General features: G+C 41.4%; 100 protein-coding genes and 10 tRNA genes (1 of these 110 cut by a window edge). 67 read left to right on the top strand and 43 right to left on the bottom strand.

The features are described 5' to 3' along the window. Positions 1–89 precede the first annotated feature (89 nt). The 12 genes from IEV27_RS18880 to rocF all read left to right on the top strand — a co-directional run bounded on the left by IEV27_RS18880 (position 90) and on the right by rocF (position 2854). A tRNA-Asn gene (locus IEV27_RS18880) sits at positions 90–164 on the top strand. 3 nt (positions 165–167) lie between these two features. Beyond that, positions 168–239, top strand: a tRNA-Thr gene (locus IEV27_RS18875). A 19-nt stretch (positions 240–258) separates the two neighbouring features. Beyond that, positions 259–333, top strand: a tRNA-Glu gene (locus tag IEV27_RS18870). A gap of 7 nt (positions 334–340) precedes the next feature. Continuing rightward, positions 341–416: transfer RNA gene (locus IEV27_RS18865), tRNA-Val, on the top strand. A 4-nt stretch (positions 417–420) separates the two neighbouring features. Beyond that, a tRNA-Thr gene (locus tag IEV27_RS18860) sits at positions 421–496 on the top strand. Positions 497–512: 16 nt separating this feature from the next. Continuing rightward, positions 513–598, top strand: a tRNA-Tyr gene (locus IEV27_RS18855). A gap of 59 nt (positions 599–657) precedes the next feature. After that, positions 658–732, top strand: a tRNA-Gln gene (locus IEV27_RS18850). A 231-nt stretch (positions 733–963) separates the two neighbouring features. After that, positions 964–1036 (top strand) — tRNA-Lys (locus IEV27_RS18845). 65 nt (positions 1037–1101) lie between these two features. Continuing rightward, positions 1102–1176 (top strand) — tRNA-Gly (locus IEV27_RS18840). Positions 1177–1186: 10 nt separating this feature from the next. Beyond that, positions 1187–1262 (top strand) — tRNA-Ala (locus IEV27_RS18835). 83 nt (positions 1263–1345) lie between these two features. Next, the gene (locus tag IEV27_RS18830; protein WP_188379062.1) at positions 1346–1864 is read left to right on the top strand and encodes an HAD-IIIA family hydrolase; all 519 of its coding nucleotides are present in this window, start codon (positions 1346–1348) and stop codon (positions 1862–1864) included. 87 nt (positions 1865–1951) lie between these two features. Further along, positions 1952–2854, top strand: a complete 903-nt coding sequence (gene rocF, locus IEV27_RS18825; RefSeq protein WP_188379061.1) for an arginase — start codon at positions 1952–1954, stop codon at positions 2852–2854. A 16-nt stretch (positions 2855–2870) separates the two neighbouring features. Here rocF and IEV27_RS18820 read toward each other — a convergent pair whose 3' ends face one another. Further along, complete coding sequence (locus tag IEV27_RS18820) at positions 2871–3065, bottom strand: aspartyl-phosphate phosphatase Spo0E family protein (RefSeq protein WP_188379060.1); 195 nt, start codon at positions 3063–3065, stop codon at positions 2871–2873. 151 nt (positions 3066–3216) lie between these two features. On the opposite strand from IEV27_RS18820, the gene sigW reads away from it, so the two are divergent. The 8 genes from sigW (at position 3217) to IEV27_RS18780 (ending at position 13027) form a co-directional block, all read left to right on the top strand. After that, a complete protein-coding gene (gene sigW / locus IEV27_RS18815) occupies positions 3217–3780 on the top strand; it encodes an RNA polymerase sigma factor SigW (RefSeq protein ID WP_188379059.1) in 564 nt (187 codons plus the stop codon). A 15-nt stretch (positions 3781–3795) separates the two neighbouring features. Then, positions 3796–4440, top strand: coding sequence for an anti-sigma factor family protein (locus tag IEV27_RS18810; RefSeq protein ID WP_188379058.1), 645 nt, complete (start codon positions 3796–3798; stop codon positions 4438–4440). Between the two features lie 140 nt (positions 4441–4580). After that, positions 4581–5399 carry a diadenylate cyclase CdaA gene (gene cdaA, locus IEV27_RS18805; protein WP_188379057.1) on the top strand — a complete coding sequence of 273 codons (819 nt, stop codon included), beginning with the start codon at positions 4581–4583 and terminating at the stop codon, positions 5397–5399. After that, the gene (locus IEV27_RS18800; protein ID WP_188379056.1) at positions 5392–6372 is read left to right on the top strand and encodes a CdaR family protein; all 981 of its coding nucleotides are present in this window, start codon (positions 5392–5394) and stop codon (positions 6370–6372) included. The genes cdaA and IEV27_RS18800 overlap by 8 nt, the downstream gene beginning before the upstream one ends. 46 nt (positions 6373–6418) lie before the next feature. Next, the gene (glmM, locus tag IEV27_RS18795; RefSeq protein WP_188379055.1) at positions 6419–7768 is read left to right on the top strand and encodes a phosphoglucosamine mutase; all 1350 of its coding nucleotides are present in this window, start codon (positions 6419–6421) and stop codon (positions 7766–7768) included. A 478-nt stretch (positions 7769–8246) separates the two neighbouring features. Further along, on the top strand, positions 8247–10046 hold the full coding sequence (gene glmS, locus IEV27_RS18790) for a glutamine--fructose-6-phosphate transaminase (isomerizing) (protein WP_188379054.1): 1800 nt from the start codon (positions 8247–8249) through the stop codon (positions 10044–10046). Between the two features lie 226 nt (positions 10047–10272). Then, entirely contained in the window at positions 10273–10644 is a 372-nt protein-coding gene (locus tag IEV27_RS18785; protein WP_188379053.1) for an ArsR/SmtB family transcription factor, read from the top strand. A 25-nt stretch (positions 10645–10669) separates the two neighbouring features. After that, positions 10670–13027, top strand: coding sequence for a heavy metal translocating P-type ATPase (locus tag IEV27_RS18780; RefSeq protein WP_229735426.1), 2358 nt, complete (start codon positions 10670–10672; stop codon positions 13025–13027). A 29-nt stretch (positions 13028–13056) separates the two neighbouring features. On the opposite strand, the gene IEV27_RS18775 is transcribed toward IEV27_RS18780, so the two are convergent. From IEV27_RS18775 to IEV27_RS18765, 3 genes are all read right to left on the bottom strand, one after another. After that, positions 13057–14058 (bottom strand): NAD-dependent epimerase, encoded by a 1002-nt coding sequence (locus IEV27_RS18775; protein ID WP_245345470.1) that lies wholly within the window; start codon positions 14056–14058, stop codon positions 13057–13059. A 113-nt stretch (positions 14059–14171) separates the two neighbouring features. After that, entirely contained in the window at positions 14172–15218 is a 1047-nt protein-coding gene (locus IEV27_RS18770) for a sugar phosphate nucleotidyltransferase (RefSeq protein ID WP_188379052.1), read from the bottom strand. Positions 15219–15244: 26 nt separating this feature from the next. Continuing rightward, on the bottom strand, positions 15245–16537 hold the full coding sequence (locus IEV27_RS18765; RefSeq protein ID WP_188379051.1) for a UDP-glucose dehydrogenase family protein: 1293 nt from the start codon (positions 16535–16537) through the stop codon (positions 15245–15247). A 188-nt stretch (positions 16538–16725) separates the two neighbouring features. Here IEV27_RS18765 and IEV27_RS18760 point away from each other — a divergent pair, with 188 nt between their 5' ends. Together IEV27_RS18760 and IEV27_RS18755 are read left to right on the top strand one after the other, a co-directional pair. Further along, complete coding sequence (locus IEV27_RS18760) at positions 16726–17826, top strand: CotS family spore coat protein (protein ID WP_188379050.1); 1101 nt, start codon at positions 16726–16728, stop codon at positions 17824–17826. Beyond that, a complete protein-coding gene (locus IEV27_RS18755; protein WP_188379049.1) occupies positions 17826–19916 on the top strand; it encodes a glycosyltransferase family 4 protein in 2091 nt (696 codons plus the stop codon). Before IEV27_RS18760 ends, IEV27_RS18755 begins: the two co-directional genes overlap by 1 nt. 130 nt (positions 19917–20046) lie before the next feature. Here the strand turns inward: IEV27_RS18755 and IEV27_RS18750 are convergent, their stop codons facing one another. Further along, the gene (locus tag IEV27_RS18750; RefSeq protein WP_188379076.1) at positions 20047–21012 is read right to left on the bottom strand and encodes an L-lactate dehydrogenase; all 966 of its coding nucleotides are present in this window, start codon (positions 21010–21012) and stop codon (positions 20047–20049) included. A 237-nt stretch (positions 21013–21249) separates the two neighbouring features. Between IEV27_RS18750 and IEV27_RS18745 the strand changes: the two genes are divergently transcribed. Continuing rightward, the gene (locus IEV27_RS18745; RefSeq protein WP_229735425.1) at positions 21250–21351 is read left to right on the top strand and encodes a putative holin-like toxin; all 102 of its coding nucleotides are present in this window, start codon (positions 21250–21252) and stop codon (positions 21349–21351) included. Between the two features lie 170 nt (positions 21352–21521). Here the strand turns inward: IEV27_RS18745 and IEV27_RS18740 are convergent, their stop codons facing one another. The 4 genes from IEV27_RS18740 to IEV27_RS18725 form a co-directional block, all read right to left on the bottom strand. Continuing rightward, entirely contained in the window at positions 21522–22133 is a 612-nt protein-coding gene (locus tag IEV27_RS18740; RefSeq protein ID WP_188379048.1) for a class I SAM-dependent methyltransferase, read from the bottom strand. A gap of 288 nt (positions 22134–22421) precedes the next feature. Further along, positions 22422–22844 (bottom strand): universal stress protein, encoded by a 423-nt coding sequence (locus IEV27_RS18735; RefSeq protein WP_188379047.1) that lies wholly within the window; start codon positions 22842–22844, stop codon positions 22422–22424. A gap of 24 nt (positions 22845–22868) precedes the next feature. Then, a complete protein-coding gene (locus IEV27_RS18730) occupies positions 22869–24329 on the bottom strand; it encodes a SulP family inorganic anion transporter (RefSeq protein WP_188379046.1) in 1461 nt (486 codons plus the stop codon). Positions 24330–24405: 76 nt separating this feature from the next. Next, positions 24406–24588, bottom strand: a complete 183-nt coding sequence (locus tag IEV27_RS18725; protein WP_188379045.1) for a helix-turn-helix domain-containing protein — start codon at positions 24586–24588, stop codon at positions 24406–24408. A 304-nt stretch (positions 24589–24892) separates the two neighbouring features. Here IEV27_RS18725 and IEV27_RS18720 point away from each other — a divergent pair, with 304 nt between their 5' ends. Then, positions 24893–25081, top strand: a complete 189-nt coding sequence (locus IEV27_RS18720) for a helix-turn-helix domain-containing protein (protein WP_188379044.1) — start codon at positions 24893–24895, stop codon at positions 25079–25081. 31 nt (positions 25082–25112) lie between these two features. Here IEV27_RS18720 and IEV27_RS18715 read toward each other — a convergent pair whose 3' ends face one another. Together IEV27_RS18715 and IEV27_RS18710 are read right to left on the bottom strand one after the other, a co-directional pair. Continuing rightward, on the bottom strand, positions 25113–26477 hold the full coding sequence (locus IEV27_RS18715; RefSeq protein WP_188379043.1) for an LVIVD repeat-containing protein: 1365 nt from the start codon (positions 26475–26477) through the stop codon (positions 25113–25115). Positions 26478–26678: 201 nt separating this feature from the next. Further along, on the bottom strand, positions 26679–27065 hold the full coding sequence (locus IEV27_RS18710; RefSeq protein WP_209488440.1) for a hypothetical protein: 387 nt from the start codon (positions 27063–27065) through the stop codon (positions 26679–26681). Between the two features lie 143 nt (positions 27066–27208). Here IEV27_RS18710 and IEV27_RS18705 point away from each other — a divergent pair, with 143 nt between their 5' ends. From IEV27_RS18705 to IEV27_RS18690, 4 genes are all read left to right on the top strand, one after another. Continuing rightward, positions 27209–28162 carry an MBL fold metallo-hydrolase gene (locus tag IEV27_RS18705; protein ID WP_188379042.1) on the top strand — a complete coding sequence of 318 codons (954 nt, stop codon included), beginning with the start codon at positions 27209–27211 and terminating at the stop codon, positions 28160–28162. Further along, positions 28159–28590: a VOC family protein gene (locus tag IEV27_RS18700; protein WP_188379041.1), complete on the top strand. Its 432-nt coding sequence runs from the start codon at positions 28159–28161 to the stop codon at positions 28588–28590. Before IEV27_RS18705 ends, IEV27_RS18700 begins: the two co-directional genes overlap by 4 nt. Before the next feature lie 82 nt (positions 28591–28672). Beyond that, positions 28673–29041, top strand: a complete 369-nt coding sequence (locus tag IEV27_RS18695; RefSeq protein ID WP_188379040.1) for a hypothetical protein — start codon at positions 28673–28675, stop codon at positions 29039–29041. Between the two features lie 16 nt (positions 29042–29057). Next, complete coding sequence (locus tag IEV27_RS18690; protein WP_188379039.1) at positions 29058–30065, top strand: Gfo/Idh/MocA family protein; 1008 nt, start codon at positions 29058–29060, stop codon at positions 30063–30065. 529 nt (positions 30066–30594) lie between these two features. On the opposite strand, the gene IEV27_RS18685 is transcribed toward IEV27_RS18690, so the two are convergent. Further along, positions 30595–32385, bottom strand: a complete 1791-nt coding sequence (locus IEV27_RS18685) for an LTA synthase family protein (RefSeq protein ID WP_188379038.1) — start codon at positions 32383–32385, stop codon at positions 30595–30597. A 259-nt stretch (positions 32386–32644) separates the two neighbouring features. Between IEV27_RS18685 and cydD the strand changes: the two genes are divergently transcribed. The 3 genes from cydD (at position 32645) to IEV27_RS18670 (ending at position 37191) form a co-directional block, all read left to right on the top strand. Next, positions 32645–34375 carry a thiol reductant ABC exporter subunit CydD gene (cydD, locus tag IEV27_RS18680; RefSeq protein ID WP_188379037.1) on the top strand — a complete coding sequence of 577 codons (1731 nt, stop codon included), beginning with the start codon at positions 32645–32647 and terminating at the stop codon, positions 34373–34375. Continuing rightward, positions 34372–36087, top strand: a complete 1716-nt coding sequence (cydC, locus tag IEV27_RS18675) for a thiol reductant ABC exporter subunit CydC (protein WP_188379036.1) — start codon at positions 34372–34374, stop codon at positions 36085–36087. Before cydD ends, cydC begins: the two co-directional genes overlap by 4 nt. Before the next feature lie 471 nt (positions 36088–36558). Then, the gene (locus IEV27_RS18670) at positions 36559–37191 is read left to right on the top strand and encodes an SIMPL domain-containing protein (protein WP_188379035.1); all 633 of its coding nucleotides are present in this window, start codon (positions 36559–36561) and stop codon (positions 37189–37191) included. Between the two features lie 509 nt (positions 37192–37700). On the opposite strand, the gene IEV27_RS18665 is transcribed toward IEV27_RS18670, so the two are convergent. Together IEV27_RS18665 and IEV27_RS18660 are read right to left on the bottom strand one after the other, a co-directional pair. Continuing rightward, entirely contained in the window at positions 37701–38567 is an 867-nt protein-coding gene (locus tag IEV27_RS18665) for a permease (protein ID WP_188379034.1), read from the bottom strand. A 250-nt stretch (positions 38568–38817) separates the two neighbouring features. Continuing rightward, on the bottom strand, positions 38818–39120 hold the full coding sequence (locus IEV27_RS18660) for an ArsR/SmtB family transcription factor (protein WP_188379073.1): 303 nt from the start codon (positions 39118–39120) through the stop codon (positions 38818–38820). Between the two features lie 250 nt (positions 39121–39370). Here IEV27_RS18660 and IEV27_RS18655 point away from each other — a divergent pair, with 250 nt between their 5' ends. The 9 genes from IEV27_RS18655 (at position 39371) to IEV27_RS18615 (ending at position 47452) form a co-directional block, all read left to right on the top strand. After that, positions 39371–39715 (top strand): ArsR/SmtB family transcription factor, encoded by a 345-nt coding sequence (locus tag IEV27_RS18655; RefSeq protein WP_188379033.1) that lies wholly within the window; start codon positions 39371–39373, stop codon positions 39713–39715. Between the two features lie 13 nt (positions 39716–39728). Continuing rightward, positions 39729–41024, top strand: a complete 1296-nt coding sequence (locus IEV27_RS18650; RefSeq protein WP_188379032.1) for an arsenic transporter — start codon at positions 39729–39731, stop codon at positions 41022–41024. A 29-nt stretch (positions 41025–41053) separates the two neighbouring features. Continuing rightward, positions 41054–41473, top strand: coding sequence for an arsenate reductase (thioredoxin) (gene arsC, locus IEV27_RS18645; protein ID WP_188379031.1), 420 nt, complete (start codon positions 41054–41056; stop codon positions 41471–41473). 53 nt (positions 41474–41526) lie between these two features. Further along, on the top strand, positions 41527–41880 hold the full coding sequence (gene arsD / locus IEV27_RS18640; RefSeq protein WP_188379030.1) for an arsenite efflux transporter metallochaperone ArsD: 354 nt from the start codon (positions 41527–41529) through the stop codon (positions 41878–41880). Positions 41881–41891: 11 nt separating this feature from the next. Next, the gene (gene arsA, locus IEV27_RS18635) at positions 41892–43640 is read left to right on the top strand and encodes an arsenical pump-driving ATPase (protein WP_188379029.1); all 1749 of its coding nucleotides are present in this window, start codon (positions 41892–41894) and stop codon (positions 43638–43640) included. Positions 43641–43655: 15 nt separating this feature from the next. Continuing rightward, entirely contained in the window at positions 43656–44609 is a 954-nt protein-coding gene (gene trxB / locus IEV27_RS18630; RefSeq protein ID WP_188379028.1) for a thioredoxin-disulfide reductase, read from the top strand. A 188-nt stretch (positions 44610–44797) separates the two neighbouring features. Next, the gene (locus tag IEV27_RS18625) at positions 44798–45283 is read left to right on the top strand and encodes an LPXTG cell wall anchor domain-containing protein (RefSeq protein WP_229735424.1); all 486 of its coding nucleotides are present in this window, start codon (positions 44798–44800) and stop codon (positions 45281–45283) included. Positions 45284–45355: 72 nt separating this feature from the next. After that, positions 45356–45955: a class D sortase, LPxTATN-specific gene (gene srtD, locus IEV27_RS18620; RefSeq protein ID WP_188379027.1), complete on the top strand. Its 600-nt coding sequence runs from the start codon at positions 45356–45358 to the stop codon at positions 45953–45955. A gap of 375 nt (positions 45956–46330) precedes the next feature. Next, a complete protein-coding gene (locus tag IEV27_RS18615; protein WP_188379026.1) occupies positions 46331–47452 on the top strand; it encodes an NAD(P)/FAD-dependent oxidoreductase in 1122 nt (373 codons plus the stop codon). A 566-nt stretch (positions 47453–48018) separates the two neighbouring features. On the opposite strand, the gene IEV27_RS18610 is transcribed toward IEV27_RS18615, so the two are convergent. The 3 genes from IEV27_RS18610 to IEV27_RS18600 all read right to left on the bottom strand — a co-directional run bounded on the left by IEV27_RS18610 (position 48019) and on the right by IEV27_RS18600 (position 51215). Continuing rightward, the gene (locus IEV27_RS18610; RefSeq protein ID WP_188379025.1) at positions 48019–48870 is read right to left on the bottom strand and encodes an STAS domain-containing protein; all 852 of its coding nucleotides are present in this window, start codon (positions 48868–48870) and stop codon (positions 48019–48021) included. 154 nt (positions 48871–49024) lie between these two features. Beyond that, the gene (locus tag IEV27_RS18605) at positions 49025–49687 is read right to left on the bottom strand and encodes a type 1 glutamine amidotransferase domain-containing protein (RefSeq protein WP_188379024.1); all 663 of its coding nucleotides are present in this window, start codon (positions 49685–49687) and stop codon (positions 49025–49027) included. Between the two features lie 70 nt (positions 49688–49757). Further along, entirely contained in the window at positions 49758–51215 is a 1458-nt protein-coding gene (locus tag IEV27_RS18600; RefSeq protein WP_188379023.1) for a UDP-N-acetylmuramoyl-L-alanyl-D-glutamate--2,6-diaminopimelate ligase, read from the bottom strand. A gap of 240 nt (positions 51216–51455) precedes the next feature. On the opposite strand from IEV27_RS18600, the gene IEV27_RS18595 reads away from it, so the two are divergent. After that, positions 51456–52949 (top strand): UDP-N-acetylmuramoyl-L-alanyl-D-glutamate--2,6-diaminopimelate ligase, encoded by a 1494-nt coding sequence (locus IEV27_RS18595; RefSeq protein WP_188379022.1) that lies wholly within the window; start codon positions 51456–51458, stop codon positions 52947–52949. A gap of 324 nt (positions 52950–53273) precedes the next feature. Here the strand turns inward: IEV27_RS18595 and IEV27_RS18590 are convergent, their stop codons facing one another. Further along, the gene (locus IEV27_RS18590) at positions 53274–53813 is read right to left on the bottom strand and encodes an HD domain-containing protein (RefSeq protein ID WP_188379021.1); all 540 of its coding nucleotides are present in this window, start codon (positions 53811–53813) and stop codon (positions 53274–53276) included. A 109-nt stretch (positions 53814–53922) separates the two neighbouring features. On the opposite strand from IEV27_RS18590, the gene IEV27_RS18585 reads away from it, so the two are divergent. Both IEV27_RS18585 and IEV27_RS18580 read left to right on the top strand, forming a co-directional pair. Then, on the top strand, positions 53923–54873 hold the full coding sequence (locus IEV27_RS18585; protein WP_188379020.1) for a bifunctional riboflavin kinase/FAD synthetase: 951 nt from the start codon (positions 53923–53925) through the stop codon (positions 54871–54873). A 35-nt stretch (positions 54874–54908) separates the two neighbouring features. Beyond that, the gene (locus IEV27_RS18580) at positions 54909–55136 is read left to right on the top strand and encodes a YuzB family protein (protein WP_188379019.1); all 228 of its coding nucleotides are present in this window, start codon (positions 54909–54911) and stop codon (positions 55134–55136) included. 36 nt (positions 55137–55172) lie between these two features. Here the strand turns inward: IEV27_RS18580 and IEV27_RS18575 are convergent, their stop codons facing one another. After that, complete coding sequence (locus IEV27_RS18575) at positions 55173–56735, bottom strand: MDR family MFS transporter (RefSeq protein WP_188379018.1); 1563 nt, start codon at positions 56733–56735, stop codon at positions 55173–55175. Between the two features lie 17 nt (positions 56736–56752). Then, positions 56753–57172, bottom strand: coding sequence for a MarR family winged helix-turn-helix transcriptional regulator (locus IEV27_RS18570; protein WP_188379017.1), 420 nt, complete (start codon positions 57170–57172; stop codon positions 56753–56755). 188 nt (positions 57173–57360) lie between these two features. Between IEV27_RS18570 and IEV27_RS18565 the strand changes: the two genes are divergently transcribed. From IEV27_RS18565 to uvsE, 6 genes are all read left to right on the top strand, one after another. Continuing rightward, complete coding sequence (locus IEV27_RS18565; RefSeq protein WP_188379016.1) at positions 57361–58206, top strand: SAM hydrolase/SAM-dependent halogenase family protein; 846 nt, start codon at positions 57361–57363, stop codon at positions 58204–58206. A gap of 49 nt (positions 58207–58255) precedes the next feature. Further along, positions 58256–59065 (top strand): DUF4362 domain-containing protein, encoded by an 810-nt coding sequence (locus tag IEV27_RS18560; RefSeq protein ID WP_188379015.1) that lies wholly within the window; start codon positions 58256–58258, stop codon positions 59063–59065. 214 nt (positions 59066–59279) lie between these two features. Then, on the top strand, positions 59280–60104 hold the full coding sequence (locus IEV27_RS18555) for an aldo/keto reductase (protein ID WP_188379014.1): 825 nt from the start codon (positions 59280–59282) through the stop codon (positions 60102–60104). Between the two features lie 361 nt (positions 60105–60465). Next, positions 60466–61068 carry a biotin transporter BioY gene (locus tag IEV27_RS18550; protein WP_188379013.1) on the top strand — a complete coding sequence of 201 codons (603 nt, stop codon included), beginning with the start codon at positions 60466–60468 and terminating at the stop codon, positions 61066–61068. Positions 61069–61080: 12 nt separating this feature from the next. Then, positions 61081–62073 carry a biotin synthase BioB gene (gene bioB, locus IEV27_RS18545; protein ID WP_188379012.1) on the top strand — a complete coding sequence of 331 codons (993 nt, stop codon included), beginning with the start codon at positions 61081–61083 and terminating at the stop codon, positions 62071–62073. A 206-nt stretch (positions 62074–62279) separates the two neighbouring features. Then, the gene (gene uvsE / locus IEV27_RS18540; RefSeq protein WP_188379011.1) at positions 62280–63230 is read left to right on the top strand and encodes a UV DNA damage repair endonuclease UvsE; all 951 of its coding nucleotides are present in this window, start codon (positions 62280–62282) and stop codon (positions 63228–63230) included. A 31-nt stretch (positions 63231–63261) separates the two neighbouring features. Here the strand turns inward: uvsE and IEV27_RS18535 are convergent, their stop codons facing one another. The 9 genes from IEV27_RS18535 to IEV27_RS18495 all read right to left on the bottom strand — a co-directional run bounded on the left by IEV27_RS18535 (position 63262) and on the right by IEV27_RS18495 (position 74476). Further along, positions 63262–63792, bottom strand: coding sequence for a YceI family protein (locus IEV27_RS18535; protein WP_188379010.1), 531 nt, complete (start codon positions 63790–63792; stop codon positions 63262–63264). A gap of 159 nt (positions 63793–63951) precedes the next feature. After that, positions 63952–64533, bottom strand: coding sequence for a CDP-alcohol phosphatidyltransferase family protein (locus IEV27_RS18530; protein ID WP_188379009.1), 582 nt, complete (start codon positions 64531–64533; stop codon positions 63952–63954). A 104-nt stretch (positions 64534–64637) separates the two neighbouring features. Continuing rightward, complete coding sequence (locus IEV27_RS18525; RefSeq protein WP_229735422.1) at positions 64638–66035, bottom strand: alanine/glycine:cation symporter family protein; 1398 nt, start codon at positions 66033–66035, stop codon at positions 64638–64640. A gap of 223 nt (positions 66036–66258) precedes the next feature. After that, on the bottom strand, positions 66259–66756 hold the full coding sequence (locus IEV27_RS18520) for a PCYCGC motif-containing (lipo)protein (RefSeq protein WP_229735421.1): 498 nt from the start codon (positions 66754–66756) through the stop codon (positions 66259–66261). A gap of 577 nt (positions 66757–67333) precedes the next feature. Beyond that, positions 67334–68968, bottom strand: coding sequence for a thiamine pyrophosphate-binding protein (locus IEV27_RS18515; protein ID WP_188379006.1), 1635 nt, complete (start codon positions 68966–68968; stop codon positions 67334–67336). A 15-nt stretch (positions 68969–68983) separates the two neighbouring features. Continuing rightward, positions 68984–71782: a bifunctional diguanylate cyclase/phosphodiesterase gene (locus IEV27_RS18510; protein ID WP_188379005.1), complete on the bottom strand. Its 2799-nt coding sequence runs from the start codon at positions 71780–71782 to the stop codon at positions 68984–68986. Between the two features lie 145 nt (positions 71783–71927). Next, complete coding sequence (gene chrA, locus IEV27_RS18505) at positions 71928–73106, bottom strand: chromate efflux transporter (RefSeq protein WP_188379004.1); 1179 nt, start codon at positions 73104–73106, stop codon at positions 71928–71930. Continuing rightward, positions 73103–73426 (bottom strand): PadR family transcriptional regulator, encoded by a 324-nt coding sequence (locus IEV27_RS18500; RefSeq protein ID WP_188379003.1) that lies wholly within the window; start codon positions 73424–73426, stop codon positions 73103–73105. The genes chrA and IEV27_RS18500 overlap by 4 nt, the downstream gene beginning before the upstream one ends. A 117-nt stretch (positions 73427–73543) precedes the next feature. Beyond that, positions 73544–74476, bottom strand: coding sequence for an ABC transporter substrate-binding protein (locus IEV27_RS18495; protein ID WP_188379002.1), 933 nt, complete (start codon positions 74474–74476; stop codon positions 73544–73546). A 242-nt stretch (positions 74477–74718) separates the two neighbouring features. Here IEV27_RS18495 and IEV27_RS18490 point away from each other — a divergent pair, with 242 nt between their 5' ends. Genes IEV27_RS18490 through IEV27_RS18480 form a run of 3 tightly spaced genes read left to right on the top strand, consistent with a single transcriptional unit; the run spans position 74719 to position 77711 of the window. After that, a complete protein-coding gene (locus IEV27_RS18490; protein ID WP_188379071.1) occupies positions 74719–75708 on the top strand; it encodes a FecCD family ABC transporter permease in 990 nt (329 codons plus the stop codon). Between the two features lie 32 nt (positions 75709–75740). Then, the gene (locus IEV27_RS18485) at positions 75741–76718 is read left to right on the top strand and encodes a FecCD family ABC transporter permease (protein ID WP_373868129.1); all 978 of its coding nucleotides are present in this window, start codon (positions 75741–75743) and stop codon (positions 76716–76718) included. Positions 76719–76730: 12 nt separating this feature from the next. Next, a complete protein-coding gene (locus IEV27_RS18480; protein WP_188379000.1) occupies positions 76731–77711 on the top strand; it encodes an NAD(P)/FAD-dependent oxidoreductase in 981 nt (326 codons plus the stop codon). Positions 77712–78069: 358 nt separating this feature from the next. Here IEV27_RS18480 and IEV27_RS18475 read toward each other — a convergent pair whose 3' ends face one another. The 7 genes from IEV27_RS18475 to bglX all read right to left on the bottom strand — a co-directional run bounded on the left by IEV27_RS18475 (position 78070) and on the right by bglX (position 87564). After that, the gene (locus IEV27_RS18475) at positions 78070–78516 is read right to left on the bottom strand and encodes a DUF4385 domain-containing protein (RefSeq protein WP_188378999.1); all 447 of its coding nucleotides are present in this window, start codon (positions 78514–78516) and stop codon (positions 78070–78072) included. 4 nt (positions 78517–78520) lie between these two features. After that, on the bottom strand, positions 78521–79471 hold the full coding sequence (gene glsA, locus IEV27_RS18470; RefSeq protein ID WP_188378998.1) for a glutaminase A: 951 nt from the start codon (positions 79469–79471) through the stop codon (positions 78521–78523). 194 nt (positions 79472–79665) lie between these two features. Next, positions 79666–80691 carry a cytochrome d ubiquinol oxidase subunit II gene (locus IEV27_RS18465; protein WP_188378997.1) on the bottom strand — a complete coding sequence of 342 codons (1026 nt, stop codon included), beginning with the start codon at positions 80689–80691 and terminating at the stop codon, positions 79666–79668. 119 nt (positions 80692–80810) lie between these two features. Further along, positions 80811–82142 carry a cytochrome ubiquinol oxidase subunit I gene (locus tag IEV27_RS18460; RefSeq protein ID WP_188378996.1) on the bottom strand — a complete coding sequence of 444 codons (1332 nt, stop codon included), beginning with the start codon at positions 82140–82142 and terminating at the stop codon, positions 80811–80813. A gap of 710 nt (positions 82143–82852) precedes the next feature. Then, positions 82853–83617 carry a class I SAM-dependent methyltransferase gene (locus tag IEV27_RS18455; protein ID WP_188378995.1) on the bottom strand — a complete coding sequence of 255 codons (765 nt, stop codon included), beginning with the start codon at positions 83615–83617 and terminating at the stop codon, positions 82853–82855. 247 nt (positions 83618–83864) lie between these two features. Then, the gene (locus IEV27_RS18450) at positions 83865–85217 is read right to left on the bottom strand and encodes a glucoamylase family protein (RefSeq protein ID WP_188378994.1); all 1353 of its coding nucleotides are present in this window, start codon (positions 85215–85217) and stop codon (positions 83865–83867) included. Between the two features lie 190 nt (positions 85218–85407). After that, entirely contained in the window at positions 85408–87564 is a 2157-nt protein-coding gene (gene bglX / locus IEV27_RS18445) for a beta-glucosidase BglX (protein ID WP_188378993.1), read from the bottom strand. Between the two features lie 322 nt (positions 87565–87886). Here bglX and IEV27_RS18440 point away from each other — a divergent pair, with 322 nt between their 5' ends. The 5 genes from IEV27_RS18440 (at position 87887) to IEV27_RS18420 (ending at position 92964) form a co-directional block, all read left to right on the top strand. Further along, positions 87887–89137, top strand: a complete 1251-nt coding sequence (locus IEV27_RS18440) for a sugar ABC transporter substrate-binding protein (RefSeq protein WP_188378992.1) — start codon at positions 87887–87889, stop codon at positions 89135–89137. A 148-nt stretch (positions 89138–89285) separates the two neighbouring features. Beyond that, the gene (locus IEV27_RS18435; RefSeq protein WP_188378991.1) at positions 89286–90185 is read left to right on the top strand and encodes a carbohydrate ABC transporter permease; all 900 of its coding nucleotides are present in this window, start codon (positions 89286–89288) and stop codon (positions 90183–90185) included. A gap of 40 nt (positions 90186–90225) precedes the next feature. Then, positions 90226–91056: a carbohydrate ABC transporter permease gene (locus IEV27_RS18430; RefSeq protein ID WP_188378990.1), complete on the top strand. Its 831-nt coding sequence runs from the start codon at positions 90226–90228 to the stop codon at positions 91054–91056. 83 nt (positions 91057–91139) lie between these two features. Beyond that, a complete protein-coding gene (locus IEV27_RS18425; protein ID WP_188379070.1) occupies positions 91140–91871 on the top strand; it encodes an alpha/beta hydrolase in 732 nt (243 codons plus the stop codon). A 106-nt stretch (positions 91872–91977) separates the two neighbouring features. Then, complete coding sequence (locus tag IEV27_RS18420) at positions 91978–92964, top strand: LacI family DNA-binding transcriptional regulator (RefSeq protein ID WP_188378989.1); 987 nt, start codon at positions 91978–91980, stop codon at positions 92962–92964. A 338-nt stretch (positions 92965–93302) separates the two neighbouring features. On the opposite strand, the gene IEV27_RS18415 is transcribed toward IEV27_RS18420, so the two are convergent. Together IEV27_RS18415 and IEV27_RS18410 are read right to left on the bottom strand one after the other, a co-directional pair. Beyond that, entirely contained in the window at positions 93303–93731 is a 429-nt protein-coding gene (locus tag IEV27_RS18415) for a BrxA/BrxB family bacilliredoxin (protein ID WP_188378988.1), read from the bottom strand. 16 nt (positions 93732–93747) lie between these two features. Continuing rightward, positions 93748–94878, bottom strand: a complete 1131-nt coding sequence (locus tag IEV27_RS18410) for a conserved virulence factor C family protein (protein ID WP_188378987.1) — start codon at positions 94876–94878, stop codon at positions 93748–93750. 170 nt (positions 94879–95048) lie between these two features. On the opposite strand from IEV27_RS18410, the gene IEV27_RS18405 reads away from it, so the two are divergent. From IEV27_RS18405 to IEV27_RS18395, 3 genes are read left to right on the top strand one after another with little or no spacing between them, the layout of a single operon-like run. Continuing rightward, positions 95049–95969: an ABC transporter ATP-binding protein gene (locus IEV27_RS18405; RefSeq protein ID WP_188378986.1), complete on the top strand. Its 921-nt coding sequence runs from the start codon at positions 95049–95051 to the stop codon at positions 95967–95969. Beyond that, entirely contained in the window at positions 95962–96918 is a 957-nt protein-coding gene (locus IEV27_RS18400; protein ID WP_188378985.1) for an ABC transporter permease, read from the top strand. Before IEV27_RS18405 ends, IEV27_RS18400 begins: the two co-directional genes overlap by 8 nt. 20 nt (positions 96919–96938) lie before the next feature. Continuing rightward, positions 96939–97388 (top strand): DUF4064 domain-containing protein, encoded by a 450-nt coding sequence (locus IEV27_RS18395; RefSeq protein ID WP_188378984.1) that lies wholly within the window; start codon positions 96939–96941, stop codon positions 97386–97388. Between the two features lie 43 nt (positions 97389–97431). On the opposite strand, the gene IEV27_RS18390 is transcribed toward IEV27_RS18395, so the two are convergent. After that, positions 97432–97608 (bottom strand): hypothetical protein, encoded by a 177-nt coding sequence (locus IEV27_RS18390; protein ID WP_188378983.1) that lies wholly within the window; start codon positions 97606–97608, stop codon positions 97432–97434. A gap of 129 nt (positions 97609–97737) precedes the next feature. Between IEV27_RS18390 and IEV27_RS18385 the strand changes: the two genes are divergently transcribed. Continuing rightward, positions 97738–98640, top strand: coding sequence for a formate/nitrite transporter family protein (locus tag IEV27_RS18385; protein WP_188378982.1), 903 nt, complete (start codon positions 97738–97740; stop codon positions 98638–98640). A gap of 144 nt (positions 98641–98784) precedes the next feature. Here IEV27_RS18385 and IEV27_RS18380 read toward each other — a convergent pair whose 3' ends face one another. Further along, positions 98785–99255 (bottom strand): DinB family protein, encoded by a 471-nt coding sequence (locus IEV27_RS18380; protein ID WP_188378981.1) that lies wholly within the window; start codon positions 99253–99255, stop codon positions 98785–98787. 164 nt (positions 99256–99419) lie between these two features. On the opposite strand from IEV27_RS18380, the gene IEV27_RS18375 reads away from it, so the two are divergent. Beyond that, positions 99420–100178 (top strand): MerR family transcriptional regulator, encoded by a 759-nt coding sequence (locus IEV27_RS18375; RefSeq protein WP_188378980.1) that lies wholly within the window; start codon positions 99420–99422, stop codon positions 100176–100178. 107 nt (positions 100179–100285) lie between these two features. Here IEV27_RS18375 and IEV27_RS18370 read toward each other — a convergent pair whose 3' ends face one another. Continuing rightward, positions 100286–101341 carry a class I SAM-dependent methyltransferase gene (locus tag IEV27_RS18370; RefSeq protein ID WP_229735420.1) on the bottom strand — a complete coding sequence of 352 codons (1056 nt, stop codon included), beginning with the start codon at positions 101339–101341 and terminating at the stop codon, positions 100286–100288. Positions 101342–101486: 145 nt separating this feature from the next. Between IEV27_RS18370 and IEV27_RS18365 the strand changes: the two genes are divergently transcribed. Together IEV27_RS18365 and IEV27_RS18360 are read left to right on the top strand one after the other, a co-directional pair. Continuing rightward, positions 101487–102896 carry an FAD-binding oxidoreductase gene (locus IEV27_RS18365; RefSeq protein ID WP_188378978.1) on the top strand — a complete coding sequence of 470 codons (1410 nt, stop codon included), beginning with the start codon at positions 101487–101489 and terminating at the stop codon, positions 102894–102896. Beyond that, positions 102889–104187, top strand: coding sequence for a (Fe-S)-binding protein (locus IEV27_RS18360; RefSeq protein ID WP_188378977.1), 1299 nt, complete (start codon positions 102889–102891; stop codon positions 104185–104187). Before IEV27_RS18365 ends, IEV27_RS18360 begins: the two co-directional genes overlap by 8 nt. Positions 104188–104228: 41 nt before the next feature. Here IEV27_RS18360 and IEV27_RS18355 read toward each other — a convergent pair whose 3' ends face one another. Continuing rightward, positions 104229–105725 (bottom strand): UDP-N-acetylmuramoyl-L-alanyl-D-glutamate--2,6-diaminopimelate ligase, encoded by a 1497-nt coding sequence (locus IEV27_RS18355; protein ID WP_188378976.1) that lies wholly within the window; start codon positions 105723–105725, stop codon positions 104229–104231. Between the two features lie 123 nt (positions 105726–105848). Next, a complete protein-coding gene (locus IEV27_RS18350) occupies positions 105849–106406 on the bottom strand; it encodes an NADPH-dependent FMN reductase (protein WP_188379069.1) in 558 nt (185 codons plus the stop codon). A 248-nt stretch (positions 106407–106654) separates the two neighbouring features. Between IEV27_RS18350 and IEV27_RS18345 the strand changes: the two genes are divergently transcribed. From IEV27_RS18345 to IEV27_RS18335, 3 genes are all read left to right on the top strand, one after another. Continuing rightward, entirely contained in the window at positions 106655–106810 is a 156-nt protein-coding gene (locus IEV27_RS18345; RefSeq protein WP_188378975.1) for a hypothetical protein, read from the top strand. A 187-nt stretch (positions 106811–106997) separates the two neighbouring features. Beyond that, the gene (locus tag IEV27_RS18340) at positions 106998–107798 is read left to right on the top strand and encodes an SDR family NAD(P)-dependent oxidoreductase (protein WP_188378974.1); all 801 of its coding nucleotides are present in this window, start codon (positions 106998–107000) and stop codon (positions 107796–107798) included. A gap of 49 nt (positions 107799–107847) precedes the next feature. Then, positions 107848–108343, top strand: the 5' end (the start) of a protein-coding gene (locus IEV27_RS18335; protein WP_188378973.1) for a thiazole biosynthesis adenylyltransferase ThiF. Its footprint extends 521 nt past the window's final position; the window shows 496 of its 1017 coding nt (coding positions 1–496); the start codon lies at positions 107848–107850; the stop codon falls past the right edge of the window.

The following is a 108343-nucleotide window of genomic DNA, read 5'->3' as shown; positions in this document are numbered from 1 at the left end:
TAAGCTCTTCAGCGCCGATGGTAGTCGGGTCGATCCCCGTGAGAGTAGGACGCTGCCACGTCGATTTATTTTTCACCTTCTAGTATTGATCCACAGTAGCTCAGTGGTAGAGCAATCGGCTGTTAACCGATCGGTCGTAGGTTCGAATCCTACCTGTGGAGCCACTTGCTTCCATAGCTCAGTGGTAGAGCACTTCCATGGTAAGGAAGGGGTCGCCGGTTCAAATCCGGCTGGAAGCTCTGAAGAAATTGTTATTATGGCCCGTTGGTCAAGTGGTTAAGACACCGCCCTTTCACGGCGGTATCACGGGTTCGAATCCCGTACGGGTCACCAATCAAATGGAGGATTAGCTCAGCTGGGAGAGCACTTGCCTTACAAGCAAGGGGTCGCAGGTTCGAGCCCTGCATCCTCCACCATGTCGCCGGCCTAGCTCAACTGGTAGAGCAACTGACTTGTAATCAGTAGGTTGGGGGTTCAAGTCCTCTGGCCGGCACCATTTCCATTTAAATAGTGGAGGGATAGCGAAGTTGGCCAAACGCGGCGGACTGTAAATCCGCTCCCATCGGGTTCGTAGGTTCGAGTCCTACTCCCTCCACCATTTTTTTAAAAAAAGATGGAATAAATCAAGGATTTAAGTTAATAATACTTAATGAACATTGGGCTATAGCCAAGCGGTAAGGCAACGGTTTTTGGTACCGTCATGCGCTGGTTCGAATCCAGCTAGCCCAGCCATTTTTATACTTACTGAATAGTATAGCTTTTTTTATTTATTAAAAATAAAGAACGGGCTATTTTATTTTAGTGTGTTTAAATGTCTTTTTGTGAGCCATTAGCTCTGCTGGTAGAGCAAGCCAACTACGTCGAATAAACTTCTTCGAAGGCTTGCGAGGAGTGCGGCTTCATCGGAAATCTTGCAACACGACGAGCATCATAACCAAACGTACGAGAATAATTTTTAATTGCGAGCCATTAGCTCAGCTGGTAGAGCATCTGACTTTTAATCAGAGGGTCGGAGGTTCGAGCCCTCCATGGCTCATTTATACAGCGGATATTCTTTAATATTCGCTGTCCTATTCACTTAAATTGAATTACTTTGAGTAAGCGGGAGTAGTTCAGTGGTAGAACACCACCTTGCCAAGGTGGGGGTCGCGGGTTCGAATCCCGTCTCCCGCTCCATACATAACTCGGGGCCTTAGCTCAGCTGGGAGAGCGCCTGCTTTGCACGCAGGAGGTCAGCGGTTCGATCCCGCTAGGCTCCACCATACATAAAAGTTAAATACACATTTCACTATATAAGCTGACATCTACGAATAGATGTCAGCTTTTTTTAGTAAAGGGAGGTCTTATGAGAGCTGTATTTATTGACCGAGATGGTACCTTAGGCGGATCAGATCAAATTGAATATCCAGGTGAATTTACTTTGTATAAAGGAGTAGAAGAGCATATAAGGAAGTTGAAAGACAGCGGCTTTCTTTTATTTTCGTTTACGAATCAGCCTGGAATTTCAGAAGGGAGATGCTCAAAAGAACAATTTAGAAAAGAATTGCTGGGGTTTGGGATGGATGACGTTTACTTATGTCCTCATAAACCATCAGACCAATGTGAATGTAGAAAACCAGCTACAGGAATGATTGAAGAGGCATGTTATGACTATCACTTAAAACTTAATGAATGTATCGTCATTGGAGATCGGTTAAAAGATATGGAAGCCGGTAAACGAGCAGGGTGTAAGAGGATTTTAGTCCGAACAGGTGGCGGTGAAGAAGCATTACGTGAATTGGAACGCAATCAAGAGGTTGTTTTTATTCATTACGTAGCGATAGATATTAATGATGCAATTCAATGGCTGTTACGGTCCTTATAACGTATATATATACATAATTATGTCCAGTTGAGTCATTAGGTTGAAAACGTCTACAATTAGAATAGTTTGAAAAAGGAGGAATAATCTATGAATCAAAAGATTTCAATTATTGGGGTACCTATGGACTTAGGACAAAACAGACGCGGGGTAGACATGGGACCTAGTGCTATTCGCTATGCAGGCATCATTGATCGTTTAGAACAGCTTAAATTAGATATAGAAGATTTAGGGGATATCAAGATTGCCCGTCCCGCTCACAACAACCAAGAAAAAGTAGATAATCTTCGTAATTTAAAAGAAGTTTCGGAAGGAAGCAGCCTTTTAGCTGAGAAAGTTGATCAAGTTGTACAAAGTGGAGCGTTCCCTCTTGTTTTAGGAGGAGACCATAGTATTGCCATGGGAACTCTCGCTGGAGTGGCAAAACATTATGAAAATCTTGGTGTTATTTGGTATGACGCTCACGGGGACCTAAATACAGGCGAAAGCTCTCCATCTGGTAACATTCATGGAATGCCGTTAGCTGTAAGCCTTGGAATTGGGCATGAGAAATTAACCAATATTCTTGGCTACGCTCCGAAGATTAAACCTGAAAACATTGTGATCATTGGTGCCCGCTCTCTAGATGAAGGAGAAAGAGTTTTAATTAAAGAAAAAGGAATACAGGTATTTACTATGCATGAAGTCGATAAGATGGGTATGCCTGCGGTTATGGAAGAATCGATTAATTATTTAAAAGGCAGAACAGATGGTGTACACTTAAGTTTAGACTTAGATGGTTTGGATCCGAATGAAGCACCTGGAGTAGGGACACCAGTAATGGGTGGGCTAAGTTATCGTGAGAGCCATTTAGCCATGGAAATGCTGGCCCAATCGAAAATGATTACCTCTGCAGAGTTTGTCGAGGTGAATCCTATTTTGGATGAAAAGAATAAAACGGCTAATATGGCTGTTGGTTTGATGGGTTCATTGTTAGGAGAGAGTTTACTATAGAAGTTTAAAATGGATATCAGCAGCTAACCTTACGAAAGGGAGGTTGCTGATCCTTTTGCTTTATCGTTTCATATTCGTTTAATAAATAGTCTAATTTAGAGCTTACATACACAACATGTTTAGAAGTTAAAGAGTAACGTTTAGCTAATCGGTTCATTTCATTCCGACACTCTTCTATTTCTTTTAAAAGCTTCAATTCAACATTCATCATGGTACACCCCCTGAGCGAGAAACTTCAGTTCTTAGTTTATATCCACTTTTAATAGAGTTTAAACGTTATTTAAAAAATATAATTTTTTTTGAAACCTTTTAACGTACGATTACGTATAGGTGATAACCGCACGAATAGCGGAGGTAGAGAAATGGAAACGATGATAAAGAAAAAAATAAAAGAGGTCAAAAAAGGGGATCAATCCGCTTTCGAAGATATTGTGTCCTTCTACCAAAACAAAGTGTTTCATATTTGTTATCGGATGGTAGGGAACGCCTATGAAGCTGAGGACATTGCTCAGGAAGCATTTATTAGGGCCTATACAAACATATCTAGCTTTGATGAGCGCCGTAAGTTTTCTACTTGGCTTTATCGCATTGCTACAAACTTAACGATCGATCGAATTCGTAAAAAGAAACCGGATTACTATTTAGATGCCGAAGTCAAAGGTACGGATGGACTAGATATGTACTCCCAGTTAGCCGTCGATCAAGCGTTGCCGGAAGAAGAGGTGGAAAGCCTCGAATTGCAGAGCTTTATACACCGTGAAATTCTGGCCCTTCCCCCTAAATATAGAAGTGTGATCGTATTGAGGTACTTAGATGAGCTGGCGCTTCAAGAAATTGCTGAAGTGCTCGATATCCCAATCGGTACCGTTAAGACGCGAATTCACCGGGGCAGGGAAGCCTTACGGAAAAGGCTTCGACATGTGTAAAGGAGTTGAGAGGGAATGAATTGTAAAAAAGAAGCTGTAGAGCTTATGCATAAGTATCTAGATGGAGAATTACAAAAAGAAGAAGAAAGACGACTGCGCGACCATCTCCAAGCTTGCCCATCCTGCCAGAATCATTTTCATGAGTTAAAGCGCTCTATAGTTTTAATTAAAGATACAGGTGCTATTTCTGCACCATCTAATTTTACAGCTAACGTTATGGCCAATCTTCCGAAAGAGAAAAAGAGACGTAATTTTATAAGAAAATTACAGCGTCATCCTATTCTTACAGCAGCTGCAATCTTTTTTGTCCTTATGTTTAGCAGCATCTTTTCTGCGTGGAACCAAGATCAGCAAGTAACTGTATCCAAGCAGGAGAATTTGATTATTCAAGACAACACAGTGATTGTCCCTGAAGATGTTACCGTTGACGGGGATTTGGTTGTAAGAAATGGTGATTTAAAAGTAGAAGGTAAAATTGATGGAGATATAACGCTGATTAACGGAAATTTCGTAACAGATGATCCACAAAATGAATTGAATGGTGAAAATTACCGAGCCTATGCAAGCGGCGAAGTGAATGAAGTCAACCAAGTATTTGAGTGGATGTGGTACCATACGAAGAATTTTGTATCGGACATCTTTTCTTTTGATTCAGAATAAGCATAAACCACTGTGGTTGTAACAGTGGTTTAATTTTTTTGTATCCTTTTTTAATCACTCAAAAAAGGGAAGTGTGATATAATAATACAGGCTATGGCAATTTTTAACGTAGCAGAAATTCTTCAGAAGGAAGTGTGAGCATGCTTGGTGGGGGACTAGATGTTTTAGATGTACTATTAATTGCAATTGATATAGCCCTTGTCTGGTTTGTTGTATATAAATTAATCATGCTGATCCAAGGCACGAAGGCCGTTCAGCTGTTGAAAGGGATCTTCGTTGTATTAGGTATATGGTTATTGAGTAATTTATTCGGGCTGACCACACTTAGGTGGTTAATGTCACAAGCCATTACTTGGGGTTTCCTCGCTATCATTATACTATTCCAGCCTGAATTAAGGCGAGCACTTGAACAATTAGGTCGCGGAAGCTTTTTCAGTCGGACAACAGCAGAAGAAGAAGATACGGAGAAATCGATACAGGCGATTATAAAGTCGTGTAATTACATGGCGAAGCGTCGAATCGGAGCGTTGATCACGATTGAAAGAGAAACTGGTATGGGTGATTATGTGGAAACAGGCATACCAGTCGGCGGTCATTTATCAAGTGAGTTGTTAACGAACATATTTATTCCGAATACACCATTGCACGATGGTGCTGTCATACTTAAAGATGATAAGATCATCGCCGCTGCTTGTTATTTGCCTTTATCTGAGAGCCCTTTTATTTCGAAAGAGTTAGGGACGAGGCATAGAGCAGCTATGGGAATCAGTGAAGTTACGGATGCAGTTACCATTGTCGTTTCAGAAGAAACAGGCGCAATTTCTTGTACAAAAAATGGAGAGCTGCACAGACAATTGGAGCAAGAAACATTAGAAGATATTTTAAGAAGCGAGCTTAATTCAGGCTCAAAAACCCCTGCCGCAAAATCATGGAATAGGAGGGGGAAAAAGAATGGATAATTTATTTAAGAATAAATGGTTTATTCGAATTATCTCTTTGCTTCTAGCTGTGCTCTTATGGGTTTCTATTAATGTAGATGATAATATGGACAGTGATTCCCAGTGGTTCAACAATACTTCTTCTGTAACAGAAGTGATGAACGATATTCCGTTAGAAGTTCAATTTGATAGTGAAGAGTATGTCGTCACCGGATTACCGCAAAATGTAGCCGTTTCTGTAGAGGGTCCTAACAGTGCAGTAGCTCCCGTCGTTAGACAGCAAAACTTTACAGCGTTTGTCGACTTAAATGATTTAGGGCCTGGCACGCATGAGGTCACTGTTCAACATTCCGGCATATCGAACCAATTATCCGTCAGTATAGAGCCGCAGGTTGTGGAAGTGACCATCGAAGAAAAAGAAAGTCAAAACTTCCCGGTAACTATTGATTTAATTAATGAGAGTCAAATAGAGAATGAGTACACTGTTGGAGAAGCTGAAATTGACCCGAATGAGGTCACGATTACCGGCTCATCCGCTGCCATAGATCGAGTGGCTTCAGTTAAAGCGATTATTGACGTTGGGGAAGCTGATGCGACATTAGAAGATATTGAAGCACCGGTAAAAGTATATGATGCACAAGGCAACGAGTTAAATGTTCTCTTAGATCCCACGACTGTCGATGTCACAGTGCCGATTACGAGATCAGAGAAGGATGTACCTATTTCTTTTGAGCCTGAAGGAGAAGCTCCTGAGGGAATGGAAGTTGATTCCATTAGTTCAGAGACGGACAGTGTAACCATTAGCGGTCCGAATGATGTGTTAGATGAAATAGAGAATTTTGAAGATATTCCGGTGGATGTATCGGATGTTACAGAAAACGAGACAGTGGAAGTTGACATCCCGCTTCCAGAAGAGGTTTCGAGCGTTGAGCCTGAAACTGTAGAAGTAGAAGTAGAAGTAGAAGTAGAAGAAGTAACGGAAGAATTGCAATAAAAAGCGACGTACGTATTAAGATAGGATGAAAGAGAGGTCTTTTACAATGGGTAAATATTTTGGAACAGACGGTGTCCGTGGTGTAGCCAATAAAGAATTAACACCTGAACTGGCATTTAAACTAGGTCGATTTGGCGGGTATGTGCTAACAAAAAACGTAGAACGACCAAAAATTTTAATCGGACGCGATACGCGTATCTCTGGAGAAATGTTTGAAGGAGCGTTAGCAGCTGGACTTCTCTCAATTGGAGCAGAAGTGATGAGACTAGGTGTGATCTCTACCCCTGGCGTAGCTTATTTGACGAAAGCTCTTCAAGCTGAAGCAGGCATTATGATATCTGCTTCTCATAATCCAGTAGAGGATAACGGGATCAAGTTTTTCGGTCCCGATGGCTTTAAACTAACAGACGCTCAGGAAGAAGAAATTGAAGCACTTATTGATGCAGAAGAGGATACACTGCCTCGTCCTTCTGGTTCTGATCTAGGTCAAATTAACGACTACTTTGAAGGTGGTCAAAAATATATGCAGCATTTAAAACAAACAGTGGACTACGACTTTGATGGCTTACATATTGCATTGGATTGTGCAAATGGAGCAACATCTTCCCTGGCTTCTCATTTATTTGCTGATTTAGAAGCCGATATTTCTTCTATCGGCTCATCTCCTGATGGATTAAATATTAATAAGGAAGTTGGTTCCACTCACCCCGAGGCTCTTCAACAGCTCGTGAAGGATAAGAGAGCTGATATTGGTCTTGCCTTTGATGGAGATGGAGATCGCCTCATCGCTGTTGATGAAAAGGGGAACATTGTAGATGGAGACCGCATCATGTTTGTGTGCGCTAAATTTATGAACGAAAAAGGAACGTTGAATCATTCAACGGTTGTATCTACAGTAATGAGTAATCTAGGCTTCTACAAAGCGGTCGAAGCACAAGGGATGAAAAGTGATAAAACGGCTGTCGGGGATCGATACGTTATGGAAGAAATGCGTCGTGGCGGCTATAACCTAGGGGGAGAGCAGTCAGGTCACATTATTTTCTTAGACCACAACACGACGGGGGATGGCATGTTAACGGCCCTTCAACTCGTCAATGTCTTAAAAGAAACTGGAAAACCTTTGTCTGAATTAGCAGCCGAGATGGAGAAGTTCCCTCAAGTTCTTAAGAACGTACGTGTTATTGATAAACAGGCCGTACAAACTCACCCTCGTATTCAAGAAGCCATTCAGGCTGTGGAAGAGGAAATGGGGGACAGCGGTCGTGTATTAGTGCGACCTTCTGGAACTGAACCCCTCGTACGTATTATGGTTGAAGCGCCGACAGAGGAACAGTGTGAAACATATGTTGATAAAGTTGTGCAAGTGGTGAATGAAGAATTAGGGATGAAAGAGTAATAAATATTATGCGCAGGCCGGGCACAACACGCTCCCCTGCGCATATTTTATAGGGCAATGCTTTTGTGAAATTCATTGACCCACCAGCTTGTCTTCGGGTAAAATGAAGCATAGCCTTGAAAAATTTACCGAAATAAGTTTTAACACACTTTTTTTCGGATAAATGAGTAGAGGCCTTTATTCAAAGAGAGTAAAGGAGGAACGAGACAGATCATTTATAAAGCGCCAGGGCTGTGCAGAGCGGATCAAGCACAGTTGACGAGGAGGAGGTTCATCGAGCGTTCGGCGGATGCCTCCCGGTTGCAGCACTTCAACCGCATGTTTGTATGCTAAACCAAAGAGGCGACTCTTTGACCAAATCGTACAAACAAAGTGCCTAAATAAAAAATGTTTACGGGAAAGGGGCAAATAACGGCCCCTGCTAGGTTTAGTATGTTCGTTGTTTGCTCCTTTCTTGATTTTTAGGAGGAAAACAATTATGTGTGGAATTGTAGGATATATAGGACTAGAAGATACGAAAGAGATTTTATTAAATGGTTTAGAAAAGCTTGAATACAGAGGGTATGACTCTGCAGGTATTGCTACTCTAAATGGAGGCGTAAAGGTTTCTAAAGTAAAAGGACGTATTGCAACCTTACGAGAAGCAGTAGATGAAAATGTTCACTCCACTCTAGGAATCGGGCACACGCGCTGGGCGACTCATGGTGCACCAAGTGAAGAAAATGCTCACCCTCACCAAAGTGTATCCGGACGTTTTACGATCGTTCATAATGGAGTTATCGAAAATTACCTGGATGTAAAAAATGAGTATCTTGCTAATGTAGAAATGAAGAGTGAAACAGATACGGAAATCATCGTTCAACTGATTGAAGTTTTAAATGAGGAACTTCAGGATGTTGCCGCTGCTTTCCGTAAAGCAGTCAACCTTCTAACAGGATCTTATGCGATTGCTCTCATTGACGCTGAGGACGAAGATACGATTTATGTTGCGAAAAATAAGAGCCCGTTACTAGTAGGACTTGGTGAAGACTTCAACGCAGTAGCTAGTGACTCTATGGCTGCTCTGCACGTGACAGATCAGTTCTTAGAGCTAATGGATAAAGAAACTGTGCTATTACGCCGTGATGAAGTCATTATCCAATCTCCAGACGGTGAAAGAGTGACTCGTGAGCCATTCACTGCTGAACTTGACTCAACAGACATTGAAAAGGGAACATACCCTCACTTCATGCTTAAAGAAATCGATGAACAACCGTTTGTCATTCGTAAAATCATCCAAGAGTATCAGAATGAAAATGATGAAATCAAATTAGACCCTGAAATTCGTGAAGCGATGAAGAACTGTGACCGCATTTATATCATTGCAGCGGGCACGAGTTATCATGCCGGACTTTTAGGGAAACAATTTATTGAAAAAATGGCGAACATCCCAGTTGAAGTCCACGTGGCTAGTGAGTTCTCTTATAACATGCCGCTGCTTTCTGAAAAGCCATTATTCGTTTATATTTCACAAAGTGGCGAGACGGCAGACAGTCGTTCCGTGCTTGTTCAAACAAAAGAACTTGGTCATCCAGCACTAACCATTACGAATGTGCCTGGATCCACCCTTTCCCGTGAAGCAGATTACACGATGCACTTGCACGCAGGGCCTGAAATCGCTGTAGCTTCAACAAAAGCTTATACAGCACAAATGGCTGTACTTGCCATTCTAGCTGTAGATACAGCACGTGCTAAAGGTCTGGAATTAGACTTTGATCCAATGCAGGAGCTTGGTATTGTAGCGAACGCTATGGAAGCTTTAACTGATCAAAAAGAAGACCTTGAACAGCTGGCAAGTGATTACTTGCCAACCACACGTAACTGCTTCTTTATCGGTCGAGGCATTGACTATTATGTAGGCCTTGAAGGCTCATTAAAATTAAAAGAAATCTCTTATATCCAAGCAGAAGGATTTGCTGGAGGAGAGTTGAAACACGGTACCATTGCTTTAATTGAAGAAGGTACGCCTGTTATTGCACTTGCGACGCAGGAGAATGTGAACTATTCGATCCGAGGAAACGTGCAAGAAGTAGAAGCGCGTGGAGCGAACAGTATGATTATCAGTATGAAAGGTCTGAATAAGGAAGGCGATGCTTTCGTTATTCCACATGTTCATGACTTGCTGACACCCCTTGTTTCAGTGATTCCATTGCAGCTAGTATCTTACTATGCGGCTCTTCATCGTGATTGTGATGTTGATAAGCCTCGTAACTTAGCGAAAAGTGTAACGGTAGAATAAATAAAACTTAAGCCAGAAGCGGCATGCCGCTTCTGGCTCTTTTTTATAGTTGTTTTTGCTAAGAAGACAACTTAAATGTTTCATCCATTCGGGCAATCATCCTTCCTTACAGCATTCCTCCTCTTTACATTCAAATGATTTTTTGAATATATGGGTTGATTCTTTATGAGTAGAAGCATATACTATAAACAAATAATCAAATGAATATTTGAATGAAGGTGAAATAATGAGTGATAAGGTAATGAATACAACGTCTAAAGATACATGTGATACATTTTGTTATGACGAAAAATTGGTCAATCGTATACAACCTCGGATGGATGAAGTATTGGGCGTCGAATTAATCTTTAAAGCTCTTTCTGATTCCACACGGTTAAAAATTGCTTATGCATTAACGTTAGAACCTGAATTGTGTGTTTGCGATGTCGCTAACATTATTCGCTCCACTACAGCTACAGCTTCACACCATTTACGTTTATTACGAAATATGGGGTTAGCAAAATATCGAAAAGAAGGGAAGCTCGTTTTCTATTCTTTAGCTGATGACCACGTGCATCAGCTTGTCTCAATCGCTATGATTCACTCCAAAGAATCCTAAACACTTAATAGAGCGAGGAATACAAATGACTCAATTTAAAGAACCTATTAATAAAAGCTGTTGTTCAACAAAAGAGGAAGATCATTCTTCCACGTATGAATATAAAGTAGAAGGAATGGATTGTCCTTCTTGTGCCGCGACGATTGAAAAAAGTCTAACCAAACAAAAGGGTATTACCAATGTTCAAGTTCATTATGGGACCGGAAAAATGACGGTAGGAGCAGAAGATGATTCTGCTGCCGATCAAATTCCACTTCATCTCCGAAAATTAGGATTTGAGGCTAAAACTTTGAATGAGAAAAAGAATACAGAAACATACCTGGTTGAGGGCATGGACTGTGGATCCTGTGCTGCTACGATTGAGAAGCATCTTTCTACACACCCTGATGTAGGGGAGGTCAGTGTTAACTTTTCTACAGGTAAACTGCACGTTACCCATAATACCTCTGAAGAAGTTATTGTAAAAGAAGTGGAGAAGTCAGGGTTTCATGCCTCCTTACAAAGGGGGAGAAGCTCAAGTCAGGGGGCATCTCGTAAAAATTTTACGACCACTGTGGCTGGAATCTTTCTAGCCGCTGGATTTATTAGTTCCTTTATGAGTGTTCCACCTTCTCTAATTACAATACTGTATGCGATCACAATTGCTCTAGGAGGCTATAAACCAGCGAAAAGCGCTTTTTATGCGGTTAAAAGCCGCTCGCTTGATATGAATGTGTTAATGGTGTCCGCTGCTATTGGTGCCGCACTTATTGGAGAATGGTTTGAAGGAGCTATGGTTGTTTGGCTGTTTGCTCTAGGGAATACACTTCAAAACCGTTCGATTGAACGTACAAGAAACTCTATCCGGAATTTAATCAATTTAACTCCGAAAGAAGCTACAGTAAAAGTAGGAGATAATTGGGTAAGGAAACCAGTAGAAGAGATCGCATTAAATGAAACGATTTTAATTAAGCCAGGAGATAAAATACCTTTAGATGGAAAGATAATGACAGGGTCTTCCAGTATAAATCAAGCGCCTATCACAGGAGAGTCGATGCCTGTAGATAAAGAAAAAGGAGATACTGTTTATGCTGGAACGGTCAACGAGCATGGAGCCTTAGAGGTAAATGTTACGAAGCTTGTAGAAGATACAACGATAGCTAAAATTATTCACCTTGTTGAAGAGGCGCAAGAGAAAAAGGCGCCTACTCAAGCGTTTGTGGATCGATTTGCAAGTGTCTATACCCCTATTGTTTTTAGTTTAGCGCTTCTCGTTATGATCCTGCCCCCAGTTGTTGGGATGGGAACATGGGGAGAATGGTTGTATAAAGGTCTTGCTTTATTAGTGGTTGCTTGTCCGTGTGCTTTAGTGATTTCTACTCCTGTAGCGATTGTCTCGGCTATAGGAAATGCCGCTAAAAATGGTGTGCTCATTAAAGGAGGAACCTTTTTAGAAAAAGCAGGCTCTATCAGTGCTATGGCTTTTGATAAAACAGGGACACTGACAGAAGGAAAACCGAAAGTCTCTCAAGTTTTCACTAGTAATGGCGAGAAAGAAGAATGGTTAAGCATTGCGCGAACCATCGAAGAACATTCCACCCATCCGATTGCTCAGGCGATTACGATGTATACGGAACAGCGGAATATCTCTCAAAAAGAAGGGGCTTCTTTTGAAGCGATAGCAGGTAAAGGAGCTAAAGCTGTCATAGATGGAGTAGAGTATTTTGCTGGGAATCCTAAATTATATCGTGAGATGGGTGTCTCCCTTAACGATGTTGAGGATCAAATAGAGACCCTGCAGCAGGTAGGGCATACACTTGTTATAGTGGGAACCCGTTCTCACATTCTTGGTATGGTCGCTGTAGCTGATACCATTCGAGAGATCACGGTGCAATCCATTCAGAAGCTTAAGCGCGTGGGGATGAATGAAATCGTCATGTTAACGGGAGATAATGATGGGACAGCGAGGAAAATAGCAGATCAAACGGGTGTTGATCGTTATTTCGCTGAACTACTTCCTGAAGATAAAGTGAAAGCTGTAGAGAAACTGCAGCAAGAAGGAAAACGCGTAGCCATGATTGGAGATGGCATTAATGATGCTCCAGCACTGGCCACCGCAGATTTAGGCATTGCTATGGGCGGGGCTGGCACAGATACAGCGATGGAAACAGCAGATATTGTCCTTATGGCTGATAATTTAGAAAAGCTGCCACATACGGTACGTTTAAGCCGGCGAGCGTTAACCATTATTAAGCAAAACATCTGGTTTTCAATCATTACAAAGCTGGCAGCTTTGATATTAATATTCCCTGGTGTTTTAACGTTATGGATGGCTGTATTAAGTGATACAGGAGCGGCTTTACTCGTTATACTCAATAGCCTGCGTTTAATCAAACAAAAATAGAGAGGTCCTCCTGAGGGCCTCTCTATTTTTTAAATTCCATAATACGCCCTATACCAATCCACAAACTTTCCGACACCCTCTTCAATCGAAGTACTCGGCTGATATCCTATATCACGTGCGAGTTCATCGACATTCGCATAGGTAGCGATGACATCCCCTTTTTGCATAGGAAGAAACTGTTTTTGAGCTTTGATCCCAAGTTTGTTTTCAATGGCTGTAATAAAATCTAAAAGCTTCACAGGTTTACTATTTCCCATATTATAGATGCGGTAGGGAGCAGCACTTGTGCTAGGATCAGGAGCATCTCCTCTCCAATTTGGATCAGGTACAGGCTTATTTCGCGTTAATCGAATGATTCCTTCGACGATGTCATCGATATACGTAAAATCTCTTTTCATTTTGCCCTGGTTGAAAACTTGAATAGGCTTACCTTCAAGAATAGCTTTTGTAAACGTAAATAGAGCCATGTCCGGACGTCCCCATGGTCCATATACGGTGAAGAAACGAAGCCCTGTCGTAGGCAGATTGTATAGATGGCTGTACGTATGGGCCATCAGTTCGTTTGCCTTCTTCGTCGCTGCATACAAGCTGACAGGATGATCCACATGATCCTGTACAGAGAACGGCATTTTTGTGTTAGCTCCGTAAACAGAACTGGAAGAAGCGTAAATGAGTTGTTCAACATGGTTGTGTCGGCAAGCTTCTAGTATATTTAAAAAACCAGTTATATTTGAGTCAATGTATGCCTGTGGATTCTCAAGGCTGTATCGTACGCCGGCCTGGGCAGCGAGGTCAATAACGAGAGAAGGCTGGTGTTCTTTAAAAAGAGCTTGTAATTCATCGTGGTTCGATCGATCGACTTGTTTAAATATAAAGTTTTGATCCTGAAGCCATAGCAAACGATCTTTCTTTAATTGAAGGTCGTAATACGTGTTTAAATTATCAATTCCAAGAACATCATTGCCTTCTTGAAGCAGCCGTTTAGCTACGTGTGCACCAATAAAACCAGCTGCACCTGTTAGTAAAATCATCGTGTCACCTCTCACGTGCAATCATGATTGTCTTCATCGTACTGTATGCATATGTGAGTCATAGAGTTCATAGGAAAAAGCTATGAAACCTCAAGTTATTCATAGCTTTTGAATTAGTTGTCTTTCTTCTTTTTGGAAGAAGAGTTGGTGAAAATGAAAGAGGAGTCATCTCCAAACATTCCGTGAATGGATGGATCTTTCACGTCTTCAGTAATGAACTTTGTTTTTTCTCCGAATACACTATCTACGATTTTATAAGGAATGTTCTTAAAAATAGAATCCCTTAGAATAATACTGTTCTTAATGCGGCAATTTTGAATGGTCGTACCTGGTTCAATCGAGACGTGCGGTCCGATCACTGAATTTTTAATTGTGCATTGTTTTCCGATTTTTACGGGTGGAATAATAATTGAATTTTTGACTTCATCATGATTCTCCAGGTCAGGGTTTTGTTCTAACATCCATTGATTGGCTTCTAACCATCGTTCCATCGTTCCTACGTCAAACGTCGGCCGTTCTGCTTTTACATAGTTTACTTGAAACTTATGATCAATTAACCATTGGATCGCATCCGTAATTTCGTACTCTCCTCGTGCTGAAGGGGGAATGGCATGGATAGCCTTAAAGATGGTCGGTTGAAAAAGGTACACCCCAATAATAGCGAGATTAGACTTTGGCTGGAGTGGTTTTTCTTCTACGTTTGTAATTCGACCTTCCATTGTTTCAGCGATTCCGTAATCTTCGGGCCTTTCCACTTTTGTTACCATGACAGTCCCATGCGTGTTTTTCTCTTTACATGCTTCTTTTAAGGGCTCCAAGGACTCGTTGATTAAATTATCTCCAAGAAGAAGTACAAATGGGTCAGCTCCGATAAATGCTTCAGCTTGCTTTACAGCATGGGCTATTCCTCGTTGTTCCCGCTGGTAAATATAATTAAATTGCACGTCTTCCATATCTTCAAGTAGTAACATCTGTTCAAATATTTCTTCTGAACCTGGTTGAATCACTAATCCAATTTCGCGAACGCCTAACTCATATAACTGTTTAATCCCGTATAGAATGACTGGTTGATTCGCTACGGGCAGCAATGGTTTTGGCCGCGTGTGAGATAGTGGGCGCAACCTTGTTCCTTTTCCTGCGGCTAATATTAAACCTTTCATTTTTTCCTCCTTTCTATCGTTAGCTGTTACGCATAACCGATGCCTTGATAGTGAAATTTTAATAGCTTCATTTTCTCTGCATTTAACATATTTCGCCCATCAAAAAGGTGAGGCGTTGTCACCAATTCATGCACTTTAGCCCAATCGAGCTTTTCATAGTGGGACCAATTGGTCGCAATGAGAATCATATCGCTGTTCTTTACAGCTACATAGGGATCCCAGCATTGGGTCACCCCTTTCGTAAGCCATTCAGTGGATAAGTTTACAACAGGGTCGTGGACGGTTATTTTAGCACCTTCTTTTAAAAGTAGGTCCATGATTGGAAAAGCTACCGATTCTCGAATATCATCTGTGTCTGGCTTGAATGAAAGACCTAAAAGGGTAACTTTCTTTCCTTTTAAAGTTGGAAAGGTATTTTTCATTTTATTGATGAAATAGTGAGGTTGAGATTTATTAATCTTTTCGACGTCTTCCAGAATCGTTAAAGGGACTCCTAAAGATTTAGCGGAAGCCGTAAACTCTTTGACGTCCTTTGGAAAGCATGAACCACCATAGCCCAGACCCGCCTGTAAGAAGTCTGGGCCGATTCGCTGATCTAACCCCATTCCTTTAGCGACATCTTTAATTTGTACATCGACTTGATCGCACAGTTTTGCCACTTCATTAATAAAAGAAATTTTTGTGGCCAGAAACGCATTTGAAGCGTATTTAATCATTTCAGCTGCCTTTGTAGAAGTAATTAGTAGAGGACAGGTAAACGAACGATACAATTGTTCTAAAGTACTACGGGCTTTCGAATTCTGGCTGCCAATAACAATGCGGTTTGGATGGAGGGCATCATATAGTGCGCTTCCTTCCCTTAAAAATTCTGGGTTCATCGCTACATGAGTAGAGGAAGGATCAGTTGTTGATTGCTTAATCCATTGCTCGACTTGGTCAGTTGTCCCTAACGGCACTGTACTTTTGACTACGACAATCTTTTCTTTATTTTTATAGCGGCCGATCATTTCAGCTGCTTTTTTAATAAACGTTAAGTCTGCGTTACCGTTTTCTAAGGAGGGAGTTCCTACGGTGAGAAAGAGGACGTCGTGATTTTCAACCGCTGCTCTTGGATCTGAAGTAAATTGGATACGGCCATTCTTTAATTGATCGAATAACATCTCTTGCAATCCAGGTTCATGAAAGTATAAATTGCCCTTTTTTAATGATGTTATTTTACTCTCGTCAATGTCCAAACCTGTTACTTCATGGCCTTGATGAGCAAACACGACTCCTGTGGTTGTTCCTACATACCCCATCCCTATTATTAGTATTTTCATAGTTTTATTCTCCTTGTTAATCGTTGAGATGTTCTATTAGTACTGTATTAAGGAGATTGAGGATAGTAACGGCGATTAACCGGTACCATTCATAAAAATTTGCAGGGTAAAAATAAGATAAGACAGTCACCTCCCCATACCATTCATGAAGCAGTTGAATAAGATGGGGATACAACGGAGGTGAAAAAATGAGTGATCAATTGATCCAGCCATGGGCGCATGAAAATATCAACCAAGCTTTATATGTACCAGACTATATTGAAGAAATGGCTGACATCGTTCTTGAAGAGTATGACGTAACTGTTCAAGAGAGGATATTGGTGGCCATTAAGGACGAACAAGGAGGAGCGATTTGGAAAGTCAACACAGATAAAGGTCCTTTTAGTTTAAAGTTACTCCATCGACGGCCGACAAAAAGTAAGTTCAGCCTCGCCGCTCAGGAATATCTAGTTGAAGTAAAAAAAGCAAGAGTACCTGCGATTTATAAAACGAAACAAGGTAACAATTATGTGGAAAAGGGCGGAAAACTATGGTTTGTAGCGGAGTGGAATGAATCTCTCTATCAATTGCCTGATGACTTAGAAGGTACGAAGAAGCTTTGCTATGCATTAGGAGAGTTTCATCAATTAACGAAAGGATTTGTGCCGCCGGAAGACGCTGAGTTTGTATCTCGTCTTCACCGCTGGCCGAGAGCCTATGAGCGTATCGATAAAAAATTAGGATGGTTTCGCGATATCGCCAATGCTTATAGCGAGTGTCCCGCAAGCAGCACAATTCTTTCTTCTGTCGATCAATTCCAGCAGCAGGCTCGTCAAGCGCGCCTCCGGCTGGAAAATTCGGCTTATGCTGAAATTTTGGCCAGAGGAACGGAAGAAACTGGTCTTGTGCACCAGGATTACGGATGGGCGAACGCTCAAATGGGTGATGATGGCATATGGATTATAGACTTGGATGGAGTGTCCTTTGATATTACTATTCGTGATCTGCGAAAACTGATGGCAGGTTGTATGGATTCTATGGGGACATGGGATTTGGAATGGGCAAGAGAAATGATCAAAGCTTATGAGGCTGCCAATCCGATTTCCGATGAAGTTTATGAATTATTAATGATTGATTTATCTTTGCCTAGTCTGTACTACCGGAATGTAAAAGATATTGTATATTCACCAACTTCATTTATGACGCCTGAGTTAGACCAGGAAATTAAAAGAATTATAGAACTTGATCAAAAAAAATGGCCAGTGTTAGAACAGCTGGAACAAGATCGGAAAGGAGGGAAATCCTACTAATGAAAGTCTTAATTATATGTACAGAGAAATTACCCGTCCCCGCTATTAGAGGTGGAGCCATACAGACGTATATTGATGGTGCGCTGCCAGTGTTAAAGCAAGATCATCAAATCACGGTTCTTGGAAGAGATGACGAAGCATTGCCAGCGGATGAGGTCAGGGAAGGCATTCGTTATGTCCGTGTCGGAGGCAGTATTTTAGAAGCTTATCGGGAAAATGTTGTGCAATTTCTGCAATCAGATCAACAAAGCTATGACATTATTCATATCTTTAACCGGCCCCGTCTCGTAAACAAGGTACGGGAGTTAGCTCCTGAGGCTAAAATTATTTTGAGTATGCATAACGATATGTTTAAGCCGGAGAAACTCCGTGCAGAGGAAGGAAATTTGGTTGTACAGAATGTAGATCGAATAATCACGATCAGTGAGTATATTGGTCAGACCATTCGCGGCTTTTATCCTGAAGCTGCAACTAAGATTCAAACCATTTACTCCGGAGTGGACCTGGAGCGTTTTGTACCTTCTTATTCACAGGCAGCTAAAGAAATGAGAAATCGACTAAGGTCGGAACATGGTTTGGAAGGGAAAAAAGTCATCCTTTATGCAGGACGGCTTTCGGCTAATAAGGGCATTGATGTTCTTGTTCGCGCGATTCCGGATTTAGCTGAAAAGCACGATGACATTGCTTTAGTCATTATGGGAAGTAAATGGTTCAGCAATAACGATGTAACCGACTATATTGCTTATGTGCGTGCTTTAGCAGAACGTCTGCCTGTCCCCGTCATTCAAACAGGGTTTGTAGCTCCTGATAAGATTCAAGAATGGTTTGCTGCTTCAGACTTATTTGTTTGTACGTCCCAGTGGCAGGAACCTCTGGCTCGCGTGCACTATGAAGCAATGGCAGCAGCACTCCCGATCGTTACAACCGATCGCGGAGGGAATAAAGAAGTAATCGAACCCTATAAAAATGGAATTATTGTTGAGAACCCGGCTGATTCCGGGGAGTTTGTCCAGCATTTATCTTATCTTCTATCGAATCCGAGTGTTCGAGAAGAGATGGGAAGGTATGGACGATCGTTAGCAGAAAAGCATTACACGTGGGATCGGGTCGTATCTGATATTTTATCGGCTTGGGAGCAAGTAGAGCGTGCTGAAGTGCTCAATGCAACTAGCTTAAATGAGACCGTTGATGATGTAAAAGAGGGACAATGGCAACAAGCAGAAGTGAAAAATCAAGAATCCGAACAAGAAAACGTAGAAGAAACTCATGCATCTCCTGAACTAGAAATGCATGAGGAACTAGTCAAAGAAGCTGTGGAAGTGCCTAACGAGGAAAAAGTCGAACCAGAGACAGAGTCTGAAGCTGAAAATCTAGAAGACGACATGGATGAAACAGCCGCTGAGGAGCACTCAGAAGCGAACTTAGAAGAGACCGTTGATGATGTAAAAGAGGAACAATGGCAACAAGAAGAAGTGGAAAATCAAGAATCCAAACAAGAAAACGTAGAAGAAACTCATGCACCTGCTGAACTAGAAATGCATGAGGAACTAGTCAAAGAAGCTGTGGAAGTGCCTAACGAGGAAAAAGTCGAACCAGAGACAGAGTCTGAAGCTGAGGATCTAGAAGACGACATGGATGAAACAGCCGCTGAGGAGCACTCAGAAGCGAACTTAGAAGAGGCCGTTGATGATGTAAAAGATGAACAATGGCAACAAGAAGAAGCAGAAAATCAAGAATCCGAACAAGAAAACGTAGAAGAAACTCATGCATCTGCTGAACTAGAAATGCATGAGGAACTAGTCAAAGAAGCTGTGGAAGTGCCTAATGAGGAAAAAGTCGAACCAGAGACAGAGCCTGACGCTGAGGACCTAGAAGACGACATGGATAAAACAGCAGTTGAGGAACAGTTAGCAGCTTTCACTGAGATAAATAGAGAAGAACAGTTAAAAGAAGACACTGGAGGACCTGTCCAACACAATAAGAAAACAGAAAAATCAACCATGTCATTCAAGGTGCAAAACAAAGAAAACACCGTTAACGTTTTATTGCTTCTAGCCTTATTCTATATGAGAGAGAAAAAGTGGATATAAGCATTCCATCTAAAACCCTGGTCTTATTAAAAGCCAGGGTTTTTTAATAATGACCAATGTGATCATTAGGCATACACACGTCTGGTACAGGAAAAAGTGCGCATCTATTTTAAGATGCACACATAACTACTTATTGTGTTATTTTTTCAAGAGCTGGATTCATTGTCTCTTTTAATGTTTTTACACTATGACGTAATTGCTGTTGTTCCACATCAGAGAGCTCCATTTCAAGAACTTTCTCTACACCTCGGCGATTGACGATGGTAGGAACACCAACGTATACCTCTCTTTCTCCATATTCTCCATCAAGATAGGTGCTTACCGTCAGGATGCTGTTCTCATTACCGAGAATAGCTTTTGTGATACGAACCAGGCTCATTGCGATGCCATAATGGGTGGCCCCTTTTTTCTGAATGATTTGATAAGCGGCATCTCGCACATCTTCAAATAAATGTTCAAGATCTTCTGGGGTGTAAGATTCGTTCGTCTCTAAATATTTAGCTACAGGAACTCCTCCAATGGTAGCGTGACTCCAAACAGGAAGCTCTGTATCACCATGCTCACCAATGATGTAAGCGTGAACGTTTTGGGTGGCTACGTTAAAGTAATCGCTCAACATGAAGCGGAATCGTGCCGTATCTAATGTCGTGCCGCTTCCAATGACTCTTTCTTTAGGAAGGCCGCTAAATACTTGAGTAGCATGTGTTAAAATATCAACAGGGTTCGTTGCAATTAAGAAAATCCCGTCGAACTTCTTCTCCATTACATTGTCCACAATTGTTTTAAAGATTTTCATGTTCTTTTCTACTAGGTCAAGGCGTGTTTCTCCGGGCTTTTGGTTAGCTCCTGCACAAATACAAACAATATCAGCATCTTCGCAATCGCTGTAATCTCCATACCAGGTATTCGTTGAAGAAGGAGCGAAAGCTTTCCCATGGTTTAAGTCCATTGCATCACCGATTGCTTTTTCTTTATCCAAATCAATAATAACCAATTCTTCCGTTACGGCCTGGTTGATTAAGGCAAAAGCATAGCTGCTTCCGACTAGTCCTGCGCCAATCAATACAACTCGGTTTACTTTTTCTTTTTTATTCATGTTCATAGCACTCACTCCTAATTTTAGGTAAAAAGGTTTAATGTGAATTACTTCACAATTATATTGTGCAACATTTCACAAATAATTGCAAGAGTTTTTGGAAATTTCCTATATCATTACATTGGGTAGGAACGTACGTTCTTATTTAGGGTGGGATCTATCTTTATTCTATGATACAATTAACAATAGATAATGTTCTTTTAGGGTGGTCGGCTAACCCCACGATAGAAGGGGGTGATGCCTATTAGCGTGTATGAGGTTATGATGGTGCTGTTTTCATTTGGTACGCTGCTCATTGCTTTACTCGCTTTGATCATTGAATTGATCAATAAAAAATAGACCTCCCTATTAACCTGTAAGTTGATTGGGTGAGGTCTATTCTCGACGAATAGCTGATCCCCTGGGGAATCATTATCTGTGGGTCGCAGTGGCAGCTGCGACCTTTTTATTTTATGTTTTTCTTACTCTTATCATACCATCGTTGATTCTTTTTTACCACAAGAGAGGCCTTACTTCCTGCAAACTGCCACACCTAATGGGTAGTGAACACCTTCACGAGGAGGTTCTATTGTGACACCGTTTTGATAAAAAAGTTCTACTTCAGAAAAATCATCAAACAATCCTTTAAATTCTTCTTCAGTCATTTGAAAATAATGAAAGGGAGAACCGCTCGGATGATCCATTCCTTGGCCGAAAGGCGTAGAGAGGACCAACGTGCCGCCAGGAGCTAAAAGCTCATAGATATGATTCATAAATGTTTGAACGCTGGGTACGTGTTCAATCGTTTCAAAGCTGACAATTGTATCAAATTGCCCGATGCTTGTCACCCACTTTTCATCCATTATATCTCCTACTTGCAGGGAAAGCAGTGGGTGGTAATAATTATGGATGGCGTATTGAATCGTTTTTTCGCAAATGTCTACGCCGAGAAATTCACTGATGTGCTTTTTTTTCTTTTTAGCAAGGTGAGCCGCTCCATAACCAACTCCGCAAGCAATGTCGAGAACTCTGCCCTTCACGTAGGGTTCAGAGAAGTGGTAACGGGCTACATGCTCGAGCAGCAGCCCATTCATAGGGTCCATTTCTTTAGGAATCACGCGTTCTCCTGTATCTTCTAGCATAAAAAGTCACCGCTTTTTGTATTGATTTAAACTATTATACCATACGAGGTGTTTCTAAATTTATTAGCAAAAAGCATCGCCGTTTAACACATGGCGATGCTTTTTTTAATGGTCTAGGAAATTATAAAATCCCAAACTGTGGATATCTTTTTAAAAAGAGTGACATCCAGCTCCTGCGCCCAGACACTCGCGTCATAAGCAAACCGACCTGCGGAAGGGGAGACCACCTTCCTCCGGCCGTTTTGCTTATGCGTGTCATGTCTACCAGGGCGCTTGCGCATTTGTTCTTTATTTAACAACCATAACAGGAGCTTTAATATATTTCATTAACTTATGACTAACGCTGCCTAATATTAAGGTCTGCAGCTTATTGCGTCCACGGCTGCCTACGACAACACAGTCGTAGCTTCGATTATTCGCATACTCAACAATCGTTTCAGCTGGTTCACCGTGTAATATCGTGATATCAGATTTTACTCCTGAAGCTTCAATCTCTTGAATAGCTTCATAGAATTTTTCTTTTCTTTTCAATGTTGCCGTGCTGGAGTCTCCATGCTTAAGAATATCTTCTTTAGAAGTGTCTCCATCAACAGCGTACACAAGCTCTAAGGTAACTTGCTCTTTATAAGGTGAGACCATTTGAATGGCTTGTTCGATGGCACGCTTAGAGTGTGCTGAACCGTCCGTTGCAAGTAGAATAGTAGTAAACATACGTGAGCTCCTTTTTCATCTTTTTTAGTGACTGGCTCCTTTAGAAACACCGCCTAAACGGTTTAGCAATCGATGGCTCTCACCATTTAACCCTTTAAAGTGAACCTCGATACCTCGTTGTTCAAACTTAGCTTCAATGCTGTCAAGGGCGCCAATCGCTGAATCATCCCAAAGGTGTGACTGTGTCAGGTCAATTTCCACTATATCTACATTATCTTTAAAGTTAATAGAAGAGACAAAATCGGTGACAGAGGCAAAGAATAACTGTCCTTGCACATAATAGATTTTCTTGCTTCCTTCGTTTACGTATAATGGTAAAACACGTACTTTGGAAATCTTCACAGCGAAGAAAACCATGCTTAATACTACTCCAGCTAATACGCCATAAGCTAAGTTATGTGTATAAACTACCGTAGCTACTGTAACTACCATCACAGCGGCATCTGTTTTAGGAACAAGGTGAATGTTGCGCAGCGAGCTCCAGTCAAACGTACCAATGGACACCATAATCATTACTCCTGCTAGAGCGGCCATAGGGATCTGTACGACAACATTCCCGAGAGCAATAATGAGGAACATTAAAAATACACCGGCAACTAATGCAGATAAGCGGCCTCTTCCCCCTGATTTTACATTGATCACAGACTGGCCAATCATGGCACAACCCGCCATTCCTCCGAAAAATCCGGCTACAATGTTTGAAATCCCTTGTCCACGACTTTCCTGATCCTTGTTACTCTCAGTGTCTGTCATGTCATCGACGATCGATGCGGTTAGAAGAGATTCCAGCAGTCCTACAATCGTTAAGGCGAGGGCGTAAGGCAAAATAATCATAAATGTTTCCATATTTAACGGAATATTAGGCAATGCAAATAAAGGCAAGGTTTGGCTAAGGTTCCCCATGTCCCCTACATTACGTACCCCTGCATTCATGTAAATGGCTATAAAGGAAACCACAACAATGGCGACAAGAGGTGAAGGTACCGATTTTGTTAGTAACGGAAATAAATAAATAATAGCTAGTGTAAGTCCGACTAGTACATAAATAATCCAGGATTCGTTCACAAAGTGCTGAAGTTGAGATGTGAAGATTAAAATGGCTAATGCATTCACAAATCCAACCATGACAGATCTAGGAATAAACTTCATAAAGCGAGCAAGCTTGAATACGCCAAATATAATTTGGAATATCCCTGTTAATATAGTTGCGGCAAGCATGTATTCTAACCCATGCTCTGCAACAAGCGTAATCATAACAAGTGCCATAGCTCCTGTTGCTGCAGAAATCATTCCGGGGCGTCCCCCGACAAAAGCAATAACGACAGATATACAGAAGGAAGCGTATAAGCCCACCATGGGGTCTACGCCTGCGATAATGGAAAAGGCGATCGCTTCTGGAATTAATGCTAATGCTACTACAATTCCTGCTAATACATCTCCTTTTACATTACCGAACCATTGTTCTTTTAATGATGATGTAAACATTGCAAACCTCTTTCTTTTTTATATTTTTAGATCGCTGACTCTCACAGCAATCAAGCTCTTGTTTAAAATATATACGTTATAATCGCTCCCCGTTTTTCAATCGATCGATACAGTCGTGTAAATCGTCTTTCTTTACACGCCAGTGGCTACCGATCTTAAACGCTGGGATCGTGCCTTTTTGTACTAATTTATAAGTTGTCATTTCACTTAACTGTAAGTATTCCGCAACTTGTGATACCGTCATAATTTCTCGCTGCATGTTAACCCTCCGAATGCTTTACTCTCACCCTTATTGTCTCTTTAAAATACCGATTGAATAAAGCGCTAAGAAATAGAGTGATTTATAATCTGTTATAACAGACTATAATAGATTATAAGAAAATGCAGTGGAATGCAATGCCTTTATAAAGAGATTTACTGGTGTTTAATTGATGATGGTATTGGTATCTAAACAAAGGTAACGCTTACAATAATGCAGAAAATATTTTTGATCTAGTGAGTTGTGATTCGTCTATTTACCATTTACACTAGCAGTAGGTCTAATACGTTAAAGGAAGGTTTAGATGGAGCAAGAGCGTGAAATTTTAACGATTTCTCAAGTCGCTGATTATTTGCAGATTAGTGAAATGACGACATACAAGCTTGTTCAGGAAGGAAAAATACCTGGTTTTAAGATTGGACGTCATTGGAGAGTGAAGCTTGAGGATTTGAGGGCGCACCTTTCAAAATTGGAGCACGGGGATCATATATAAAAAAACTGCCTCGTCGGAGGCAGTTTTTTTACTATTTGCTGTTGTTCTTTTGTAGAACCTTTAATCCGTTACCCATATCCGAAGCGAGGATATAGTTTCGATCTACATCAACGCCCCAGAAGTAGGCCCCTTCAGGCTGGTATTGACCTGTTTGAACCGGATTTGCAGGATCTGTAATGTCAGCGGCAATAAGACCGCCTGCATAGTGGGATAGGTATAAGGTGTTGCCGTGTACTTTAGGGTCGTGAACCGTGTTGGCAAATGTGATGCCATCTTCAACGTTATCAACTAAATCCGTCTTAAACGTACTCAGTTCTTTTGGATTAGCTGGGTCTTTAATATCAAAGATCCTTGTGTATCCGTACGATTCTTCATACCCCTCTTTAGTAGGGTTGTAGACTTCTCTCGTTTCAATCAATACGTTTCCACCCTTCGCTAAAGCTGCAGAGTGGGCAGATCCTTGTACATCAGGCGCGTAATCTGTGCGGCCTTCATATTTTACGTTATAAGGGTCAGAAATATCGAGAATGATCGTTCCTAAATCCCAGAAGGATAAGAGGGCCTTGTCCCCATTGGTATCGGACATGGCACTATGGTTGAAAACAGGTCTTGTTTTCCCATCTGGTGAATCCCAGTGATAGCCGTTAAAGTCATCGGATACTTCCGGAAGTATACGAGGATCAAATTCATAAATGGTTTCTGGCTGCTTCGGATCTGAAACGTCTACTAACGCGAAGTCTTTACTCTCCCCATGAGTATAATAGTCGGCGTAAGGGTTAGCTGACAGTACAAATGGCTTGCCATTTTGTACAGTTAAGTATAATTCATGGGTTCCTGGAACACGCTTGTCCATTTCCCAGAAGCCAAGTTTTTCAGGGTTATGTGGGTCAGAGACATCATATAAAAGGAAGCCGCCTTTAGAATCGGGGTTATTTCTATTTAACTGCTGGACACTGACAGCAGCTAATTCTCCTTTGAATTCAGGTGTGTTTACAGATTTAACAATCACTTTTTCTTGCCACGTGCCAGGAATGTCGTCTGCAAACTTAGCGATTTCTTCAGGGTTCTTAGGATCCTTCATATCAAAGATTCGAACGCCGCCTTCTCCGCCGTTCTGTGTATGCGTACCTAAATAAGCATAGCCCTTGTGAGAATAAACGTCTGCTGTATTATTTTCGACCCCGTCATACTCTTTTAGAGGCGTCGCTGCAACTTCTTTCCAATTCGAAAGACTCTTGTTTCCTTCAATTTTAGGGATTTCATTTAGGTCCGCTTCATGAGCGCCTTTTTCAATCCCTACATCATCTAACATATCGTGAGCAAAAGCCGTAGGTGTAAATAAAGAGAAAGTCATGATACCAGCAAGCGTGGAATTCACTAAAAATTTTTTATTCATATTTTCCCTCCAATAGAAATAGTTTCCATTTATTATAGTAGCACAGTGTGAACAGTCCTTCATTAATTATTAGAAAAATAAGACAATTATCGTGTTATGTAACTTGAACGTGCCGGGTCATATTACCCTAAAATGGAAATCTAATCATGCTATGTACCTAAATATCGATAAAAAAAGAGAGGGCATTGTCCCTCTCTCTTTTTAATAATAAGGATAATACGGGTAGTAAGGGTAAGGTGAAAGGTACGGATATAATAGCAAGGACGTTAGCCCGGCTAGAGGTAAGATCGTTCTTCTGAAACGGCGAGCTCTTCTTCTTCCGAATCCACCGTACCCACCGTATCCCCCGTATCCCCCGCCATAAAATTGCCTGCTTTCATCTTCTGCATTCCCATTCTCATCAACCATTACATCTTCACTCATGAGCATGGTTACGTTCTCATCATTTGAATCTAAGATGATGCCATCAAATGACTGACCATCTTCCATCGTGCCCATTACGTGATAATATTTATATTTCTGACATTGGTGATGGGTGGGCTTCATTTGATGGTGGTATTGGGGATGCATATTTCGGTTTTCTGTCATAGTCATCAACTCCTCAAAACCATGATACGCACCCAGACCATAAGTGTGACAAAATCAAAATCAGAATTGTGTGACATTATTCGTTACATTCCTATCCATTATTTAGTAAACTAGAAGTAAGACTTTAAATGGGGTGATCTGATTTGAAGAAGAAAGATCCTATTAAATTTAGTGACCGGATTCATTTAATTGATGGTTTCGATTTAGGCATTCCTGGACGTACAGGCACCTATGTGATAGAAGAAGAGAATTTAACCCTCGTTGAAACAGGACCCAGCCCTTCTGTCCCACGCATAGTAGAAGGATTGAAGGACTTGGAGTTAGACCCTAAAGATGTTCGTTATTTGATCTTAACTCATATCCATCTGGATCACGCAGGGGGAGCGGGTCTTCTTCTAAAGGAGTGCCCTGAGGCTGAAGTTATTGTACATGAAAAAGGAAAACGCCATCTAGCAAATCCTTCACGTTTGATAGAGGGAGCGCGTGCTGTTTATGGGGATTCATTTGACCAACTATTTGATCCGATTTTACCAATTGAGGAAGAAAAGCTTATCGTAAAAGAGGAAGGGGATACTCTCGAAATCAGTCCTGATTGTACGTTGAAGTTCTTTGACACACCTGGTCATGCCAATCATCATCTAGGTATTTACGATCCGGTTAGTAATGGCATTTTTACAGGGGATACAGCTGGTATTCGCTATCACCAAACGTTGGATTATGGAGTGACGTTTTATCTTCCTAGTACTTCACCGAACCAGTTTGATCCAGAAGAAATGAAGCAATCTATTCAACGCTTTAGAGATCTAAAAGTTGATCATATCTATTTTGGTCATTTTGGAAAAACAGATGAGCCTGAAGCAGCATTTAATCAGGTAGTGGAGTGGATTCCAAAGTTTGTCGAAGCGGGTGAAGAAGCGCTGGTAAATGGAAATGGAATAGAGGGTGTAAAGAATCGCCTGTATGAAAAAGTGAATGCATACTTACGGGAGCTTCAAATACCTGATGATCACCCCGTATACGAGGTCATTCAGTTGGATATCGAGGTTTGTGCCATGGGGCTGGTTGATTACTTAAGAAAAAAGGAGAGAAACCGATGAACAGAGTGAATCTAATTACTCTTGGTGTAAAGGATATGAAACGATCGGTTGCGTTTTATCGAGATCATCTTGGGTTTTCTACTTCTGAAACGAAAGATAACCCTGAAATTATTTTCTTTAACAACCCAGGGTCTAAACTTGCTTTATACCCATTAGATGAGCTCGCGAAGGATATTGATGAACAAAAGCCACCCCAGCGGAGCGGGTTTTCTGGAATCACACTCGCTTATAATGCAAAATCTGAACAGGAAGTCGACGACATGATGAAGAAGGCTGAAGCAGCTGGTGCTCGTCTTGTAAAGCCTCCGGAAAAAGTGTTCTGGGGCGGATACAGCGGATATTTCACCGATCCCGATGGCTATTATTGGGAAGTGGCCTATGGGGAGATGTGGGAGTTCGATGAGAGTGATATGCTGATTGTGAACTAAAGGAGGGTGTACCATCAATCCGGTATATAAAAATTTCCCTTATGCGGCTAGCAAAAAGTGGACGAAAAAAGGATGGAATTCATTGCTTGGCATCTTTTCCGGTGCAGGTTTTATATTGTTGGACGCTTTTTTGTACGGAAGTCTTCCTATTTTCTTTGTCTATCTTGCCATCGCCATATTTTTTAGTGGACTCTGGCAAATGGTTCAGTATTTCCGAATGCCGGAAAAGGATTATGTTCGTTTAGAAAAAGACCATATCACGTTAGATAAAGGAGCGCTCCTTCCTCGAAAAACGGTTCATTTTGATCGAGTGGAACGACTAGCAGAAATAAATGATGTGATGTTATTGAAAATGGAAAACGGACAGGAACAGGAGATTTACACAGAGTGGTTAGCTCATGAGGATACGAAAGAATTAAGAATCTCTCTTAAAGAGCGGATTAATACATAGCGTAAAGGTGGTCCTAATGATTAGAGTTGCATTATTAAGTAAATGGCATGTACACGCAGTAGACTACGCCAACCAAGCTAAGGAAATAGAGGATATATCCATTGAACTGGTTTGGGATGAAAATGCGCAGCGCGGAGAAGAATGGGGGAAAGAGTTAGGTGTGCCCTTTGAAGCTGACTTAGAGAACGTGTTATCGAACCCATCGATCGATGGCGTCATTATAACTACCCCTACTGTGGATCATAAGTACATCATGATAGAAGCGGCGAAACATGGAAAACACATCTTCACTGAGAAAGTTCTAGCTTTGACGGTGGAGGACTGTGATGCCATTCTTTCTGAGGTGGAAAAGGCAGAGGTAGAATTAATGATTTCACTCCCAAGGTTAGTAGAGAATTATTATTTATATGCACAAAAAGCAGTCGATCAAGGGTGGCTGGGGCAATTAACGATGATCCGTTGTCGTGTGGCTCACAATGGAGCTGTTGCTACAAATGAGAATCCTGAAGGCTGGCTGCCTCAGCACTTTTATGAACAAGAAAAAACAGGAGGCGGAGCTTTAATTGACCTTGGTGCTCATTCCATTTATTTAGCGAATCGACTGGCAGGCACGCCACATGCAGTAATGGCTCGTTTGCAGTCTGTCTTTCACCCAGGGATCGATGACCAGGCCGCAGCGTTTGTGGAATATGAATCGGGAGTTCTTGGGGTACTTGAAACAAGCTTTGTCTCCTCTGGAAGCCCTTTTCAGCTGGAGGTTTATGGAACAGAAGGGACCATTCTTATCGAACAAAATACGGTTCGGATAAAGAGCGCTCAATTTGAGAGTGATCAGTGGATGTATCCCGAAGATTTACCGGATCCGTTACCAATGCCTATGAAGCAGTGGGTTAAAGCAATTCAAGAGGGACATGAGCCAACGATAACGAAAGAGGATGCTCTTAAATTAACACTCGTTAATCAAGGCGCTGTAAAGTCACAAGAATATGGACAGCGAATCGATTTGACCCAATTAAAACAATAAAGAAAATGTGGCCGAGCCCACGGAGGGTGAAGTATAATGAGGACACTGAAAAACTAAAGGTACATGAAAGATAGAATTTAAAAAGCGGCCTGTGTGGAATTTAATTTCCACACAGGCCGCTTTTCTTCTAACTTTTAAGAGATTTGCGCCTTCTATTCCTTCATAAGTTTAACGATTCGTTTCCATCTTATATCGTTCTTTAGCAAGACAACGTATAGATGGTGTTTAGGGGCAGATATTTGAACACAAATGGGTTTTAGATTGATCTCTGTTGATGCCACGATGAGCGTTCGGGGGTGACGCCTGCGGGAACAGCGCGAGCCGAAGATCCACTTGGTCAAGTGAACTTCTTGACCAAGTTAGCTGAGGCCGTGCCCGCGGCAAGCATCCACCGACAAGCGATTCGTGAGGCTCTTTAAGATTAGATAGGACTATTTCAGGGGCCTCAAGTATAATACTTTCCGAACAGATTTCAATAGAATCGTTCGGATTATTTTCTGCTTTATTCAGTTTTGTCCAAACTCATTCTTTATTCAGATAAATGGTTGAAATTCGACTTTATTAATCGCTCGGATACTTCTAACGTTTCAAAATGGCCAGGTTGATAATCGGTTACTTTGCGATCTTGTCCGATCACAATACGTTCGCCATAGTCCCCTCGCAAAAGAAAGACGTCTTCGTTCATAAAACGGTTAATATTGTGCCCGAGAGCGGTAGTCTCGTCTGGAAGGCCGAACCAATCACGAAGAGTGGGGGCTGTATCGATTTGACCGGCGACATCAGTAACGTGCAGAGGTTTTTTTAAGTCAGTACTTGAAACGATAAAAGGGACGGACGTGAAATCAGTACGCCATTGCTCTTCTGTAATGGCCCGGCCGTTCCACTGCTCAACTTCACTTTTTGTTTCTTTAAAAACGCCGTTATGGTCTCCATAAACGACGACCACCGTGTCTTCCATCTGCCCCTCCTCTTCAAGTTTCTTCAAGAATTCACCTAAATAATGATCGGTGTAGTGTATACTTTCAAAATAGTTTCCGAGGGATGTATGCTTTGTTTCTCCGGTATTTATTAACTTCTCGTCTTCCGGAATTAAAAATGGAGTGTGAGAGGTTAATGTAATAAGGCTCGCGACGTAAGGCTTTGGCAGCTCCTGCAAGTGATTGACCGTTTGTTCAAAAAAGGCTTCATCGCTAAGTCCCATGCCTAGAGCATGTTCTTCAACGTCTTCGTAATCATCAATATCATAATAGCGGTCAAACCCCATTGAAGGATAAACCGCATCACGGTTCCAGAAGGTTCCTTCATCCCCATGAAAAGCGGTGGTTGTATACCCTTCTTCTTTGAAATCCTTGGCTAAAGATGGGTAATCTACCATTGGGTATCGAAAAAAAGTACTTCCCTCTTTTAATGGATAGAGGCTATTAAAAACGAGAAGCTCTGCATCTGAGCTGTTGCCTTCTGCGGTTTGAGGGTAATAATTTTCAAAAGAAAGTCCTGATTCCACGAGCCGATTTAAGGTTGGAGTAATTTCTTGTCCATTCACTTCTTGTCCAATAACAAACTGTTGAAGGGATTCAAACTGAATCATTAATAAGTTTTTCCCTTCAAATAAGCCAGGCATGAGTAAGGGATCTTCTCTTGGAACCGCTCGATCTTCACTTGCCAGCAATTCATTAATTTCTTCTTTTTCATCAGCTGAAAGTTCCAGAACTTGCTGAGACGTTAAAAACTCGATCCAATCAATGGCTTGATGCCCAATCACCCCATAATTACTTAGATGAGAGTCTGATGTATATTTCTTAAGTAAAAGATGACCTTTGCCGTTTACTTGCATCGAGATCGGCTTTAAAGATAAAAAAAGAACCGCAAGAACAACCACCGCAGCGAATGGCTTCAATCGTCTGTTTACAGGAGCAGATGCGTAGGACGTGTTCCGCTTCTCATACAGCATCCATCCTCCCAACAGAATAAGGTCGGTGAAAAATAGAATATGCCATCCGGCCATTTGGCTGAAAATGCTCTCTGACATCCCTGATAGGTTTGACGTTTGCAGCGCCACATAGGAAGAAAACGGAGTATGAAAGTAATCCATATATAAATAAGATGACCAACAGTAAAAGCTAATGATTAATGAGAGAATGGCTCCATACCAGAGGAAGTACTTTTTCATAAGAAGCATAACGCTGAACACGAGGAGGGAGAAGCTTAATGAGACAAGCAAAGCTCCTTTCGACACACTGTCGAGCAGATAATGACTGACGCCTGTTAATTTAACGAAAGCAGCTAGGGTGAATAGGCCAAACCAAATCAATCGATTCAAACGAAACACGTCCTTTATTAATATATGGTTTTAGTATGAGTTTGTAAGAGAGATTTATCAGTGAAGATTTACATTCATCAGTCGAAATAAAAAATGAATACCAGAGAAAAAGCATGACTACCTAGAAAACCGAATATAACGGTGACACTTTTGATAGAATGGAAGTAGATCAAACAAAACGATTCACAAATAAAGCATGACTATAATATAATCACTATGTGAAATATTTCACTAATTGAAATGATAGGAGCTATTCCTTATGAAGCACCTAAAACATATTGCCTTCTCGCAACGATCGGTCATCTATACGCTCGTGTTGATCTCACTGCTTATGGGGGCAGCAATTATTGCTCAAGCCTACTATTTCGTTGCCGTCATAGAAGGTGTCTTTCTAAATAACGCAGCGTTTCAGTCTGTTATTCCGCTGTTGATTGGATTATTCTTTGTTCTGGTTGTAAGGGCGGCGTTGACGTACCTTTCAGGCAGAACTGGGGTAAAGCTAGCAGCTAAAGCGAAAAATGAGTTCAGAAAATCACTAGTCAATAAGTTTTCCCAAAATCCTGTTCAGGCTTCGATGCAGGGCCAGTCAGGAAGAAAAATTAGTGTGTTAATGGATGCAACTGACGATGTAGACAGCTATTTTAGCAGCTACGTGCCACAAATGATTCAAACGGCGATCGTGCCTATTATTATCTTGGTCGCCGTGTTCACGCAGCACATCTACTCGGGATTAATTATGCTCATTACAGCACCGTTTATTCCTTTTTTTATGGCTCTTATTGGAGTGATGACAAAAAAGAAATCAGAAGAACAGTTAGAAAAGCTTGCGGCTTTTTCAGGAAGGTTTCTTGATACGCTGCAAGGGTTAACAACACTTAAGCTGTTTGGGAGGGCCAGAAAGCAGAGAGAGCTTATCGAAGAAAGCAGCCTCGGCTTCCGGGACGCAACCATGGAAGTGTTGAAAGTAGCGTTTGTTTCCTCCTTAATGCTGGAGTTTATTTCGATGCTCAGCATCGGTTTAATTGCGATGGAAATTGCCATTCGCTTAGTTGTTTATGAAAATATATCTTTCTTCTCCGCTTTTTTTATATTGATTTTAGCTCCTGAATTCTATCAATTGTTAAAGGACGCGGGGAGTGCTTTTCACTCCGGAAGAGGGAGTATTGTAGCTGCTCAAAAAGTGACGGAGGAATTAGAAGAACCAACTCCTCATGTGGAATGGGGAAGTTCACAGTTAATAACAGGTACAGCCCCTCCTGCTATTGAACTTGCTGGAGTGAGCTTCAGCTACCACGATGAGGGCTTTGCTCTAAAACCTATAGACGCTCAAATTGCTCCCTATCATCAGGTAGCCATTGTTGGACGAACGGGCTCAGGAAAAACAACATTGCTTCATGTTATAGCTGGATTAATGGCCCCTACAGAGGGACAAGTAAGAGTGAATGAGCAGCCTCTATTCGAATATGAAGAACAAGAATGGTTTAATCAGCTTAGCTATATATCTCAGCACCCTTATTTATTCTCAGGAACGATTGCTGACAATATTGCTGTTGGTTCAAGTGGGGCTAGTCGGGAGCAAATCGTAAAAGCGGCTGAAAAAGCTGGAATTGCTTCATTTATCGAATCTCTTGAACAGGGGTTTGACACACCCGTTGGAGAAGCGGGGAGAGGCCTTTCTGGAGGAGAGAAACAACGGGTAGCGATTGCAAGGGCCTTTTTAAAACGTCCTTCTGTGATTTTGTTTGATGAGCCGACAACAGGCCTTGATCTGCAAACGGAAAAAATCCTCCAACGTTCGCTAGAAGAATTGTCTCAATCGTCTACTGTAATTACGGTGGCTCATCGCTTGCACACGATCCAAGCAGCAGATCAAATTTTGTTGTTAGACGAGGGACGGTTAATTGGAAGCGGAACACATGAAGACTTGCTCCAAACAGTTCCGTACTATCGGAATATGGTTTCCGTCCAGCAAGGAGGGGAAGCACGTTGAAAGATTTAGGTATTGTAGTCAAGCTTGTTATGCTTGAGCAAAAGGATATATTGCTTTCCATCTTTTTTGGATTTTTAGCCGGAATTGCTGCTGTCGGTTTGTTTGCTTCGAGCGGTTATCTGATCTCGCGCGCGGCATTCGTACCTCCGTTGTACGCGTTGACGGTGGTCATCGCTATCCTCAAATTATTTGGGTTTACGAGAGCTTTGAGTCGATATGCAGAGCGGTATTTCTCACACCGCGCCACATTTTCCATACTTAGTCACTTACGGGTTTCTTTTTATAAAAAGATTGAACCGCTCGCACCGCAGATTTTTCAAAAGTACAGAAGCGGAGATTTATTATCCCGAATCGTCGGTGATGTAGAAAGTTTGCAAAACTTCTTCCTGCGCGTGTATTATCCACCAATTGTGCTCGTTATTGTTTTTTTAAGTACAATTGTGTTTACTACGTTTTATTCATTGGCTATAGCTATCGTGCTGCTGCTCGGTCTATTGCTTACTGGGTTTGTTGTACCCGCTTTGTTTACTATTAGACAAAAGCGGATTAATACTCAAGTGCGGGAAAACAGAGGGGCTCTCTCTACTGAGGCAGCAGAACTGCTCTACGGTTATCGTGATCTAAAAATCTATCAAAAACTTGAAGAAAAAGAAGAGCAGCTTCTTCATGCTTCTCACAAATATGTGAATGAACAAGAAAGGGAAGGGTTACACTCCACGTTCAGCCATTCTATGAACACGATGGTGTCGCTTATTATTTCTTGGTTTGTTCTTGGGCTAGGGGCATGGCTGGTGGTGGAAGACGATTTAAATGGGATTTTTCTTGCGATGCTTGTGATGGTTTCGCTCACCGTATTTGAAAATGCAACGCCGATGGCCGTGTTTCCCGTTCATTTAGAGGACAGCAGACGTGCGTCTAATCGATTATTCTCTGTGGTCCGGGAAGAGCCTGCTAAAGAGCCGGAATCACCTGTACGCCTCTCTGTGGACCAAGCCCCTTCCATTCGCTTTCATGATGTGAGCTTTTCGTTTAATGGAGAGAAAAGGCAAGCCTTGGAAAAGGTGAATGTAAGCATCCCACAAGGATCAAAAACAGCGATAGTAGGAGCGAGCGGATCCGGAAAATCTACACTGCTTCAATTGCTGCTCAACATTCATCCTTATCAGGAAGGTGACATTCAATTAAATGATGTGAGTCTTAATAAGGTGGAACGCGAGGAGCTTTGGGCTCGCTCGAACGTGGTGTTACAGGAAAATCACTTTTTCTACGGCAGCATACGGCACAACTTAGAGGTCGCTGCAGAAGGGCTCGGCGATCATGTGCTCATCGAAGCGCTGCAAAAAGTAAAGCTTGATCATTTTTCACTAGAAGATGAAGTACTGGAACGCGGTGAAAATCTGTCTGGGGGAGAGAAGCAGCGTTTAGCGATAGCGCGTGCTATGCTGAAGGGAGAGAGGTTATGGCTGCTAGATGAACCGACGTCTTCAGTGGACGCCTTAACGGAGAAAATGTTGTATGAGGAGTTATTTGCTCAAGCGAAAGAGGATACGGTTCTTCTTGTCAGTCATCGTCTGGCCGGCCTTGAGAAAATGGATCAGATTATAGTAATGGAACAAGGAGAAGTGGTGGAATCCGGGACGTTTCGTGAGCTCATGGCTCAGCAAGGTTACTTCTATGAGATGAAGCAGATTGAAAAGAGCGTTTTTCTATAAGGGGGAAAAGACTTAGGTCTTTCTTCTCAGCTTGTGGGGAAACATGTGGTTTTCCTCAAGCTTTTTTCTTGCCGCCAGAAGCCAAAGACCCTTACCTTTCCGCGGACGAGCGCCCGAGCTTCCTCGCAAACCCCGCGCTCGGCGATCTCGGCTCACTCGTTCTTCCGCAGGAGTGGAAGGGTCCTAGCTCCTTGGAAGTCCCTAAGTCAGAAAAACACTCTCCTTCACCTGGCTCACCCTAGCTAGGTGGAGGACAGTCTTTTTCATGTTTTGACAGGCAGCCGTCATCAACGCCTGTTCCTTTTCCCAAGACTCTAAAGGAGGAACCATGATATACCGTGTTCATCAAAGCTTTCTCAACAGACTAAGGCAGAACGACTTCGGTCGTTCTGCTTTTTTTATGTGAGGAATAGATTGTTTATGAGTGGATATGTTTTGTGTTCGGATTTCTAAATAGAAAGGTGGAATGGAATGAATCATCAAAGCATGCAAAAGCGCGTAATGACAGTAACGGGAGAGGGAATTGCATCGGCTCAGCCAAATGTAGCTTCTATTCAGATCGGTGTGGTTACAGAATCGATGAATCTTACGCAGGCGCAGCAAGAAAATGCACGAATGATGGAACGAGTCATCGCCTCGATTGTAAACCTAGGGGTTCCCCGGGCTTCCATTCAAACGAGTGAATATACGATTCTTCCTCAATATGACTATGATAGCGGGACCCAAGTGTTTAGAGGATATGAAGTAACAAACATGATTACAGTCACGAATGAAAATATTGCTCAAACAGGGGAAATTATTGATACCGCAGTGCAAAATGGAGCGAATCGGGTTTCTACGATCCAATTCTCTGTAAAGAATCCAGAAGCACTATATCAGCAGGCGTTATCAGTAGCCTTGAGAGATGCTTATCTCAAAGCTAATACACTGGCTGGAACGATGAGGGCCCGGCTCGATCCAGCTCCGATAAAAGTGATGGAAGGTGGAAAAGATGGTGCCATTCCTTTGGCTAAAGCAAGTACATTTGCAGCATCAACGCCGATTGAGCCAGGACAGTTAGAGATTGAAGCGGCTGTAGAAGTACAGTTTCTGTTCTTTGCGTAGAAATCAGGCTGCGACAAAACTGAATAAAGCATAAAATCATCCGAACGATTCTGTAGAACTCTGTTCGGATGATTTATGTTAAAAAGAATTTACAACACCGCTTCGTCAAAACACTTCGCTTTCCGTGGACACGGCCTCAGCACCGGGTACCGGTACCGAATTTCACACTTGGCCCTTCGCCCTTTTACAGCTTTTCTGTACCTGGTACCCTTATGCTCCCTCCCTGCAATAGAGTTGCACCACTGTTACGGTATTTTGACTACGCTAATCATCTGCGTTTATACAAGTGTTCGTTTTCTGGCATCACTGCTTTACTTATGTCCCAGCCTCATGGTCTAATATTTAATCAAACGTTTGTTTAACTGAAATCTGGCTCATTCAAAGAGAATTCAGCTATTTTTTAGTACAGCATTGTTCCTCTTTCACTTCTTTAATTTCTACTTTACAGCAGGACTTACTCTTCCTTTTGCCAAAGATCTTTTTCATAAGGCTCATTGAAAACTCCTCCTTTAAATAAGGTAAAATAAGAAACCGGAAACAGAAGACATAAATACTACGGACCCCACAAAGGCGATGACAAGTTTCTTTTTAAAAATGCTATGAAGCATGGTTACTTCAGGGAGGCTGGCTCCTGCTGAGCTAATCATAAGCGCCATAACGGGGCCTAGAGCCATCCCTTTAGCGACCATAATTTGAGAAATTGGTATCATTGTAGATAGCCGGATATAAAGAGGTAGTCCAATAATAGCGGCTATGGGAACGAGCCACCAATGCTCTTCTCCCATATAACTTGTGATCCAGGTGGTCGGTACGGCTCCGTAAATGAGAGCGCCAATGGCTGCTCCTAAAATAAGAAAGGGATAAACGGTTTTCATTAACTCCCATGTTTCCTTCCCAGCTAATCGAAAATTAAGGTTTTTATCTTGGCGGGAAGGCATGTTTTCTACTACGACGTTTCTTAATTGTCTTTCGAATCCTAAAGCACTTAATGAAAAACCAATCATAATGGAAAGTGTAATCGTAATCAGGCTATAAAACAGACTGACTTTCCACCCTAATAAATACGTCATGAGGGTAAGGATGGTTAAATCGAGAACAGGTGAAGCGAATAAGAAAATCATGACGATCGAGAATTTCACTTTATTGCGAAGCAAGTTAACGACAATAGGAATCGTCGAACACGAACAAAAAGGGGTGACAAAAGCGAAACCTACAGCAACAGCAGCTTGCAGGATTGGGTGGCTGTTATTCATAAGGTCTTCTATTTTTTGATAAGGGATGAATCCTTGTAAAAGGTTGAGAACAAATGAAATGCCAACAAACAAAAGGGTAAGTTCAAAGGCGATCTTTAGAAAGGTTTGGATAATATCTATCATAAATTCACCTCCATTCATCAAAAAAATTTTGATTAATTAGATGTTATGAACAACAGACACAGCAATCTGGCTGTTTTTTAGTAAAAAGCTTACTGAGTTGGTTTAGAGAAAAATGCGGGAATCGAAGGGGTTGCTCATGACGGAATTGACGGATCGAGTGGGCTATTTCTTCTCTGTGGACTTTTAGAAGTTCTTGATTCATAGTCATTCCTCCTTTCATCAATTTTTTTTGATTAATGAATTAAAAAAATTAATCGCGACGAAATAAACAACAAAGCTCTTCTGATAACAAATGGTTAAGTTCAGCGTGGTTCAGAGTATAATAACTCCAGGTACCTCGTGTTTCTTTTTCAATCAATTCAGCATCCATTAAAATCTTAAGGTGATAAGAAAGCTTTGATTGAGGCAGATCCAGCTGATCCGACAAATCACAAACGCATACTTCTTTCTGCCGTGTTATTTCATTTAGAATGTGTAGTCTTCTTTCATCGGCCAGCGCTTTAAACTTTCTCTCGTATTTACTAAAGGTGTGCTGTAATGATACGTCCGTCATCTGAAAGTCTTTGTTCACAATAATTGCTCCTTTCATCAAATTTTATTGATTAATCATAGTGTATGCTGTGGTCTCGATTATTGCAACTAATAAATCAAAAAAACTTGATTTACATAAACTTTACATTCTTATGGTGTACATGAATGTATAAGTATATTATTATGTGTTTGTATTAAATTAACGAGAAAAACCAAACATTAGACTTGCATATATAAGCATATGCTTATATTATGATAAACGAGGTGAGGGTATGGAAAAAACAATCATCGATATTGAAACAGCCGCACAGACGCTTAAGCTATTAGGGGATAAGACGCGTTTGACGATTATTGGCCTCATTAGTGAAGGGGAGTGCTGTGTGTGTGAATTTGTTGAGGTGCTGCAAATGAGTCAGCCTTCGGTCAGCCAGCATTTACGTAAACTGCGTGATGCAGGGTTGGTCAAAGAGAACCGGAAAGGTCAGTGGATTTTCTATTCATTAAATCAAGACCATGAAACCTATCCGATCATTCAGCAAATCTTAGAACAAATTCCAGATCAGATAGAAAAATTAAAGGCATTGGAGCAAGCAGGTTTGCGCATCCAATGCGATTAGTAGGGGGATTCTTTTGGGTTCAGCAATTTTAGCCACGGTTATATTTTTACTTACATTGATTTTAGTGATTTGGCAGCCAAAAAATTTAGGAATCGGCTGGTCTGCCTGCGGAGGAGCAATACTTGCTTTACTCGTAGGTGTCGTTGATTTTCAAGATGTTCTCGCCGTTACCGATATCGTGTGGAATGCTACGCTAGCTTTTATTGCCATTATTATTATTTCACTAATTCTTGATGAGATTGGGTTCTTTGAATGGGCGGCACTCCATATGGCGAGAATAGCGAAAGGCAACGGAACAAAAATGTTTGTTTACGTTACACTCCTTGGAGCTGTAGTTGCCGCTTTATTTGCGAACGATGGAGCTGCGCTTATTTTAACGCCTATTGTTTTAGCAATGGTAAGGAACTTGAATTTTAAAGAAACGATGATTCTTCCGTTTATTATGGCAAGTGGATTTATAGCTGATACCACTTCCTTGCCACTCGTAGTTAGTAACTTAGTTAACATTGTGTCGGCAGACTTTTTCGGAATAGGGTTTGTTGAATATGCTTCAAGAATGATTGTTCCAAACTTCTTTTCACTAGGTGCAAGTATACTCGTACTTTATCTATTCTTTAGAAAAGATATTCCGAGCAATTACAATTTAAGTGATCTGAAAGAACCGAAGGAAGCACTATTAGATCATAAAATGTTCCATCTCTCGTGGGTTGTTCTTGCTGTGTTACTCGTTGGTTATTTTGCGAGTGAGTCATTGGAAATTCCGGTATCAATCATTGCTGGGATCGTTGCCATTTTCTTCTTAATTATGGCGCGCAGAAGTCCAGTGGTAGAGACAGCAACAGTGATCAAAGGAGCACCATGGGCCATTGTATTTTTCTCTGTTGGAATGTACGTCGTCGTTTACGGATTGCGAAACGTTGGGTTAACTGATGTGCTGGCGGCATTAATTCAGTACACAGCCGACCAAGGAATGTTCGTAGCTACGGTTTCTATGGGATTCATTGCTGCGATTTTATCATCCGTTATGAATAACATGCCGACGGTTATGATCGACGCTCTTGCCATTGCCGATACAAATACGACGGGAACGATGCGTGAAGCATTGATATATGCCAATGTAATTGGTTCAGATTTAGGACCAAAGATTACACCGATTGGCTCGCTGGCCACATTGTTATGGCTGCATGTTCTTTCAACTAAAGGAGTTAAGATCTCCTGGGGATACTACTTTAAAGTAGGGGTGATCCTCACCGTACCAACCTTGTTTATTACATTAGTCGGTCTTTACTTGTGGCTGCTAATTATATAATTATTTTTAACAAAAAGGAGAAATGCATCATGTCTAAACCAGTCATTTACTTTCTATGTACAGGAAACTCTTGCCGCAGCCAGATGGCTGAAGGGTTTGGGAAAAAATATTTAGGAGATGAATTCGATGTCCGTTCTGCGGGTATTGAAGCACATGGCTTAAATCCTAATGCCGTCCGAGCGATGAACGAAGTGGATATTGATATTAGCGATCAAACATCCGATATTATCGATCCGGATATTTTAAACAACGCAGCTTACGCTATTACACTGTGTGGGGATGCAAACGACAAATGTCCAATGACGCCTCCGCATGTAACACGCTTCCACTGGGGATTTGACGATCCTGCTAAAGCAGAAGGTACAGAAGAAGAAAAGTGGGCGGTTTTCCAACGAGTGCGTGATCAAATTAGTGATCGTATTCAAACATTTGCTAAAGATAAAGAATAAATAACAAAAGCCGAGAGAGCCTCTCGGCTTTTCTTAAAAGGAGAGATTCTAGTATGAAGAAAATCGCAATCTTTGATCCGGCAATGTGTTGTTCTACAGGTGTTTGCGGACCAAGCGTAGACCCTGAGCTGACAAAAGTAGCCATTAATCTAGGTATCCTGGAAAAAGAAAATATTGAGGTAGCACGCTATAATCTTTCAACTGAACCTCAGGAATTTGTAGAAAATTCAGTGGTTCGCCAGCAGCTTGATGAACATGGGGAACAGGCTTTGCCATTAGTTTTAGTAGATGGAGAAGCAGTTAAAGTAGGGGACTACCCAACTGCAGAAGAATTTTCCGAATGGTCAGGCATTGAAAAAAAGAAATTCTCTGCAGAACCTAAATCTCAATTTACAATTCTTGAGTAAGGAGAATTCCTATGTATGAATGGTTTGATCCAACGAAGCTAATTTATCCTCGCTTTCTCTTTTTTACCGGGAAAGGTGGTGTGGGGAAAACCTCGACCGCTTGTGCTACAGCTATCTCCTTAGCCGATCAAGGGAAAAGAGTTCTTCTTATTAGTACGGATCCTGCTTCTAATTTACAGGATATTTTTCAAGAAGAATTAACGAATGAATGGAGCTTCCTGGACGAGGTTCCAAGTCTGGCCGTAGCGAACCTTGACCCAGAAGAAGCAGCCAAGCAGCACCGCGAGAATTCGATCGCACCTTATAAAGGCAAGCTTCCTGAATCTGTAATTTCTTCGATGGAGGAACAAATGTCTGGAGCCTGTACGACAGAGATTGCAGCTTTTGATTCCTTCACAACGTTTTTAAGTGATGAGCAGCTTCAGGAACAGTTTGATCATATCGTATTTGATACTGCTCCAACCGGTCATACGCTACGTTTGCTTCAGCTCCCGCAAGCATGGTCAGGATTTATGGAAGAGAACCCTAATGGAGCTTCCTGTCTCGGACCGATGTCTTCGTTAAAGGGTAAAAAGCAGGTGTACGACCAAGCGGTTGCCAGCCTAAACGACGACGAGAAAACCGTACTGTTTCTTGTAAGTCGTCCAGATGAATCGTCATTATATGAAGCGGATCGCTCCTCAAAAGAGTTGGCTGAGCTAGGTATCGATAACCAGTTTCTTATTATGAATGGTTTGATCTCACACCCTGCAGTCAAAGGTGATGAAGTATCCCAGGGCTTTCGTAATAATCAGCATCGTGCTTTACAACAGCTCTCGGATCACTTAAAGACTTTAAAAACGTATGAGCTGCCTTTTGCTCCACTATCTTTAAATGGAATCAGTTCCTTGCGTCAATGGATAGCAGGTGAGACAGAATTAGATGAGAATGATCAAGAGACTGAGGTTATTGATGCTCCTGATTTGCAAGAGGTTATTAATGATTTTGCAAAAATGGAGAAAGGTCTTATTTTTACTATGGGCAAAGGCGGGGTTGGCAAAACGACGACGGCTTCGTCTATTGCTTTAGGACTAATACAAAAAGGTTTTCGAGTACGACTTACCACAACAGATCCAGCTGATCATGTCAGCCGGTTGTTTGCCGATAATAAAAATGAGCAGATCAGCATAAGCTGCATTGACCCAAAAACAGAAACTGAACGATATAAGGATCAAGTTCTTCGTGAAACGGGTACTCGTTTAAATAAAGAAGAGTTGAACTTTCTTAAAGAAGACTTAGATTCTCCATGCACAGAGGAAATTGCTGTCTTTCGCGCATTTGCTGACGTTGTCGAGCATTCTTATGAAGACTTTATCGTAATTGATACCGCACCAACTGGGCATACTTTATTATTATTAGATGCGGCACAGTCGTATCATAAAGAAATAGAGCGGACGACGGGTGAAGTGCCGGAGTCTGTGAAGAAGCTGCTCCCGACGCTTCAAGATGATACGTATACAAAAATATGTATTGTAACCCTGCCTGAAGCTACGCCTGTATTCGAAGCCGAGCGGTTAGAGACTGATTTACGAAGGGCTGGACTACATCCGAGCTGGTGGATCATGAATCAATGCTTATCAGCGACACAAACAGAAGATGCTTTATTAAAAACGAAAGCTAAAGCAGAAGGTAAATGGATCAAACGAGTAAGAAAAGACAGAGAGCGAGCAGCTGTGCTTCCTTGGAGCACCCAAACACTATTCAAAGAAGTTCTGCAATAAAGGAGGAATTCGATTATGCCACATCAAGCGATTATTTTAGGGACAGGACCTGCTGGATTAACCGCGGCGGTCTACTTAGCACGAGCAAACATGGAACCCCTTGTCATTGAAGGGCCGGAACCAGGCGGCCAGCTTACGCTGACGACAGAGGTGGAGAACTTCCCAGGGTTCCCTGATGGAATTATGGGACCAGAATTAATGGATAACATGAAAAAGCAAGCCGAGCGTTTCGGGGCAACATTCAAAAGAGGATGGGTCACGGACGTGAATATGGACCAGCGCCCTTTCAAGTTGTCTGTTGACGGTCTTGGTGAGCTTGAAACACAATCTCTAATTATTTCTACTGGAGCTTCCGCAAAACTGTTAGATATTCCAGGAGAGAAAGATAATATCGGAAAAGGCGTAAGTACATGTGCAACCTGTGACGGTTTCTTTTTCCGAGGGAAGAAAGTGTTGATCATTGGTGGAGGAGATTCTGCCATGGAGGAAGCGAATTTCCTTACGAAGTTTGCCGATGAAGTTCAAGTGGTCCACCGCCGTCATGAACTGCGTGCTTCTAAAATTATGCAGGACCGCGCGAAAGCTAACGATAAGATTACATGGGCACTTAATAAGACTCCTGTTGAGATGATATCTGATGGCATGAAAATAACCGGATTAAAGGTTAAAGATTCAGATACAGAAAAAGAAGAGCTGATCGAAGCAGATGGAATTTTTGTAGCGATTGGTCATAATCCGAATACAGAATTCCTTAATGGAAAACTGGACATGGACGAGAAAGGCTATTTACTCGTAGAGCCTGGCACAACAAATACGAATGTTCCTGGAGTTTTTGCCTGCGGGGATGTTCAGGATCAAAAGTATCGCCAAGCCATTACAGCAGCAGGCACAGGATGTATGGCTGCGATGGACGCTGAGCGCTTCTTAGAGGGTGAAGCGACCGTGGATTGGAGTCAAAGCCTATCTTAATATAAATCCGCAGATGCTATCGCATTTGCGGATTTTTTTGTGGCGTAGGGAGCGTTTTTTAATAGAAGGCAGGATAAATTTGAATAATTAACAGAAAATTTCGCCTTTTATGTATACTTAACTTGTTAAATGTTGTAAAATGGCGGTACATAGGGATGGGAAAAAATACTTAAAAAAGGAGTTTTTTCTTGAAGAAGCTGTTGATGTTCTTTTGCAGTGTCGGTTTCTTAGCAGGTATTTTTCTAGGCTCTGGTGTAGCGTTGGCGGAACATGGGGATGAAGATAAGAACTGTGATGACTTTGAGAATAAACAAGAAGTAATGGAGTTTTGGGATTCCCACGGTTATGATGAGAACAACGATCCTTCAGATTTAGATCGAGACAATGATAACCTTCCTTGTGAAACAACTCAAGGAGACTGGGACAACTATAGTGACAGTCAAGAGTCTTCCGAAGAGGAAGATGAAGGCTCAGACGAAACTGAAGATGCATCAGAAGAATCTGATGAAGACTCAGATGAATCGGCAGCTGGAGACGGAGATGAGGGTGCTTCTAGTGAAGAAGGCGGTGAATTGCCAGATACAGCTACAAATCAACCTTTCATGATGCTAATGGGGGCTCTTATTGTAGGTGCTGGCGGATTATTAGTTTTTCGTAAGAAATCACTGAACTAATTCATCATGCCCCATCCCTTGAGAAGGCAGGCGGAGTAATGCCTGTCTTCCTATCTATGGAGGTTTTGAAATATGAGACGAAAGATCGGAATTCTAATAATGGTGATTGGATTTTCAATTGTCGCTTACTTTGGATATGGCTGGTGGGAGCAGCGTCAAGTGATCCAATCCATGAGTGCCAGTGAACTGAACGATTATTTAGAATATGACGATACCGTTTTAGATACAGAAACTGTAACGGAAGAAAATGGCGATCACATTTTTAAAAAAGGTGAAGAAATGGCGGAATTGAAAATTCCTTCCGTCGAGCAAAAGTATCCCGTCTTCTGGGGAACAGACGATGAAACCTTAACACAAGGCGTGGGAATGCATGAGAGTGAATGGACGGAAACTCCTGATGTAAATGGCCATACCCTTCTATCAGGGCACCGTGATACGGTTTTCTCTGAAATGGGCGATTTGAAAATAGGTGATCTCGTGTATGTGGATTATGAAGGAAAAGAGTATGCGTATCAAATTCGAGAGCTGTTTATCGTTAAGGAAGACGATACAAGTGTCGTCGTAGAAAAAGATACACCTACTTTAACCATCTCCACCTGTTATCCTTTTCAATTTGTAGGAGATGCTCCGTATCGTTATATTGTAGAAGCAGATTTAGTGAAGATAGAATGAGTAACACTGAGAGGTGAAGAGCCCCGGTGTTACTTTTTTATGTCTAGGAAATTATAAAATTCCAAGCTGTGGATATATATGTTTAAAAGAAAGACATCCAGCTCCAGCGCCCCGACACTCGCGTCATAAGCAATCCGCCCTGTGGAAGGGAAGACCACCTTCCTCCGGTCGTTTTGCTTATGCGTTTCGTGTCTACGAGGGCGCTTACGCCTTTGTTCTGTGGAATGATCCTTTTAATGAAAAGCCCAAAAATAGAAAAAATGAATCATAAAATCCTCTTAGCGACCATATAATGCTCCCTCGATTAGAAAAACCCTCATATTTCTTGTAAAATGAGAGCTAGACTTAAATTTATGAGAGAAAAGGTGTTCTAGATTGAAATCATATATCGTAATAGGCTCAGGAATTCTTGGGGCATCAACCGCATACTATTTGACTAAGTCAGGAGCTCAAGTTACTGTTGTTGACCGCAAAGATACAGGCCAGGCAACGGATGCAGCAGCAGGGATCATTTGTCCGTGGTTATCTCAGAGAAAAAATAAAGCATGGTACGAACTAGCCAAGGGTGGAGCGCGCTATTATCCAGATTTAATTAACGAGCTGGAATCGGACGGAGAAAAAGAAACAGGGTACAAGCGTGTAGGAGCGCTGCGCCTTCATACAGAAGCAGAAAAATTAGATGAAATGATGGAGCGAGCGCTAGAACGTAGAGAAGCCGCACCTGAAATGGGAGAAATTAAGCGGCTTTCTCCAGAAGAAACGCAAGCCATGTTCCCTCCGTTAGATGAAAGTTACGGATCGATCTTTATTAGTGGAGCGGCCAAAGTAGATGGCCGTGCACTTCGCGATGCTCTAATTCGTGCCTCCACACGCAGAGGCGTTCAATTTATTCAAACAGATGCTGATTTGAAAGTGGAAGGCTCCCGCATCGTCGGGGTAGATACCGCGAAGGGTCCGATCTATGGTGATGAAGTTATCGTTACTGCGGGAGCATGGGCTAAAGAACTTGTTCTTCCTCTTGGAGAAGAATTTCTTGTTCACCCACAAAAGGCTCAAATTGTACATTTAGAATTGCCGGAAACGGAAACAACGGATTGGCCGGTCGTTATGCCACCCACTAACAAATACTTGCTGACGTTTGATCATGGGCGAGTTGTCGTAGGTGCGACACATGAAACGAAGGAAAAGTTTGATTCTCGTGTTACAGCTGGAGGCTTACATGAGATTTTTCATAAAGTGCTTGGGGTAGCTCCGGGTCTGGCGAAAGGAACTTTCGTAGAAACGAGAGTGGGCTTCCGTCCTTTTACACCTAATTCACTGCCTGTGTATGGACCGTTGCGAAATTATGAAGGACTTTATTTAGCAAATGGTCTAGGAGCTTCGGGATTAACCTCAGGCCCTTATATTGGAGCGGAGCTTGCACGCATGGTATTAGGAGAAACGACAGAGTTAGAACCAGAGCACTATCGCATTGATTTAGCATTAGCCAAAAAATGAAGCATAGCTTAACGCTATGCCTCGCAGTTTGTAGAGAAAGCTTGAAGAGTGTAAAATTCCTTGCGTTAGAGAGAGTAAAGTGTTTTAGGAAACAACTCCCTTTCCGCGGGCGAATGGTGTGCCTCCTCGGGCTTTATCAGCCCTCCGGGGTCACACCTTATTCACATTTCCCGCAGGAGTCTCGCCGTTTCCTAAAACCCTTTTTCGAAATAGATCAGTTTCAAAAGAACTGGACGGCCTTTGCTATTGTCGTTTTTGTGAAAAAGAGCAAGCGAAGGAACAGGGGCTGATGATGGCTGCCTGCTAAAACATGAAAAAGATTTTTCTCCCTCTAGCAATGGTGAGCGAGGTGAAGGAGACTCTTTTTATGTCTTAAAGAAATTCCAAGGAGCGAGGCCCCTTCCACTCCTGCGGAAGAACGAGTGAGCCGAGATCGCCGAGCGTGGATTTCGCGAGGAAGCTCGGGCGCTCGTCCGCGGAAAGGGAAGGGGCCATCGCTCCTGGCGGCAGAAAAAAGCTTGCGGAAAACGGGGTTTCTCCACAAGCTGTGAAGCATAGCTTCAACGCTATGCTTCATTTTTTATGAGTGAAAAACCGATTTGCTTTAATGCCTGCTCGAGACTGGCAGCCACCTTTATTTTGTTAAAGTAAGTCCCTTGGTTCACTTGAGCCATTGCCATGTCAGGGCGTACACCTATAACCACAGGAGTGATTCCCATTAATTCGAGAGCGTCAATAATATGAATTAAATGATTGGTGAATAAATTATTAAAGGTAATAAGGCCAGATAAATCCATAATGAAGTAATCCAAATCCTCTTGGTGCGCATGGTGAAGTATATTCTCTAAAAGACGGGAGGAACGCTCCTCGTTCATTATCCCTACAAGAGGTAAAACAACAACACCCTCCGTTACAGGGACAATCGGTGTGGAAAGAAGATCGATCTGCTGTTTAGTTTCATCAAGGTTAATAATAAAATTAAAAACTTTGCCGACTGACTGCAAAAAAGAAAGTTCTCTTTCTGTAAACTTTTTCTCGTTAAGGTCCATTACACACAAAGTCCCAAACTCTTCATTATCCTTACCATACAGTTTAACTCCCATAAAAGCTTTAGCTCCGATCTCTTTAGCTAGTTGCATATGTGTGGTAGCTTCTTCGGTTGTTAAGTTGAAGGTTTTAAAGTGAGAATCGGTTGAGTCCATCACAAATTGACAGTATGAATCTGCATAATTAACTTGTAAATCTGAGTCAACGATATGCTCATTTTCATTATAGGAATCGAGGACTTGCATATAGTTCTCTTCTTTTTTTGCAATGTAAACAGTATTCACTCCGATAAATTCGCTGACTTGCAATAATAGTTCGTCTGCCGCTTCTTCAACAGAATAGTATTCTGGGTCGTTCGGTAACTGAATCATGATACCTTTTTCTCCTAACTACAAAGATAAAGATAATGTTCTCCTCTTTGTTAAAAACTTTTATAAAATAATATTAACAGAAGTGACTTGTCTTTCAAATGAAGACGAATGATACAAAAATAAATCCGGTGCGAAAATCGCACCGGATGACGGTTTATTGATTGAGTTTTTTAACGAATTCTTTAGAAACAGCCAGTGTAGATTGCGGATTTTGTCCAGTGATTAAGTGCCCATCTACTTCTACGTGTTCAGACCAATTTGGACCTGAATGGAAGGTCGCCCCTAGCTCACTAAGTTTGCTTTCTAATAAGAAAGGCATATGCTTATCTAGAGTAGTGTCTGCTTCTTCAGCATCTGTAAAAGCGTTTACTCGTTTACCTTTTACCAGAGGCTCTCCATTTGAAAGAGTAGCTCCCACTAGACCAGCTGGTCCGTGACAGACCGCTGCAACCACTTTATCGGATTCATAAAATTCACGAAGCAGCTGCTGCAATTTTTCATTATCGGGAAAATCAAACATCGTCCCGTGACCACCTGGAAGGAAAATAGCGTCAAATGAATCTGCTGAAACTGAGTCAATTGGAACTGTGTTTTCTAAATATACTTTCGTACCTAGAATTTCTGCTGGTTCATCTTCACTTACGCTGTTAGGATCTACAGGAGCTTGTCCGCCTTGTGGACTAGCTACTGTAATTTCATAGCCATGTTGTTTAAATTCATTATACGCTTCACCAAATTCGGATAACCAAATTCCAGTTGGTGTATCTTCATTTATTTTTTCATGATTTGTTACGACCATTAATACGTTCTTAGACATAAAAACAGACCTCCTGAATAGGTTTGATTTCTCTCTATTTATTTCCCTCGAGTTCAAAGGATCAAACGTATTATTTTTCAGGTGTTTTCTCTTTAAAAAACAGGACGGTCTCTTTATCGGAATGCGAAGGGTAGTGATAGGTGTGCTGATAGGCTTGGTGTCCCTTGCCTGAAACCACGATCCAATCCCCCTCTTTACTCATGGACAACGCTTTTTCAATCGCAAGTGTTCGGTCTGGGATGATTTCACCTTTCTCGTTGCCAAACTCCTTATGCAATTCCTTTAGTGTTTGGACCATCTCATCTCTAGGAACACTATTTAAATTATCTAAGGTAAGGATATAGTGGTCACTGATTTCAGCGCTGATTTTCACCATTTCTTTTCTTTTTTCTGTATCTTTATCTCCTTTAAATCCAAAAACATGATAGAGTTTACCGTTTTTAGATTCAAACGAGGTTTGTAAGCAGTTCAACACGGCATCCGGGGTATGAGCATGATCAATGACCACTACTGCCCCATTTGGAAATGTAACCATGTTAAATCTGCCTTCAACTCCCGGAAAGCATTCAATAGCTTCTTTAATTTCAACTGGAGAATCACGCAGGACTTTAGCGCAAGCATAGGCGATAGTTACGTTAAATAAATTGTGATATCCAGGAATAGGGGACGTAACTTCATACGAACGAATGCCATCTTTTAACCGCACCGAGTATGGATAGGACAGTTTTAAATCTTTCATTTGAACATTAGCATCCGCAGTCTCACCGAACGTAAGGGTAGAGACTCCTTGAGCTTGCAAGCGGTGGAGAAGTTTTTCGCCATAATAGTCGTCCGCGTTTATAACCGCGGTTCCCCCTTTCTTTAACTTAGAAAAGAGCAGTGCTTTGGCTTCAAAGTACTGTTCAAGTGAGCCATGGTAGTTTAAGTGTTCATGAGAGAGGTTCGTAAACAAGCAAATATCAAATTCTATGCCTTCTAATCGGTATTCAGCTAATCCTTGAGAGGATGCTTCCATAATAATAATGTCATCGTTACTTTTAGATAGTAATTGATTTATTTTTAATGCATTTGGTGTAGTGTTCTGAGTCGCCGTTTGTTCCCCGTTTACAATGTTTTGAATGGTACCGATGAGGGAACAAGAATAACCAATATCTTCGAGAATATGCTTCACCATGTAGCTGGTTGTCGTTTTTCCATTTGTTCCTGTAATTCCAATCATAATCTTGTTTTGGGAAGGATACTGGTAGTAAGCAGCGGAAACGATTCCCAGCGCCTTTTTACTATTTTCTACTTTAATATAAGGAATAGATGTAACTATTCCATCTTTTTCTCCTATAATCGCTGCGGCACCTTTGGAGAGTGCATCATCTATATAGTCGTGCCCATCCGTTTGATAACCTTTAATAGCTACAAAAATGAAGCCGGGTTTAATATCTGACGAAGAATCGGTTACTCCATTGATGGATATATTAGTTAAAGAATGTTGGCATTCGAACAATAAGTGATCTAATAGTTGTTGTAGTTCCATGAGTTTATGTTCACGCCTTTTTTTGAGGGTTAAGTAAGTTCAGAATAATTTTATCAAACTTTTATAGGCTACACGCTAATTTTGAGTGAAAATGATTCAATTGATTCATGGCAGCCTCCGGTAAAAAGTGGATTACTTAAAAGTATTTCTACTGTCTATAATAAATAGCAAAACGTAAAAAAACAAAAATAATGAGTAAAGAGACGATGTACAAATTAAGAATGTGAGTGGGGAAGAGATATGAAAACTATACCATTTCATCAATTAAACGAGGTTGAAGTAGAGAACGTGTTTGGACCAGAGAGACAGTTCGTTACCAGCCTTGTATTTCATTCGAAATACGTTAGTAAAGGGTCTGTTTTCTTTAGCATCAGAGGAGAAAACGAGGATGGCCATCGATTTATAGAAGAAGCTATTCAAAACGGAGCCGTAGCCGTAGTAGGTGATAATCAAGCGCATTTACAGAAGCTGAGTCTTTGTTACCCGTTCTGTTCATTTATTGTAGTTAAAGATGTAAGAAAGGCTATGGCTTTCCTTGCTAAATTTTATTATAACGATGTAAATGAAAAGCTAAAAACGATAGGAGTAACGGGGACAAATGGAAAGACTACAGTGTCTGCTTACGTTCGTTCTTTATTAAATTTGCTAGGCATGCCTACCGGATTAATAGGAACAACCGGAATATGGAATTCACGTGAAAAGATGCGCTACAAAAAAAGCACGCCGACTACCCCCGAGGCAGTAGATCTCCATCATATCTTCGATGAATTTGATAAAGCGGGTGACACAGCTGCTTCTATGGAGGTTTCCTCGATTGCCCTGGATCAGAAGCGTGTAGAAGGCATTCTGTTCGATGTAGCCATTCATACGAACTTTTCTGAAGAGCATTTAGAATACCACCATACATTAGAGCATTACAAAGCTTGTAAGCTTAAATTGTTTGAACAAGCGAAATGCGCCGTTATTAATATAGATGATGAAGGGATGGGAGAAGATATTCTCGCCCGTTTTGAGGGACCTAGACTTACGTACAGTTTACATGAAGATACTCGAGCCGACTTAACAGTCAGACAGTTATCGGTCGCAGAAGACGGATCTCGGTTTTATCTAACATACTTAGGTAAAGAATACTCTGTGTATGCCCCTGTTTATGGTACGTATAACATAGCAAATGTCCTATCAGCTATTGGCACTGCTTTGTTGCTAGGTTATCAAATGAATCAAATTTTGAATGCGTTAACTCATCTTCAAAGCCCTGAAGGTCGATTCCAAGTGATACAAGCTCCAAATCATTCAAAAGTCATTTTAGATTATGCTCACACGCCTGTGGCGCTGACTCGACTTGTAGAAGAAGTGAAAAAGCTGCAATACAATCGTTTAATTGTCATGATTGCAGGGATTGGGATTCGTGATTTTAAAAAAATGCCAAAGATGGCTTCTATAATTGAAGGAAAAGCGGATGAAATTATTGTAACCGTCGATCACCCTGGTTATCACGATCCGCAGCTCATTGTAGATCAGGTAATGAGCGGTTTTTCGAATCCTGATTCACCGAACATCCACACTGCTTTAACGAGGGAAGAAGGCGTGAGGAAAGCATTAATGCTTGGACAACCTGACGATATTATTTTACTAACGAGCGGTTGTATCAATAATTCACAAATTGTAAAAGGTAAAGAAGTACCGCATTCGGATGAGGAGATTATTCAAGAACATTACTTGCAATCCTCTTAAAATAACCAGAAGTTGTTTGCAGCTTCTGGTTATTTCCAGCTTCCACAAGCTTTTTTATGCCGCCAGGAGCTAAAGCCCTTCCCTTTCCAAGGACGAGCGCCCGAGCTTCCTCGCGAAACCCACGCTCGGGGATCTCGGCTCACTCGTTCTTCCGCAGGAGTGGAAGGGCTTCGCTCCTTGGAATTTCTTTAAGACAGAGAAAGACTCTCCTTCACCCCGCACCCCCTTGCTAGATGAGGGAGAATCTTTTTCATGTCCTGGAAGGCAGACGTTATCAGCGCCTGTTCCTTCACTTGCTCTTTTCCACGCCAACGACAATAGCGTTTACGTAAAGAAACGCTGAACGGTTTTAGAATAGGAGTGGAAGAACTCAGGCGCCTCTTTTTCGGGAATACCTACCCACATGTTATTGGCTACAGATTGGTAATACCACTTCTGTTGGTCGTAACTGGAATTAAAGTAAGACCAAATCGCTTCGCCCATTTTATGCTGTCCTTCTTCTATAGACTGAAGATTGTCCCATTTGTCTGCCACAATTAAGGATTTCACTTCCAAATTTCCAGTTCGTACGACTTCGATGGTGTGGGCTTTGCGTTCATGCCAAGACTTTGTTTTATCTTCGGTGTGTGCGGCCACGAGTTCTGTGACAGCAGGTCCGAATTCTTTTTCGATATCCTCTAATTCATAAGGAGTGTCTTCTACGACATCATGAAGAAAGCCTGCACAAATCAGTTCTTTTGAACACTCAGCTTGTTGTAAGGTGTAGGCTACACGTATGGGATGAACGATGTAATCTTCATTTGAGCTTTTCCGTTTTTGTCCTTTATGAGCTTCTGTTGCAAAGGCTTTCGCTTTCTCTATCATAAGATCTCCCTTTCATTATGCAGATTAATGCAGATTAGTTGTGTACCGTCTTCGTTGGTTATACTATGGCAATAGAGTAGTGCGAACGTAAATAGGGGAGGATAGAATTATGGAAACAATTGAGGTGACGGCTTTACCACCGAAAAATGAAAAAAACACGATTTTATTAATCGGTAAATTCGATGGTCTTCATCTAGGGCATCAACAGCTTTTAAAGGAAGCCAGTGCTTGGCGTCAGCGCAATGAAGAAATAGCAGTCTTTGGCTTTTCTGAACATCCGTTATGGGTGTTAAAAGGGGACCTTGATTATAAGAGAGCTCTATCCTCCCACCAGGATAAACTTCACTTACTAGAACAAGCAGGTGTAAATCGTTACTATCATATTAATTTTACTAAAGAATATGCCCAAATTACACCAGAACAGTTTGTGCACGAACACATCGCTCAGTTAAACGTCAGCCGCGTTGTTGTGGGTGATGGGTTTCGATTCGGTAAAGGCGGTAACGCGGATGCCAATGGATTAGCTCAGCTTTGCGAAGAGCTTTCAATTTCCGTTTCTATCGTACCTCATATTAACGTTCAACATAAGAAAGTGAGCAGTACGGAGGTACGACGAAATGTGGCAGAAGGAAGGATGGAGGTTGTCCAGTCTTTACTGAATCGCCCTTTTGAAATGACAGGAGTAGTGGAAAAAGGGGAAGCGCTCGGACGGCAGCTAGGGTTTCCAACTCTTAATGTAGGGGAAATCGAAGAGTATGTAAGACCTAAACCTGGGGTGTATTTAGGAATCGTTAAAGTACATGCCGCCCCAGCTGCTGAGTATTATTATACGTTAATCAGCGCTGGGTATCGTCCAACAGTAAATGGAGAGTCTTACAAAGTAGAAGCTTATTTGCTGGACTTCTCCGGTGACTTATATGATAGAACCATAACGGTAAAATTCCTTCGTTATATGCGTGGGGAAGAAAATTTTAATGGATTAGACGAGCTTGTCGAACAGATGCAAAAGGACGAAGAAGAAGCACGTGAGATTTTAGGACTTTCCAACAACGAGGAATAAAGGAGTAATGACACCATGGGGTAGTTGTTGTTGAAGTGTGTGATGGAAATTTGATAAATGAACTAGATATTGAGGCCATTTTAGAAGAGGAGTATCCAGATGTTGCCGTACTGATGAACGAATGCCTCTCCTTTTGCGGGTTATGTGCTATCAAACCATACGCTATGGTGAACGGCACGCGAGTGTTTGCTGATACTCCAGAAGAAGCTCTTGATAAAATACGTGTAAAAATTGAAGAAGAATTAGCTTTTTACGCTGAGTAATAGATCAAAGGCCGCCTAAGAGCGGCCTTTTCTTTTTTAAGAGCTCAATTTTTCTTCTTTATTTGATGCAGACGATTGATTCGTTAATCGTAATGGAATTTCTTTTAAGAATAAAATTAATATCCAGGCTCCTATTAAGATGAAGGTACCGAATAAGAAAGACCCGTTTAAGGCATGACTCAATACCTCTCGCATAGAGGTTATCACTTCATCAAACTGACTAGAGGAAAGAGAAGAGGTCGTTTCTTTTAACGCACTGATCTGGTTTGGATCCATTAAGACTTGTGGGTCTTGTAGTTCAGCTGTGTTGGCCGAGTTCACATTAGCCATTTCTCTTCCCATAATCATATTCATAATGGACCCCATAATAGAGACGCCCATTGTACCACCGGCTTGACGAAAGAATTGTGAAGCTGAAGTGGAGACCCCAAGGTATTGGTGATCGACCGCGTTTTGTACGGTTAACGTTAAAACAGGAAAGGTGAGGCCGAGTCCTAACCCCACGAGAATTAAGTTACGTACCACTCCAACAACCGTTGTTTCTATCGTCATAAAGGACATCGAAAACATGCCTGCCGCCATAATGAGCAGCCCGAGGATAGCGAATACTTTATAACGCCCGGTTTTAGTAATTAATTGGCCGCCAATCGTGCTAGTGAGAACCATACTGAGCATCATAGACATCATGATAAATCCGGTGCTTGTGGCTGAAATACCAAGGACGCCTTGAATAAAGAAGGGCATATACATAATGGCCCCAAACATTCCCATGCCCATTAGCAAGCCGGTCATATTGGATATGGAAAAGATGCTATTTTTAAATAGGTGGAGTGGGATGACAGGATTCTCAGCTTTTCGTTCGATCATAATAAATAAAATTAAGGTTAACGTAGACCATGAGAATAATCCTATAATGACGATGGAATCCCAAGCATAATTTTGCCCCGCCCAAGAAAAAGCCAATAGTAAAGGAACAATCGTTATAGTTAACATAGTAGCCCCAAGGAAATCCACCGTTTTCTTTTCGTTTTGTGAAACCTTAGGAAACATCTTCCAAATCATCGCGTAAGCGACAATTCCAAACGGAAGAAAGACCCAAAACACCCAGTTCCACTGCCACGTATCCACAATATAGCCACCAAGCGTTGGTCCGAAGACACTTGCTAACCCAAATACTGACCCCATCATTCCCTGCCAGCGGCCACGTTCACGAGGGGGAAAAAGGTCTCCAATGGCTGTAAATGAGGTGGAGATGATCATCCCGCCTCCCAGTCCTTGGATGGCTCGGAAAATAATAAGCTGAAAGATATTGGCCGATAGGCCGCAAAGAAGGGATGCGATAATAAATACACCGATCCCTGTAAGTATGAAAGGTTTCCTTCCATATGTATCAGATAGCTTTCCGACAAGGATAGCTGTAATACTAGAGGCCAACATATAGATGGTGAAAACCCAATTAAAATAGCTCATTCCACCGATATCGGCCACAATAATGGGCAAAGCTGTTCCTATAATTGTCTGGTTAAGGGCAGCAAATAACATGGCAGCCATAATCGCAATCATTATGGTTACTTTTTGTTTATGTTCTAGGTGTTCCATATGATTTCACCCTTCGTTTATAAAATATGAAAAATGCGAATCAATTCTTGGAGGTCTTTTTTAGATAGCTTTTTAAATCGCTCTTGCATATAGACTGTTCTTTTTTCATGAAGTTCTTCAAAGATGTGTTCTCCGCGTGTGGTAAGTTGAAAAACAACAACTCTTCGATCTTGTTTGGATCGAGTTCGTGTGATCAGTTCTTTTTCTTCAAGACGATCCATTATAGAAGTGGCATGACTGTTCGATACATTAAGAGTCGAAGCCAAACATGACACATTTTGTTCACTATTTTCGTGTATGGCGCGAAGAAAGGCGAATTCGCTGCTCGTAAAACCTTCCCCTAATTGCTCATTTAATTGACGTCTGAACTCTTTAATAAAATGTCTCATAGTCCCTTCAAGTTCCGTAATCAGGGCGATTTTTTCTTGGTCATTCATCTTTCTTTCTCTCCTTGAAAATCTCATTAAGTTAATATTAAACCTGGTTAAATAATAAAGCAAATGTAGGTAAAGCTATTAATTTATACAATCAGGTCGAACGAATCTCATTGTTTTTTTGCCGAAGATTCTGTATCATAGCTATAATTAAAGAAATGGTCGGTTTGATAGATTGGGAGGGGAACAGCATGAAGAACGCATTAGTTTTGCAGTCAGACTTTGGTATTAGTGATGGAGCGGTTAGTGCAATGCACGGGGTAGCGAATTCAGTCGATCATGAGTTGAAGATCTTTGATTTGACGCATGACATCCCTCCTTATGATATTTGGGATGCTTCTTATCGGTTGTGGCAAACCGTAACCTATTGGACGAAAGGCACTGTATTTGTTTCCGTTGTCGATCCGGGTGTGGGATCAACTCGAAGAAGCGTAGCCGTTGAAACGGGGTCTGGACAATATGTGATTACTCCTGATAATGGAAGTTTGACGCACATTTCACGTACAGAAGGTATTGTAGCTGTAAGGGAAATTGATGAATCGGTTAATCGTTTGCCGAAATCCGGGGAATCTTACACGTTTCACGGGCGGGATATTTATGCCTATACAGGGGCAAGGTTGGCTTCAGGTGTGATCTCGTTTGAAGGTGTAGGGCCAGAGCTTCCGATTAGTAGTATTGTTCAACTGCCAGTAAAAGAAGCGATTGCTGAGGAAAACAAGGTAGAAGGGATCATCGACATCCTTGATATCAGGTTCGGGAATCTGTGGACAAACATCAGTCGAGGGCTTTTTAAGACTTTAGCCATTCCCTATGGGGGAACGATCGAAGTAGAAATTAAACATGATGGACGCAGCATCTACAAAAACATGATGACATTTGGCCGTTCATTTGCTGATACCCATAAAGGGGAGCCACTCGTCTATATTAACTCGCTAGACAATATGGCCGTAGCCATTAATCAAGGTTCATTCGCTAAAGCGTATGGAATAAGAACGGGTTCGAATTGGGTTGTCATTTTTAGGAAAATAGAAGAATAGGAATGAAATCTCAAGTTAATTTCATAAATAGGTAGAGGTGAAAAACCCAATGAAACTCCAGTGGTTGGTGTGGGTGGGGTTGTTTTTTGTTGCTGGCTGTTCAAATCAAATCGCTGGGATCTACGATCAATCGGAAGACTTGGGAAAACGCGATAAAGATGTCGTTGAAACCCATGGAAAAGTCACGAATACACAGTATTTAGATGACTTTATTAAAAATGTTCAAGAACATGAAGACGATGAAGTTCGTGTGGTTCATTATACCACCGAAGGAGATCTCGTCTTTACTTACTTATCCTATGATGGAGAAGAAATCGACTATGAGCTCGATACTTCAAATGACCGTTATAGTGCAGGAGAAAGAGTAGAGAAGACGTGTAAAGGAATAGAACGTAAAGATCGTTCAGAAGAAACCGTTTATCAACTCACCTGTGGCAAAGGTGAAAAACCAATTGACGTGCTGACTATTTCGCATGATTCTAATACTCAAGACCAGTTTGAATTGAAATTCTCTTATGATAAAGGGAATCAAGTGACCGTAGACACAGTGGATCATTCTTTATCCGTACAGTCTGAATCAAATAGCATGAAGAAAAAAGATTTCTATTTTACTAACGAAGAACGAAATAAAATCTACAAGTTACTCGTGATGGAAAATTACATGCAAGGAAAAGACTTAGCAGGCACCTGCCGAGCAAAGCCTGAGTATTCACTGAAGATAATCGTAAATGGAAGTGAAAAGAAATTTGAATGGTCAAGCTGTGATTCAGGTGACGATGTTGAGAAAATGACTGAAATGGTAGAAGAAATGATCGATATCGTAGAAGAAACGGATTCATATCGAAAAGTATTTAGTTAAAGGTGGAGGGGCGAGGCAAAAAGCCCATAAATGTATGGTTTTCACCCATAAAACATGATGGAATTTCGACGACTGTCGAAATTTTTCTTTTTTAAAATGTTTGTTTTACAATTCTGACTCATCATACTTCCCTCAAGCAGAAAAGAGGATGATACGCCTATTCCTGTGCTACACTACCACTGTAACCCTTTACAAGAAAGGAAGAGATTTTCATATGAATACAGTTAAATTACACGACAAAATTGAAATGCCTCAGCTTGGTTTTGGGGTATGGCAAGTAGAAGAAAAGGATGCCGTGCCAGCTGTAACAAAAGCGATTGAAACAGGCTATCGTTCAATTGATACAGCGGCCATTTATAAAAATGAGCGTCAAGTCGGTGAAGCCATTGCGAAAAGCGATGTTCCTCGTGAAGAGCTTTTTATTACGACAAAAGTTTGGAATGCGGACCAAGGCTATGAGCAAACGATCAAAGCGATGGATGAAAGTCTTGAGAAGCTTGGTCTTGATTACGTGGATCTGTATTTAATCCACTGGCCGACTCCTGAATATGATGATTACGTAGAAACGTATAAAGCGCTTGAGCAACTGCAAAAAGACGGAAAGACGAAAGCAATTGGTGTTTGTAACTTCAACATTGATCACTTGCAGCGTTTACTGGATGAGTGTGATGTTAAACCTGCCATTAACCAGGTAGAATGCCATCCGTTCCTTGCACAAAATGAGCTAAAAGAATTTTGCCGTGAGAATGGCATTCTAGTAGAAGCTTGGAGCCCTCTTATGCAAGGTGGCGAAGTGTTAAATCATGATACGATTCAGTCAATTGCTGAAAAGCATGGTAAAACGCCAGCTCAAGTCATTATTCGCTGGCATTTACAAAATGACACAGTCGTCATCCCTAAATCCGTTACGCCGTCTCGTATTGAAGAAAACTTCGATGTCTTTGATTTTGAGTTAACAAACGAAGATATGAGTCACATCAATGAACTTGATCGTGGAGAACGAAAAGGGCCTGAGCCAAGTGAAATGAACGTGAGATAATTAAGGAATAGGCTGGGACAAAACGATATTCATCCGAGAAAGACCCGAACCATTCATTCGAATTGGATCGGGTCTTTCTGTATTTTGCAGTCACCGCTTCGTCAACATTCTTCGCTTATAAGCGGGCACGGCCTCAGCCTCCTCGGAAAGCGGCGCTTTTTCCTGTTCCTTTTCTCCAGACCATAAAGGAGGAACCGATTGATACCTTGTCTACAACCTCCATCCAAGCTTTTTCGACAGCCTGAAAGGACGCCAATGAGCGTCCTTTTTTAATGGATTAATGTTAACCTACACTAATTAAAGTTGACATATTGATAGATTTTCTTCTATGCTTAATTTATAAAATAGGAGGGGGAAGAACATGAGAACGAAGAGAAGTTGGAGTGCTATGGAAATAACGATGGGGAGTCTTTTTGTTGCGATGATGACAATCGGAGCTAACATTACATCAATTGCTCCTTTTATGGTAGTTGGCGGAGTTCCTATTACCTTGCAAACCTTTTTTGCGATCCTGGCAGGTTTAATCTTAGGGAGCCGGTTAGGGGCACTGTCGTTGTTTGTGTATATGCTGCTAGGTTTAATAGGAGCACCTGTATTTGCTCAATTTAAAGGGGGATTAACTGTGTTATTTACCCCAACCTTTGGATTTATTGTTTCTTATATACTCATTGCTTACATAGCTGGAAAAATGGCAGAACGTCAGCGAAGTGTAAAGATGTATGTAGCCGCATCTTTAGTGGCCATGGTGCTCAATTATATTATAGGGACCAATTGGATGTATGCCGCATACCTTTTCTGGTTCGAAGCTCCTGAAGGGTTAACCTACACACTGGTCTGGTCATGGATGATGGTTCCTTTGCCAAAAGATATTGTTCTTTCTATCTTTGCTGGTTTACTGGCGTATCGCTTAGAAAGAAGTGTTGTAAGGAAAAGTTCATTTCGTAATCGTGAAAAAATTGCGTAGAGGTGGGGAAATATGCGAGATTGGAAACTATTAGCTGAAAAAGTTATACAAGGCGAAGAAATTACCAATTCTGAAGCATTAGAAGTGCTCGAGTGTCATACGGATGAACTCTTGGAATTGCTCTATAGCGCGTACCTCGTTCGAAAACATTATTACGGAAACAACGTTAAGCTCAATATGATCATTAACACAAAGTCTGGGTTTTGTCCGGAGAACTGCGGATATTGTGCACAATCTAGAGATTCAAAAGCTCCGATTCAAAAATATCGAATGATGGACCGAGAACAAATCATTGAAGGGGCTGAACAAGCCCATAAGCTGAAGTCAGGAACATATTGTATTGTGGCGAGTGGGAGAGGCCCTTCCAAGCGTGAACTCGATATCGTGACGTCAGCCGTAGAAGAAATTAAGGATAAATATGATATGAAAGTATGTGCATGTCTAGGTTTGTTGAAGCCTGATCAAGCGAAGCGGTTAAAAGAAGCTGGAGTGGATCGTTATAATAACAACATTAATACGTCAGAGAACCATCATGACAATATTACGACCAGCCATAGTTACGACGACCGTGTTGATACCGTGAATCATGCTAAAGAAGCGGGCATCTCTCCGTGTTCAGGAGTGATCGTCGGGATGAAGGAGACGAAACAAGACGTTATTGACATGGCTCGTGCGTTAAAAGAACTGGATGCTGACTCTATTCCTGTCAACTTTCTTCATGCTATTGACGGAACGTTATTAGAAGGGACCGATGAATTAACACCAACTTACTGTTTAAAGGTACTCTGTTTATTCCGCTTCATTAATCCAACGAAAGAGATTAGAATTTCAGGAGGTCGAGAAGTGAACCTTAGAAGCTTGCAGCCGTTTGGTCTATATCCAGCCAATTCTATATTTGTAGGTGATTATTTAACTACTGCAGGTCAGGAAGGCACGAAGGACCATCAGATGCTTAAAGATCTGGGGTTTGATGTCGATTACGTAACGAGTGGAGAACCTGTATAAAATTCACTATAGGAAAAAAGAAAAGGACGCCACGTGCGTCCTTTTCTAATGGAATAAATCACTTCCCTTAAATAACGACTTAACGCCATAAAAGGTGGTAATCCCCATAAACTAAAAAATATGAACCGTCTAACGTGCTCGTGTACTTTTAAAAAGATAACGAACAGGGAAACATACTAAGCAATGAATAATAAAGGAGTCCTTTTATGAAAATTCGCTTTGGGTATGTCGCGAACGCGTTGAACTTATACGATGCTACCCCTTCAAAAACGATGACATTTGCCCGTTATCAAAAACTCTCCTCACCCGAGCGCGAAGATCAGCTGGAGCACATTACGCGAACGAATCTTCAGCACACCATACGCGCGCTTCACTATAATATTGGGCACGAAATTCTATTGTATCGGTTTTCTTCATCTTTAGTTCCATTGGCCACACACGATAAAGTGGAGTTCGACTACATTACACCTTTTCAAAAAGAATACGAATCGATAGGTGCACTTGTACGAGCGCATAAGTTAAGAACAAGTTTTCACCCAAATCAATTTACGCTCTTTACGAGTGATAAGCCTCATGTTACGGAAAATGCGGTAAAAGATATGGAATATCATTATCGTTTACTTAAAGCGATGGGATTAGAAAGGGAAGGGCATATTAACCTTCATGTAGGTGGAGCCTATGGAGATAAAACAAAGTCACTTGAACGTTTCCATAAGAACTTAAAGCAGCTTCCAGCCCGTATTAAACAGCAGATGACGCTGGAGAATGATGACAAAACCTATACAACTACAGAAACCCTTCAAGTCTGTGAAAGAGAAAGAATTCCGATGATGTTTGATTATCATCATTACATGGCTAATCATGATCAAGAAGAAAGACTGGAAGACTTGCTGCCTAGGTTCTTTCAAACGTGGAGCCACATGCCTCCTAAAATTCATATATCTTCACCGAAATCACAGAAAGAATATAGAAGTCATGCTGATTTTGTAGATGTTGAATTTATTAAACCGCTGTTACAGGAATTAAAGAAACTGGGACAGGACGTTGACTTCATGATTGAAGCAAAACAAAAAGACCGCGCCGTACTGAAAATAATTGAAGATATCTCATCCATCCGAGGTGTGAAGAGAATAAGTGGAGGTAGCGTGAAAATATAAAAAATCCCGCCTCAAATGGCGGGATCTTACTTTATTCAGCTACAATAAATTCGAAGTTGCCTTCAAATTTTACATCTTTACCAAGAAGCACACCGCCAGTTTCCATGGCAGCGTTGTAAGTCATGCCGTACGCCTCACGATTTACTTTTCCGCTTACATCAAAGCCGGCAACTGTGCTGCCATCCATTGGACTTTTTGATGTGCCGTTGTATTCAACAGTAAACGTTTCTTCGTTTGTCACACCTTTAATTGTGAAATCCCCCGTTACTTTGTATTCATCATCTGAAATCTTTTTGATCTTCTTGCTTTCAAAAATCATATTAGGGTATTGCTCAGCCTCAAAGAAATCTCCAGAACGTAAATGCCCGTCACGATCTTCATTTCCTGTATTAATAGATGTTACTGGAATGGTGACTTTTACACCAGCGGACTCGATGTTTGTCAGGTCTCCATTGAATTCAACTTCAAAATCCTCGAATTCACCCTTTGCTTTGGACACCATCATATGTTTAATTTGAAAATCTAATGTACTGTGCACTTTGTCTAAAGTCAGTGTAGTCATAAATAAAATTCCTCCTAACAAGTTATAAAATAAAATCTAGTTACTTTATGTAACTTATTATATGCATAAATTAGTTTGAAGTCAAGATATTTTAGTTAAAAATAAAAAGGACTTCTTAATTCGAAGTCCTAAAAATGCCGAGAACCCAACGGGTTCTTCTTATGTTAATATGCGTCGCGCTTCTATGAAGCGTTGGACGCCGGTAAATAATTCGACTACAAAAAACAAAAGGGTAGACCAGTACAATAGACTAGGGAACAGCAGCATGACGCTGAATAATATGAAGCCTTCTGTTCGTTCTGCTAAGCCAGCTTGATAATAAAAAGATTTTATCCCTGCTTTTTCTGACACCGTCCCTACAACTAAAAAGATCGTCATGGAAATAACGATCGAAACTGTCAGTAATAGCAACGGCCATAACACTTCGGGATGAACGTATGCAATCGCTACAATCATACTCACTTCTACGACTCGATCAAAAGTAATATCCATCACTGTGCCAAAAGGTGTTGTTTTTGTATGACGGGCCATCGTGCCGTCTACAGCATCCAGAAATCCTGATAACCATAAGAAAAGAACGGCTAATATAGGAAAGCCAAATACATATAACAGGCTCGTCCCTACACCTGCTAACAAAGCAAGGATCGTCACTTGATTGGCCGAAAAGCCTTTATTAAGAAACCATTTAGCCGTATGTTCGATGGGAGGTTGAACCATCTTTCGTGCGTGAGTATCTAACATTCAATCACCAACTTTAATCAAGTAAACTTTCAAGTTGCAGTATATCATGAAGAAGTCTTTTATCATGAAACCCCCTGCTCTCTAAAAGAGAAGCAGGGGATGAATTAATCACCATCTTCAACAAACAGTTTCACTTTTTTGTCTTTAGTCTTCTTCTTATACACACGATTAACGTAATCATCGGTCAGTGAAGCTATTTCTTTGTGCAGGAAGAGCAGAGGAATGATATTAGCCAGCAAGACAAAGGCGAGCAGTAAATCTAAGAATTGCCATACGAACTGCAATCCACCGATGGCTCCTAAGAAAACAGCGACAATATAGACAATGCGCATGAGCCTTGCTGCTTTTAAGTTAAATAAATATTCCGCTTGTTTTTCTCCGTAAAAGATGAGAACACCGATCGTAGTGATAACGAAGAAAATAAGGAAAACGGATATAAACACTCCGCCAAATGTGTCTCCAAATTCGGTAGCCAGTGCGACGTTGATCATGTTAGATGCATTATCTGGACCAACATCCTGCCAGGCTCCAGTGACCAATACGACGAGACCTGACATCGAACAAATGATAATGGTATCTACAAATACAGCGAAAATGCCCCATAATGCCTGTCTTGATGGGTGGTCGGTTTTTGCTGCTGCGTGAGCAATTGGAGCGGTCCCAAGACCTGCTTCGTTAGAATACAAACCGCGAGCAATTCCCCATCTTAGAGCTTCAGCTACCATAGCTCCGGCAAAACCACCCGTTGCGGAAATCGGAGTAAAGGCATGAGTAAAGATTAATCCGAACACATTTGGAATTTGATCAATATTAACGATTAAAATGTATAGACAAACGGAAACATAGACAATAACCATAAACGGGACCATTTTATCGGTAACTTTACCGATTCTCTTAATTCCTCCAAACACTACGATGGCGATGACGGCACACATGATCAAACCAGTAATTTCAACAGGCCATCCGAAGGCGCCTTCTGTTTGGGTAGCGATAGAGTTCGATTGCACCATCGTACTTGGGATTAATTCAATCATGAGGAAAAAGGCGAAAGCAGAAGCGACCCAATGCCAGCCGAGGGCTTTTCTTATGTAATACTGCGGACCGCCAACCCATTCATTTTTTTCGTTTTTCTCACGGTATTTTAACCCAAGCAATATTTCGGAGTATTTAGTCGCCATTCCAATAAGGGCAATGACCCACATCCAAAATAAAGCACCAGGTCCTCCAAGGGAAATTGCGACTGGGACACCTACTATATTTGTAGCTCCGGCTGTAGAGGCTAAAGCAGAGGTGAAAGCCTGAAATGGAGTAATCGTACCTGTTTTTTTTGTCTTTTTAAAGATTTGACCAATCGTCTGGTGCAGCACGTGACCAAAAAAACGAAATTGAAAAAATTTAAGGCGTATTGTTAAGAAAATGCCTCCAATAATTAAAATGATAGCAAGGGGGTAATTCCATAAAAAGTCTGATATTTCTGCGATAAAATTCTCGAACGTTTCCAAAAAGCCATCTCCTCTCATCTGTCAATTACACTGAATATTCCCTAAATTTCACATATTAAACAGAGAGTTAATCAGATAGGATGAGGGACTCATATAGGTAAGGTATGATAAAAGGCACAATGGCGAAAGGAGGATAATGAATGATTTTAAAAAGCAAATTTATATTTTCAAAAACAAAAGCATCCGTTCTCCTTTATGGGAGGATGGATGCTTTTATTATGCATTAAACTTCAGGGGTGGGGGTAGGTTCTATATCTCGATCTTCGTATTGCTGATCAATATCATCGCGGATGTCTTTAGTTGATTTCCCGTCCTGGTAATCAATAATGGCCTGAGCTGCAATTTCTAAGCACACCCCGCATTTTGTTCCATGATCATCCCATACCAAGGATCCATCTTCTCGGTTTTCATGAACGAAGCAATCATAATTATCACGATGCCCTACTGTTTCTCCACAGCCACAATAACACGGAATGTTCTCTAATAAGTCTTTATTTTGGGCAACGGAGACATAGATGTTTTGGATATCTTCATGTTTTTCTTCTAAAAAAGCAGGCATTACTTCATAACCGGAGGTTTCTTCTCTTATGTCTCCTCCTTCAGCAGTCTCATGACTGTGCCCTTCATGGTTTTGATTTGTATCTTCATTTTGGTCTCCCGCACACCCTATTAAGAAAGTAGTTAAAAGTAAACTTTTGATAGCGAAAAGCTTTACTTTCATTTTGCTCATTCCTTCCGTTAATTCAATCATATTTATGATAGAAGGAAACGAAAACAAGTACAAGCACGTTTGTCAGGTTTCATAAATTAGACATAAATAAGCAGCATACTTCAATTATGCTCAGGCTGTTGAAAAAGTTAAGACAGATATAATATTGGGTTATATGGTGGGTCCTGCATTTTTGTGTGGAGAAAAGGAACAGGAAAAAGCGCCGCTTTCCGCCGGGAAAGACAGAAAGTCTCCTCATCCCGCAGGAGTCGTCACTTTTTTAAGTTCCTTTGATCAAAAGAGGCTCTTGAAACCTTCGTAGAATGACCTGCTACAAACTTTGTTTCCATAAGGGCACAGCTTGTGTATGTGTTTTTTTCTAGTGATCTATTATCGGAAAAGGGTTTTAGGAAACGGCGACACTCCTATGGGAGATACGAATAAGGTGTGACCCAGGAGGGCTATAAAGCCCGAGGAGGCACACCATTCGCCCTTGGAAAGGGAGTCGTTTCCTAAAACCCTTTATTCTATCGAACGAATGAAACTTACACATGCATAAAAAAAGAACATACTTCAAGTATGCTCTTTTTTATTTTCCAAATGATGATAGGAACTTAACACGATCACCCATAGGGGGAACTCGATCATCGACTAAAGCAATTTCTAAAATAGTCGGACCGTTATGCTGCAGCAAAGGGTGAATAGACTCTTGATTTAAGTCCTCCATGTCGTTGACACGAACGCTCGGAATGCCGAGGGTTTTAGCTAAGGATGAAATATCAACGGGTTCTTGGGAAAAGCGGTCATGGGCGCGCTGATATTGTAAAGAATGGCCGTGGTGAACCATCCCTAAGCGAGCGTTGTTCATGACCACAAAAAGAACGGGAATCTGATATTCTTTTGCTGTAAGGAGTTCCATGCCGTGCATAAAGAAGCATCCGTCCCCCGTAATGCTAACCGTAGGACGATTAGGCTCAGCTAACTTTGAACCAATGGCACTGCCTATACCGCTTCCCATGGCACCAAAATGCACGTTGATATCGAAACTATCATTCTCAAGTACGTTCATGTGGTGAATCACGTAGGCCATGAACTCTCCGATATCAATGGTATAGCGCGTGTCTGTCGGTAATAAGTCTTGAAGTCGCAGGATTACGTTTTTGGTACTGTATTCGTCGGTTAGATTTTCAAACCGACGGCTTTTAGGAGAAGAAAGGGTTCTTTCATATCCTAATAGATGCAAACTTTGATTAAGGTAAGAGAGAGCCACTTCTGTATCTCCTAAAATGGCAGTATCTACAGGGTATTTGCGATTAAATACCTCCTCATCATAATCGATTTGAATCATCGTTTTGTTTTGGGAGATGTTTGGATTATAATTGTTCGTTGCTGTCTCTCCAAGACTTGACCCGACCACTAAAATCGTATCATAATCTCCTTCATTAATAAGTTCTGAAGCCGACTCATGACCTGCAAAACCAAATATTCCTTTACGTAATGGGTGGTCGTCAGGAATTAAGCCTTTTGCCTGAGGAGAAGTAATAATGGGCCATTTTAATAGTTCTGCTAATTCTAATAAATGGGGAACCGCTCCCCGTACGCCTTGTCCAGCAAATATAAAGCCTTTAGAAGAGGAGGTTATCCGTTTAATGGCTTTTTCAATAACAGCGTCCTCTGGCAGAAGGGGAGTACGTTTAGGGAAAGGAGGAAGCGCCCGCTTCTCCACTTGTTGAAGTTGTACATCAATGGGCATAGCGATATGAACAGGACCAGGTACGCCTGAGACAGCAATCTCTACCGCTTTATGAATTTCATCCAGTAAGTCTTCAGCGTGATCGACGCGCTTGCTATACTTGGTGACAGATTCATAGATTGGATGGGCATCGAGCTCTTGGGAAGCATTTAACCCCACTGTATGAACGGGTACAGAACCCGTAAGAAAAAGAATAGGTAAATGCTCTCTCATCGCATTAGCTGCCCCTGTAACCAGGTTGGTCCCGCCTGGACCACTGCTTCCTATACAAACACTAATTTCATTTGAGTATTTGGCATAAGCAGCAGCCATGTAGGAGGCCGCTCCTTCGTGTTTTGTTACAATAGGCGTAATTTCAGGTGTTTCATATAGCTCGTCAAAAAAAGCATTAACTGAACCTGCGGGTATCCCGAAAATATAAGACACATTCCCACTTTTTAAATAATCAACTACAGCTTTCACAGATTTCATGTATGACCCTCATTTCTAAAGATATTGACTATACATTTGTTGCATAACATTTTCTGCCTTTAGAGGCTTACTGAAATAATACCCTTGGATGAGATGGCAGCCGTGAGCATTTAAATATTCTACTTGCTCTTTCTTTTCGACTCCTTCGGCAATCACATCTAGTTGTAAACTGTTAGCTAAGGTAATGATGGTGTTTGTGATCGCTGCGTTGTTTGGGTTCTCGGGTAGCTCATCAATAAACGTTTTGTCTATTTTCAGCGTGTCCACAGGGAAGTCTTTTAAATAGCCTAAAGAAGAGTATCCTGTGCCAAAATCGTCAATTGATATTTTCACTCCAAGCTCCCTAAGCTGGTGTATGACATTGAGTGTTTTTTTCGTATTGTGAATAATTAAGTTTTCCGTCAGTTCTAGTTCTAAACAGGAAGGAGGAAGCTCTGTATCTTCTAAAATTTGTTTAACATTGGCTACGAGCTCCTCCTGGTTAAACTGTTGTGGAGATAAATTTACAGATACAGCCATGTGCTCAAATCCCTGGTTGTGCCATTCCTTGGTTTGCGCACATGCTTTACGCAAAATCCATTCTCCCATTGGAATAATTAAGCCTGTTTCTTCTGCCAAAGGGATGAAGTCCCTCGGTTTAATCACGCCTTTATTCGGTCGATTCCAGCGAAGTAAAGCTTCCACACCAACGATGACATTTTTCAAGGAATCATATTTCGGTTGATAAACAGCGGTTAACTCGTCATTTTTTAAAGCTCGATAGAGGTCATTTTCAAATTCAACACTTTCAACAGTTCGATCTTCTAATTCTGGATCGTATAGCTGAAACTGGTTTCCTGATAGTTTTTTTGCCTTGTACATGGCCACATCCGCATGTTTGATTAATTGTTCAGAGTTCATTCCATTATCAGGGAATATGCTAATTCCAATACTCGTTTTTACTGAGACCTCTTGACCGTTTATGTGCAGCGCATCGGAAAAGACTTGTAATACTTCCCGGGCGCAGTCCTTGGCTTCCTGCTTTGATTGAATGCTGGGAAGCAGAATAATAAATTCATCACCGCCTTGTCTTGATACTGTTGTTTCCTTTGGAAGCGCATGAAGAAGACAATCAGCAATTTTCTTTAACACTTTGTCTCCAAAGGTGTGACCAAACGTATCATTGATTTTCTTAAATCGATCCAGGTCAAGAAAAAGTACGCCAAGATTTCGTCCGTAAAGCTCAGCATATTTAAGGGCTTGATGGAGTCGGTCTTGAAAGAGAACGCGGTTTGGCAAGTTCGTGATGCTATCGTAATACGCGTGATATTTAATTTTCTCTTCCATTTGTTTTCGGTTGGTAATGTCTTTAAACGTCACGACGTAACCCACCGTTTCTTTATTTTCAATCTGAGGAGCAATAACAAATTCGACAGGGAAATGGTGGCCATCTTTTTTATGAAAGTATTCTTCCTCAGCCCCTTTATTATTTTCACTTGAAATGGTCGGGGAGAACTTACCGGATTCATCCAGCATACAATTAGGAAAAATATGATGGCTTGAGTGGCCAATTAATTCTTGTTCGTGTTGGTAGCCTAATAGATTAGTAGCAGATGGGTTGCAGAACGTGATCATCCCGTTAAGATCCAGTCCGAAAATTCCATCGCCTGCTGAGTTTAGAATAAGCTCTTTCTCACGTCCTATATGTTTAACTTCTTTAAGTAATCGCTCAAGTTCATTGTTTTTTTCGGTTAGTTCAGAGGTGCGTTCAGATATGATTAGTTCTTGCTTCTCAATGTATAACAAATAGGAGAGTACGGGAGCAGTGGCATCCACAATGGATTCAGCTAGCTGCATGGCCGAGTCAGGGTAAGTATAATTTTTTTCTTTAAGATTAACGATGGCTACAGTACCGAGAACTTTCCCAGTAGCGATTAACGGAATCATGTACATCCCTTTAATACCAAAGCGATGACAAGCTTCATGATTGGGGCGTGAGTCATTTACTGTGTCAGGTATGAAAATGGATTTCTTCGTTGAAAGAACCTCTTGGAAGACTAAATCTTTTTTAAAGTCGACATCTAGATGACGGTGAGTTTGCATCCAATCTTCTTCAGACCAATCACTATCTTTACTAAGGCTTGTAGGGTTAATATGCTGATGAGCGACAGGATCTAAAAGGTGGGCTCCAATATTTGAATTGCCTAGCACCTCTCCAAGATACTCAAAGCATTTATCCATTACCTCTTGGAGAGTAGAACACAACGATAATTCTCTTGTGACGTTTAACAGTAGCTGTTTGTCAGCAATTAACGATTCCTTTTTCGTTAAGTTGTTGGCATTTCTTACAGCTACGGCTGCCATATTGACATAGGCTTCTATGGATTCAATTTCTGAGGGCTGTAAATTCATCGGGATGCCATAATCAAAAAGGAAGACAAGACCATATAATTCGTCTTCATATGCCATAGGGAGAACGAGTAGTGATTTAATACCAAACGCTTCCACAGCTCTTCGATCAGGCCTTGAATCTTTAGAAGTGTCAGGGATATAGATCGGTTCTTTTGTATCTATCACTTCTTTGGCTAAATGGTCATGTGTTGTATCCACGACATGCATATCAAGTGACATGCCATTAATTAACTCTGGTTTTCCGACAAATCCGCGATACGTGCCATCTTCCTGGGGGAGGTAAATACCCACAGAATCACAGCTGACAATTTCTTCAGAGATTGCGGTCACCACATGCTTTAAAGCCTCTCTTAATTCTAAATTTGTGTTGATTAACTTAGTAATCTGAGCTAATCGAGAATAACGAGTTTGTTCGTTCGTCATAACCATTCCCCCAAAAACTGTAGATTTATATCGCAACGAACTCCTTTCATGCTTCATCTATTTGATAAGTATTTACCTCTATTATCGACAAGGAAAACAAAAATTGAGCATGAAACGTTAGATTTCATGCTCACAATTAGTTCTATCATATCAAATTTATAAGGAAGCCTGCACCCACACCGATCAGAACAATCGCCCAAGCGGGTACTTTAAAGAAATGCAAGCAGGCAAATAGAATAGCGGCTAACGCAAAGTCTGCATTACTTGTAATGGAACTTGTGATGACAGGATCATAGAATGCAGCTAAAAGAATTCCGACTACGCTCGCATTCACACCCATTAGTACCCCTTGGAACTTCGAACGTTTTCTCAGTTCATTTAGGAAAGGCAAAGCCGCAATTAGAAATAAGAATGAAGGGAGGAAAATTCCGATTGTAGCAACAACTGCCCCCGTGACTCCTTCAATCATTGTTCCTAAATAGCTGGCAAACGTGAAGAGAGGTCCAGGTACAGCCTGAGCCATCCCGTATCCAGCAAGAAATTCGCCAGAGTCGATCCATCCAGTAGGCACAACTTCTCTTTCAATCATCGGTAAAACAACGTGTCCGCCTCCGAACACGAGTGAGCCAACACGGAAGAAGGTATCAAATAGTTGAACAAGCATATGGTCTGTCGCGCGTGCAATCAAAGGTAGAAAGGCGAGCAGACTAACTAAAATTGCCAAGGAAGCGGCTCCTGCTTTCTTAGAAAATGTAACAGGAAAAGGTTCAACTTTTGTATCAGCTATTTTAGCGAAAAGCTTAGATCCTAGAAGTCCTGCAGCTAAGATAACAGCAATTTGCATCCAGGCTGAAGGAAAGAGCAGCATAATAAACGCAGCCGCCATTGCGATTCCTACTCTTGTTCGATCAGGTGTTAACTTTTTCCCTAACCCAATAAGCGCATGAAGAACCACGGCAGCAGCTACTACTTTTAAGCTTTGGATAAACCCAGCGTCACTAAGGTCGTAAGACTGGTACATAAGGGCGAAGAAGATGAGCACCAATATCGAAGGGACGGTAAAACCGATCCATGATACAATTCCTCCTAATAAACCTCCGCGGAGCATACCAATGGCAATTCCTACTTGACTGCTGGCAGGTCCAGGTAAAAATTGACATAATGCAATAATGTCAGCGTACGTTTTATCATCCAGCCACTTTCGGCGGTCGATGTATTCGTCTTTAAAATAAGCTAGGTGGGCTACTGGCCCACCGAAAGAAGTAAATCCTAACTTCGTGGAAGCCAATAGGATTTCCTTTAAAGAGCCTTTCGGTTTGCTCACGTGTCATTCCTCCTATTCCAATCATCGTGCAATACTTCTTGTGCGAGTTCACGCACTTGTTGCTTCCCTTCTTCAAGAACACGTTTGCCTTCCTTGGTAATTGTGTAATACTTGCGTACTTTGCCGTTCACGGTTTCTTCGTATTTGTGAAGGAGGCCGTTCTCGTGCAAGCTTTTTAAAGTAGGGTACAAGGTGCCGGGGCTGATGTTGTATCCATGTGAGGCCAATTCTTCCATGAGAAAAGCTCCATAAATGGGTTCAACATCTGCGTGGTATAAGATGTGGATCTTAATAGACCCCAGGAAAAAATCTCTTAACACTAAAACTCCTCCTTCCTGATATCGTGTTTCGATATCAAGATACGATAGTAAGAGATAAAATTCAATAAAAAATGCGTAAACTTAACAAAGTTTACGCAATCTTTACATTTAATAATTTTACTCGGCTAAGGCATCTTTTACGGCATCAAGAGTCATTTCATGGGCGAGTACACCATCGATCGTCCAATGGCTTGGATCGTTCATCGTATAGACTTGGTCGTTTTCTACAGCAGGAATGCTTTGCCATACGGAACTTTCATCTAAAATTTCCAAACCTGGTTCATTTTCCTCTGCAATAACGAAAACATGATCGGCGTCAAGCTCGCCTAGCTTTTCCATGGAAATCGGATTCCACTGCTCCTCCTGCTCTAGCTCTTCTACAAATTCAGGCTGAGTCAGCCCCACTTCGTTATATAAAACTTCTGCGCCGTAGCGAGTAGATTCAAAGATGTAGAATTCTTCTCCCATCGTCCACAGAAAAGCTACTGATTCGTCCCCAATAGACTCATCAATCGTTGCTTTTGTTTCTTCGACTTTGTCATCAAAATCTGCAAGGACATCTTGAGCTTCATCCTGTTTATTTAAAATTTCTCCCATTTGTGTCAGCTGTTTACGCCAGTCCATGCTGACTTCGTCTTCATACACATAAGTGGGAGCAATACTTTCATAATCCTCATACGATCCGTTTTGAATAGATGAAGGGGAACTGAAGATGATTAAATCTGGATCTTGATTTAATGTTTCTTCTAGAGGTAAGTCCCACTCAATGGTTGGAACATCTTCCAGCTGAGGTTGAAGGTAGTCAATGACATCCTCTCCAATAGACCATTGGGCTGCGGGTTTTTCTCCAAGGGCAAGGAGTGAGTCCTCTAAGTAAGGAGCAAGAATATGATCCGGGTTTTCAGGAATTGTAACTTCGCCAGAAGCATGCTCGAGGGTACGTTCGTTTTCCTCTTCATTTGAATCACTAGATTCTTCCTCGTCATTGCTGCAAGCAACCAAGCTAAGTATAAGTAACAAACTAGTTATAAAAAGAAAGCTGTTTCTCATTATGATTTTCCTCCTATGATAAAGTAATCATTCTTCTATCGATAATGATAATCATTTTCATATGAATAGTCAATTTATATTTTATAAAGTTTGCTTGAACATTTATTTAAACTCCCATATACTTGTGAGTGATAATCATTCTCAATTTAAAATATACACGTTTAATCGCAAGAGGGTGCAAGAAGGGTTGAGTGACATTGGGTGACGTAAATGAAGAATATAAAGAGGGTCAGCCGAAACGGATGGGACGAGCCGCTATCGTCCTTTTTTTAGCGATTGTCGGTTTGATCGTTTCGTTGGGGTGGTCAGTTGCCCTTGGTGCAGCAGATATTGATATTTCAACTGTATGGAATGCTGTTGTAGCTTTTGATCCATTAAATACAAATCACCAGGTAATTCAAGAGCTGAGACTTCCAAGAGCAGTAGGTGCAGCATTAGTTGGAGGGTTTTTAGCGGTATCAGGTGCGGTAATGCAGGGGTTGACGAGAAATCCACTTGCTTCTCCTTCTGTAATGGGTGTAACTCACGGAGCTGCTTTTTCTCTTATTGTGGCCCTTGTGTTTTTCCCAGAAATATCCAATGTTGGGATGATGATTGCTTCCTTTATTGGAGCAGGAATGGCAGTGCTATTAGTCATTGCGGTCGGTTCTTTTTCAAGTGGGGGATTAACCCCGGTAAAATTGGCCCTTGCTGGAGTTGCCATAGGAGGAATGCTTAGCTCATTATCCACTGCGATTTCTCTCCACTTTCAAGTAGCAAAGCAAATGAGCTTTTGGTACGCAGGCGGATTGGCAAATACGAGCTGGACCTCTGTGAAAGTGCTTGTAATAGCTGGAGTTGTGGGGATGATACTCGCTGTTGCGATTTCTAAATCGATGACCGTCCTTAGCCTCGGTGAAGACATATCTAAAGGGTTAGGCCAAAATACGATGTTGATTAAATCTCTAGGAGTTATTGTTGTTTTTTTACTATCAGGAGCGGCTGTTTCTGTTGCGGGGACCGTAGGGTTTATTGGATTAGTTATTCCTCACATTACTCGTTTTCTAATTGGTTCAGATTACCGGTTAATCATACCGGTATCGGCTATTCTTGGTGGATGGCTTCTTGTGGTCGCTGATACTGGAGCGCGGCTTGTGAATGCGCCTTACGAGACTCCTGTTGGTGCAATTACAGCCTTTATTGGTGTTCCCTTCTTTCTTTATTTAGCGCGCGGACAAAGGGGGAGCATGTAATGGAACAAGGACGCACTCACTTTGCATTATGGATGATTGGGCTGTTGATTTTAAATGTGTCTCTCTTTCTTTTGAGCTTAAATTTAGGAGCTATACAAATAAGTCCTTCTGAAGTATTTCGTACTTTTCTAGGCGAAGGTGACTCACGCCAAGAACTTGTCTTGTTTCAGTTTCGCCTTCCTGGAATTGTTATTGCTTTATTAGTTGGAATGGCGCTCAGTGTTTCGGGGGCCATTTTACAAGGAGTAACTCAAAATGATTTAGCCGAGCCAGGGATTTTGGGGATTAACACAGGGGCTGGCTTTGTTGTCGTATTATATATTTTCTTTTTCCAGTCATCTATGGGTTCTCTTAGCGGGTGGAGCATTTACATTCTTCCCTTATTTGCATTAGTTGGGGCTTTTTTAGCTGCACTGATTGTCTACGCATTGGCATGGGAACGAGGCATTGAACCGATTCGTTTAATATTAGTAGGCATTGGTGTGAACGCTGGATTTAGTGCTGCTCTCATTCTCTTTCAAGTCCAAATGAACCCGCAGGATTTTATGCAGGCTATGGTTTGGTTGTCGGGAGATATTTGGAGTGCAAATTGGAACTTTGTCGGGGCCACAGCTCCTTGGATTTTTCTTTTAATCGTATATAGCTTGTATAAAGCGTCACCTTTAAATGTATTAACATTAGGTGATGACTTGGCTAAGGGGCTCGGGGCTCCTGTTGAAAAGGAGCGTATTATTTTACTCCTGCTAGCTGTCAGCTTAGCAGGACTGTCTGTAGCAGCTGCAGGAGGAATTGCCTTTTTAGGATTGGTCGCGCCTCATATGGCTAGAAGAATAGTTGGACCGAGACATGAACGAATGCTTCCGGTCTCAGCTTTACTCGGGGCGGCGATTTTGCAAGCGGCTGATATAATGGGAAGCAATTTAATTGCCCCCTCAGAAATTCCGGTTGGGATTGTTGTAACTATTGTCAGTACACCATATTTCATTTACTTGTTAATGAAAACGAGGTAAGGAGAGGAAACAATGAATGATGAACAATTTGACCTCACGATTATAGGGGGCGGAACCACAGGGTTATATACCGCTTTTTATGCTGGTATGCGTGATATGAAGACGAAAGTAATTGAATATCAACCTGGTCTGGGAGGAAAAGTTTCCTTCTTTTATCCAGAGAAAAAGATTTATGACGTAGGCGGCTTTCCGGGGGTTAGTGGGGAAGAATTGGTTTCGAATGTAGAAAAGCAAGCTCTTAGTGTCGAACCAACTATTGTTACGAGAGAAAAAATCTCCTCGATCGAAAAATTAGATGATGGAAGTTTTTTATTAACTTCTGGGTGTGGAGGGCGACACTATTCGAAGACCATCATTATAGCTTCTGGCTTGGGAACATTTGATATGGAGCCAATACAACTTCCAGGAAGCAATTTGTACCAAAGTAACATTCATTGCACCATTCAAAAAATCAAGCAGTATGAAGGCAAAAAAGCAGCTGTTTTATCAGATAGCCGAGTAGGAGTGGACTGGGCCTTAGCCCTCGAAGGGGTGGCTGCAGAAGTCTACTTAATTAACCATGGAACTGAATTTAAAGCCGTATATGAACATGATATCGATAAATTAGAAGCTTCGACTGTAAATGTTTATAGAGAAACGAACGCAGTTGAAATGAAAGGATCGGATAATAAATTGTCGGAGCTAGTCTTAGATTCAGGAAAGCGGCTGGAGGTAAACGACCTGCTGGTGTACCAAGGGTTGAAAATCGAGAAGGGTAAATACGAGAAGTGGGGGATAACGACTGAGAAAGGCCGCATACCCGTAGGGGAAGATATGAGCACGAATATTGATGGAATTTTTGCAGCGGGAGATGCTGCGATCTATCCTCATAAGACGATGTTGATTGCTTCAGGATTTTCAGAAGCGATGACAGCGGTAAACAGTGCTAAGCAGGCGATTGATCCTAAAGCAAAATCTCAAGTCTATAGCACAGTGATTTACAAGCATTCCTAGTGCCCAGAAATACATGGGTACTAGTATCCGTCATTTTGTTTTTAGAAAAGGGGTCGAAAAAGAGTTGCTTTCCCCGGAGTATGAAGGTAAAGTCTCCTCGGTATGTGACCTGCGGGGGCTTCCCTGTCAGCCTGTTCCGCAGGAGCCATTCCTGTGAAAAAGGAATGGGTGTTTGCACAAAAAAAGATCCTCCGTTATGATGCAGCTGATTAAACACGATCATAAACTCAAGGAGGATCTTCACATTATGCCTGTGCCGTGACCGATAGCGGCCTTGAATTGAGAAAAAGCTGGCCCATTGTTTAATTTCACCAGGGAACTTTTCACTACAAGCTGAGCTTACATAGATAGATTTTTACTATCCATACTTTTTTTGATGTTCTTTTTTTAACTTTAAATAATCCTCGTCTTCACGTGCTTTTATCCACTTCCCTTCGAATATAGCAGCAGACTCAGCTTTTTCTTTATCGATCTGTCGTTCATTGACTTCTCCATCTTTATTATATTTTTTGCCGCCTTTATAATTGGCATACCTTCGTGCCCTTGTATAACCCATTTGCAGAAATTTCCTCGACATATCCATACCAACAAAGTCATCCTGCTCTTTATAATCAAGAAACATTTGATAAATTTTATGAGATGAATTTTTTGCGATGTCTGGTGTTTTAAACCGCCAATGCGGCAGAATTTCACTTTTGTACGGTTCCACCATTAAAACACCTTGCTCTCCACGACCCGCACGATACTTTTCCGGATGTGCTCGAAAATCGGTGTTATCAAAGTCAATCGAATAATCAAAAGCCATAGATTTACTCCCCTGCAGTGTTTTCAATGCCAAACATGTTTAATTCTAAGTCTTTCGAGAGCTTTTTAATGAGAGCTCCTCCGGCTGTACTATTCCCTTTACTATCGATGGCCGGACCAACTACTCCAATTCCCATTTTTCCAGGAACAGAACCTATGACGCTTCCTGATACTCCGCTTTTACATGGAAAGCCTACCTCAACAGCAAAATGACCGGATGCATTGTACATGCCAGAAGTGAGCATTATGGCTTTTACTGTACGTAAATGATGATCAGGAATTAACTTATTGCCATCAGGATCAATTCCGCCTCTAGCAAGAAAAAGACCAACTCTAGCAAAATCATTACAGCACATCATAATAGAATTCATTCGAAAGTAAAGGTCGAGAGCTTCTTCTACATCCGTTACTAACGTTCCTGTGCTTTGCATGAAATAAGCGAGTGAGCGGTTCCGTGCCCCATTGGCTATTTCCGATTGATAGACGGATTCATCCATTTCAAGGTCATCGTTTTCAGTAATATCTTTTAAGAAGGTAAGGTAGCGTTCAAATCGTTTATCAACACTCTGGCCTTTAATAAGAGAAGCGACGGAAATGGCGCCGGCATTAATCATTGGATTAAAAGGTTTATTTGTATCAGGAGATTCAAGGGAAGAAATGGAGTTGAAGAAATCACCCATCGGCTCCATGCCTACCGTTTGGAAGACGCGATCTTTTCCGAAATCCTGCAACGCGAGCATAAGTCCAATAATTTTTGATGTGCTCTGCATGGGGACGTTTTGCTTGTAGTCACCAGCAGAATAGATTTCGAAGTCTTTCGTAATAATCGTTACGCCTAAAAGGTCCTTCATTGTGTCGTCAAAAGTCGGGATGGCCGCATTGACACTCCCTTGTGAAGCGAAAGGTTTACTATCCTCAATTGCTTCATTTAAGTATTGCGTACTGAGTTCTGGCATATCACAGGCTCCTTCAGTTTAAATTAAACGATTGGACGCTAAACGTTTCGTTCGATCAGTATTCCATATGGATGGAGGTTTCAAATTATGTACCCTTTAAAGAAGGAACAATAAACCTTCCTTAAGCATACCGAGCCAATAGGACAATGACCTTGATAAAATGAAAATAAGGACCTGTTGGATAAGGTCCTTGGTTATGGCTGTTTTAAGTAGCGCTGATCCTTAAGAAATAATCTCCAGAACAAGATAAAGGCAGGAATAAGAATTGCAAACCCTCCGGCATAAACGATGAGCAGTTTATAAAATACGGTGGGATTTGTAAAGCTGCCTCCTACGGTTAAATCTGGATAAATTAAATAAGGAAGGTGGGCTGAGCCATAAGCGTAAATCGCGATGCCGTACTGAATGATAATGGACAATACGGCTAAGCGTGCCAGTCCTTTTCTCCCGTTCTTCCCTTTTATAAATAGGAAAGCATAGCCGAGAAGGAAGAAGAGTAACGACAGTCCAAACCAGATGGGATTTCCTTTAACACTATCAACAAACCAGGCAGCATCAGCCGGCATGGTTTCAATGGTCAGGATCGCGATAATAATTGAGACGGGACCTAACCATAAAGCATGCTTTCGGTATGTTTGATAAGCTGACCAATCCTCAGCCTCTTTTGAATAATCCATAAGGAAAACAGCAGATATGAACAATTCAGTGGTCAGTCCGAAGGCAATGTGCATATATAACGTTGGGTGAGTAAGTAACTCTCCATAAAGCAGTTGAGGATAGTCGTCCACGATCTCGACAAAGCCTCCGAGAGTAATCGGAAGCATACTAACAAGTAAGGCAGGAATAATCAGCCCGGTAAGTCCGGAAGTGATAATGAGCAGGTCTCTATATTTATTTGCATGATTTGCGAAAACCATAAAAGTCGTTCGAATGGTTAATAAAAGAAGTCCCATACCAACAGGAAGTAACAATAAACTTCCGAGCATCGTAGTAGCAAATGGGAAAAAGCTAACGAGCGCTACGACAAAAATAACGAAAAATACGTTCGTCACTTCCCAAGTAGGCGAAAGAAAACGGTTGGCGATTTGAGAAGCACTTGTCTGATCATTTTTTCCATAAATCATACCCCAGAAACCGGCGCCGAAATCTAGTGAGCCGAGCATTGCGTAGATAAATAGAAGAGTCCATAAGATCGTAACCGCTAAAATTGAAGGTTCCACTAGAACTCACTCCTTTCTAAAAAAAGTAGTTTCGCTAATATATGTGATTTTTCATCGATAAAACCTTATATTCACGGATGAGCTAACGCTGATATTTCTAAAAAATGCGGATATCGATATTACCCATTTCCAGCTGTTAACTCTTGCTCCATAGGGTTTCGTTTGAAGTAGTATCGCATCACAAAGCCAGTAACAAACAACAACACGACATACAACGTCAGAAACGAAATAAGCAGAATTCCGACACTGCTTGATCCTGTAGCTGCTTCTGCCGTTGGCAGGACATCAGTTATGGTCCAAGGCTGACGACCGATACAACTGAAGCACCACCCAGCTTCAATCGCAATGACCGCTAACGGACCGCTTACAACTAGAAGGGCAAGCATCCATCCTGGAAATTCTCTTTTTAATACGTGCTTCCAGAAAAGTGCAGCAAGTGATAGAACAATTAATAACGTTCCAATCCCTACCATGATATTAAATAAGATGTGCACGTAAAGGGGAGGCCAAAGCTCTTCAGGATATTCATTTAATCCGATGACTTCTGTATCGAAACGGTCCCCCGCTAAAAAACTGAGAGCGTTGGGAATCTCTATGGCATATTTGACTTCTTGATCCTCTAAAGAGGTGTATCCCCCAATGGATAAGCCAGCATAGCGTGTCGTTTCAAATAAACCTTCAGCAGCTGCAAGTTTTCTTGGATTTTCTTCATGGAGCATTTGAGCTGTTTCATGTCCATTAATTGCGGTAGCAAGAGACATAGCCGCACCAAAATACAAAGCAATCATCAACGCTTTTTTATGATAACTTCTCTCCTCGCTAGACAAGTGACGCTTCATTAAGCGAATTGCTGCGATTGACGCAATAAGAAAGGCGACAGTCATATAAGCTGAGAGAGTCACGTGAATGGCGGTGACTCCGAAGCTCGGATTAAAGAAAGCATTCCAAACATTAACATTCGTAATCGTCCCATCTTCCGATATATCAAACCCAGCCGGTGTATTCATCCAGGCGTGGACATCCGTAATAAGGATGGCTGAGGCTGTTGCTCCCATAGCCACTAACGTAATACTTAATACACGCAACCCTTGAGGTAAACGATCAGCAGCATATAAGTAGATCGACATGAAAACCGCTTCAATCAGAAAAGCAAAAATCTCTAACTGAAAGGGAAGAGAAATAACCTGACCGACAATTTCCATAAAGTTCGGGAAAAGCAGCGACAGAAGTACAGCTACAATCGTTCCCGAAGCGATGGAAACGGCTAGTAATATGGCAAACCCCTTCGTCCAGCGTTTCGCCATTAACGCGTAATGTTCGTCCTTTTTAATCCAGTACATGACTTCTGCAAGAATGATCATGATGGGAAGGCCAACACCGATCGTTGCGTATATAATATGAAAGCCCATCGAAGAACCAAACAACACTCGAGCCATTACTACAATATCCATAACGTCACCTCATACTTTTTATCCGCGACAGTTCTACAAATTAATCTAGCTTCAGCCTGTCCGTTAAAGGATAAAAATAAACATAAAAAACCTATAACTGAAGAGTTATAGGGGCAGCTTGTAGAGAAACCTTAGTTCTCTATTTTTCGTTACATTGTAAACATTTCTTGCATAAGGAAGGAAACGAATCCCTTTCCATGACCCTACACGACGTGGGGTCTTTCCGCTTCGTCAACATACTTCGCTTTTAAGCGGGCATGGCCTCAGCCTCCTCGGAAAGCAAAGACCGCTTTCCTGTGGGGTCTTCGGACTCGTGCTGTTCCCGCAGGAGTCTTCGTATGTTAACTACGCTGCATGGTGTTAATTTTTGAATGATCGTTAATTACGTCTTTTCAGAAGACAGTTATCGTTTTGGCCCAAGCCCATTTTCAGCTTTATGAAAACAGAGTTTGCAACAGGGCATTGACTTTAGGATGGTTCCAAAACCCCACTTTGATCAAAGGAAAGGAAAAGCGCCGACTCCTGCGGGGGGGAGCAGACAGGAGAAGCCCCGGAGGTCGCAGACCGAGGAAATTTTCCATCTTGCCCCGCGGAAAGCGGCGATTTTTCCTGTTCCTTTTCACCAAAAAATATGAAGGAGCCATATTCTATTATATCCGTCTAAGCTTTTTCGACAGCCTGAACCTATAACTAAGATTTATATGGATATGCTATTTCTGGTAGAGAACCATCCATTCGTCAATAGAGAATGAAACGATGTGCTCCTCTTGTCTGATTATATTAAAATAAGATTGTAATTTAGGCTCACTGTTTAAGAAGTAGTCTTCTACTTTTTGAACCTCATCATCTTCTAATGTGCGCTGAGCCCAATCAGTAAAAGGAAGAGTCTTCTTACGAGCAGTTTCTTTTTGTATAGAAAAGTGATTTGCTCGAAGGATTTCTTTCCACTCCGAGATTTTCAAAGCTCTATGATGGCTGGGGTCGCGCATTTTTTCGAACGTGTTGTAAAAGTGATCGAGCTCATCATCCTCAGCAGCGATATTATCAATCATTAGAAATAGACCGCCTTTTTTCAATACGCGTTCTGCTTCTTTTATAAATTGAGAAGGATTCGGAAAATGATGAGGAGCAATACGACACGTGACAGCATCAAAAGTTTCTTCAATAAAAGGCAATTCTTCGGCATCGGCTACCACGTAATGAATATTAGTAAAAGGTTTAAGGTGATGGGCGGTGTTGGCCAGCATATCTTTCGTCAGGTCTGTTGCAAATACGAGGTTAACATTCGTACACAGCTCTTTAGCCACATGCCCTCCTCCCGTAGCGATATCGAGTACAGTCCAGCTGGGTTGAGGGTTAAGCCATGCTGTTATGGCTTCTAAGTCACTTTGATTGTTGTGAGTCTTACTTGTTACATAAGCTTCTTTACTTTTCGAAAATGTCTGTTGAACCTGACGTTTAATGGAATCAGACATAGGATCGCCTCTTTCGTTTTCAAAGGTTACTTTTATTATACGATGGTACCCTTGATAAGGGGAGTAGTGGTTTCATATCAAAAGTGATAACTATTTATTATCATAGGGGTGGGATAGTGAGAGAAAAAGCGGAAAGCGAAGTATGTTGACGAAGCGGTAACTGATAAATACAGAAAGACCTGATCCAATTCGAATGAATGGTTCAGGTCTTTCTTGAATTAATATCGTTTTGTCCCAACCTTGATTTTTATTTAATGGAAAACTCTTCACGCTCTAATAGATCTTCTGGATTTTCTCCAATTTCATCCTGGTGGAAATAATCTCTAATGACTCCATCGTGAAGGTAATTAGCAATTGCAACAATAGACATTCCCTGGTCTAAAGCAAGATAGGCTTCAGTAACTTCACCCGTTTCAACGTTTACAGAATCTTTAAATCCGTATTTTCCGTAAGTGTCAAAGCTCTTCAACGTTTGAATGTTTTCAAAGGCTTCCATGGGTGCATATTCAAGTGCTAAAAATGTCGCATGAGGTGTGACAGTGCCGTCATCTTCATAGCCTTCATGTCCTAGTGGAGCAGCTCCAAATTCTTTGTAATCATCAGGTGTAGCGGCCGGAGACATTCCCCATGCTTCATATCCTTGTTCTTCCGCATATTCGATCTGAATATCAACATGACGCTGGTTATTTAAACCAAGAGCATCTTGACCGAGTTCCTTTTCTTTCATAACGAGCTGTGGCATAAGAGCTTCAAACATACTGCCGCCCCAGCTTGGTACATACTTTTGATCGTTGTACGTGTAGTGTCCTTCAAATACTTCGATGCCATCATATGTTTCCGTGTAACCTTCTGGAGTTTGTGATTGCCAATCCCACTCAGCTGGCATCGTGCGCTCCATTTCCCACCAGTGAGTTTTAGGTACATCGCCTTTACCAATTGACAAGTAGCTAGCGACACGCGGCTCCGTGTAGAGCGCGCCGTAGTGGTGGTCGGTCAAGCTTTCGATTGCCACGTCATATCCACCATGCATTTGTCCGACTTCAGGGTCGTATAGGGTAGAGTAATCCATGGCCTCGACAAGTTCACTCGTTTGCTCGTTAAGCTCTGGATATGCTTGGCCTGCAACCATAAGACCTGCGGATAACCAGCCGTTATCTACCGTGGAAATAAACTGTCCCCAATCGGTCATAAGTGAGCCGTCATCTGTATAGTACCAGTTATAGTATAGGCCGTTCCATGTTTCCATTTCTTCTAAGGTATCTAAAGTGGTTTGAATTTTAGAAATGGCCTCATCTTCAGAGAGAGTACCTGATTCTTCAGCTGCAATTGTACTCATAAAGTACATTCCGATGTTAGTAGGGGAGGTGTGCTTTTGAGGATCTAATTCCTCCTTATCTGTTCGTACAGCATCATAAGTTAAGCCAGTATCTTCATCTGTGAAATCTTCAAAATACCGATAGGTTTGCTTCGAAATCGATTCTAACTGCTTGGAGAGAGCTGCTTCTTTTCCTTTTTCACCGGGGATCGCTCCGGAGGTAGAAGGCAATGCTGTGGTTATCAAAAAAGTCAAAACGGCTAAGATATACAAAGTTTTTTTCAAAGTAACACTCCTTTTGGTTTAGTGAAACGTTTCGATTAGAAGTATACATAAAATAAATGTAAGCGTAAACATTTTAAAAGAAAAAATCAGAATATTTCAAAAACCAGTAATAAAGTAGTAGTTCCATTCAAGGATGAATAGATTAAATAAAACCCGTCTCTCCTAGAAAAAAGAGAACGGGTTTCAGTGGTTATTTAATTAATTGAAATGAAACACTAGATTTCTGCTTGCTGTGAGGCCCGACGAAAACTTCGAATTGCCCACGATCACTCTTGTATTCTAAATTGGAATGGTAGTAACGCAGGTCTTCTTCTTTTAGGTCAAAAGTTACTTCTTTTTCTTCGCCAGGCTGAAGAGAGATCCGTTCAAAATTCTTTAACTCTTTCATTGGACGAACCACTTCTCCTGTTGTATCTCTCACATAAAGCTGTACAACTTCTTCCCCTGCTTTTTCGCCAGAATTAGTAATTCGTGTCGTAATCGTTAATGTTTCTCCTTCTTTTAATTCTTGGCTGGAAATTGTTACTTCATCATAAGTAAAGGTTGTATAGCTTAGTCCGTATCCAAACGGGAAAAGAGGCCCGTTCGGACTATCTAAATATTGGGAGACAAACCTTTCTTGGGCATCAGGTGCATTCTTCGGCCGTCCTGTATTGTAATGATTATAGTAAACAGGTACTTGGCCGACCGAGTGCGGAAATGACATCGCTAATCGTCCGGATGGGTTGCTTGTACCATACAATAAATCGGCCACTGCTTGGCCGCCCTCTGTACCAGGGTACCAAGCTTCTAGAAGAGCGTCCGTTTCGTGAATGACTCCGTGAAGATCAAGAGGGCGCCCGTTAAATAGCACGGTTACGATTGGTTTATTGAGTTCTTTCAACTCTTGAATGAGCTCTAGCTGAACTTGTGGTAAACGGATATCTGCTCGGCATCCAGCTTCACCACTCATATCAGAACTTTCACCTAAGGCTAGAACAATGACATCGGATTCTTCGGCAGCCTTTAAAGCTAGATCAAGCTGTATATTTGAACTTGTTTCAACACCAGAACCTTCTGCAATTTTCACTTCACTAGCATACGATTGGATACCCTTATCCAGTGTAATTGTATCATCCTTCGATCCAAGCCACGACCACGGTCCGAGAATGTCGTGATTGTCTGCAAAAGGCCCAATTAAAGCGATTTTCTGGGAAGGATCGAGAGGTAATACTTGTTCATTTTTTAATAATACAGCGGACTTGGCAGCTAATTCTCTAGCAGACTCACGGTGTTCCTTACTTAAAATTAGTTCATTTTCTAATTGTTCGTCGGCTCCTCGAAAAGGATTTTCAAATAACCCTAGCTTTTGTTTTAACTTTAAAATTCTTAAAACTGCTTCATCTACAAGAGATTCATCAAGGGATCCTTCCTCAATGAGTTGTTGAACGTGATTTACATAGCACTCCGTCATCATTTCAATATCTACGCCGGCTTCTAAAGCTTTGCGTGCTGCTTCTTTTTCTCCTTCAGCGACCCCGTGAGGGATTAGCTCTTTAACGGCACCCCAATCTGAGATTAACACTCCGTCAAAATCCCATTCTTTTCTCAGTAAATCACGCATTAACGTTTTATTTCCAGTCGAAGGAACACCATTCAGAATGTTAAAGGCCGTCATCACCATTTCACAGCCTTCATCTAAAGCTGCTTTATAAGCAGGTAAGTAGTTTTCGCGAAGCTGCCACTCGGACATATCTACTGTGTTGTAATCACGTCCCCCCTCAGCAGCCCCATAAGCTGCGAAGTGTTTAACACACGAAGCTACTCGCTGGTTGTCATTTTCAAAGTCACCCTGGAATCCACGAACAAAAGCACGGGCAAACTCACTGTTTAAGTAGGGATCCTCTCCTGTGGACTCCATCACTCTTCCCCAACGAGGATCGCGTACCAAATCCACCATAGGAGCAAATGTAACATGTATACCCGAGACGGCAGCTTCAATCGCGGCAATTTCTGCACTTCTTTCTGCTAAATCTAAATCCCAAGAGCATCCAACTGCTAATGGAACAGGAAAAATCGTTTTATAGCCATGCACGATATCAGACATAAAGAGAAGGGGAATACCTAATCGGTTATCTTTTAAATGTGTTTCTTGAATGTTTTTAATTTCTTTAGCACCTGAAGCACCAAGCACGGAACCTGTATTTTGCACAACTTCTTCTGTAATGCCCATGCCTACCATGGGTCCGGTAATTTGCCCGCCATCAGACGCACCTTTTAAGAAAGGAGTAGCTAATTGAATAAGCTGACCCACTTTCTCTTCAGTTGTCATTTGTTCGAGTAGAGATGTTAATTGGTTTTGGTTCATATAGAGACCTCCTGCATCATGAATAGTGAAACGTTTCGAATTTGATATAGTTGGAGTATAAGTGCTTTCCTCTGGTGAGTCAAACATAATTTTACTGTGCCAAAGAACGTGGTTACATTGTGAAAATAGAGACAAAAACCTTTTTACTATAGGGTTTTTTATTGTGAATAGAATAAAATTCATTACTAAATCGATAAAAAATCGATAAAATGTAAAAAAATTTAGAAAAAAGTATTGAAAGCGGATACAGAATTGATTACAATCAAGTTATCGAAACGTTTCAATTAACTTTGTAAATATAATTGAAAAGGGGTAAGGTGTAATGAAAAAAACGAAGAAAATTGCATTGGCTTCTGTTATGACAATGTCTATGTTCCTTGGTGCTTGTGGTGGGAGCGATGACGCTTCTGGAGATGATGATAAAACCATTTCCGTATGGGCGATGGGAGAAGAAGGTAAGCAGCTAAAAGAGTTAGCTGAGAAGTTTGAAGAAGAAAACGAAGATGACATTAAAGTAGAGGTACAAGCCATCCCTTGGGAAAGTGCTCACGATAAACTCCTAACGGCTGTAGCTTCACAAGATGGACCAGATGTATTCCAATTAGGAACCACATGGGTGCCTGAGTTTGCTGAAGCGGGAGCGATGTTGGATCTATCAGAGCACACGGATGACTATCCTGAGTTTGAACCTGATAACTATTTTGAAGGTGCAAGAGAAACGATGCAATACGACGGTCAACAAATTGGTATCCCATGGTACGTAGAAAGCCGTGTTCTTTACTACCGTGAGGATCTTCTCGAAGAAGTTGGCTACGATGAGGCCCCTGCTACTTGGGATGAGTTAAAAGATGCTTCAAGCCAGCTGGCTGACCGTAGTGAAGACGATTATGGGTTAGATATTGACCAGAATGATCAAATCACTCCATTTATTTTTGCCTGGCAGAATGGTTATGAAGTAAGTGAGGAAGAAGCAGAAAACGGCGATTTTAACTTTGACGGCGAGGAATTTGTAGGAGCGATTGAATACTATCACAGTTTCTTTGATGAAGGAATCAGTCAAACTTCAGAAGGTGAAGATATCACCAAAGCTTTTGAAAAAGGAACCAAGCCGATGTTCTTCAGCGGTCCATGGATGATTAGTGTGTTAAATGATCAAGCTCCTGATATTGAAGGGCAGTGGGGAACGGCTGTAATGCCTGAACAAGAAAAAGGTACATCCAGTATTGGGGGAGCTAACTTCTCAATCTTCCATAACACCGAAAAGGTAGATGAATCTTTAGAGTTCCTGTCTTACATTAATGAGACAGAAACACAGTTGGAGTGGTTAGAGATGTCTAACACTTTACCATCCCGTACCGAAGCATGGGAGGATCCACTATTGCAGGATGATCCAATGTACGCTACGTTCGGCCGTCAGCTGGAAGATGCTCAGCCAGGTCCGCAAATTGAAGAGTGGGATCAGTTAACTCAAGAGTTATTAGACAGTATTGAAAGAATTAATGTTGGTGGTGCAGATGTGGAAGAAGAAATGGCAAACTTTAATGAAAAAGCTGAGGGGTTATTAGCTGAATAAGACATAAGAACAAGTCTATTCACGAACGCTCAGAACGAGAGATGGATATGGAGAGGATCAGGTTATGGGTATGGTTCGTATTCATGAACGGTCCCCCGTATTCATCTTTATTTTTTAAATGAGCGCAGATTTCGTAAGGTGGGATAACATGTCGAAAATATTCAAACAGGCGTATAGAGAACGGCATCCTTATTTTTTTATAGCGCCCGCAGTCATTTTATTAACCGTGTTCAGTATCATCCCTATTCTTATCGCCTTTTTTATAAGTTTTACAGATTTAGACCTGAAAGGACTAGCGGATTGGTCGAACATTAATTTTATTGGAATAGAAAATTATAGAGAATTAGTAAGCGACGAAACCTTTACTACCTCTTTAATTAATACAGCTTTCTACGTAGTAATCGGTGTTCCTTTAGTTATTATTTCTTCACTCACCATTGCCTTATTACTGAACTATGGAAGTAATATGCTATTTAGAGTGTTTCGTTCTGTCTACTATATGCCATCCATTACTAATATTATCGCCGTTGCTGTTATTTGGGGCTATCTTTATAACACGGAATACGGGTTATTTAATTATCTCTTATCTATCATTAATGTGGACAACATTCCTTGGCTTGAGGAGCGGACGATTGCTAAAATCTCATTAATTATTTTAGCCGTTTGGAAAGGGATTGGAATCAACATGATTATCTTTCTTGCTGCCTTGCAAGGAATTCCGCGTGCTTACTATGAAGCTGCTGAAATTGACGGGGCCAACCGTTTTCAAGTGCTCTTTAAAGTCACACTGCCTCTGTTAAGTTACGCTACGTTTTTCGTTACCGTAACTACTTTAATTGGCTGGATGCAATTCTTCGAAGAACCATTTGTCATGACGGATGGAGGCCCTCTTGATGGAACGATTTCCATTGCTCTATTTATCTATAAAGAAGGTTTCCAGTACAGTCAATTTGGATATGCAGCGGCAGGTTCATTTGTGTTATTCATATTAATTATTATCATGACGCTGATCCAATTTAAGTTTAAGAAATCTGAGACTCAATACTAAATGGATAAGAAATTTAAAGAAGTAACGGAGTTGATGAAGTATGGCAACTGTTACAAAAAAAAGTAGGTTTGAAAAGACTTTAGTTACAATACTCCTCATTATAGGAGGAATCATCGTCTCGATTCCGTTTTTATGGATGATTTCGAGCTCATTTAAACCTGAGAGTGAAGTGTTAAACATTCCACCGACTATTATTCCGGAAAACTTCACTCTTGAAAACTACGTGAACTTATTTGAGAGCTTAAACTTTGCCGTGTACTTAAGAAATACGTTAATCATTGTGGTGTTTTCATTTGTCGGTCTCCTGTTTAATGCAATGGCAGGGTATGGGTTCGCAAAGTTTGATTTCCGTGGAAAAGAGAAGGTTTTTTACTTTGTCCTTGCTACCATGATGATCCCTGGACAAGTCACAATGATTCCGGTTTACTTACTGCTAAATGAAATGGGTCTCACGAATACGATGGCAGGTATTGTATTGCCTGGACTTGCGGTTGCTTTTAGTATCTTTTTATTCCGCCAGTTTATGACCACCATTCCAACCGACTTGATTGAAGCGGCACGCCTCGATGGAGCTGGAGAATTTTATATCTTTTTCCGATTGATCATGCCTGTCGCTAAGCCAATATTTGCGGTGCAGGGGATTTTAACTTTTATCGCAGCGTGGAATAGTTTCTTGTGGCCGCTTATCATCGCGAACGACGAAGGGCTTTACACTTTGTCGGTAGGTTTATCCTTGCTTCAAGGTCAGTATGCTAATAACTTTGCTCTTCAAATGGCGGGTGCAGCCTTTATGGTCGTTCCGATTATTATAATCTTTTCATTTTTTCAGAAATATATTGTGGAAGGATTTACGATGTCTGGAATTAAGTAAGCTCATGGGAAGTCTGAAAGCTATTTTAAGGTAGAAATCTACCCATCTACTTTCCGTTAGGTCATATAAAGGAGGCGGAAGTGATCGCTAGAATAGATTGTCGATTCCATTCACAAATTTTAGATTTAGATGTTTCTATGAAAGTGATTTTACCAGAACATACTACGGTCCCACAAAAAGGATTTCCCACTTTATATTTGCTTCATGGGTTATCTGATGATGATAGTAAATGGCTGCGCAACACTTCGCTTGAACGATATGTAGAAGGGCGGGAACTTGCCATCGTTATGCCGGCTGCAAATCGCAGCTTTTATACAAATATGGAGCACGGCCCTGATTACTTTTCGTATATAAGTGAAGAGGTGCCTAAGGTGGCCCGGTCTTTTTTTCCTCTATCGCAAGAAAGGGAAGATCAATACGTAGCGGGTCTATCAATGGGAGGATATGGCGCTTTTAAAGTCGCGTTGACCTATCCTGAGCGTTTTAGTGCAGCTGCCAGTTTGTCCGGGTCTCTGGATATCATAAGCCGGATCGATTCTTTTCCTAAAGATTTTGCCTATATATTTGGAAACCGGCCTATTCAAGGAACGAAAGATGATCTTTATTCTTTAATTGATCAGTTAACTGAAGAAGGTGTAAGTCTTCCGAAACTATACCAGGCTTGCGGAACGGAAGATCATAACTATCAAGCGAATCGAGAGTTTTATCAATATGGAAAGCAATCAGGTTTAAACATAGTATTTGAAGAGGGTACTGGAGGACACGAATGGGAATACTGGGATCAGCAAATTAAACAAGTTTTAGAATTCTTGTGAATGTGAGTCGTTGGAATTATAACTGGACAAACGATATTCTATAAGTAGAGAGCGTTGTGGTTATAAAGACTTACATTCTTATTCGAATAGACGGGAGATTTTGAGGATGGCAACGATTAAAGATGTAGCAAAGCGGGCTGGTGTTGCCGTATCTACGGCTTCCTATGCTTTGAATGGAATTCAGAAAGTCAGCCCAGCTACAGTTGAAAAAGTTCAAAAGGCTGCGATCGAGCTCAATTATCAAAAGAACGGATTTGCCTCGGATTTAAAACGAACAAAAACGAATACGATCGCACTGATATTAAGTGATTTATCTGGGCCTTACTATTCTGAGTTAATTAAAGGTGTCCAGGAAGTCACGTCAGCGAATGGTTATGACTTAATTGCCTGTAGTTCAATTGGCGGCGAACTCTCAACAGCAACGAAGTTCTTAAAAGAAAAGCGTGTAGATGGTGCTATTATTCTGGCTCATAATATTAGTGATGATCTCATTAAAAAGTCCGCACGAAAGGATTTTCCTATTGTCGTACTCGATCGGGAAATCGATAGTGAATTCGTGTTAGAGGTGCAAGTGGACAATATACAAGGTGGCTATGTGGCCACTGAGCATTTAATTAATAAAGGTCATCGTAATATTGCCTATGTGAGTGGTCCTTACAACTCTCATGATAATGAGAAACGTTTCCATGGGTACAAGTCTGCGATGTTAGATCATGGAGTCAGCTACCAATCTCGTTTGAAAATTTCGGGAGATTTCACGCGTGAGAGCGGGTACAGGGCCACGAAGATGTTAATCGCCCAGCAAAACTTGCCGGATGCTGTTTTTTATGCGAATGATGAGATGGCTATTGGTGGACTTCAAGCTTTTTCTGAGCGTAACATTCGTATTCCTGAAGATATTTCAGTGGTTGGATTTGATGATATTCAACTATCAGAGTATGTGGCACCTCCGCTGACGACAATTCGCCAGCCTAAATATGAAGCAGGTGCCCTCTCTGTTCATCTCATTTTTCAGCTGTTGGCTGGGGAAAAAGCAGAGCGGCACTACAGTTTATCAACTGAACTTGTGGAACGGAAATCCGTAAAAAATTAGTGCATATCCTTCAGGTAATTTGCACAGAAAAAAAGAGATTGGGACAAAACTGAATAAAATATAAAATAATCCGAACGATTCTATTGAAATCAGTTCGGATTATTTAAATTCAAGAAAGGATTTTCACCATCGCTCCGTCAAAATACTTCGCTTTCCGTGGGCTCGGTCTCAGCTTCCTCAGAAAGCAAAGAGCGCTTTCCTGCGGGATCTTCGACTCGCGCTGTCCCAGGAATCTTCGCATTTTGACTACGCTAATGATCTGCGTTTATACGGTTCAATTTTTTATCGTTCGTTTTTGACACAATTGTTTTATTTATGTCCCGGCCTCTTTTAACTTATTAACAGTGCTGCTTGTAAGCGTTAGTCAAATTCTCTACGATTTCTTCAACGTCATGATCCTCGATTTCTTCGCGAGGGATAAAATGGACCACTTGTCCATTTTTAAGCAGTGCCATGGAAGGAGAAGAAGGTTCATATCCTTCAAAGTAATCTCTCATGCGGCTTGTCGCCTCGCGATCCTGACCGGCAAAAACGGTAACAAGTTGATCTGGTTTTTTCTCAGCAGCAAGAGATTCACGTGCAGAGGGACGCGCCAACCCTGCAGCACATCCACATACAGAATTAATAACGACTAAAGCCGTACCTTCAGTACCGCCGATAAATTCGTCTACTTCTTCTGGTGTTGTAAGTTCGGTAAAACCAGCGTTTGTTAGTTCATCACGCATCGGCTGGGAAATTTCTTTCATATAAGCTTCATATGGATTCATTGATACAACCTCCTCATTATTTTTGTTTCGTAGCTTGGGTCATCTGATGCCAAACGGAACCTTTAGCTTCTTCGCCGCCTTCAATTCGTTCAATGGCCATGTTAATTTGCAAGCGCACTTCGAACTCGGGGTCGTCGCTTGCTTTTTTCAAGGCAGGTAAAGCCGTTTCATCACCCAGCTCATAAAGAAACATGGCGGCTCTCCAGCGAACGAGACGGTTAGAGTCTTGTAGCGTTTCAATGACGTGCGGCATCGCTTCTTTAAACCCTAAATCAGATAAACAATCACCTGCTGTTCGGCGTACAGTCACCGTTTTGTCTTCCAACGCTTTATACAAGTATGGTAAAACTTCGGGTTCTTCAATCATACCCAGATAAGCGGTGGCTAGTCGGCGGATAGAAGCTTTATCATCGCTTAGTGCTTTTTCTAACACCGGTAAATCTTCGATGGTTGGATCCATACGGTCGAGAGCAGCATATCGCACCTTCCAATCTGGATCATCTAACGTTTCTAATGAAACCTTTGGAGCGCTTGACTCCACGGGCTCTGGTGTATCTTGGTCAAACGCTTGTTTAACAAGAGCTTCTAACCGTTGATCGTCGTAACTGGCTGATAACTCTTCCTTCACTTGTTCGCCTATTTCATCGGGCGCTCCGTAGCGAGGGTTTTGTTCTATCCATTTACGTTCCATAATCATATTCGGAGATGCTGGGGCAGCCTTCATGGAAGCTGCCATAAATCGATCAGGAAGTCCGACCCTTTTTTCTTCATCATTTTCTTCTAGTTTCACTTGCATCGGGATCCCGCGGAACATTTGCACGAACACTTTTACTTCACCAAAAGAATCATCAGGCTTTGAGTTTGAAGGTGTGTGTTCTACAGGCTGTTCTGATCCAAATATGCTGCGCACCTCTGGCAGGATATCCTCCCAAGGGGTTTTTGCGCTGCGTTCTAAAGCGATGAAATCAGCTACGCGATAAAGACCTTTCACCCCATTAATCTCAAAAAGCGCGGAAACATAGGCAGGAGCATCTTCAAGTGAATCCCCTTGTTTATAATTTAAACTTTCCCCAAAAGGAAGTTCTTCGTTCACGTTCACTTTCATTGAGTGAGGACTCGGCGTCGGTTCAATAGACACGATTTTCATTCATAGTCCCTCCCTTTTTCACTTTGCTTAAATTTTATCAAATAAAACGAGCTTAATCCATTATGAGAGGTGGAACTGGTATGTATTGTAAAAATAGTGTCCTTGTTTGAAACGCTTGAGGTTTTCATTCGTAGAATAGGTAGTGATTGCGAGAGGGAGGTTATTAGGTGATGTCGGAATCGATCATGGAGTTAAAGAATCTAAAGAAAACGATTAAAGGCAAGCCGATTATTAAGGGACTTAATTTTTCGATTCAAAGCGGAGAAGTATTCGGCTTTCTCGGACCTAATGGGGCGGGTAAAACGACGACGATCCGTATGATGGCAGGGCTGATGCGAATGAGTGAAGGTGATGTATACATACAAGGCCATAGTGTTAAAAAGAATTTTAAAGAAGCGATTCAGCACGTAGGAGCCATTGTTGAAAATCCAGAAATGTATCCTTTCATGAGCGGCCGTAAAAACTTGGTCCACTATGCTCGTATGGTTCCTGGTATCACAAAGGAACGGATCGATGAGGTCGTTCAATTAGTTGGCTTAGAAAATAGGATAAACGAAAAAGTGTCGAAGTATTCTTTAGGAATGAGGCAAAGGCTGGGGATCGCACAAGCCCTTTTACATAAACCGTCCATCCTCATTTTAGATGAACCCACAAACGGGTTAGACCCTTCGGGCATTCGTGAAATTCGTGCTTACATAAGACGGCTGGCTTCTGAAGAAGGAGTGGCTGTCATCGTTTCGAGTCATATTTTATCTGAGATGGAACTCATGTGTGATCGAATTGGCATTATTAAAAATGGCGAACTGATTTCGATGCAATCCGTGAACGATGCCCTTGAAGAGACGGATAAAAAAGAAGTTTTCCTTGAAGCTGAACCTATTAACGAAGCGCAAGGCGTGCTAAAAGAAGCTGTGAATGGAAAGGTAACGACTCAAGGGGGACAACTTATATTTACAGCAAAACGTGAAGAACTGCCGTCAATTGTCCAGAAGTTAGTAGAGCACAATATTAACATTTACGGCGTGACAGTCTCTCGATCTACTTTAGAGGATAAATTCTTAAATTTGATTGGAGAGGGAGCTATTGAATAACTTTATTCAGCTTATTAAAAATGAGCAAATGAAAATGTATTCCCAAACCGCTACTTGGGTCATGTTGATCATCTTAGCTGTTTTAGTGGTAGGCATCGGTGTGTTTTTTAAAGTAGATGGAATGTTAATGGAGGACTCCGGCGAGCCCAGTGAAAATTGGGAAGAACAGTTACAAGCAGAAAATGAACAGCTTCAACAAGAAATCGATAAAGAACCTGGATTTTCCGGTATGAATGAAGAGACCATAGCTATGAACCAATACCGTCTAGATCATGAAATTCCACCAGATGACTATGATGCATGGAATTTTGTCCAAGAAAATCGAAGCAATATATCACTCATAAGTTTATTAACGATTATTGTTGCAGCAAGTATTATTGCAAACGAGTTCAAATGGGGTACAATTAAATTATTATTGATCCGTCCTATATCTCGTACGAAAATATTAGCTGCGAAATATGTTTCGGTTCTTGTCTATGCCATAACGATGCTCTTATTTCTCTATGTGTTATCCTTCATTACGGGTTCGCTTTTATTTGGCTTTGCCAGTATAAATGAACCTTACTTGTTTATGAAGGATGGTGAAGTTCAAGAGGCGCCTATTTTTCAGCATACAGCTTCACAGTACTTGTTAAGTTCTGTTAATTTAGTAATGATGGCCACATTTGCCTTTATGATTTCGACTGTATTTAGAAATAGTGCATTAGCCATTGGGGTAGCTATTTTTCTCATGATGTCCGGGAATACCATAGTTGGCTTTTTTGCAAATCAAGAGTGGGCAAAGTATATCTTATTTGCAAATACAGATTTAAATCAGTTTTTCACCGGAACCCCGATGATTTCTGGTTTAACTCTAGGGTTTTCAATCACTGTTTTGATTGCCTACTTAATTATTTTTCTTGGATTGGCATGGGTCTTTTTTACAAAAAGAGATGTGACGAACGCTTAAATTGAAAGGAAGTGAAGCATTTGAAAAGAACCGTGGAAATTGTTTTTACAGTCATTGGAGCCGTTTTTTTTGGGGTAGCTTTAGCAATTGGGGCTTTGTTTGCAAACATGGGGGATAACCCTCAAGCTCGCGCTGAATTGGAAAGTATTTTAAGTCAGGACCCCAATGTAGATCCTGACCAGATTTCTGTGGACCAGCTTATGAATGCCATGTCCACTGGGGCTTGGACGGTAGTCGTTGCTGCAGTGATCGCCGTGGCGCTTGGCATACTATGTATTATATTCTTAAAAGGAAATAAAAAACCAAAGGCGGCAGGGATTATTTTAATTGTTGCAGCTGTGTTATTGACATTTGGTACCTTTGGATTAGGGTTATTTGGCGGGATTGCCTACCTGGTTGCAGGTATTACAGCTCTTGTTCGTAAACCTAAATCACCTATAGTGAATGACGAACCTACGGAAACTTATTAAACAACTAAAAAAGCGTGAGCTCAAAATAGGAGCTCACGCTTTTTTAGTCTAAAATACGATTCATTTCATCTGTGTCTGCTAGCTGGCGGTTGGCTACATTTGTGTGTTGAGGCATGAATCCATCCCCATTGCATATTTTACACGTGTATTGCCATTCTTCATCGTCCATTAACAATCCACGTCCATCACACGCTAAACATACTTGGTCTCGGCTTCCCATGAGTCCCCTCCTGAATGAGTTCGATTTACTATGTAATTTTACCTGTTTTAAGAGAAATATGCGTGAGCAGGTGATTTTAGATTACTTGTGATTGATGCAGGGAATAGGAACTCCACAGGAGGGATGGAAATGAGCGAGAAAGAGAAAGAAGAAGAGCGTGAAGACAACGAGAATCGAGAGACGAATCAAAATTCTTCTGAGATTGATCGGCCAGGGCGCCAATTTTATATCCCCTCGCAGATTGTAGATGAATTTGGGGAAAAAGGAAGAGATCACTTAAGGCAGCCATTTGGCAGCCAGTTTTTATTGGCTTTGACTGCCGGCTCTTTTATGACATTTGGTGCGATTTTTTCCATCCTGCTTGCTGAAGGTGTCGAGACGCAAGGCATCTTTTATTTATTGTCGGGACTAGGTTTCGCAGCTGGTTATGCGATGGTATTTATATCAGGCGCCGTTTTATTTACGGAAATTAACGTGCTGCTTCCATCGTATTTATTTAATAAAGCCAACCTTATGAAAGTCAATATTTATAAGTTTTGGGCGTCCACTTATATAGGCAATATTTTAGGTGCCGTTATGGTGGCTGTTCTTATAGAGGTTTCAAGTTCACTGAACGCTGAGTTTTATACCGAACTCTCCTCCTATCTCGATAAAAAAATGAAGTTCATGGACCATGGAGTAAAAGGATGGTTTGAAGTTGTAGTATCAGGTATATTAGCCAACTGGTTAATCGGTATGGCTGCATTTCTTACTACAGCTGCCCGAGACATTACAGGGAAAATCTTAGGAACGACCTTGCCTGTTATCTTATTTGTAGCTGGTAACTTCCAGCACAGCGCAGCTAATATGGGTTACTTTAGTATGGGTGTATTAGCTTCTGATAAATACTCATGGTACGAGTACATCCTTTTTAATTTAATTCCAGCGAGTATTGGGAACTTGATTGGCGGAGGCATACTTGTCTCGTTATTATTCTCTTACGCGTACAAGGACGATATTCAAACATCCTTAGGTAAAAAGAAAAAATATTAGGACAAAGGTCTCCTGCTTTAGGCAGGAGACCTTTTCTTTTACCTTTTGATCACGAAATCATGATGCTGGGAGGCTGGAGGCGGGGATTAAGTGAAAAGAAAACACGGTGAATCTCACCGTGTTTTCTTACGTTCAACTATGGAGTTACTCAAACAACATAATCTCAGGATCAAGCTTAAAAGTATGGACAAGGATCGCGTGGAGCTGCCCTCTGTGGTGATACATATGAGCTACAATTTCAAGCAGCCATTCAAAACGAGTATACGTTACATCCCACCAAGAAGTGATCTCTGTAAATAAGTGATCCTCTGTATAATGTTCATACTGAAACTTAAGCTGGGCAAAATGCTCAAAAAGAGCATGTGAAATTTCTTCCTTTGTTTGGAGAGATACCGAGTCATAAAGCAGTTTCATTTCCTCTTCCGTTGCACCTTCAGCAATTCTGGCGTCGGCCGCAGGAATCATAGCTAAATGTTCTAATAGTTCTCCAACGGAATATTTTCCGTCTGAGGGGCGGAAGGATAAATCTTCATCTTTTAATTGTCCGAGAATTTCTGAGAGTGAAGCAATAACGATTTCTAATTGGTGAAAGGCGCTTTGGCAATACATGTTCATAATTATGACCTCATTTAAAAGTTGTGTTACAAAAGGTATTCTGCAAAATATTAAGAATACCTCTCTATGTTTAAAAATCTCTTAAAAAACGACAATATTCCCCGGGAAATATCATTGACTCTAACGTTACGTCATAGACTATATTTAACAGTGAGGTGATCACCGTGTATAAAGTAAAAGAAGTAGCTGATCTGGCTGGTATAAGTGTGCGCACACTTCACCATTATGACCAAATTGGACTGCTCTCACCAAAGAAAGCAGACAATGGGTATCGCTATTATAGTGACAATGATTTTATTCGGCTGCAGCAGATCCTTTTCTTTAAAGAGCTGGATTTTTCGCTTCAGAGAATAAAGGAAATATTGCAGGATCCAGCATTTGATGAAAAACAAGCTCTTAAGCAGCATAAAACCATTTTGCTAGAGAAAAAAGAGAGGTTAGATAAGATCATTCAGTCAATTGATCAGTCCATTCGAACATTTGAAGGAGGAAAAGAAATGGCTCATAAAGATCGTTTTGAACCATTTGATATGAAGAACATTAAAGAACACCAAAAGAAATACGCTATTGAAGCTGAACAGCGTTGGGGCGATACAGATGCTTATCAAGAATCGGCTAGAAGAACTTCATCCTATACGGAAGAGGATTGGAAGAAGATTCATGAGGAGAGTGAAGAAATTGATGGTCAGTTGGTTAACCTGATGGATCGCTCTCCTGCTGATGCAGAGGTGCAAAAATGGATCGAAGCGAAGCGCCAGCATATTACCGACCACTTTTATGAATGCAATATAGAAATTTTTCGAGGTTTAGCAGATATGTATATTAACGATCCGCGCTTTACAAAAAATATGAATAAGAAGAAGCAAGGGTATGCAGATTTTCTAAATAAAGCTATGCATATTTATTGTGATCACCATCAGTAAAAAGAAACAGCCACTCCCTGGGGGAGGGCTGTTTTTCAGGCTGTGCGCGACTCCTATGGGAGACACGAATATGGAGTGACGCCGGATGGGGGTGAAATATGTTTCTATTACCTTGGCTGACACACTAATCCGTTATGCACCTTTATATAACCGTGACGGGAAATATCAAAGCCGCTTTCATACATATAAAGCCCCATCTGTTCGACTGTCATAAGTTCACGGTACGTATGGTTCATCACATCCGCCATGATCCGATAATACACTCTCGAACGAATCTGATTTCGGGGTGTGGTTAAAAGAGCATAACCTCCAGGCTTTAAAAAACGCCGGTGCCAGTCAGCAACTTCATGCTTGTATTCATCGGGGAAGTGCTCTAACAAACCAACTGATAATACGATGTCAAACTCTCGTCCATATTTAAGGTTCCGGATATCATCAACGACATACTCGATTGAAAAATCATCTTTATAGTGAACTTTAGATTGACCTGTGCTGGGATTGGATCCTAAAAACGGATAACTTTCAGGGAACTCAGCAAATCGTGTCGTCTTGCAATATTCACCGTAGTCTACCATGACAATTTCAGCACCAGGGTACATGGCTCCAAGCTGCATCGCTTCATAGCCTTCAGCAGCACCTAGAAAAAGAACCTTTGGCTTGTTTACATCAAGTCCCTCAAAAAGTGCTCTCTTTCCGCGAGGGTCCCAAATCCCATCTTGAATTCGATGAACATAATTCCATAGCTGCAGTTGTACCACGCTCCCTAGAGCTTGTTTGACCTCTCCTATTTTAAAGGAGCGCAGACTTCGAAAGAACTGTTGCTTAGTTTCCTGGGTTTCTTCAGGAACATCTTTTACAAACCATTCGTGAAAAGCTTTATTGAAGAAAGTCCACGAAGTATGAGGATCCATTGGCTGATTATGAACGTGCTCCCAGTTTTTCTTCTCTTTTGATTTAGACTTTACTTCATATGGACGGCCAACATCTTTCCAGTTTAATTGAGACCAATCTCTTACAGTATTTAAGGTAACAAACTTATTGTATTCTTTTTCTGAATATTTCCTTAAATCCATGCGGAAGGATGGCAATTTAGCTGTTTCTCCGATATGCTGATTGGAATAAGGGTGATTTTTTACATCTTTTACTCTTTCTTGGGTTAACAAAATCATCACCACCTGTCAGTTTATTTTAGTATATATTTACATGATGACGCTTACAACAATTGGAATGTGTAAGACTTTTACTTTTAACGCAGGAGAATTTTTTTAGTATACAGAAGTACAACATATAACTTGTGGGAAAGAAGGGATGGTTATGGGGAAGTGGATGGACCACCTTACAGAGGTATTGCCGGAGAAACAAGTGATGACAGAATTAGCGGACAGGCACAGTTATAGTTTCGACGCTTCATTTGGGGAGTATATGCCAGAAGCCGTCGTACAAGTGAAGAATAAACACGAAGTCGCATCTGTATTAAAACTAGCAAATGAATATAAAGTACCTGTTTATCCGAGAGGGTCTGGCACTTGTCTGAGTGGGGGACCGCTCCCGGTACATGGAGGAATTGTGTTAGATATGTCTCAGTGGCCGGAGGAAATAGATGTTCATGCGGATGATCTTATTGTTTATGTCTCTCCGAGCGTTCGAACAGGAGATATTAATCAAGCGGCTGAAGCATACGGACTTATGTATGCCCCTGATCCAAGCAGCGCCCATGTCGCGACGATAGGAGGCAACTTAGCGGAGAACTCTGGAGGACCGCGAGGATTGAAATATGGAGTCACAAAAGATTTTGTGATTGGATTAGAAGTTGTTACGCCAGAAGGCGAAATAATAAAAACGGGCGGCCAGACAATTAAGAATGTAACGGGATTTGATTTAACTAAATTAATCGTCGGATGTGAAGGGACCCTTGGAGTCATTACAGAGGCGACCCTTAAACTAATGCCAAAGCCTCCAGCAGTACAAACGTTAATGGTTTCTTTTGATGATGTAAGGGTTGCTGGCCAGGCCATTTCTAAAACATTAACTTCAGGAATTTTACCATCAAAGATGGAATTTATGGATCAACCTTGCATACAAGCCGTCGAAAATTTTCGGCCGGCAGGGCTTCCTGTTGAAGCCGCAGCAGTGGTTATCATCGAACTCGATGGCCGGCCTGAAGCGATTAATGTGGAAAAAGAGCTCGTGGAAAACATCATGAAAGAGATAGGTGCAACCCGGACCACTGTGCCTGAAACGGGAGAAGAAGCTGAGCGGATCTGGCATGCGAGAAAACAAGTTTCACCCGCCATCGCAAAAATTAAACCAACAAAAGTGTCTGAAGATGCCACCGTGCCGCGAAGCAAAATTCCAGATATGCTGGATCGCTTAAATGAAATTAAAGAAAAGTATGATGTGGAAGTGGTCGTGTTTGGACATGCCGGCGACGGGAACTTACATCCAAACGTTTTGTGTGATAAGAGAGACCAAGAAGAAATGGAACGAGTAGAATTAGCTGTAGAAGAGTTATTTCAAGCAGCGATTGATCTTGGCGGCACGCTTTCCGGAGAGCATGGAATTGGAACTATGAAGGCCCCTTTCATGGAAAGTGAACTGGGGGAAGCAGGGCTTGATATGATGAAAAGGATTAAAGATAGCTGGGATCCTAATAACATCCTTAATCCGGGAAAGATCTTCCCAGAAAAAGGCCAAAAGTTGGTGTTACGTAATGAATAGCCTGGAGCACCTTCAAGAGAAAGTGAATTACGATAAGATCTTTGATTGTGTTCAGTGCGGGTACTGCTTACCAGCTTGTCCAACCTATGAAACAATGGAACGAGAAACCCATTCTCCTAGGGGGAGAATCAACCTTGTTAAAATGGTAGCTGAAGGAAAAGCTTCGGTTGAGGATTTGCGTGATCCGATTGAGAAGTGCTTAGGATGTATGGCCTGTACCACCGTCTGTCCTACCAATGTCCAGTATGGTCAAATTCTAGAAGGGGCAAAAGAAGTGATTGAAGAGCATGATGTAAAATCCATGGCTCAGAAAAAAGTCGAAGCCTTTTTATTTGAATCTTTCTTTCCTTCTTCGAACTGGATGGGCACGCTGGGGAACGCCACTTGGTTGTATCAAAAGTCCGGGATCCAAAAGTTTGTGCAAACGACGTATCTTACAGCCCTGGCGCCAATGAGGCTGGGACGCTTTGAACGTGTTCTTCCTGATTTGCCAAGCCCTTTTGAACGAGCTTTTAGGAAACGACGCGTACTTCCAGATTATAAATTACGAACAACAGTAGCTTTTTTCACAGGATGCGTAATGGATGGAATATTTTTTAAAACGAATCAACATACGGTCGAGCTATTGCGTTTAGCTGGAGCTGAAGTACTTTTGCCTAAGGAACAAACGTGCTGCGGAGCCCTTCATTCCCATTCGGGCAAAGGTCTGTCAGCAAAAGAGCTGGCGATGACAAATATAGAAGCTTTTGATTTAGAAGATGTTGATTATATCGTAAATAATGCAGGGGGCTGCGGGGCTAAAATGACGGAGTATCCTCACTTATTCGAGCAAGGGACTGAATGGCACGAACGCGCTAAAGAGTTTGCAGCTAAAGTAAGGGACATTTCTGAAGTTCTTGTAGAATTAGACGGTCTTACTTTTACAACGCCGGTTCCTCGTACAGTAACGTATCAGCCTTCTTGTCATATGACGAATGTGCAGCGAGTAAGTGAACCGCCAAGAATGCTGTTAAATAATATCCCTGGCTTAAAGGTAAAAGAATTAAATCGTCCTGACTTTTGCTGTGGATCAGCTGGGATTTACAACCTTGTAAATTACGATGAATCCATGGAAATATTAGATTTGAAAATGATAGATGTTATAGAAAGGAAACCAAATGCCATTATCACGACAAATCCAGGTTGCTTACTACAAATGAAACTCGGAGTCGAACGACACGGGCTAGAAGGAGAAATGGAAGCGATGCATTTAGTCGATCTATTGATGGAAGCAGAACCAGCAGCGAAATAGCACATAATAAAAACGACCACGTTAAAGGGTGATCGTTTTTGTTAGACAGTTTGTTTGTACGTCTTTTTCGTTTCAAAGTAATGGTCAATAACATTTAACTCAGAATAAGGCACCTTTTGATCTTCAATAATTTGATAACCCCCGAATCCAATTCCCGTTAAAAGTACAATGTCATCGGGTTGAGCTAAACTGAGCGCGTGATGGATCGCTTCTTCACGATGCAGCTTGGAGTGAATACAAGGGGCGAGGGGATCTTCAAACCCTTGGAGTACATCATCGATCACTTCTTGCCGATTAGCAAACCCTGGCTGATCAACACTCACGACGACTTCATCAGCTTCTCCTTCAACGACCTCAGCCATGAGAGGACGTTTGTTAGGATCTCTAAGACCAATCCCAGTAATCATCACAATTAGACGTTGATGGGGTATTTTTTTCACGGCCTGCAACACGTTTCCTAAAGCATCTGGAGTATGCGCATAGTCTAATACAATTTGATACGGAGCTAAATTTTCGATTCTTTGAAATCGGCCTTCAGGGCTCTTAATGGCCGATAGAACTGATAAAATCGTTTGAATGGAAAAGCCTAATTGGTGGCAAGCAGCAATAGCAGCAAGTAAATTATGAACGTTATATTCTCCATACACGGGGGCTTTTATAGAAAATGTGCCTCTTGAAGTGTGTAAAACAAATGAAGTCCCATCAATGGAGGATTGAACATCTGTCACTTGAAAATCAGCCATCTCATGGGAACCGTACGTTACCAAATGCCCCTTAAAATTCTTAATAATATCACAAGCCATTAAAGGATCGTCAATATTGACAACAGCACGATCGGATTGGTCAAACAGTTTTAGCTTCGCTTGCTTATAAGCCTCCATGCTCCCATGAAATTCTAAATGTTCAGGCGTTAAGTTGGTGTGAACTGCTACATCGAAGTTGATCGATGCTAAACGTTTTTGTTCAATGGCAATGGAAGTAGATTCAATGACAACCGCCTTCATTTCTTTCTTGCGGAAATGCTGCATGACTTTATGGAGCTCGGGAGCTTCAGGTGTAGTAGGTACCGTTTGTTTAAAATCGGTCTTCTCTTGGTCATCCCAAATGCCTGCTGTCCCGATCGACCCTGTTTGAAATTGAAGAGCGTTTAATAGAGAGTAAATAAATGAGGTGACGGTGGTCTTCCCGTTTGTTCCGGTTACTCCAACTTTATAGAGGGGGTGATCATACATGCTGTATACATGAGAGGAAAGCTTAGCTAAAGCTAACCGACTATCCTGAACGATCATAAAACTTGTAGATGGATAACGGCTGGAATATGTATGTATGATTTCTTTGTTGGTACCAGCTATGAAAACAGCCCCCTTGTGAATGGCTTGTTCTATAAATGCATGGCCATCTTGATTTTCCCCAGTAAGACAAACAAAAGCACTGCCTGATTCAGCTTCACGAGAGTCGTAAACGACAGAAGAAATTGGTGGAGGAGAAGGACCAATCACTTCTGAGCCGAGCAATAAGTTTAAGTCATTTTTTTTCATCAAACCATCCTTTAAACTTGATTCTTTAGGCTGCTAACGCAACACAACTTAATTGCTCTACAATTCCCATGTTTTCGACAATATAAACAAAGAACTGCCGACTCAAGTCAGCAGTTCTTTACTTTACGAACGCACTTTTTCTTTTTGGTCTTCTACAAAAGGAATGAATTGATCAACAACACTATCGATAAAATCAATCGTTTGTTGATCAGTGAGTCGGCCATTCTCATCCATCTTATGTTGCACAGCCCCCACTAAAATTTCATTTCCAGGTAATACATTCGCTCCCATACCTGGTGAGTTTAAAATCTGGCGAAGCTGCATCTGGGCGCGCACCGTGCCAAGAGCGCCCATTGTGGCCCCTGCAATAAAGGTCGCTTTATTTGCCATTTCACGATCACCTCGAGAAAGCCAGTCCAATGCATTTTTTAGTACACCTGGAATGGAATGATTGAATTCAGGTGTGACAATTAGAAAAGCATCGACATCAGCTAACTCAGCTTTAAAACGCTGGACAGAAGCAGGTGCCTCATCTTCAATATCCTGATCGTAAAAAGCTAAATCGTTAATGGGTACAATTTGAATATCTAAACGATCACTATATCGATCCTTCATAAAATGTGTTAATTTCCTATTAAAAGAGTTCTTGCGAATACTTCCCACAAGAGCCGCAACTTTTATCATACAAATCCTCCTCTAAAATATTTGATTGTATTCATTATAAAGACCGCCAAATCAAGATTCTACTCTTCTGCTTATTAGATCCGCGATCATAGTAAGAAAATCACCGAATTTTGTCAAAAAAATTGTAAAAAAAACTATTGCGTTACCCCCTTTATAGAGAGTAAAATTTTCTTAAATTCCTTAGTTTTAATGCTAATAAATTTGGGAATTATTTTAATATACTATTTAAAAAGGAGGGACTAAAAATGACTATGCTTTATTCCAAGGCTCGCGAGCTATTCGATCAAGATTACAAGAATAGTGAGGAAGCTAAGGAATCTCAACAGGCGGCTTCCACTAAAGTGAAGCGTACAAGAAGCGGTAAACTTCTAATGCCTTTCCGTAAAAACAAGCGGAAATAAAGACTTTAAGAAGTGGTGACGGTAGCTATGAGAATATACGACAAACAAATAACGATGAACGTGCCGATGGCCGTTCCGTGGATCAACGTCTGAAGACTAAGGAAGTCTAAAGACGTTGATTTTTTAATGGAAAAAAGTTTGAAGCTCGCCAAACAGTGCTATTTTACTCGTAAAAGGAGGCTTCATAATGAACATCTTTTCAAACGAAGCATTAACAGAGCAACATATTTTAATTACCGGGGCGACCGGGGGCATAGGCTACGAAACAGCAAAAGAAGCAGTAAAAGCAGGAGCGAGTGTTACCATTACAGGACGAAATGAAGAGAAGCTGAGCGAATTGAAGCAAGCATGTGAACAAGAAACACCTTCAGCTAAAGTATTTGTTTGTCCAACTGATTTAAACAAAGCAGAGGCACGAAGTCGTCTTGTGCAAGAAGCTCAATATACGTTTGGAACCATTTCAGGTTTAGTAAATTCGGCTGGGGTTATTGGAGGAAACGCATTAGACCAACTCACTGAAGATGATCTGCGTTCCGTGATGGAGTTAAATTACTTCTCTACGGTACTCCTTACTCAAGAGGTTTATGAACATATGAAAGAATTGAAACGTGGGTCAGTCGTCAACCTGTCCTCCCTTTCTGGATTACGAGGGACACACAGTAACACCGCTTATAGCGGATCTAAATTTGCCATTACAGGATTTACTCAATCCTTTGCGGTAGAGGCTGTAGAGCACAATATACGTGTGAATGCTGTCTGTCCGGGTTATGTCGATACGCAAATGGGGCAGCAGGCGATTAAGAATAAAGGAGAGCGAGAAGGCCGCAGCTATGAAGAACAGGTAGAACGAGCAAAGGCTGGGATTCCTTCTGGTCAATTGAGCACCCCTGAAGAAGTAGCGCGTACAATTATCTTTTTACTATCAGATGCCTCCTCTAACATTATCGGTGAATCCCTTAAGATTTCCGGAGGAAGCGTAATGAGGTAGCTTCATGATAAACTAAAAAAAGAGGAGTCAGTCAAAATGGGGGTACAGCATGTCTTTCGATCGTTATTCTCGTCAAGAACGCTTTAAGCCAATTGGAGTTCAAGGTCAAGAAAAATTAATCAGTAAACATGTGCTTGTAATTGGTGCAGGTGCGCTAGGGACGAGCAGTGCCGAACAGCTTGTGCGGGGAGGGGTCGGAAAATTAACCATTGTCGACCGTGATTACGTGGAGTGGAGCAACCTGCAGCGTCAGCAGCTTTTCACTGAAAAAGATGCCAAACAAAGAATTCCAAAAGCAAAAGCAGCTGAAAGTAAGCTGAAGGAAATTAATTCTGAAGTACAAATAAAAGGACACATTATGGATGTCCAGCGCGAAGAGTTAGAAAGGTTAATTGATGGGGTAGATGTCGTCCTTGATGCAACGGACAACTTTGATACACGTATGTTGGTCAACGATGTGTGTCAGAAGCATCGCATCCCATGGATTTATGGAGGATGCGTGGGGAGTCACGGCATGAGCTTTACAATTCTACCTGGAGAAACCC

This window comes from Halobacillus andaensis (genome assembly GCF_014636475.1).
Lineage (GTDB): Bacteria > Bacillota > Bacilli > Bacillales > Halobacillaceae > Halobacillus_A > Halobacillus_A andaensis.
This window is presented reverse-complemented; position numbering and strand designations above follow the sequence as displayed.

Coding starts and splice junctions, on each gene's coding strand:
- IEV27_RS18830 (WP_188379062.1), top strand. CDS start 1,346: ATGAGAGCTGTATTTATTGACCGAGATGGTACCTTAGGCGGATCAGAT.
- rocF (WP_188379061.1), top strand. CDS start 1,952: ATGAATCAAAAGATTTCAATTATTGGGGTACCTATGGACTTAGGACAA.
- IEV27_RS18820 (WP_188379060.1), bottom strand. CDS start 3,065: ATGATGAATGTTGAATTGAAGCTTTTAAAAGAAATAGAAGAGTGTCGG.
- sigW (WP_188379059.1), top strand. CDS start 3,217: ATGGAAACGATGATAAAGAAAAAAATAAAAGAGGTCAAAAAAGGGGAT.
- IEV27_RS18810 (WP_188379058.1), top strand. CDS start 3,796: ATGAATTGTAAAAAAGAAGCTGTAGAGCTTATGCATAAGTATCTAGAT.
- cdaA (WP_188379057.1), top strand. CDS start 4,581: ATGCTTGGTGGGGGACTAGATGTTTTAGATGTACTATTAATTGCAATT.
- IEV27_RS18800 (WP_188379056.1), top strand. CDS start 5,392: ATGGATAATTTATTTAAGAATAAATGGTTTATTCGAATTATCTCTTTG.
- glmM (WP_188379055.1), top strand. CDS start 6,419: ATGGGTAAATATTTTGGAACAGACGGTGTCCGTGGTGTAGCCAATAAA.
- glmS (WP_188379054.1), top strand. CDS start 8,247: ATGTGTGGAATTGTAGGATATATAGGACTAGAAGATACGAAAGAGATT.
- IEV27_RS18785 (WP_188379053.1), top strand. CDS start 10,273: ATGAGTGATAAGGTAATGAATACAACGTCTAAAGATACATGTGATACA.
- IEV27_RS18780 (WP_229735426.1), top strand. CDS start 10,670: ATGACTCAATTTAAAGAACCTATTAATAAAAGCTGTTGTTCAACAAAA.
- IEV27_RS18775 (WP_245345470.1), bottom strand. CDS start 14,058: ATGATTTTACTAACAGGTGCAGCTGGTTTTATTGGTGCACACGTAGCT.
- IEV27_RS18770 (WP_188379052.1), bottom strand. CDS start 15,218: ATGAAAGGTTTAATATTAGCCGCAGGAAAAGGAACAAGGTTGCGCCCA.
- IEV27_RS18765 (WP_188379051.1), bottom strand. CDS start 16,537: ATGAAAATACTAATAATAGGGATGGGGTATGTAGGAACAACCACAGGA.
- IEV27_RS18760 (WP_188379050.1), top strand. CDS start 16,726: ATGAGTGATCAATTGATCCAGCCATGGGCGCATGAAAATATCAACCAA.
- IEV27_RS18755 (WP_188379049.1), top strand. CDS start 17,826: ATGAAAGTCTTAATTATATGTACAGAGAAATTACCCGTCCCCGCTATT.
- IEV27_RS18750 (WP_188379076.1), bottom strand. CDS start 21,012: ATGAATAAAAAAGAAAAAGTAAACCGAGTTGTATTGATTGGCGCAGGA.
- IEV27_RS18745 (WP_229735425.1), top strand. CDS start 21,250: ATGCCTATTAGCGTGTATGAGGTTATGATGGTGCTGTTTTCATTTGGT.
- IEV27_RS18740 (WP_188379048.1), bottom strand. CDS start 22,133: ATGCTAGAAGATACAGGAGAACGCGTGATTCCTAAAGAAATGGACCCT.
- IEV27_RS18735 (WP_188379047.1), bottom strand. CDS start 22,844: ATGTTTACTACTATTCTACTTGCAACGGACGGTTCAGCACACTCTAAG.
- IEV27_RS18730 (WP_188379046.1), bottom strand. CDS start 24,329: ATGTTTACATCATCATTAAAAGAACAATGGTTCGGTAATGTAAAAGGA.
- IEV27_RS18725 (WP_188379045.1), bottom strand. CDS start 24,588: ATGCAGCGAGAAATTATGACGGTATCACAAGTTGCGGAATACTTACAG.
- IEV27_RS18720 (WP_188379044.1), top strand. CDS start 24,893: ATGGAGCAAGAGCGTGAAATTTTAACGATTTCTCAAGTCGCTGATTAT.
- IEV27_RS18715 (WP_188379043.1), bottom strand. CDS start 26,477: ATGAATAAAAAATTTTTAGTGAATTCCACGCTTGCTGGTATCATGACT.
- IEV27_RS18710 (WP_209488440.1), bottom strand. CDS start 27,065: ATGACAGAAAACCGAAATATGCATCCCCAATACCACCATCAAATGAAG.
- IEV27_RS18700 (WP_188379041.1), top strand. CDS start 28,159: ATGAACAGAGTGAATCTAATTACTCTTGGTGTAAAGGATATGAAACGA.
- IEV27_RS18690 (WP_188379039.1), top strand. CDS start 29,058: ATGATTAGAGTTGCATTATTAAGTAAATGGCATGTACACGCAGTAGAC.
- cydD (WP_188379037.1), top strand. CDS start 32,645: ATGAAGCACCTAAAACATATTGCCTTCTCGCAACGATCGGTCATCTAT.
- IEV27_RS18670 (WP_188379035.1), top strand. CDS start 36,559: ATGAATCATCAAAGCATGCAAAAGCGCGTAATGACAGTAACGGGAGAG.
- IEV27_RS18665 (WP_188379034.1), bottom strand. CDS start 38,567: ATGATAGATATTATCCAAACCTTTCTAAAGATCGCCTTTGAACTTACC.
- IEV27_RS18660 (WP_188379073.1), bottom strand. CDS start 39,120: ATGACGGACGTATCATTACAGCACACCTTTAGTAAATACGAGAGAAAG.
- IEV27_RS18655 (WP_188379033.1), top strand. CDS start 39,371: ATGGAAAAAACAATCATCGATATTGAAACAGCCGCACAGACGCTTAAG.
- arsC (WP_188379031.1), top strand. CDS start 41,054: ATGTCTAAACCAGTCATTTACTTTCTATGTACAGGAAACTCTTGCCGC.
- arsD (WP_188379030.1), top strand. CDS start 41,527: ATGAAGAAAATCGCAATCTTTGATCCGGCAATGTGTTGTTCTACAGGT.
- arsA (WP_188379029.1), top strand. CDS start 41,892: ATGTATGAATGGTTTGATCCAACGAAGCTAATTTATCCTCGCTTTCTC.
- trxB (WP_188379028.1), top strand. CDS start 43,656: ATGCCACATCAAGCGATTATTTTAGGGACAGGACCTGCTGGATTAACC.
- srtD (WP_188379027.1), top strand. CDS start 45,356: ATGAGACGAAAGATCGGAATTCTAATAATGGTGATTGGATTTTCAATT.
- IEV27_RS18610 (WP_188379025.1), bottom strand. CDS start 48,870: ATGATTCAGTTACCGAACGACCCAGAATACTATTCTGTTGAAGAAGCG.
- IEV27_RS18605 (WP_188379024.1), bottom strand. CDS start 49,687: ATGTCTAAGAACGTATTAATGGTCGTAACAAATCATGAAAAAATAAAT.
- IEV27_RS18600 (WP_188379023.1), bottom strand. CDS start 51,215: ATGGAACTACAACAACTATTAGATCACTTATTGTTCGAATGCCAACAT.
- IEV27_RS18595 (WP_188379022.1), top strand. CDS start 51,456: ATGAAAACTATACCATTTCATCAATTAAACGAGGTTGAAGTAGAGAAC.
- IEV27_RS18590 (WP_188379021.1), bottom strand. CDS start 53,813: ATGATAGAGAAAGCGAAAGCCTTTGCAACAGAAGCTCATAAAGGACAA.
- IEV27_RS18585 (WP_188379020.1), top strand. CDS start 53,923: ATGGAAACAATTGAGGTGACGGCTTTACCACCGAAAAATGAAAAAAAC.
- IEV27_RS18575 (WP_188379018.1), bottom strand. CDS start 56,735: ATGGAACACCTAGAACATAAACAAAAAGTAACCATAATGATTGCGATT.
- IEV27_RS18570 (WP_188379017.1), bottom strand. CDS start 57,172: ATGAATGACCAAGAAAAAATCGCCCTGATTACGGAACTTGAAGGGACT.
- IEV27_RS18565 (WP_188379016.1), top strand. CDS start 57,361: ATGAAGAACGCATTAGTTTTGCAGTCAGACTTTGGTATTAGTGATGGA.
- IEV27_RS18560 (WP_188379015.1), top strand. CDS start 58,256: ATGAAACTCCAGTGGTTGGTGTGGGTGGGGTTGTTTTTTGTTGCTGGC.
- IEV27_RS18555 (WP_188379014.1), top strand. CDS start 59,280: ATGAATACAGTTAAATTACACGACAAAATTGAAATGCCTCAGCTTGGT.
- IEV27_RS18550 (WP_188379013.1), top strand. CDS start 60,466: ATGAGAACGAAGAGAAGTTGGAGTGCTATGGAAATAACGATGGGGAGT.
- bioB (WP_188379012.1), top strand. CDS start 61,081: ATGCGAGATTGGAAACTATTAGCTGAAAAAGTTATACAAGGCGAAGAA.
- uvsE (WP_188379011.1), top strand. CDS start 62,280: ATGAAAATTCGCTTTGGGTATGTCGCGAACGCGTTGAACTTATACGAT.
- IEV27_RS18535 (WP_188379010.1), bottom strand. CDS start 63,792: ATGACTACACTGACTTTAGACAAAGTGCACAGTACATTAGATTTTCAA.
- IEV27_RS18530 (WP_188379009.1), bottom strand. CDS start 64,533: ATGTTAGATACTCACGCACGAAAGATGGTTCAACCTCCCATCGAACAT.
- IEV27_RS18520 (WP_229735421.1), bottom strand. CDS start 66,756: ATGAAAGTAAAGCTTTTCGCTATCAAAAGTTTACTTTTAACTACTTTC.
- IEV27_RS18515 (WP_188379006.1), bottom strand. CDS start 68,968: ATGAAATCTGTGAAAGCTGTAGTTGATTATTTAAAAAGTGGGAATGTG.
- IEV27_RS18510 (WP_188379005.1), bottom strand. CDS start 71,782: ATGACGAACGAACAAACTCGTTATTCTCGATTAGCTCAGATTACTAAG.
- IEV27_RS18495 (WP_188379002.1), bottom strand. CDS start 74,476: ATGAGAAACAGCTTTCTTTTTATAACTAGTTTGTTACTTATACTTAGC.
- IEV27_RS18490 (WP_188379071.1), top strand. CDS start 74,719: ATGGGACGAGCCGCTATCGTCCTTTTTTTAGCGATTGTCGGTTTGATC.
- IEV27_RS18485 (WP_373868129.1), top strand. CDS start 75,741: ATGATTGGGCTGTTGATTTTAAATGTGTCTCTCTTTCTTTTGAGCTTA.
- IEV27_RS18480 (WP_188379000.1), top strand. CDS start 76,731: ATGAATGATGAACAATTTGACCTCACGATTATAGGGGGCGGAACCACA.
- IEV27_RS18475 (WP_188378999.1), bottom strand. CDS start 78,516: ATGGCTTTTGATTATTCGATTGACTTTGATAACACCGATTTTCGAGCA.
- glsA (WP_188378998.1), bottom strand. CDS start 79,471: ATGCCAGAACTCAGTACGCAATACTTAAATGAAGCAATTGAGGATAGT.
- IEV27_RS18460 (WP_188378996.1), bottom strand. CDS start 82,142: ATGGATATTGTAGTAATGGCTCGAGTGTTGTTTGGTTCTTCGATGGGC.
- IEV27_RS18455 (WP_188378995.1), bottom strand. CDS start 83,617: ATGTCTGATTCCATTAAACGTCAGGTTCAACAGACATTTTCGAAAAGT.
- bglX (WP_188378993.1), bottom strand. CDS start 87,564: ATGAACCAAAACCAATTAACATCTCTACTCGAACAAATGACAACTGAA.
- IEV27_RS18440 (WP_188378992.1), top strand. CDS start 87,887: ATGAAAAAAACGAAGAAAATTGCATTGGCTTCTGTTATGACAATGTCT.
- IEV27_RS18435 (WP_188378991.1), top strand. CDS start 89,286: ATGTCGAAAATATTCAAACAGGCGTATAGAGAACGGCATCCTTATTTT.
- IEV27_RS18430 (WP_188378990.1), top strand. CDS start 90,226: ATGGCAACTGTTACAAAAAAAAGTAGGTTTGAAAAGACTTTAGTTACA.
- IEV27_RS18420 (WP_188378989.1), top strand. CDS start 91,978: ATGGCAACGATTAAAGATGTAGCAAAGCGGGCTGGTGTTGCCGTATCT.
- IEV27_RS18415 (WP_188378988.1), bottom strand. CDS start 93,731: ATGAATCCATATGAAGCTTATATGAAAGAAATTTCCCAGCCGATGCGT.
- IEV27_RS18410 (WP_188378987.1), bottom strand. CDS start 94,878: ATGAAAATCGTGTCTATTGAACCGACGCCGAGTCCTCACTCAATGAAA.
- IEV27_RS18405 (WP_188378986.1), top strand. CDS start 95,049: ATGTCGGAATCGATCATGGAGTTAAAGAATCTAAAGAAAACGATTAAA.
- IEV27_RS18390 (WP_188378983.1), bottom strand. CDS start 97,608: ATGGGAAGCCGAGACCAAGTATGTTTAGCGTGTGATGGACGTGGATTG.
- IEV27_RS18385 (WP_188378982.1), top strand. CDS start 97,738: ATGAGCGAGAAAGAGAAAGAAGAAGAGCGTGAAGACAACGAGAATCGA.
- IEV27_RS18380 (WP_188378981.1), bottom strand. CDS start 99,255: ATGAACATGTATTGCCAAAGCGCCTTTCACCAATTAGAAATCGTTATT.
- IEV27_RS18365 (WP_188378978.1), top strand. CDS start 101,487: ATGGTTATGGGGAAGTGGATGGACCACCTTACAGAGGTATTGCCGGAG.
- IEV27_RS18360 (WP_188378977.1), top strand. CDS start 102,889: ATGAATAGCCTGGAGCACCTTCAAGAGAAAGTGAATTACGATAAGATC.
- IEV27_RS18355 (WP_188378976.1), bottom strand. CDS start 105,725: ATGAAAAAAAATGACTTAAACTTATTGCTCGGCTCAGAAGTGATTGGT.
- IEV27_RS18345 (WP_188378975.1), top strand. CDS start 106,655: ATGACTATGCTTTATTCCAAGGCTCGCGAGCTATTCGATCAAGATTAC.
- IEV27_RS18340 (WP_188378974.1), top strand. CDS start 106,998: ATGAACATCTTTTCAAACGAAGCATTAACAGAGCAACATATTTTAATT.